The following is an 87,166-nucleotide window of genomic DNA, read 5'->3' on the forward strand; positions in this document are numbered from 1 at the left end:
TAGAGGAAGGGATCGTCGGGCGACCACAGGCGCGGTCTGTCGAGGGTGAGCGTGAGCGGGCCGCCGGTCCGGCCGCGCGCCGTGGCGACCTCGCGCTTCCCGTCGTACACGGTCGCCGTGATCGGTACGCCGGCGCGCACGCCCTGCGCCTCCACCGTCAGCCGGCTCCTCGCGACGTCCGGGACGAGCTTCAGCGCGTCCACGTGGTCGGGCGCCACCGGCTCCATCCACACCGTCTGCCAGATGCCCGAGGTCGGCGTGTACCAGATGCCGCTCGGGTCCAGGCGCTGTTTGCCGAGGGGCGGGTTCTCGCCGTCGGCCGCGTCGGTGGGGTCGTACACGCCGACGATCAGCTCCTGGGTGCGGCCGGGCTTCAGCGCGTCGGTGATGTCGGCGCTGAACTTGTCGTAACCGCCCTGGTGTTCGGTGACCTTGGTGCCGTTGACGTAGACCTCGGCCCGCCAGTCGACGGCCCCGAAGTTGAGCCGCAGCCGCTTGCCCGAGCCGATCCTCCAGCCGGCGGGGACCGTGAAGGTGCGGCGGTACCACATGCGGTCCTCGTGCCGTTCCAGCCCGGAGAGCTGGGACTCGACGGGGTACGGGACGAGGATGTGCTCGGCGAGGTTCCTGCCGACCGGCGGCCGTTCCCCCGCCGTCGCCGCGGCGAACTGCCAACGCCCGTTGAGGTTGCGCCAGTCGGCGCGGGTCAGTTGTGGGCGCGGGTACTCGGGGTGGGCGTTGTCGGGGCCGACCTGGTCGGCCCATTTCGTGCGCAGTTCGTTGGTGGAGCGGTTGGGGCCGCTGGACCAGAACGCCTTGACAACGTTGCCGTCCGCGCGGGTGAGGCCGCCGCTGCCGTCGTAGCGGACGTCGGCGGTGCCGCGGGCGGTGCCCGTCTTGTTGCCGACGACGGGCTGGGTGAGCGGGATCAGGAGCGACCTGTTGTCGGACGGGTCCAAGGCCGCTTTGCCCAAAGGCCACTTGGCTCCGCCGATCACCGCTTGGAGGTGGTCGGTGAGGCCGGCCGGGGGTGCCGCGAGGGGCTGGGCGAAGTCGAGCTTGAGGGTGCGGCCGGTGGCGAGGACCGTGGTGGCGACGGCGCCGTCGTAGTCGAAGCCGTCGGGCAGCCGGAACGCGGACTGCGGGACGGGCGCCTTGGTGCCGCCGGGCTCGGTCCAGCGCAGGTGGAGGTTGGAGCCGCCGTAGTGCTCGAAGTACTCGACCTTGATGTCGTAGGCGCGTCCCGCGGTCAGGTCGACCGGCTGGCCGGTCTGTTCGTTGTCCCAGTCGTCCACCCAGTGGTCGATGACGAGCTGTCCGCCGATCCAGAGGCGGAAACCGTTGTCGCCGATGATCGAGAAGGTGTGCGGGCCGGTCCTCTCCGGGACGATCTTCCCGGTCCAGCGGACGCTGACGTCGTCGGACCGTCCGGTGGTGAACGCCAGGCGCGGCTCGAGGTTGTCGAAGTCGAGGTTCGGGTCGAAGCCGGTCGCCTTGAGCTCATGGAAGTCGAAGGCGCCGGGCGCGGACTGGGTGTAGTACTCGCCCTTCAGGCCGTGGACCTCCACCGGGTCGCCGGCGGCGGTCGCGGCGGGGACGGCGGCGAGCCCGGCGATGCCGAGTGCGAGGGCCAGAAGTAACGCGAGTCGGTCTCTGAGGCGTGCCAGGTGCACGGAAAACCTCCATAACAACGTTGTCATGGACAGCAGTTGGCATGACAGCACGGATTCCGCATCGCGTCCAGGGACATGACAAGACAGTGACCCCGGTGGCCGGGCCGCGAGAGGGGCGGAGAATGGGACAAGGGGTCGATCTCTGCGGGAAGAAGGCGAGAGAGATGCCGAAGGTTTCCAGGCAGTCGGCCACACAGGGCGGGGACTTCGGCCCCGTCGTGGACCGTGCCGAGGAGGTCGAGTCCTACGCCGTGGACTTCCTGACGTTCCGCGAGGACATCGACCACCGGCCCCTGCTCAAGGGGCTGCCCGACGATCGGTGCCAGTGCCCGCACTGGGGGTATGTCTTCAAGGGGGAACTCGTCTTCCACTACGCCGACCGGGACGAGACGTACGAGGCCGGCGACGCCTTCTACGCGCCGCCGGGCCACGCGCCCACGCACACCGCGCCGGGCACCGAGTACCTCCAGTTCAGCCCGGCCGACGAGCTGCAGCGGACCAGCGAGGTGATCATGAAGAACTTCGAGTCGATGCGCCCGCCCGGCTGACCCTCCCGCCCGCTACGACACCACCTGCCCCTTCCCGAGGGCGATCACCCCGCCCTTGGAGACGGTGTACAGCTCCGCGTCCCGTTCCGGGTTGACGCCGATCGTCGCGCCCGGCGGAACCTCCACGTTCTTGTCCAGGACCGCCCCGCGCACGATGGCACCGCGCCCGATGTGGACGTTGTCGTGCAGCACCGAGCCCTGCACCACCGCGCCCGGGTCGACCAGGACACCCGGCGACAGCACGGAGCGGGTGACCTGGCCGCGGATCAGGCAGCCGGCGCTGATGATGGACTCGCTGGCGATCCCGCCCGCGTTGAACCGGGCCGGGGAGAGCTGGTTGGAGTGGGTGTAGATGGGCCACTGCCGGTTGAAGAGGTTGAAGGCGGGCCGCTCGGCGATCAGGTCCATGTGGGCGTCGTAGTACGCGTCGAGGGTGCCCACGTCCCGCCAGTAACCGCGGTCCCGGGTGGTCTCGCCGGGCACGTGGTTGGCGCTGAAGTCGTACAGCTGGGCCTCGCCCCGCTCGGTGAGCTGGGGCAGGATCGAGCCGCCCATGTCGTGCACGGAAGTTCCGTCCTCGGCGTCCCGCTGCAATGCCTCGATCAGTGCCTTCGTGGTGAAGATGTAGTTGCCCATGGAGGCGAACACGCACTCCGGGTCGTCCGCGAGGCCCGGCGGGTCGGCGGGCTTCTCCAGGAAGCGCTCCACCGTCAGCCCGTCCGAGCCCGGGGTGATCACACCGAACTGCGAGGACTCCGAGCGCGGCACCCGGATACCGGCCACCGTGACGCCCGCCCCGCTCTCGATGTGCTGGGCGAGCATCTGCCGCGGGTCCATCCGGTAGACGTGGTCGGCGCCGAACACCACCACGTACTCGGGCCGCTCGTCGTAGATCAGGTTCAGCGACTGCAGGATCGCGTCCGCGCTGCCCAGGTACCAGCGCGGGCCGAGCCGCTGCTGGGCCGGGACCGGGGTGACGTAGTTGCCGAGCAGACTGGACATCCGCCAGGTGGTGGTGATGTGCCGGTCCAGCGAGTGCGACTTGTACTGCGTCAGTACACAGACGCGCAGGATGTCGCCGTTGACGAGGTTGGACAGGACGAAGTCGACGAGACGGTACGTCCCGCCGAAGGTGACCGCTGGTTTCGCGCGGTCGGCTGTCAGGGGCATCAGGCGTTTGCCTTCTCCGCCCGCAAGGACGATCCCGAGCACCGAAGGTCCGCCACGACGCATGACCGCTCCCCTCACCGTGGTTGATCCATGCCTGCCCCTGGGCGAGGCGGAGTAAGCCTGTTCGAAGAACTCCCGACCGTTCTATTCCTGTTTGAGGATCTCTTCGTAAAGCCCGACCGTACGGCGGGCGACGGCGTCCCAGCCGAACTCCTCCACCGCGCGCACCCGCCCGGCCTCACCCATCCGCCGGGCCCCTTCAGGATCGCCGATCACCGCGTCCAGTGCTCGCGCGAGGGCCGCCTCGAAGTCGTCGTCCACCGGGACGAGTACCCCGGTACGGCCGTCGTCCACGACCTCGGGGATGCCGCCCACCCGGGAGGCCACCACGGACGTGCCGCAGGCCATCGCCTCCAGGTTCACGATGCCGAGGGGCTCGTACACCGACGGGCAGACGAACACCGCCGCATGGGTGAGCAGCTGGATCACCTCCGGCCGCGGCAGCATCTGCGGGATCCAGTGCACGCCCTCACGGACCCGGCTCAGCTCCTGGTAGAGATCGCGGAACTCCTGGTCGATCTCCGGTGTGTCCGGCGCGCCCGCGCAAAGCACGACCTGCGCGGCCGGATCGATGTCCCGCACGGCCCGCAGCAGGTGCGGTACGCCCTTCTGACGGGTGATCCGGCCGACGAACAGGATGAACGGGCGGGTGCGGTCGAGGCCGATCCGGTCGAGCACGTCGGTGCCGTGGTCGGGGCGGTAGAGCGTGGTGTCGATGCCGTTGTGCACGATGTGGACCTTGGCCGGATCCAGCGTCGGGTAGCAGGTGAGGATGTCCTCGCGCATGGCCCCGGACACGGCGATGACGGCGTCGGCGCTCTCGATCGCGGTGCGCTCGGCCCAGCTGGAGAGCGCGTATCCGCCGCCGAGCTGCTCGGCCTTCCAGGGGCGCAACGGCTCCAGCGAGTGGGCGGTCATCACGTGCGGGACGCCGTACAGCATCTTGGCCAGGTGGCCGCCGAGGTTGGCGTACCAGGTGTGGGAGTGCACCAGCTCGCGGCCTTCGAGACCGGCGGCCATGGCGAGGTCCACGGAGAAGGTGCGCAGCGCGTCGTTGGCGGTGTCCAGGGCGGCCCAGGAGCGGTGCCGTGCGACGCCCACCCCGCGGCCCTCGCCCCAGCAGTGCACCTCGAGGTCGACCAGGGAACTCAACTCCCGGGCGAGGAACTCGACATGGACACCCGCGCCGCCGTACACGTCCGGCGGGTACTCCCGGGTCAGCAGTCCGACTCGCACCCGCAACTCCCTGTTTCGGCGACCGGTTCCTTCATGGTCACCCAGATGAGCCGCGCGCGGAAGAGCGCGGGGCTCGTGTGAAGCAACAGTCGCCGCACACTCCCCCACCGGGCACCCGGTAGTAGAGGCAGCAGCTGCGGCGCCGGAGGGTGTCGGTGAGGGTGCCGGCCAGAAGGGGGTGGGCGAGGAGGGCGGCGGTGCGGGAACGGGTGCGCGTGGCGGCCTCCTCGTCGCCCCGCACGCGGGCCCAGTGCTCCAGCTGGCGGGCGGTTCCGGCCAGCGCGGAGGCCGCGTTGCCCCACAGCAGGCCGGGGGCGACGCGGTGATGGGCGCGCAGGGCCCTGGCGAGCGGTTCGAGGTGGCCGCGCAGGACGACGTCCGCGATCGTCGCGGGGTCGGCGGGCAGGGGACGGACCTCGGAGAGCCAGAGGTCGTCGGGGGCGCTCGCGCCGGGGTCCCAGCGCAGCAGCCCGGGGGCGAGGTCGGGGATGCGGCCGTAGCGGGCCGCGCACCCGAGGGTGACCGACCACAGCCGGGCGGCGAGCCCCTGCTGGGCCACCGAGGCGGCGATCCGGGGTTCCGGGGCGCGCAGCGCGGCGCCGACCTTCTCCACCCGGAAAGTCAGCGTATTTCCGTAAACCTCCGAAGGGCGACTTTCGTACGTCTGCGCGAGACTGGGAAGAGGCGCCGCCGGTCCCGCGCCCACGCGCAGGACGAAGAAGCCGCCCAGCGCTTCGAGCGCGGCGAGATCGGGGTCGAGGTAGGGCTCCGGGTCCACGAACAGCAGTAGTACCAAGGTCCCTAGGGGTTCCTCCCAGGGGGTGTCCACCCCGGGTCACCCACCCTGGGGAGGACAGTGCCCGATTCGTACTCCATCGGCAGTAGGACCCATTGGGTGCTCAGGGACGACGACGGGAACAGATCGACAAGGCATCGTGTTCGCTATGAAGGCCGACCGTTCGCCGCGCAGGGGCAACCGCCCCCGCCTCACGCAGAGGAGCAGCTGCTCATGAGCGCCCTCGCGTTGTCCGTGATCCTCTCCCTCGTCTCCGCCGTCGCCTACGCCGGCGGGGCGATCGTGCAGGAGCGCGTGGCGGTGACCTCCCCCGGCGAGCAGTACGCGCCGCTGCGCCGGCCCGGCTGGTGGGCCGCGGTGGCGCTGAACGGCCTCGGCGGTCTGCTGCACGTGGCGGCGCTGGCCTACGGTCCGCTCAGCCTGGTGCAGCCGCTCGGGGCCCTGACCATCGTGCTGGCGCTGCCGATGGCGGCGCTGTTCGTGGGCCGCAAGGCCGGTTCCACCGCCTGGCGGGGCGCGATCATGGCGACCGTGGGTCTCGCCGGTCTGCTGTCCCTGGTCGGCGCGTCCGACGAGCAGTCGCTGGACACGGCGCAGCGGGTGGCGGTGGCCGCGGTCACCGGCGGCGCGGTCGTGGCCCTCATGATCGCGGGCCGGGCCGCCCACCGGCACCCGGCGGTGCGCAGCATGCTGCTCGCCACCGCGTCCGGCATAGCCTTCGGCATGTCCTCGGTCTTCACCAAGGTCGTCGCGGTCGACTGGGCCGGCGGTGTGACGCTCTCGGACGTGCCCTCACTCGCCGTGATCGGCGTCTTCGCCACGGCCGGACTGCTGCTGTCGCAGGCCTCCTACCGGGGCGCCGGCCTCGCCGCCCCGCTGGCCACCCTCACCGTCGTCAACCCGGTGATAGCGGCCGCGGTCGGCATCACGATGTTCGGCGAGACCTTCCGCTACGGAAGCACCGGCACCGCTCTCGCGCTGAGCTGCGGCGTGGTGGCGGCGGGTGGCCTGATCCTGCTGACGACGGAGCGCATCGCCCGCACCGCCGCCGAGGAGTCCGCGCCGGCCCTGCCCGAGCAGACCGCCCCCGGGCCGTTCCCCGCCGAGCTCCCCGAGGAGCCGGTGGCCCAACTCCCCGCGGGGATCGTGGTCCCCACCCAGGTGGGCCCCACGTTCCTGGCGGTGGCCTACGTCGAGAACGACGAGGAGACTCCCGACCCGGCCCGTTACCGCTTCTACGGCCCCTTCTACGGCGGCTCGTACGTCCCGGCGCCGGCCGTCCACCGGCGCCGGGAGCGGGTCAGATCCTGACGCCGCCGGCCCTCAGATACCTCAGAGGGTCGATGTCCGAACCGAAACCGGGCCCCGTCCGCACCTCGAAGTGCAGATGCGGGCCCGTGGCGTTGCCGGTGGCCCCCGAGCGCCCGATGCGCTGGCCCTCGCTCACGCTCTGCCCCGCCCGCACGGAGATCGCCGACAGATGGCCGTACTGGGTGTAGCGGCCGTCCGCGTGCCGGATCACCACCTGGTAGCCGTACGAGCCGCCCCAGCCGGCGGTGACGACCCGGCCCGCCGCGACCGACCGCACCGAGGTGCCGGTGGGGACGGGGAAGTCGACGCCGGTGTGGTAGCCCTTCGACCACGAGGAGCCGGCCACGTGATAGCCGGTGCCGATCGGCCCGCCCACCGGGGCGATCAGGGAGTGGTGAGGGGTGGTGGTCCGCTTCTCCTCGGTGGCCGGAGCGGCCTCCTTCGTCGACGACTTCGCCGACGCGGTGTGCGTGGTGGTCGCCTTGGCCCGCAGGTCGAGCCGCTGGCCCGGCAGGATGAGGTCGGGGTCGGACCCGATGGTCCGGCGGTTTGCCGCGTACAGCCGCTGCCAACCGCCGCGTACGTGCTGGGTGTCGGCGATCTCGGAGAGGCTGTCGCCGCGCACCACGGTGTACATCTCGGCCGTGCCCGCCCTCGACTGGGGCGTGGACTCCGGCTGGACGTCCCGCACGGACGTCTTCTTCCTGGTCGACGTCTGCTCGGTGGACGTCTGGTGAGTGGACGTCCGGTGGGTGGACGTGCCGTCGGTGTGCAGGTCCGGCGTGTCCCCGCCGCGCGTCAGCCCGGCCTGGACCGAGCACACGGGCCAGGCGCGCGGCCCCTGTCCCCGAAGTACCTTCTCCGCGACGGCTATCTGCTGGTCCTTGGTGGCCAGATCCGCGCGCCCGGCGTACACCGTGCCGCCGTAGGCCTCCCAGGTGGACTGGGTGAACTGCAGCCCGCCGTAGAAGCCGTTGCCGGTGTTGATGCTCCAGTTGCCGGAGGACTCGCAGGCGGCGACCTTGTTCCAGGTGGACACGTCGGCCGCGTGCGCGGTGCCGGCGCCGATCAGCGGGATCGCCATGCCCGCGCTGGAGGCGGTGACGGTCAGTGAGGCTCGGTTGATCCTGTTCGGCTGATACCGGCGGTGCCGGCCGCGTACGGCCATGGAGATCCCCCTCGACATGCGTCAGGAGGGCCAAAAGTAAGCGTGCCGAACAGGCCATGACAAGACGGCAATCGGCCGCCCTGTCCCGCAAGGAACCAGGAATAGACGGCAGTTGCACAGAGGCTGAGACAGGCGGGGCCCGTCGTGCGTATCTGCCTGCGGCACACCGGGCGACCCGGACATGCGCTCGGCGTACCGGCACGTCAGGATGGTCGGTGGGGCGATACTGACGGGCACGAACGGCACCACCGATACCGGATCCTCAAGGAGCCAACCGAATGAGCAACACAGCCCAGATCGGCGTCACGGGACTCGCGGTCATGGGCCGCAATCTCGCCCGCAACTTCGCGCGCAACGGCTACACGGTCGCTCTGCACAACCGGACGGCGGCGCGTACGCACGCCCTGGTGGAGGAGTTCGGGAACGAGGGCGACTTCATCGCGGCCGAGACCGCCAAGGAGTTCGTGGCGGCGCTGGAGCGGCCGCGGCGGCTGGTCATCATGGTCAAGGCGGGCGAGCCGACCGACGCGGTGATCCATGAGTTCGCGCCGCTCCTGGAGCCCGGCGACATGATCATCGACGGCGGCAACGCGCACTTCGCGGACACCCGGCGCCGGGAGCGCGAACTGCGCGAGCAGGGCATCCACTTCGTGGGCATGGGCGTCTCCGGCGGCGAGGAGGGCGCGCTGAACGGCCCGAGCATCATGCCGGGCGGTCCGAAGGAGTCGTACGACTCGCTCGGCCCGATGCTGGAGAAGATCTCCGCGAAGGCCAAGGACGGCGCTCCGTGTGTGACCCATGTCGGTCCCGACGGCGCCGGGCACTTCGTGAAGATGGTCCACAACGGCATCGAGTACGCCGACATGCAGCTCATCGGTGAGGCCTACCAGTTGCTGCGCGACGTCGCCGGCTACTCCCCCGCGCAGATCGCGGAGATCTTCCGCACCTGGAACACCGGGCGCCTCGACTCCTACCTCATCGAGATCACGGCCGAGGTGCTGTCCCACGTGGACGCGGCGACGGGCAAGCCGTTCGTGGACGTGGTCGTCGACCAGGCCGAGCAGAAGGGCACGGGCCGCTGGACGGTCCAGATCGCCCTTGACCTGGGCGTGCCGGTGTCCGGCATCGCGGAGGCGGTCTTCGCCCGCTCCCTGTCCGGTCACGCCGCGCTGCGCGAGGCCTCGCGCGGTCTGGCCGGCCCGAAGGCGCAGACGCTGGGCGAGTCGGAGGCGGCGGCCTTCGCGGACCGGGTCGAGCAGGCGCTGTACGCCTCGAAGATCGTCTCCTACACCCAGGGCTTCCACGAGATCGCGGCGGCCCGCGAGGAGTACGACTGGGACATCGACCTGGGTGCCGTGTCGGCGATCTGGCGCGGCGGCTGCATCATCCGGGCGGCCTTCCTGGACCGCATCCGCGCCGCCTACGACGCCCGCGCGGACCTGCCGAGCCTGCTGTCGGACGAGACCTTCGCCCAGGAGATCGCGACCGCCCAGGACGACTGGCGCGAGGTGCTGGTCGCCGCGACCCGCCAGGGCGTCCCGACCCCGGGCTTCGCCGCGGCCCTCGCCTACTACGACGCCCTGCGCGCCGAGCGCCTGCCCGCGGCCCTCACCCAGGGCCAGCGCGACTTCTTCGGCGCCCACACCTACCGCCGCACCGACCAGGACGGCTCGTTCCACACGCTGTGGGGCGGGGACCGCTCGGAGGTCTCCGCGTAACGGAGGACGGCACGAGGCGGCGGGCGGCCCGAGCGGCCGCCCGCCGTCGTTTCGCGCCGCGACACCCGCCGCGTGCGGGCCACCGGTTCAGGTCAACGGCGGTCCCGGCTCCGGACTCGGTACCGGTTCCGGGCCCGGGGGCACCGGGGACGGGTCCGGTGGCGGGGTCGGGATCGGTGGGGAGGGCGGCTGCGGGGGCGGGGTGGGTTCCGGGCCCGGGGGTGGCTGCGGGGTGGGCACCGGGGAGGGGTACGGGTCGGGGGGTTGCGGGTCCGGGCCCGGCCCGGGGGTGGGCGGAGTGGGGTCGGGATACGGCTCGGTCATGGCGCCCTCCGGCCAGTCGTCGTCGGGTCTGGACTCTTCCCCGCCTACCCGACGGACGCCTCCCCACTCACTCCCCCGAGCGACCTCCCCGAGCCGACCGGCCCCGGCCACCGGACTCCCGCTTCAGCGCCGGCTCCCTGAGCCGCCCCAGGTGCCCCACCTACTCGGCACGTCCCCGACCCCGACCAACAAGCCGCTCACGACGCCCGGCGCGCGTGAGCACGACGATCCGCGGTCCGGCCGCCACGGCGGCGGCCGCCATCGGACGGTCCGAGCGCAGGACCGGCACCCCGGCACCGGCCCCCGCCGCCTCCGCGACGCCGCCGATCGTCGAGCAGGTGCACAGCACGGCCCGGGCCCCGTCGGCGACCGCCCTGCCGACGGCCGCCCGCACCTCGTCGGCCACCGCCTCCGGGCCCTCACGGCGGGCCCGGGCCAGCAGTTCCTCGTCGACCAGGTGCCGCAGTGCGAGACCGGGGTGGTGCTCGTCGCGCAGTGCCTCGAAGACGGGGACGTGGGCGGGCGAGGTGTGCAGGAGGGCGAGCACGCCGTTCAGAACCGGCCCGGATGCGCGCGCAGCCAGTCCCGCGCCGCGCGCAGCAGCTCGGGGTCGGCCGCAGGGGCCTGGTCGGGGTGGCGCTCGGCCCACTTCACGACGTACGGACACAGAGGGGCGACCACGACGCCCTCGCGCTCGGCGATGGCGTACAACTCGCGGGCGAGGGAGCCCGCGATGCCCTTCCCCTCATGGGCCGGCTCCACGATCGTGTGGACGGGGACCAGGGCGCGCCCCGGCGATTCGAGGACGAAGTACTCGATGTGGCCGACGACTTCGCCGTCCGTCCCTTCACCGATCGCCTCCAGGCGGCCCGCCGTCCGGTCGTCGCGGATCTCGATGTCGCTCATGGGCACGCTCCTGGTCCGAAGGACGAGTGATCGGTGATCAGGCCGGTACGGCCTGCGGGCTGCGCTCCTGGTCCGAGCCCGGCACCGGCTCGGACGGGTCGGCGCCCAGGGCCACGATGCGGTTGTCGCGGTCCACGTGCACCACTCGCGGTTCGAAGGCCCGTGCCTCGGCGTCGTCCAGCTGAGCGTAACTGATGATGATCACCAGGTCGCCGGGATGGACGAGATGGGCGGCGGCACCGTTGATCCCGATCACGCCCGAGCCGCGCTCGCCCTCGATGACGTACGTCTCCAGGCGCGCCCCGTTGGTGATGTCGACGATGTGCACGAGCTCGCCGGGCAACAGGTCGGCCGCGTCGAGCAGTTCGGCGTCGATGGTCACCGATCCCACGTAGTGCAGGTCGGCCTGGGTGACCGTGGCGCGGTGGATCTTGGACTTGAACAGGGTACGAAGCATTCAGCACTCCCGATATTCGCTCCCTGCCTGCTTTCTGCAGGTCAAGGGCTGTTATCAAAGGCTACAGCGGCTCACTCGCCGGTTGGCACCGAGTAGCCGTCGTCCGATTCACGCTTACCGCTTGCTGAATTTTCTGGCACCTCGCCGGCCAAGGGCTCCAGGCCGCTCCACAGCGATTCCGCCGCACTCTCAACCAGCGATCGAGATCAGAATATGGATCGCGGTGCCGCAAGCGCAGCGAGATCTGCATCACGTCACACGCCGACGGAGCAGGGAGGGGTCCGGTGCCTTCGTCCGGAGTGTCGAACAGGGCGTGGGGGAGAGCGCGACCACCCTTCTCTCGTACTCGTGGGGCGACCGAACCTGTGCATTCCTGACTTGCCAGACGCAGGCGTGGAACCACCCGGTTCGTCACCCTGGGGAGTGCTCGAGACTCCCCGTGCGCACCGGTAGGAACCCGGTGCGGGCCACCTGGTGCGGCCCCCGGTGCGGGCGGTACCGACCCTCCTCGTCGTTCGGACCAGGGCGAGACGCCCGCCGGCAAGGCCGGCGGGGCACCCGCGCACGTCCCGCGTTCGTGAGTCGAGCAGGCGATGGCGGGTCGGCGAACCACTGCAGGAGGGTGAACACGATGGACCACCGCGGCAGCCCCCGGAAGCACAGAACAGAGCGTCGCCCGGCCGGTCCGCCGCGCCGGGTGCGGAAGGCGGCCTGCCGCGAACCCACGAGAAGACGGAGATGAAGAACGATGAGCATGCCCCTGCGGAGCCACCGCAGTGGCGGAACAACGGAGCGGCGCCTCGGGGGGCCCGCAATCCGCTGACCGAACTCGACGCACTGTTCATGCAGATGAGCGGATTGCTCGAGTCCAACTCCCTGGTGTCACGACAAGGACATCCGACGTCGAGGCCAACGGACAGGACCTGGTGGTCAATCCGCGGGGACGCCCGGCACCCGGCTGATCCTGCGCAGTGGTCTGAACGCCATGGAGCACTGCGCCGTCGGCCTGCGCTCACGCCTGCGCGTCTCGCACACCGAGGAGCGCCCGGGAGCCCGGCGCCGACGCGACCGGACCACCCCAAGAGGTCTGCCGCGTTCGGCGCTGCGGACGATGAAGAACCCATCGCGAGCTGGGAGGAACAATGCGGAACCGGACCCTGAGCAAGATCGGCACACAGCTGTTGCGTCTGCGCCACGACTCGTCGCAGAGCTCACAGGACCGGGCGGCGCCGGCCGACTACGGACTGGACCACAGGCAGGTCGCCGCATTCGTCGCCGGCACGCTGGACGCGGAGGGCGAGGCAGCGCTCGCCCATCAGGTGGCGCGGCTGCTGCCCTTCCACTGGACCTGGCCCCGCCGGGTCGCGGAGGCGATGTCGCAGATCATGGACCACTTCGGTGATCAGCGCGAGCTGGTGGCCTGGCTGGATCGGCACCCCGGCCTGCCACGGGTGGTGGCCCGCCTGTACGTCTTCATGGGCCTCCTCGACCGGTACAGCGCGGTGCCCGCGGTCGTGACCGCGATGCGTGAGTACCGGGAACGGACACCGTATCCGCCGGGCCTGCAGCCCTACCTGGTGCCTGCCACCGATGACGACACGCTCGCGAGCATTGCTTTCAAGGTCGAGAAACTGCTCGGCGAGGAGCGGACCCGGGAGGCCGTCGAACTGGCCCTGGCCACTGCGGCATGGCTGCAGCAGATCGCGCCGCGCGCGCGGGAACTCGCTCCTGAGGTCGACGACTTGGACGAGCTGATGGGGCAGGCGCGGCAGGACATCCGGGCGGCGGCAGCCGACATCTGAACACGACTGTCTCGATGGGGCGGTGAACGGCATGACGGTGAAACTGAACGCGAGGGCGTTCAACCACGCAAAGAAACTGACCGAAGAGGGCCGGATCGTCCTGGACGACCGGGACGAGTGGAGCGAGCACCGGCCTTCGGCAGCGGACGAGAATGCCTACCTCGAGGAGCACGGATTCGACGAGTACGCCAGGTGGTACCTGGGCATCGACGACGAGATGGGAGAGGAGACCAAGGGCCGGTACAAGTTCCCCTACGGCGATTTCGAGCGCGTCCACCGCTGCGGTGCGCTCTCTGCCGAGGTGCGCGCCGCACAGCAGAAATACGCGGACATCGAGAACGCCGCCGCGCACCTGCACGGACTGCTGGACGGCAGGCGGACCGGGAACCGGTGACCTCGTCATCCACGGCCGCGCTTCCGGACGTTCGTAGAACTGTCGGACGATCGCCGCGCTCAGCCACCACCGCGCCCCACGGGCTCAGTCCGCAAGGTCGGCCTTGCCGAACAGGACCGCATAACTGGAGGGGAGCTGGCTGATGATCTGATTCAGCTCTCCGCCGGTGACAGCGTCGGCGACAGTGGTCAGGACCGCGCTGGCGTCCCACTGCGCCGTACGCGGCCGGGCATGGGTGCGCTCGGCGACCCGGCGGTAGAACTCTTCGATCCCGAAGCTACGCGCCTGCTGCGGCGCTGCATGGTCGAGAACTTGTCGCAGCGGGCCAGGCAGCTGGGATGCGAGGTCCTTGACCTCTCCCGGGCTGATCCGTTGGGCCAGCACTTCCAGCACGGCGTTGGTGACGTCCGCGGCCTCGTCCTGGTCGTTGTATTCGCCTCGCTCGCGTACACGGGCGAGGAAGCCGTCGTATTTCACAGCTGACCTCCTTCTGCCTTGGTCACCGCAGGTCATCCGCAGGAACGGCCTGCTCGAGTCGGTCGCCACTCGTCGTGCCGACTTCTTGGAGCACGGTTGTCTGTTCGATCTCGTCGTCGAGGGCGTAACGGCGCGTTCCTTCAGCGAGACGAGCAGAAGGAACCACCAACGGTGGGGAGCCACGTAAGCGCGTCTCCGCCGCCGTGCGGGGGGGGCGAGCCTCGCCGGCCCGGCCGCGGTGCCGGACGGGTTGCCCGGAACCGCGGCACGCGCGTCTCAGCCGCTGCTCTCGGTACTCTCACTCGTCTCGGTGATCTCGACGTGTCGCGGCTTTGCGACGTCGGCCTTGGGGACGGTGATGCTGAGCACTCCGTCCCGCATCTCAGCCTTGATCTTGTGACTGTCCAGTTCTCCGGGCAGCCGCAAGCGGTACTCGAAGGCTCCGACGCGGCGGGTGCTGCGGCGCAGGACACCCTTGCGCTCCCGCTCCTTGATCTCTCCGGTGACCACGAGTTCGGGACCGTTGGCCTGGACGTCAATGTCCTTGCTCTTCACACCGGGGAGTTCGATCTCTATGTGGAACGCCTCCTCGGACTCCGACACCTCCGCGAGAGGCGTCCACGCGGCCGCGGGTGCCGCGCCCACCGTCGACTCCAGCAGGCCGCTCATCTGGCTGAGCAGTTCGTCGAACTCGACCAGGGGATTGAGAGGGGTGGGTGCCCAGACGGGCCTTTCCTGCAGACCGCCACCGCGGTGGCGCCGGACGGGCATGGCCATGGCCATCGCCTCCTTCTTCCTTCTCGTGATCTCATCGCCCGCCATGTGTCATGCGAGCCATGCGGACTCCTTGTGACGTATGCGTGGGGAGACGTCCGAGCCGCCCGCGACAGCCGACGTGCCCGTGGTGCCGGGTACGGCCGAGTGCCCCAGGTGCCGGTGCACGAAGTGGATGGCCATCGCGCCCTCGCCGGCCGCGGAGGCCACCCGCTTCACCGAGCCGCTGCGGACGTCCCCTACCGCGAAGACCCCGGGCAGGCCGGCCTCCAGGGTCATGCACGGGCGCCCACGGCCGTGCCACACCTCGGGGTGGGCGCAGGCTTCCTGGGCCTCCGGCCCGGTGAGGACGAAGCCGCGGGAGTCGAGGGCGACGGTGCCGGCGAGCCACTCGGTGTGAGGTTCGGCGCCGGTGAAGACGAACAGGCTCCGTGCCGCGAGGCGGCGGTGCACGCCCGTGCGGTTGTCGACCACGTCGAGCTCCTCCAGCACTTCCTGGCCGACGACCTCGGTGACCTCGGTGTGCAGCATGACCTCCACCCGCGGATGACGCTCGACCTGGTCGATCAGGTAGCGGGACATGTTGGCCCCGAGGTCGGCTCCTCGGACCAGCAGGTACACCTTCGGCGCGTACCCGGCGAGGAACAGCACCGCCTGGCCCGCCGAGTTGCCTCCGCCGACGACGGCCACCGGGTCGGTACGGCACTGCTGGGCCTCGTAGACGGTCGCCGAGTAGTGCACGCTCGTTCCCTCCAGGCGTTCGATGCCGGGCACCTGGAGCCGGCGGTAGCGGGCGCCCATGGCCAGGACGACGGCGCGGGCGGCGATCTCACTGCCGTCGGCGAACGCCACCACGTAGTGGTCCTCGTCCTTGGGATGGAGACCGGTCGCCTCCAGCGGCAGGCTGATCCCGGCGCCGAACTTGTCGGCCTGGAGCACGGCGCGTTCGGTGAGTTCGGCGCCGGAGATGCCGGATGGGAAGCCGAGCAGATTCTCGATGCGGGACGACGTGCCGGCCTGGCCGCCGGTGGCCATCGCCTCCACCACCGTGGTGCTCAGGCCCTCGGAGGCGGCGTACACCGCGGCGGCGAGGCCGGCGGGTCCGGAGCCCACGATGAGGACGTCACCGTGACGGTTTCCGGCGGGTAGTGACGGCAGGCCGATGAGCCGGGCCAGTTCCGCGTTGCTGGGGTTGCGCAACAGGGTGGTGTCCCGCCAGATGACGAGTGGTGTATCCGCCGGGCCGACGCCGAAGCGGCGCAGCAGCTCCTCGGCCTCCTCATCGGTCTCCAGGTCGATCCAGCGGTGCGGCAGCCGGTTGCGGACGGCGAACTCGCGCAGCCGTCTGGTGTCGGGCGAGTAGCGCGAGCCGATGATGCGGAAGCCGGCGCCCTGTCCGACGAGCAGCGCGCGACGGCACAGACAGGCGCGCAGCACGGTGTCCCCGATGGTGGAGTCCTGGGACACCAGGTGGCGCAACCGGTCCAAGGAGACGACGAGGACCTCGCCGGGCTCCCTGGCGACAGCGGTGTAGAAGGCCACTTGTCCGTGCAGCAGGCCGAGTTCGCCGATGAAGCGACCGGGGCCGTGCACGCGCAGCACGTGCTCCTCGGGAGTGCCGTGGTTCTCGACGACGGCGACGGTACCGCTGAGGACGACGAAGAACGTCTCGCAGCGCTCCCCCTCCCGGATCAGCACGTCGTTCGGCGCCATGGTCCGGCGTTGCCCGTGCTCCGCCAGACGTGCTATCTGGTCTTCCGTGAGGCGCGGATACGCGCCGTAGACGTCCGGGGTCTCCCAGAAGGCGGCCTCGTCCGCTTCCTTCGGCACCGGTTCCTCGCCCGGCGGCGACTGGTCACCGGACATCAGACGAACGCCTCGTGAACGTAGCACCAGCGCCATTCCTCGCCGGGCTGGAAGGACTGCACGATCGGATGGGCGACGGCAGCCGCGTGCTTGCGCGCGTGCTTGTTCGGCGAGGAGTCGCAGCAGCCGACGTGCCCGCAGGTCAGGCAGAGCCTCAGGTGGACCCACGGGGAGCCGAGCATCAGACACTCCTGACACCCTTCCGGGGTCAGCGGCTGAACCGGCCGGACAAGCGCGAGGTGGGGATCTGCGTGCAGGGTCATCCGGATCACCCTTTCCGGGCGGAGATCGACTGTTCCACCCACTGGCGCAGAGCGGGGGCGGGCGCCGCCCCCGCCTGCCGGGCGAGTGTCTCGCCCCGGTCGAGGACCAGCAGTGTCGGTACGGCCTGGACCTCGAAACGCTGCGACAGCCGTGGGTTCTTGTCGACGTCGACCTTGACGAGTTTGATGCGGCCGGCGAGATCGGTGGCGACCTTCTCCAGTGCGGGGCTGACCATGCGGCAGGGGCCGCACCAGGTGGCCCACAGGTCGACCACGACGGGAATGTCGGCCCGCTCGGCGACCTCGGCGAAGTCGTCGTCGCCCGCGTCCACCATCCACGGCAGGGGCTGCTTGCAGTGGCCGCACTTGGGGCGGCCCTCCGCGGCCACGGGCACCCGGTTGATGCGCCCGCAGTTCGGGCAACTGACGGTCCGCGCCTGCGTCGTGCTCATGCCGCCCGCGCTCCCTTCACGTCCTCGGGCTGGTCGTAGGTGACCACCAGCTCTCCGTGTTCGGCGTCGACGCGGACCGTCGCGCCGTCCTGGACGTCACCGCGCAGCAGGGCGCGCCCGATCATCGTCTCGACCTCGTGGGAGATGTAGCGGCGCAGCGGCCGGGCCCCGTACACGGGGTCGTAGCCCTGGTGGGCGATCAGCTCCCGGGCGGCTTCGGTGAGTTCGACGGTGATGCGGCGTTCGGCGAGTCGGCGGCGCAGCTCGTCGAACTGCAGCTCCACGATCCGCTCGATCTGCCGCTCGCCGAGCGGCTTGAACAGCACGATGTCGTCGACGCGGTTGAGGAACTCCGGGCGGAAGTGCCCGCGCAGCTCGCCCGTCACCAGGGCGCGTGCGTCCGGTTTGATCTCGCCCTCGGCTGTGACGCCGTCGAGGAGGTGCTCGGAGCCGATGTTGGACGTCATGATGATCACGGTGTTGCGGAAGTCGACGGTGCGGCCCTGGGAGTCGGTGATGCGGCCGTCGTCGAGGACCTGCAGCAGGGTGTTGAAGACATCGGTGTGCGCCTTCTCGATCTCGTCGAACAGGACGACCGAGTACGGCTTGCGGCGTACGGCCTCGGTGAGCTGGCCGCCTTCCTCGTAGCCGACGTATCCGGGCGGTGCGCCCATGAGCCGGCTGACGGTGTGCCGCTCCTGGTACTCACTCATGTCGAGGCGGACCATGTTCTCCTCGGAGTCGAACAGGGCCGCCGCGAGGGTCTTGGCCAGTTCGGTCTTCCCGACGCCGGTGGGGCCGAGGAAGATGAACGAGCCGATGGGACGGCGCGGGTCGCGGATGCCGGAGCGGGCGCGGATGATGGCGTCGGCGACGAGCTTGACGGCCTCGTCCTGGCCGATGACGCGCTCGCGCAGGATCTCGTCGAGGCGCAGCAGCTTCTCGCGTTCGCCCTCCTGGAGGCGGGCGACGGGGATGCCGGTCCAGGCGGCGACGATCTCGGCGATCTCCTCCTCGGTGACGACCTCGCGCAGCAGCCGGTTCTGCCCCTGTTTGGCGGCCAGTTGCTCCTCCTCGGCCTTCAGCCGGCGCTCCAGGTCCTGGAGGCGGCCGTAGCGGAGTTCGGCGGCGCGGTTGAGGTCGTAGGCGCGTTCGGCCTCCTCCGCCTCGTGGCGGACCTGCTCCAGTTCCTGGCGCAGCTCCTGCACGCGGCGGATGGCCTGCCGTTCGGCCTCCCACTGGGCGTGTTTGGCGTCGGCCTCGCCGCGCAGGTCGGCCAGTTCCTTGCGCAGTTCCTCCAGGCGGGCTTTGCTGGCGGCGTCGGTCTCCTTGGACAGGGCCGCCTCCTCGATCTCCAGGCGGGTCACCCGGCGGGTGATCTCGTCGAGTTCGGCGGGCATCGAGTCGATCTCGGTACGCAGCCGGGCGCACGCCTCGTCGACGAGGTCGATGGCCTTGTCGGGCAGGAACCGGTCGGTGATGTAGCGGTGGCTGAGGGTGGCCGCGGAGACCAGCGCGGTGTCCTGGATCTTCACGCCGTGGAAGACCTCCAGGCGTTCGCGCAGTCCGCGCAGGATGGAGATGGTGTCCTCCACGCTCGGCTCGTCGACCAGGACCTGTTGGAAGCGGCGTTCGAGGGCGGCGTCCTTCTCGATGTGCTTGCGGTACTCGTCGAGGGTGGTGGCGCCGATCATGTGCAGTTCGCCGCGGGCGAGCATCGGCTTGAGCATGTTGCCCGCGTCCATGGCCCCTTCGGCGGCGCCCGCGCCGACGACGGTGTGCAGTTCGTCGACGAAGAGCAGGATGCGCCCCTGGGCTGCCTTCACCTCGGACAGGACGGCCTTGAGGCGTTCCTCGAACTCGCCGCGGTACTTGGCGCCGGCGACCAGGGAGCCCATGTCGAGAGCGAACACCGTCTTGTCGCGCAGGCCCTCGGGGACGTCGCCGCGAACGATGCGCTGGGCCAGCCCCTCGACGATGGCGGTCTTGCCGACGCCGGGATCGCCGATGAGGACGGGGTTGTTCTTGGTCTTGCGGCTGAGGATCTGGGTGACGCGGCGGATCTCCGCATCACGGCCGATGACCGGGTCCAGCCGCCCGGACCGGGCCTCGAGGACGAGATCGCGGCCGTACTTCTCCAGAGCCTCATAGGCCACTTCGGGGTTGGCGGAGGTGACGCGCTGGTTGCCGCGAACCTGGGTGAGCACGCTCAGGAACGAATCCCGGGTCACGCCGCGCTCCTTGAGCAGGCGTCCGGCGGCGGTCGCCGAGCCCTCCTCGGCCAGGGCGAGCAGGAGGTGCTCCACGGACACGTACTCGTCCTTGAGGCGTTTGGCCTCCCGCTCGGCGGCATCGAGCAGGCGGGACAGGCGCTGGGTGACGAAGACCTGGCCGGGTGCAGCGCCGGGACCGGTGACCTTCGGCCGACGGGAGAGTTCCTCGCGCACGGCCGCGCGCAGCTCCTTCGGCTCCGTGCCGGCCTGTTGCAGCAGCCGCGGGATCAGACCGTCCTCCTGATCGAGAAGCGCGAGCAGCAGGTGCTCCCCGTCGACCTCGGTCTGCCCCATGCCGACGGCCGCGCTCTGGGCCTCCTGGAGGGCTTCCTGGGACTTCTGGGTGAGACGGTTCATGTCCATGGGGGTGTTTCACTCCTCGTACCGGCGCGGCGCAGGGCGGCTTCGAGCATGCTGATGCGGTCCAGCAGGTCGAGCACCAGGCCGATGGATGCGTAGTTGAGGCAGAGTCCGGTGCGCAGCCGCTGGACGCGGGCGAGGGCGGCCGGTGCCGTGGGTTCGAACACCAGCTCTCCGGAGGTGTCGCGCTCGGCCTCGACCAGGCCCAGAGCGACGAACCGGCGGATGAGGTCGGGATGGACGCCGGAGCGGCGGGCCACGGTCTGCAGAGAGAGCCTGGGCACCGGCACGATCGCGTACCGGACGCGTGCCGGGGTGGGAGCTGTCGGCCGAGACGCCTGGCGCGCCCCGGCGCGTGGGTCACTCATCGTGTCCTCCTGGGGTCGAACGAGGAGACGGCGGCGAGCTCCTCGAAGAGTGCGCGCTCCCGGTCGCTGAGCCTGGACGGCACCATGATCCGGAGCTCGGCGTAGAGGTTGCCGTTCGTGCCGCGCGGATTCGGCATGCCCTCACCGCGCAGCCGCAGCCGCCGCCCGCTGGACGAGCCCGCGGGCACGCTCACCTTCGCCGTCGCCCCGCTCGGCGTGGGCACCGGAACCGTCGCGCCCAGCGCGGCCTCCCATGGTGTGACCGGAAGCTCCACGTACACGTCCCGGCCGTCGAGGCGGAACTGGGGGTGCGGCTGGACGCGCACGCGCAGGTACAGGTCCCCCGCCGGGGCGTCACCGTTGCCCCGGCCGCCCTCGCCCGCCAGCCGGATACGCTGCCCGTCGGTGACACCCGGTGGCACGTCGACCTCGTACCGCCGCGGCTGCCCCGTGGGACCGGCGAGCGTGACGGTACGACGGCCTCCCCGATAGGCCTCCTCGACGGTGAGCGGCAGTTCGGCCTCCTGGTCGGCTCCGGGGACACGCATCCGTCCGGCGCCCCCGAAGAGCGAGCCGAACAGGTCGTCGACGTCGACGCCCTCCGCGCCGAAACCGCTGGTGGCATACCGGACCCGGGGGCCGTCCCCGGTGGACCAGCGGAAGCCGCCGCCGGGTCCCGCGCCGGCACCGACCCGCTCCTCCCAGTCCTCGGGAACCTTCCGGAAGTCCTCGCCGAAGCGGTCGTAACGAGCCCGCTGGTCGGGGTCGGACAGGACGCTGAAGGCCTCGTTGATCTCCTTGAACCGCTCCTCCGCCTCGGGGTCCTTGTTGACGTCCGGGTGGTACCTGCGGGCCAGCTTGCGAAACGCCCGCTGGATCTCGTCCTTGTCGGCGTCTCGCGGGACCCCGAGAACCTCGTAGAAGTCGCGTGCCATGGCCGCTCACTCCCGCTTGGCGACGGTCACGGCGGCCGGCCTCAGCTGCCGCTCGGCCTCCCCGTAGCCGGGGCGCAGCACCTGCGCCACGGTGTTCGGTTCGGCGTCGGGGTCCTGGACCACGCCGACGACCTCGTGCCGGGAGGGGTCGAAGGGGACACCGGTCTCGGCGTGACGCTCGTAACCAAGGCGTTCAAGGATGGACACGGCCTGGTCGCGCACGGCGCGCACCCCCTCGACGATCGCCCCGGGATCGGAGCCCGCGTGGCTCAGGGCCAGTTCGAGGTTGTCGACGACGGGAAGGAACGCCGCGGCCGTGCGGGCGCGTTCGACCGCGCGCTCCCGGTCCAGTTCCCTGGCGTGTCGCTTGCGCAGGTTGTCGAGGTCGGCGAGGGCACGCCGCCAGCGGTCCTCGACCTCCTTGAGCGCGGCCCCGTACTCGTCCTCGGCCCCGGCCGGACCGGTGGCGGCGTCGGGCCCGGGTTCGGCCTGCGTGGTCGGCGGCGCGGGCTCGGGCAGATCGCCCCGCGGCGGTTGTGCGGCGCCTTCGGGCGGCAGGTCGGACGATCGGTCCTGGGGAGGGATCGGCATGGCGGGCACCTCAGCCCTTGTCGAACTCGGCATCGATCACGTCTTCGTCGGCGCCGGCACCGCCCTGCCCGGAGGCGTCCGGCCCGGTGGCGTCCGAAGGACCACTCGCCGCCGCGGCTCCGGCCTGGTGGGCGGCGAGCCCGGCGTGGACCTGCTGGAGTTCGGAGATCAGCGGCCTGACCTTGTCCACTCCGGCCTCGTTCTTGACCGCGTCGCGGGCCTCTGCCACCAGCATCTCGGCTCGCGCCTTCTCGTGCGCGGGCGCGGCGTCGGCCAGTTCGTTCAGACGCTTTTCGACCTGGTAGGCGATCGCGTCGAGTTCGTTGCGGGCGTCGACGGCTTCGCGCAGTGCCTGGTCCTGGCCGCGGTTGCTCTCGGCCTCCTGGACCATGCGTTCGACCTCGCTCCGGTCCAGGTTGGAGCTCTCGCTGATGGTGATGCCCTGTTCCTTGCCGGTGTCCTTGTCGCGCGCGCTGACGTTGAGGATGCCGTTGGCGTCGATGTCGAAGGTGACCTCGATCTGCGGTTCGCCCCGCGGCGCCGGCCGGATGTCGGTGAGCTGGAAGCGGCCGAGCACCCGGTTGTCGGCGGCCCGCTCGCGCTCGCCCTGCAGGACGACGATGTCGACGGCCGGCTGGTTGTCCTCGGCGGTGGAGAAGGTCTCGCTGCGGCGCACCGGGATGGTGGTGTTCCGCTCGATGATCTTCGTCATCACTCCGCCGCGCGTCTCCACTCCCAGCGACAGCGGGGTGACGTCGAGCAGCAGGACGTCCTTGACCTCGCCCTTGAGCACCCCGGCCTGGATCGCGGCACCCAGGGCCACGACCTCATCGGGGTTCACGCTCATGTTGGGGTCCTTGCCGCCGGTCAGCCGGCGCACCAGGGCCTGGACCGCGGGGATGCGGGTGGAACCACCGACGAGGATGACCTCGTCGATGTCGCTCTCGCCGACCTTGGCGTCGGCCATGGCCTGCTCCACCGGACCGAGGCAGCGCTCCACCAGGTCGCCGGTGATCTGCTCGAAAGTGGACCGCATGATCGAGTCGGTGAGATGCTTGGGCCCGGAGGCGTCGGCGGTGATGAACGGCAGGCTGACCTGCGTCTGGGTGACGGAACTGAGTTCGGTCTTGGCCTTCTCCGCCGCCTCGAACAGGCGTTGCAGCGCCTGCGGGTCCTTGCGCAGGTCGATGCCGTTCTCCTTCTGGAAGTCGTCCGCGAGGTAGTCGACCAGACGCCGGTCGAAGTCGTCGCCGCCCAGATGGCTGTCACCCGCCGTGGAACGCACCTCGACCACGCCGTCGCCGACATCGAGGATGCTCACGTCGAAGGTGCCGCCGCCCAGGTCGAAGACGAGAACGGTCTCGTGCTGCTTCTTGTCCATGCCGTACGCGAGGGCGGCCGCCGTCGGCTCGTTGATGATCCGCAGCACTTCCAGTCCCGCGATCCGTCCGGCATCACGGGTCGCGGTGCGCTGGGCGTCGTTGAAGTAGGCGGGCACGGTGATGACCGCCTCCGTGACCCTTTCCCCCAGCTGCTTGGAGGCGTCGTCGGCGAGTTTGCGCAGCACCAGGGCGCTGATCTCCTCAGGCGCGTACAGCTTGTCACGCACCTTGAAGCGGGCCTCGCCGTTCTCTCCCGGGACGACGTCGTAGGCGACGGCCTTGGCCTCGTCGGGGATCTCGTCGAAGTGCCGGCCGATGAACCGCTTGGCCGAGTAGATGGTGCCCTTGGGGTTGAGGATCGCCTGGCGGCGGGCCAGCTGGCCCACCAGGCGCTCGCCGGTGTCGGTGAAGGCCACCACGGACGGTGTCGTCCGGTTGCCCTCGCTGTTGGGTACGACAGACGGCTCGCCGCCCTCCCACACGGCGATCACCGAGTTGGTGGTGCCCAGGTCGATGCCCACTGCCTTGGCCATGAGGAACTCCTTCCGCGGCGGTCGACGTCCGTCGGCGACCGTTCATCCTCCGGGCCCTGTCCGCCCGGCTTTGAGACTCGTTCAGCTGGGGGCGGGGTCGCTGCGCGGGCGCCCGCCCCTGGAGGAGGCGCTCTCCCTGACCGCACCGGCCCTGCTGTCCAGCTCGGCGACAAGACGGGCGGCCTCATCGGCGACGTCCTCGTCCGCCACGACGTCGTACCGGCTGGGCTCCATCGAGCGGACCGAGGCGAAGTCCCGGCGGCCGCCCTGGGCCGCGTGCAGCAGCAGGGCGAGCAACGCACCGACGACCGCTCCGAAGATCAGCCCGTACAGGGCGAGGAGCAGACCGGAGACGACCGGATTCACCCAGTTCAGCAGCCCGAAGATCCAGCCGACGAGTACGCCGGGCAGCGCTCCGGAGGCCGCACCGTGGAGGGCGGCCTCGCCGTATCCCATGCGACCGATCACCTGTTCGACCAGGCGCACGTCCTGACCGATGATGGCCACCTTCTGAACGGGAAATCCCTGGTCGGCGAGATGATCGACGGCACGTTCGGCTTCCTGGTACGTCGCGTACGAGGCAATGGCACTGCGGGCCTGCTCGGCCATGATTTTCCTTTCGTGTGAGGACCGCCGAGCGGTCCCGACAATCCCCAGGGTGGTTGTTCGTCCGGTCACCCGCCTGCGCCCGGCGGGTCGAAAAGTGGCACCGGCGGTCGGTCTGCGAGGACAAGAGGCGGGACGACGATTCGGACTCGGCTCGCGGCGGGGTACCTCACAGGACTCCTTCCTCCTCTCCGGGCTGTACGGCGCACCGCCGCGATCCCGTCCCTGGGCATGGCGACGTTCGACTCGGCTGGCGACGCCACGGACCGGCGGCCGTTACGGAGGCGACCACCACGGCTGACCGGCCCGGGGGGTGGAGCGCGTGCCCACGTCCCCCGTGCACCCTGCTCTCTCCGAGGCGACCAGGCCTTTGGTTCAGCCGGATGTGGGGTGGTGCGCCTGGGCGAACTGCTCCACGACGGCGGCGCAGAAGGCAGGCAGGTCGGCCGGGCCGCGGCTGGTGACCAGCTGCCCGTCGACGACTACCTCCTGGTCGGCGACGACCTCCGCGCCGGCGTTGCGCAGATCGGTGCGGATGCTGGGCCAGGACGTCAGGCGGCGGCCGCGCACGGCGTCGGCTTCCGCCAGGGTCCACGGGCCGTGGCAGATCGACGCGACCGGTTTCCCGCTGGCCATGAAGTCCCTGACGAACCGCACCGCGTCGCGGTCCATGCGCAGTTGGTCGGGTTCATCGTGCCGCCCGGCAGGAGCAGGGCGTGGTAGTCGTCGACGGAGGCGTCGGCGACCAGCCGGTCCACGGGGAACGTTCCTGCCGCGTTGAGGTCGAACTGGCGGGCCTGGATCTCGCCGGGATGGAGCGAGACGATCTCGGTCTTCGCCCCTGCGCCCAGCAGAGCGCCGCGCGGCTGGTCGAGTTCCACGCGCTCGACGCCGTCGGTGGCCAGAATCCCCACCCGCGTCCCCCGCAGTACCTGTGTCATGGTACGGCTCCCTTCACGAGTCGCTGGTTGTACGGCGCACGCGGCAGGGACACCCGTGATGGCCCGTCACGGCCGAAAATGCCCCGAGCGTGTATGTGCGCGCGATCAGCCCGAGCTGCCGTCGAGGACGTCGGCATGCCGGTTCGGATCGGTGACTTGCCCCGGGGGCGGGACCGCTACAGCAGCCGGTCGAACACCGCGGTCGCGCCCTCCCAGTGACTGGTCTGCGGGTTCTTGACATCCGGGTACATGACTTTGAACGTCTCGGCGAGGGCGACGCTGAGACCGCCGATGATCTCGGGGTAGCGCTCTTCGGTCTCCTGGGTGGGTGTCCTGTCGAGGGGAGGATGCGCGGCGAGCTGTTCCAGTATCGGCTTCAGGTCGACCTCCTCGTCGAGCCGCCGGAACCGGTGGATGCTCTCCTGGAGGCCCTTGGTGATCGGCAGGTCCCACGGTTCGACGGTGTCCCGGCCGTTGGCCTTGGCCGACGCCTGGCCGACGACCAGAAGGTCGTAGAGCTTGGCGTCGACGAAGTCGCCGTACCGCTTCAGGTCGTTCTTGTCCACATCGAGACCTGCGGCGGCGCGGAAGAACCTCTCGAACTTCGACACACCCATCACGGTCATGCCTCTCGCCTCCTCACCGGGAACCGGACGGCATCGTTGGCTCCCGCCGGCACCGACATCGGCTGTTACCCTTCGAGACTCACAGAGCCCGCCTGCTGAGCGCCTCCGCACCCCAGGCCGAAAAAGAACGCCCCCTCCTACCCTGGCAGAGCAGCATCGAACGCCCAGGCAGCCCACGGCCGGCCCGTACGGCCGTCCCTCCGCGGGAAGCTTCGAGGCGTTGCAACGCCTCGAAGCAGCGCCTCGAACGAGAGCCGCCAAGGCGGACGACATGGCCTACTCGGACGCACCCGGCGGCGGTGACCACGACCACCCACAGCTTGACGCCACCGTGCACCGCGGTGTGCCGGGCCTCGCCGGCCAGGTTGAGCGGCGCCACAGCTTGCCGTGGCATGGGACGAGTCAGCACGTGTGAGCGGGTCCGGGCGTGGAAACCCGAGGTGCCCCGACTCCAGGGAGGCGTCATGGACGCCCATGTCACTGCCCAGGGAAGCCCCATCGCCACGGTCAACCCGTACACCGGTGAAAGGGTTCGTGAGTTCCCGCCGCTGAGCGAGGAGGACGTAGGGCGCGCGATCGACGCGGCGCACCGTAACTTCCCAGACTGGCGTGCCCGTTCGACGGCCGACCGAGGGGCCCTCGTGCAACGCGCCGCCCGGCTGATGAGGGAGCGCAAGGAGGAACTGGCGCACCTCCTGACCCTTGAGGTCGGCAAGCTGATCAACTCGAGCCGTGCAGAGGTCGACCTCGCGTCCGACATCCTCACCTACTACGGCGAGCACGGCCCCGCGCTGCTGGAAGAACGACCCCTGCCGGTGCCCGAGGGCACGGCCGTGCTGGTGAACGAACCGCTCGGCGTCCTTCTCGGTGTGATGCCGTGGAACTTCCCGCTGTACCAGGTCGTCCGGTTCGCGGGTCCGAACCTCGTCCTCGGCAACACGATCCTGCTCAAGCACGCGAGTAGCTGCCCCCAGTCCGCACTGGCACTCGAGCAGCTGTTCACGGATGCGGGTGTGCCGGCCGGGGTCTATACCAATCTCTTCGTGCGGGGAAAGGACGTCGGGAAGATCATCGATGACTCCCGTGTGCAGGGAGCGTCACTGACCGGAAGCGAGCGGGCGGGCGTGAGCCTGGGCGAGATCGCCGGCCGCAATGTCAAGAAGTCCGTCCTCGAGCTGGGTGGCAGTGATCCCTTCGTCGTGCTGGACGATCACAACCTCGAGCGCACCGTATACGCCGCGTTCCTCGGCCGGATGGGCAACACCGGGCAGTGCTGCGTGGCGGCCAAGCGCTTCATCGCCCTTGCCGACGTCTACGACGCCTTCGTCACCGGGCTGCGTGACCGGATGAGCGAGGTGCAACCGGGAGATCCGGTCGACCCCGCCACCACGCTCGGCCCGCTGTCCTCCGAGGCCGCGGCCGAACTCCTGATGGAGCAGGTTCGGGACGCGGTGGACAAGGGAGCCACGGTGGTGCTGGGCGGCGGGCGGCCCGACCGGCCGGGCGCCTTCGTCGAGCCGACCCTTCTCACCGACGTCACTCCGGACATGCGGGCCTACCGGGAAGAGCTCTTCGGCCCCGTCGCCACGGTCTACCGGGTCGCCGACGAGGACGAGGCCGTGGCACTGGCCAACTCCTCCCCCTACGGCCTGGGAGGCGCCGTCTTCGCCGCCGACCCGGAACGTGCTCGCGGAGTCGCGGACCGGCTGGAGGCGGGCATGGTATGGATCAACCACCCGACCGCGTCCCGACCGGAGCTGCCCTTCGGCGGCATCATGCGCTCCGGCTACGGGCGCGAACTCGGCGACGTGGGCATCGTTGAATTCGCGAACCGTAAGCTCGTGCGCTACGTGGACGCCGACGCCCCGATCGAAGAAGTGCTGGGCTGACCGCGTTCGATCACCCAGCGGCAGCGGCCCCATCGCTCGCTGGACTCGATGCCTTTGCGTGCGAGCCGCCCTGACATGGGCGGTTTCGAGGACGACGCGGGTGACGTCGACGAGACCGGCGCCGACGTCCACCAAGGCACGTCCGCGTGTGGTGGCGTAGGCGGCAAACACGCCGATCCGGCAGTCCTCGGTGCGGCCGAGGGTGCCGGAGTACGGGCGCTGCACCCCGGCCGAGGTGGTGCCTTCTTGAGGTAGCCGGTGCCGGCGAGGATGAGGGTTCCGGCGAGGCGTCAGGATCCGCCCAGCACGATCTTCCACACTCGGGTCGCCACCTGGAGGTTCAGCCGGTCCTCGACGTTCGCGAGGTCGTTGCCGCTGATGTCGCGGATGCGCTGGAGCCGATAGCGCAGCGTGCTGCGGTGGATCGCGAGGGATTCTGCGGTCTCGTCGTAGTTGCCGCCGCAGTCGAAGTACCGGGACAGGGTCTCCACCATGGTCGCGTGGTGCCGGGAGTCGTAGTCGATGAGCTGCCCGAGCCACTCCTGGACGAACGTCTCCAGTTCCCGGTGACCGCTGCCGGGTCCCAGGATGCGGTAGAGGCCGAGCTCGTCGAAGAACGACGTGCCGTAGCGCTCGCGGGAGTGGCGGCGCACTTCCAGGGCGCGCTGCGCCTCCTGGTAGCGGTGGGGGATGTCGTTCACGGAGTTGCAAGGGGCGCTCACCCCGATCGTCCCGGACCGTGTTCCGGTCTCCCGGGCGAGCGCCTCGTACAACGCGCGGGCGTGCGGCCTGTCGCCGGCGATGAGGACGATGTGGTCGGAGCGGCGGGTCAGCAGCGAGCGCATGCCCACCGCGGAGGCCGCCCGACCCACGGTCTGCGCGAAGGAATCGTCCGCAGTCCGGTTCGACCACTGCACCACGACGATGTACTGGCTTCGGCGCAGGTCGTGTCCGACTGCCTCGGACCGGGCGTAGGCGCTCGCCTCGTCCGTCCCTGCCAGGAGGTCGTCGGCCAGCTCACGGAGCAGCCTCAGCTCCACTTCGGCCAGATCGCGCAGGTGCACCAGTTCCAGGGCGAGCGACGTGGCGGCGTGTCCGAGCGCGAACACGGTGTGCTCGTCGGTCTCGGCCCGGGTGTCGACCAGCGCCAGCACGCCCAGGATCTCGCCGTGCCGACGGACGAGGGTGGTCAGCCGGTCCTTTATCCGCACCGGCCCGGCCTCTTTGCCGATGGCGCGCAGCATTTCCTCCTGGCGGACGGGGTCCGGTTCGGGATAGGGATCTGGGCAGCCGGGGCCGATCCAGAACCTCAGCCGACCGAAGCGGTCCTCGACCAGCGCGGGAAGCCCAGTGAGCCTGTGCAGTGCGCGGGTGACAGCTTCCTCGCCACCACCCGAGGCAGCAACGTCGGCCATGAGGGCGTGAACGGCTCGCTCGTAGCCCAGCTCGGCCACCACGGAGATCAGCTGCCGCTGGAGGGCTGTGCATTCCTCCCTCAGCCGGCGCAGATCCAGCGCGTCCTCGCCCCTGCGGCGCTGTGCGAAGGCGACCGACAGTGCGGCAGCGGTGTGCCGGACGAGCGTGGCGAGCAGAGATCGCTCGGCCTTGGTGGGCCGGGAGCGGGACGTCACCACGAGGTAGCCGTGGAGTCCCTCGGGTCCGCGTAGCCCCAGGGCCCGCCCCCAGGGCCTGCCGGGTACGGTCACGTTGCCGTCCCGCCCGTCCAGCTCCCGCACCCTCCGGCCCACGGTCAAGGCATGCATCTGCCCGTTCCTCGGGCTGGGGACCAGATCGTCGCCCACCTTGAGGTATCCCGCCTCGGCGCTGTACGGCCCCGCCGCGGCTACGTGGTCCATGGCCAGGCGCAGGATCTGGCCTTCGTTCGGCGTGTCGAACAGGGCGTGGGAGAGCACGACCAGTTCATGGAGGGCATGGTCGGCCGGGGTGCGGGCGGGCAGGCGGAATCCTGTGCGCGCCGCGGCGGCGGTGTGCCGCCCCGCGCTGCCCCGCGAAAGGCTGCCCTTCCCGTCGACGTAGCGGTTGTACAGGCTGTGCACCCGACTGCCGACCATGGGATCACTCCGTCCCCCGAAGCCTCCAGGGGCCGAGCGGCATGTCGCCGCGGGCCTCGGGCCACAGGGGTACCCCCTCCCGGGCCGGCCTACCCGAGCTGTTTGAATCCGACGGGTCGTCCAGTGGCGCCAGGCGCTCCGCTGGAAGTGCCGCGCTGTGCCGTCGGTCGTCCCCGGCGCCGTCGTGGCCGGTCGCGCAGTTCCCCGCGCCCCTTCGGGGGCGCTACCGAACCGCTGCGGACTTCACCATGTAAGCCTAGGCGTCGTCGCCCCGCTCGCCCTCCGCCTGGGACGGCTCGGTCCGGGGGACGTCCGGGTGCTGTTCCGCCGCGGTACGCTCGCCCGTCTCGTCCCGTTCGCCCTCGGCCTGCGAGGGTGTGCGCGAGTACCAGGCGTCGTAATCAGGGGCTCCGGATTTCATGACGGGCCTCCTTCGTGACTCACGTCCATCCTCCCAGCTTGTCCCGGACCTCATCGAGGTGCCCCTTCTCCAGCATCGCCTCGGCATAATCGAAGGCGTAGCCGATCGACTGGTGTTCGAAGGGTGTACCGCTCGTCGGCGCGGCGATGTCCCTCGGCTTGCGGAACACCGTCTCGGCCTCGGTGCGCAGCGCCTTTGAAAGCGGGCGTGAGTCATGACCCGCACCCGGGCGAGGGCGGAGTGCGGCGTCAGCCGCCGGCCACGGCGCGCACCGCCTCCTCGACCGGGGTGGACCCGCTGATCAGCTCGAGGATGCGCCCGGCGGTCCTGGGCTCGTGGAGCAGGGCGGCGAGCACCGCAGCCACGTCGTCGCGCGGCACTTGGCCGCGGTCGGTGTGCTCGGCGAGCGTGACGCGGCCGCTGCCGGGGTCGTCGGTCAGCATCCCCGGGCGCAGAATCGTCCAGTCCAGTCCCGGACGGGAGGCGATGTCGGCGTCCGCCTCGCCCTTGGCCTTCAGGTAGGCGGCGAACACCGGGTCGGTGCCGGGCGGCGGCGGGCTGTCCACGCCCATCGCGGAGATCACCAGGAAGCGGCGCACCCCGGCGCGCTCGGCCGCGTCGGCGAGGAGGATGGCCGCGTTCCGGTCCACCGTCTGCTTGCGGGCCGCGCCGCTGCCCGGTCCGGCGCCCGCGGCGAACAGTGCCGCGTCGGCGCCGCCGAGGTGGCCGGCCACCTCGTCCACCGAGGCGTGCTCGAGATCGCACACCACTGGTTCCGCGCCGTCCGCGCGCAGGTCGGCGGCGTGGTCCGGGTTGCGGATCAGCCCTGTGACGTTGTCGCCGCGCGCCGAGAGCAGCCGGGTCAGCCGGCGCGCGATCTTTCCGTGTCCACCCGCGATCACCATGTGCATGGGGTCATTCTTCCCCCACGGGACCACTCACGCCGGGCTGCGCGACCGCGCGCCAGGTCGGGTCCCGCGGTTGCCGCGAAGTCGGCCCACTCGCGCACCGCGCCGGCGCACGAGACCGCCCGGCCACCGGATCGCACCGCAGTGCCCGGGGATTCGCGATCGCGATCCTTGTCGTCAGGACCGCGCGAGCCGGGCCGCGAGATACGGCGCCGTGGCGCTGCGGCGGGCCCTCGCCACCTTGGTCGGCGGACCCGCCGCGACCACCCGCCCGCCCGCGTCACCGCCGCCCGGACCGAGGTCGACGACCCAGTCGGCGGTGGCGATCGTGTCCAGGTCGTGCTCGACGAGGACGACCGTGTTGCCGGCGTCGACGAGCCGGTGCAACTGTCGCAGCAGCAGCGCGATGTCCGCGGGGTGCAGCCCCGCCGTCGGCTCGTCGAGCAGGTACAGCGCGTGCCCGCGGCGGGCTCGCTGCAGTTCGGTCGCCAGTTTGATGCGTTGCGCCTCACCGCCGCTGAGTTCCGTCGCGGGCTGCCCCAGCCGCAGGTAGCCCAGCCCCACCTCGCGCAACGTCTCCAGACTGCGGGAGGCGGCCGGGACGGCGGACAGGAACGCGGCGGCGGCGTCGACGGACAACGCCAGTACTTCCGCGATGTTCTTGCCGAGGTAGGTGACCTCCAGCGTTTCGGCGTTGTACCGGGCGCCTCGGCAGGTCGGGCAGGGCGCGTAGGTGCCGGGCAGGAACAGCAGTTCCACCGCGACGAATCCTTCACCCTGGCAGGTCTCGCACCGCCCTTCGGGGACGTTGAAGGAGAACCGCCCGGCCGAGTAGCCGCGCGCCCTGGCCTCGTCCGTCGCCGCGTACAGCTTGCGCACCGCGTCGAACATCCCGGTGTACGTGGCCAGGTTGGACCGGGGGGTGCGGCCGATGGGCCGCTGGTCGACGAGGACCAGCCGGTCGAACGACTCAACCCCCGACGCGTCCTGGACGTCGACCTCCAACTGCGCCTCGTCGGGCTCCTCGGGCACGAGTCCGAGGTGGCCGCGGACGACCTCGGCGAGCACCTGCGTCACCAGCGTCGACTTCCCGGAACCCGACACGCCCGTCACCGCCGTCAGCACGCACAGCGGTACGTCGACGGACACGTCGTGCAGATTGTGCCGGGAGACGCCGCGCAGGCGCAGCCGGCCCTGCGGAGCACGCGGGCGGTGCTCGAGCGGCTGGGCACGCCCGAACAGATACCGGCTCGTGGCCGACTCCGCGACCCGCTCAAGACCGGCGACCGGGCCGCTGTACAGCACGCGTCCGCCGCCCTCGCCCGCACCGGGGCCGATGTCGACCACCCAGTCCGCCCGCCGTACGACGTCCATGTCGTGCTCCACGACGAACAGCGAGTTGCCCGCCGCCTTGAGCCGGTCCAGCACCTCCAGCAGCGGTTCCGCGTCGGCCGGGTGCAGGCCCGCGGAGGGTTCGTCGAGGACGTAGACCACGCCGAACAGCCCCGAGCGCAGCTGGGTGGCGATCCGCAGGCGCTGCGCCTCGCCGGGCGAGAGGGTCGTCGAGCGGCGCCCGAGGCTGAGATATCCGAGGCCCAGGTCGAGCAGCACCTCGATCCGCGCGACCAGATCGCCGCAGATCCGGACCGCGACCTCGGTGGTCTCCCCGGACCGGGCGGTCGACGTGGTGGCGTCGGCCTCGGACCGCCTCGCGACGGGCCGCAGCAGTGCCACGACCTCGGTGAGCGGCATCGCGTTGATCTCGGCGATGGAACGTCCGGCGAAGGTCACGGCGAGCGCCTCGGGCCGCAGTCCGGTGCCGTGACAGGCGGGGCAGGGCACACTCCTGACGAACCGGAGCGCCCGTTCGCGCATCTTCTCGCTCTTGGAGTCGGCGAGGACGTGCATGACGTGCTTGCGGGCGCTCCAGAACTTGCCCTGGTAGCCGTAGTCGACGCGGTCCTCCTCCGGCTCGACGTACACGGAGGGCTGCTCGTCCGTGTACAGCAGCCAGTCCCGGTCCTTCTTCCTGAGCCTGCGCCACGGCCGGTCGATGTCGATCCCCAGGCCGTTCACGACACTGCGCAGGTTGGCGCCCTGCCAGGCACCCGGCCAGGCGGCGATCGCCCCCTCGCGGATGCTCAGCAAGGGGTCCGGGACGAGCAGGTCCTCGGCGACGTCGTGCACGACGCCCAGTCCGTGGCACTCCGGGCAGGCGCCGGCCGCGGTGTTGGGTGAGAACGACTCGGCCTCCAGCCGTGCGGCACCGGGCGGATAGGTGCCGGCGCGGGAGTACAGCATGCGCAGCAGATTGGACAGCGTGGTGATGGTGCCGACCGTCGAGCGCGAGCTGGGCGACCCGCGTCGCTGCTGCAGGGCCACGGCCGGTGGCAGTCCGGTGATCTCCTGCACGTGCGGTGCGCCGACCTGTTGCAACAGCCTTCGGGCGTACGGTGCCACGGACTCGAAGTAGCGCCGCTGGGCCTCCGCGTAGAGCGTGCCGAACGCGAGCGAGGACTTGCCCGAACCGGAGACGCCGGTGAAGGCGACCATCGCGCCCCGCGGAACGTCGACATCGATGTTCCGCAGGTTGTTCTCACCGGCGCCCCGCACATGCACGAAGGGGTCGGTCGCGTCCTTGTCCATCGTTGCTGAGTACCCGATCGCGCCGCGAACCGCGCGACACGCGGCGTTGGCGTTACCTCGGGGCATCCTGTGGGCACTCGCGGGGGCAGCCGACGAGAAGGAGCCATGCGGGTGTCGTCACAGGACGTTGTGGTCGTGGCTCTTCTGGCGGATCCGGATACGCCGACGGAGATCGCGCAGCGTATGGCCCGGATGCTTCCCGATCGGCTCGCCGACAGGTCGGGCCGGGGACGACGGTTCGACGTCGCGGTGGTCAGCGAGCCCTTCACCGCAGGGGTCGAGGACCCGCTCACCCTGATGCGACGGATCATGGACCGCGGAAGTGACGGGAACTGGGACATCGTCGTGGCTCTCACCGACCTTCCGCTGCACTCGCAGGGGCTCAAGCTCGTGGTGGATCTCAGTCACGAACACGGCTTGGCGCTGCTGTCCCTTCCCACGCTGGGGGGCTTCCGGCTGCAGACAAAGGCCCGGCAGGCCGTGGAAGAAGCTGTCCTCAGCCTGGCGCGCTCGCGGACCACGGGGGCTGAGGAGCCGCCGGGAAGTCAGCCGCTGCGGGGACCCTTCACCGGTCGTCTCGTGCCCATCCGTCCGGGCCGGGTCGCTGAGGAGGAGATCGCCGATCTGCGGTACGTCCTCAGTGGGCTGCGCGGTTACCTGAGGGTGCTCGGCGGTATGGTCCGCGCGAACCGGCCCTGGCGCCTGGTGCCTGGTTTGTCGAAGGCCCTGGCGGCCGCCCTCGCCACGGGGGCGGTCGCCACCGTGAACTCCACCGTCTGGAGCCTTGCCACCTCCCTGAGCACGCCACGCCTGGTGATCGCCATGGTCGGATCGGTCGCACTGATGATCGGATGGCTGATCGTGGACGCGAACCTGTGGCACCGAACGGATGAGGTGTCGCCGGAGGCGAGGAAGAGGGCGGCTCTCTACAACGCCTCGACGGTCCTGACCGTGGGGATGGGGGTCGTCGTCTGCTACGCGGGCTTGGTGGCCATCAACCTGGTCTGGGCGCTCTTCATCCTCAACGACCGGCTGTTCGCCTCCATGACACGAACCCCGCTGCACGCCACGCAGTACTGGACGCTGTCCTGGTTCGTCGCTTCGGTCGCCACCGTGGGCGGCGCGCTGGGATCGGGCCTGGAGAGCGACGAGGCGATCCGGGCGGCCGCCTACTCCAAGCGCGAACAGGAACGCCGCAGCCTGCTGCAGGACGACCCCGGTGACTAGCGGGTGGACCGATCGCCAGACGTGCCTTCGGTCGGTGGTCGTGCGGGACCGGAGATCCCGCTGATCGGTCGGTGCGTGGTTGTTTTGCCTCGCGACGGGGACCCGCCCGGAACGCCGCCGGAGCGCCTGAGCTCCGCCTGGCGGGGTCGGCGGCGAACGACCGTCCACCTGATCCAGGTGGAGCGGCCCGCAGAGGCGTGCGGAGCCACGACCCCCGTCGCAGAACTTCCGGGAGTCAGGCTCTTTGCGCCCTCTCCATGGAGGCCTCCTTGCCCGACGGCTGCCGCACCTCGACCAGGCCGACGCGACCCGGCAGGGCGTCTCGGCGGGGCGGACACCCGTGACGTGGCCGCGGGCCTTCCGGGAGGTCGTGCGATCCGGGCTCACGATCGAGGAGACCCGGCTGGAGCCCTTGCTCGCGCTGCGGGCGGCCGCCGGGGTGGCGATCGTCATCGGGCCGGCACTGTGGCTGGTCTCCCCCGCATACGCCGCGTCCGCCGCCCTCGGCGCCTACTCCGCGGGCGGGGCCACCTTCCAGCGCAGCTGGCGTCCGCGCAAAGTGGTCGCGCTCGGCGCGGGCGCGGGTCTGGCGCTCAGCACCTTCGTGGGCTACCTGGCGGCGGGGCGACTCGTGACGTTTCTGCCGCTGCTGGCCGTATGGGCCTTTGCCGCGGGAATGGCGTGGGCCGTCGGATCGACCGCCGGGATCGTCGCGGCGACGACCGTGGGCAGCATGCTGGTGACCGTCACCTTGCCCACGAGCGTCGGGCGCGCCCTGGAGCACGCCGGGGTCATCGCACTCGGGGGCGTGACGCAGGCCGTGCTGATCCTGCTGTTCCCGATCCGGCGTTGGGGAGCGCATCGTGACGCGCTCGCCGACGCCCTGGCCGCCGTCGCGGACTACGCCCGCCGGTTGCGGCACGACCCGACCGCCCCGTTCGACCCGGACCCGTTGATGACGGCCCGGGACGCGGCCGCCGTGACGCCGTCACAGGCCCGCACCCGTCCTCCCGTCCTGCACGGCCCCCGGGGCCTGGCCGAGCGCATTCGGCCGGTGGTCGCGGCGCTCGCCGACCCGGACGTGGGCGCCCCGGCGGAGGGACCTGGGCGGGACCGCGCGAGGGAGTTGCTCGACGCGGCCGCCGACGTGCTGGATGCGGCCGCCCGTTCGATCCGCCGCGGCACTCCCGCCGAGGTGCGGCCCGAGAGCATGGACGCCCTGCGCGTCGACGAGGAGCACGAGGTGCTGGAGGGCCCCGCGCGACAAGCCGCCGAGCGACTCGTGGAGCTGCTCGGCGAGGCGTTGGAAATCGCCGGGAGCGGCTGCGCGCGAGGGAGGACGCCCACGCCGCCCGGCCCCGCCGACGCCCGGTTCTTGGTGCGCCCGACAATGCTCCGGCTGGTCCCGGTCGTCGTCCGGGCGGTCCGCCGCGAGACCCGCCGGGACTCACCCGTGTTCCGGCACGCCGTCCGCCTGGCGGCGGTGGCCACGCTCGGCTATCTGATCGCCGCCCGGCTCCCCCTCGGCCACGGCTACTGGGCGCCCATCGCCTCGGTGATGGTGATGCGGCCGGACTTCCACCGGACGTACGCGCGTGCGGTGGCCCGTCTCGCCGGGACCCTGGCGGGGGTCGCGCTCGCCACCGGCGTGGTGCGGGCCCTGGGCCCGGACGCCCATGTGTCCGGCGCGCTGGCGGTGGTCTCGGCGGGCCTGTCGTACACGCTGAACCGTACCGGCTACGCCTACTCCCAGTGCTTCACCGCCGCGTACGTCGTCTTCCTGCTCGGCATGGGCGGCCAGGCATGGGAGCAGACGGTCCCGGAGCGGGTGGTGCTCACCCTGCTCGGCGGGGCCCTGGCGATGCTGGCGTACGTGGTGTTCCCCGCGTGGGAAACACCCCGGCTGCCGGGCCGGCTCGCGGACTGGCTCGCCGCCAACGGCCGCTACGCGGCCGCGGTGCTCCGCGACTACGCGGAACCGACCCGGGAGCATCACGCCGACCTGCGCCGGGCGCTGCTGGAGAGCAGGGAAGCACGTGCCGCCTGGCAGGAGGCATACGACCGGGCAAGGCAGGAACCGGTCCGTCCCAGGGGTCTGACGTCGCGCGAGGCCCAGGAGGCGCAGGAGGCGCTCAAGGGGTTCGGCCGGGCAGCGATGCTCATGGAGAGCCACGTCCCGCGAGCCGACAGCCGTGTCATCCCCGAGGCGGAGCGGTTCGCCGAGGCCCTGGAGGCGGACACCGCGAAGGCGGCGGTCGCCGTGCGCGAGCACAGGAATCCGCACTGGGGACGCGTGGAGGAGGCGCTCCACGCGTGGCAGGACGCCGCCGACCAGGGGAGCCAGGTCGTGCGGCGCGAGGCGGAACTGGAAAAACGGGCCTTGGAGGACCTCGCGACAGCCGTGAGCCGCACCCCCCTGGAACGGGACGTCGGCTCTGCTCGCGAGGAGCAGCGGGTGCGGGCGACCCTGGCCGCGGAAGGTAACGGGTCAGGGCCCGCGCACCGGGGTGGGTGACGGCGCTCTCGAGCCACGCATCATGCCCTCCGAGCAGGGCGATGGGCGGCGCAGGGCTCTGACCTGTGGAGAAACTCCCGATCTGTCTGCTCCCTGCCTGCTCAGCGCAGGTCAAGGGCGGTCCTCGGGGAGTACAACGCGTCACGCGTCCGGTCAGGCGCCGCTCATGTTCGCTGGAGCACACGGTGACATCAGGCCACGCGAGGCCGGTCACCACCGGAAGAAACAAGGCTCAAATGTTCAACACAAATTACACACATCCTCTAATCACACCGGTTCCCATGGTCTAGATTGACCTTGCTTCGGCGGTTCGGACACAAAGGCGCCCGTTGGTGGGTCCATTGGTCCGGGCTGCGGAAAGCCGTCAACGCGTCCTCGGCGCCAGACGTAGCGGTGATCGATTCTCGGAACCCGGGGGGCTTGGGTTCCGAGAGCGGCCGAGGTGTCAGGGGGTTCCAGCGCGCTTCGAGAGACCGGCAGAGCAAGCGACTGCGCTGCCGCGAAGCTGAGTTGCTCGAGTAGCGCTGAATCAGCCGGATGTCGTGCGGACAGGGGGCGGGGGCCTCCTAGGGGAGGAACAGCACGGGGGGTGGGGGCCTCCCGGGGGGAGGAACAGTGTTGGGCGAACACGTCGAACCATTGCGGAACCTGGGGGGTTCTGTGCGTCAAGGGGGAGTAGTCAACTCGTTTCCGCCGGCACGCCAGCAGGTGCCGAACGGGAGCATGGGACAGCCCGCCGTCGCCTGGGAGCAGCGGTACCGCCGTGCCGTGATCAGCAGCGACACCGCGGCCACGTTCGTCGTGGTGACGGCGATAGGCCAATTCTTCGGGGCCCGGGACGCGGCCAACTGGCACGAGAAGTGGGGGATTCTCGCGTTCGGCACCGAGCTGCTGGTGCTCGGTGCGCTCGCGGTGGGCCGCGCCTGGGCTCCGGCCGTGCTCGGCCAGGGCGCCGAGGAGTTCCGCCGGCTCGGCCGGTCGCTGTTCGCGGCGACCGTCGTCCTGGCGCTCGGCGGGATCGCCCTGACCTCGCGCAACATCAAGCTCTGGATCTTCGTCGCGATCCCCGCGATCGCGGTGGTCACCATGATCGCGCGCTATCTGCTGCGCCTCTGGCTGCACAAACAGCGCAAGGAAGGCCGGTGCCTGAGACCGGTGCTCGCAGCCGGGAGCCCAGCCACCGTGCACGACCTGATCACCCGCACCCGCAAGTTCCCGCATCTTGGTTGGCGGGTGGACGGGGTGTGCACGACGGACGGTTCCGAGATCGGCGGCGATCACCTGGACGGAGTGCCGATCGTCGGCCGGCTGTCGGACGTGGCGCAGCGCGTCCGCCGCGACGGCTACCGCGTCGTCGCGGTCACGCCCGACGCCCACTGGTCACCGGACCGGCTGCAACGGCTGGCCTGGAACCTCGAGGGCAGCGACGCCGAGATGGTCGTCGCCCCGGTGCTGATGGAGGTGGCCGGCCCGCGGCTGCACGTCGACGCGGTGCTCGGCATCCCCCTGTTGCGGGTCAGCATGCCGACCTTCACCGGGGGCCGCCGGGCGGTCAAAGCAGTCGTGGACAGGGTTGGCGCAACGATCCTTCTGCTGCTGTTCGCCCCGCTGATGGCCCTGGTGGCACTGCTCGTGGTGCTGGACAGCCGGGGTGGGGCGTTCTACCGCCAGCGCAGGGTCGGCAAGGACGGCCGCGAGTTCACCATCCTCAAGTTCCGCACGATGGTCACCGGGGCCCACGCGGCACGTGCCGAACTGGCCGAGCTCAACGAGGGCGCGGGGCTGCTGTTCAAGGTCCGCCGGGATCCGCGGGTCACCCGGGTGGGATCGGTGCTGCGCCGGTACTCGATCGACGAACTCCCGCAGCTGTTCAACGTACTCACCGGATCGATGTCGCTCGTCGGTCCCAGGCCGCCCCTGCCGGAGGAGTCCGCCGCCTACGGCCCGGACATCCGGCGACGGCTGCTGGTCAAGCCCGGACTCACCGGCCTGTGGCAGATCAGCGGACGCAGCGATCTGCCGTGGGAGGAGGCGGTCCGCCTCGACCTGCGGTACGTGGAGGACTGGTCGCTCGCCCTGGACACAGTGATCTTGTGGAAGACGCTGCGTGCGGTGCTGCACGGGCAGGGGGCCTACTGATGCGCGGGGAGAGTCGTCCGGCCGGTGTGCCGAACGCAGGCCACAAGGGCCTGCCTGGGGGGAGGAACGGGTCATGAAGGTCAGCGTTTTCGGGCTCGGCTACGTGGGCTGCGTGTCGGCCGCGTGCCTGGCCAGCATGGGGCACGAGGTCGTCGGGGTGGACGTGAGCCAGGTGAAGGTGGACCTGGTCAACGACGGCAAGGCCCCGGTGGTCGAGGAGCGGATCGGCGAACTGACCGCCGAGGTCGTACGGACCGGCGCGCTGCGCGCCACCACGGACGTCCGCGAGGCGATCATGGACAGCGAGATATCGCTGGTCTGTGTGGGTACGCCGTCGGAGCCCAACGGCAGCCTGTGCACCACGTACTTGGAGCGGGTCACCGAGCAGATCGGTGCGGCGCTGGCCGAGCGGGGCGGGCGGCACACCGTCGTCTTCCGCAGCACCATGCTCCCGGGCACCTGCCTCAACCTGCTGGTGCCGATCCTGGAGAAGTACGTCGGCGGCACGGCCGGGGTGGACGTCGGGGTCGCGGTCAACCCCGAGTTCCTGCGCGAGGGCACGAGCGTGCGGGACTTCTTCGACCCGCCCAAGACCGTCATCGGCGAGCTCGACACGGCGAGCGGTGACGCCGTGCTGGCGCTGTACGAGGGCCTGCCCGGCGAGGTGTTCCGGGTGCCGGTCCCGACGGCCGAGGCGATCAAGTACGCGGACAACGCCTTCCACGGCCTCAAGATCGGCTTCGCGAACGAACTGGGCGCGGTGTGCCAGGCGCTCGGGGTCGACTCGCACCAGGTGATGGACGTGTTCCTGGCCGACCGCAAGCTGAACATCAGCCCCGCCTACCTGCGCCCCGGCTTCGCCTTCGGCGGCTCCTGCCTGCCCAAGGATCTGCGCAGCCTGGTGTACGCGGCGCAGCGGGCCGACGTGTCGGTGCCGATCCTCTCCCATGTGCTGCCCTCCAACTCCGATCATCTGCAGCGCGCGGTCGACATGGTCGAGCGCACCGGCAAGCGCCGGGTGGGCCTGTTCGGGCTGTCCTTCAAGCCCGGCACCGACGACCTCCGTGAGAGCCCGCTCGTCGAGCTGGCCGAGAGGCTCCACGGCAAGGGCTACGACCTGCGGATCCACGACGCCAACGTGAGCCTGTCCCGGCTGATCGGCGCCAACCGCGAGTACATCGAGACCCGGCTGCCGCACCTCGCGCAGCTGCTCGCCGACTCCGTCGACGACGTCCTCGAACACGCCGAGGTGTGCCTCGTCGGGACCAAGGACCCGGCCGTGCTGTCGGCACTCCCCCACGGCGACGGCCCGCTGATCGTCGACCTCGTCCGCCTTCCCGACGCCGACGTGCGCCGGACCGAACCGGGATACATGGGCCTTGCTTGGTAACGCAGTCGGCGGTGACGGGCCGAGCCCGCGCGCGCTGATCCTGGTGGAGAACCTGTCGGTGCCGTTCGACCGGCGGGTGTGGCAGGAGTGCACGACGCTGCGCGACGCCGGCTGGGAGGTGCACGTCATCTGCCCGCAGGGCAGCAAACGCGACACCGAGGCCGAGGCCGAGATCGACGGGGTGCGGATCCACCGCTACCCGTTGCGCGCGGCCACCGGAGGACCGGCCGGCTATCTGCGGGAGTACGGATCGGCGCTGTGGCACACGGCCCGGCTCGCCCGCAAGGTGGGCCCGGTCGACGTCGTCCACGCCTGCAACCCGCCCGACCTGCTCTTCCTGCCCGCGCTGTGGCTGAAGCGGCGCGGTGCGCGGTTCGTCTTCGACCAGCACGACCTGGTGCCCGAGCTGTACCTCTCCCGGTTCGACCGCGGCGAGGACCTGCTCTACCGCGCGGTGTGCGCGCTGGAGCGGCGGACCTACCGGACCGCGGACATCGTGCTGGCCACCAACGAGAGCTACCGGGACGTCGCGATGCGCCGTGGCGGCAAGCGCCCGGAGGACGTCTTCGTGGTGCGCAGCGCGCCCCAGATCGAGCGGTTCCAACCGGTCGCGCCCGAGCCGGAGTTGAAGCGCGGCAAGCCCCATCTGCTGTGCTACCTCGGCGTGATGGGCCCGCAGGACGGAGTCGACTACGCCCTGCGCGCCCTCGCGAAGCTGCGCGACGAGTTCGGGCGGACCGACTGGCACGCGGTGTTCGTCGGCTCCGGCGACGCCTTCGACGCGATGGTGGAGCTGTCCCGGGAGCTCGGCCTGACCGAGCAGGTGCAGTTCACCGGACGCATTCCGGACGCCGACCTGGTGCGCTACCTGTCCACCGCGGACGTGTGCCTCTCCCCCGATCCGCGCAATCCGCTCAACGACGTGTCGACCATGAACAAGGTCCTGGAGTACATGGCGATGGGCCGGGCGATCGTCTCCTTCGACCTGAAGGAGGCGCGCGTGTCCGCCGGTGACGCCGCCGTCTACGCGCCCGCCAACGACGAGGCCCAGTTCGCCAAGCTGATCACGGTGTTGCTGGACGACCCGGAGAAGCGGGCCCGGATGGGCGGCATCGGCCAGGAGCGGATCAGCGGTCCGCTGTCGTGGCGCAACTCGCAAGCTTCGCTTCTCGCCGCCTACGCCGCCGCGAGCCGCGATCGAACCCCCCAGTCGGCGGGCGACCCGGTCCGCACAAGGAAGAGGCAGCGGCGTTGAACGAAGACACGATCCGCCTAGTCACGATCTGGCGGATACTCCGCCGGCGTTGGCGGCTTCTCGCCGCCTTCGCCGTGGTGGGCGCACTCATCGGCTACGGCACCTCCCTGGTGGTGTTCCCGCCGCGGTACACGGCGTCGGCACCGGTCCTGCTGCCGGGGCAGTGGGAGGAGCGCGAGCTGCTGACCCAGGTGGACATCGCCACCAGTTCTGCGGTGCTCGACCGCACCGCCGCCGCTCTGCACTGGTCCGGTGTCAGCGGCAGGACGCTGCAGGACCGGGTGACCGCCAAGGCGGCCGACGGGAACATCATCAAGATCTCCGGCACGTCCGACACCCCGGAGCGCGCGCAGCGTCTCTCCGACCAGGTGGCCCGGCAGTTCGTCGCCTTCGCCGACGGGGTCGCGGGCGGCAGCACCGATTCGACGACGGCCTCGGGGACCGCTGCCCTGCGCAAGCAGGTCGCGGAGACCAACCGCCGCATCACCGAACTGGCCAAGGCGGCCGACCCGGGACAGACGGTGGAGAGCGTGCAGGCCCGCACCGAGCTCGAGCAGCTGCGCACCTCCCTGGAGGAGGCCATGCAGAAGCTCGACCAGGCCAACCCGTCGAACAACAAGGCGGGCATGGTCGTCATGGGCGCGGCCCCCCTCCCGACCGGTGAGGCGCCGCCCACGCGGGTGCAGCTCATCGCCGGTGGGGCGCTGCTGTTCTTCCTGATCGCCCTCATCGGTCATCTCGTCGCGGTACGGATGAACCGCCGGCTGCGCACCGAACCGGAGATCGCCGCGGCGCTGGGCTCGACGCTCCTCGGCACCGTCGACGTGCCCACGGAACAGCCGGCGCACCGGCCGGAGGGCGGGGGCGCACGCGCCCGCGTCCGCCGCGTCCTCGGCATGGACGCGCGGTGGGACATGCCCGCCCCGCAGAAGTCCGGCGACCAGGCCGCCGGCCGGCTCCGCTACCGGCGGGTGGGCGCCCGTCTGAAGGAGCGTCTGCCGGGAGCCCAGAAGGTGCTGGTCCTCGTGCCGGACGGCGACGAGACCGCCCGCCGGGCCGCGGGGCAGCTCGCCGCCGAGGCCAAGAACGGTCTGCAACTGCGCGTGGTGGAGGTATCGGTGGACCGGCCGACCGTGCCGGACCGCGATGCCGAGTCCGGTGCCCTGGTCGTCCTCAGCGCCGGCAGCTGGACCGCGGAGGAACTCGCCGGCATCGCAGAAGCGTGCGCGGACGCCCGGCACGAGGTCGTGGGCATCGTCGTCGCCGGCCTGGTCCTGGCCCGTCCCACGCGCTCGGGGAGCCAGCTCCCGGACGACGCCACCCTGACGCTCGCGGTGCCCGGCCACGGAACGGGAGGTTCAGCGTGACGACGAACACGCCGTCGGAGTCGACGGCCGCCGCCCCGCTCCTCGATCTGCAGTCCCTGGTGGTGGCGGTGCGCAGGCGCCGGCGCCTGTGGAGCGCCATGGCCCTGCTCGGCCTGGTGCTCGGGGCCGCGGTGGCCGTCCTGATGCCGCCGCCCCCGAGCGCGGTGACCAAGGTGCTGGTCGCGCACGAGGAGGACCAGCCGAACGACCCCGGAACCCTGATCCGTACCGACGTGGCGCTGCTGCAGACCACACGGATCGCCGATGCCGCCCTGAAGGCCCTGAAGTCCCCGGAGACTCCGGAGGCCTTCATGAAGGACTACAGCGGCGCCGGTCTGACCAACAACCTGCTGCAGATCACCGTGACGGGTGCCGACGACACGGACGCCAAGGCCCGCGCCAAGGCGCTGGCCGACGCGTTCGTCGCGGACCATGTGCGGCGGATCCAGGCGACCTCGAACGCCGAGGCCAAGGCCCTGCTCAGCCAGCGGGACCGGCTGCGGGACGAACTCGCCCAGGTCAACAAGGCGATCGGGGACGGATCCACGACGACCGGCACCAAGTCGGCGGACCTGGAGTCGCTCTTCGCCCGCCGCGCCGACCTCACCTCGAAGATCACCGATTTCGGCGAGCGGGCCGCGGAGGCGAGCGTCGGCACGCCGCAGCTCATCGCCGGCACACAGATCGTGGACGCCCCGCACGCCGTGCGGCGCTCTCTGCCCAAGGCCGCCGCCACCGACGCCGCGATCGGGCTCGTCCTCGGTCTCGTCCTCGGGCTCGCGGTGTCCGCGGTCGGCGTGGTGGTGGCGGACCGCCCCGTGCTGCGTCGGGACATCGCGGCGAACCTCGGCGCCTCCGTCATCGCGGAGCTGCCGGCCCGGTCGCCCAGGCTGTGGCGCCGCCGACGGAACCGGGCGGCACGCGAACGCCTCACCGGGACCCTGGCGCGCACCGTGCGCGGCTCCGAGGAAGGGGTGTCGCTGCTGGAACTGGGCAGTGCGCGCTCCACGGTCGGGCTCGCCCTCGACCTCGCCAGGTCACTGGCGGCGGACGGGCCGGTCGTCCTCATCGACGGTCTGCCCGGCTCCCAGCTCTCCGGCCGCCGGCAGAAGCCAGGAGACCCGACCGTCGTCACCGGCGAGCGTGCCGGGACCCGGCCGCCCGAGGAGCGCGCGCTCGGCGTCGGCTCGGTGGCGCCCGGCACGGCGTGGACCGACCTGCAGTACCTCGGCACGCAGACCGTGCTGGTCGTGCGGGCCGGGCACGGAAACGCCGCCTGGCTGCACACCGTGGCGCGGCAGCTCGCCGACCAGCGCATCGCGGTGATCGGCGTGGTGCTGATCGACCCCGATCCGCGCGACCGGACCGACGGCACGCTCTGGGACGGACTGCACACCGCCCTGCGCGGTCAGAACGACCGGTCCGCCCGGCAGAACGGGATCGGCCGGCACCGGCCGGACCGCCAGCCGATGTGGGCCGCACGGGTCCCGGACAGCGAGCAGGAGGCGCGGTAGGCATGTGTGGCATCGCAGGCACGTACCGGTGGCCGGACGGGAAGATCGTCACCGACCGGCTCACCGAGACCCTCGCCCACCGCGGCCCGGACGGGGCCGGCCGCTACGGCCACCCTGCCGGTGACGGCGAAGTGCAGCTCGGGCACCGCCGGCTGTCCATCATCGACCTGTCCGAGACCGGCGCCCAGCCGATGGTCTCGGGCGGTCTCGCCCTGACGTACAACGGAGAGCTGTACAACGCGCCCGAGCTGCGCGCAGAACTCGAGGCCGCCGGGGTGCGCTTCCGCGGCACCTCCGACACCGAGGTGCTCCTGGAGGCGTGGCGGCGCTGGGGCACGGACTGTCTGCCCCGGCTGCGCGGCATGTTCGCGTTCGGCGTCTTCGACGAGCGGACCGGCGAGCTGGTGCTCGTCCGCGACCAGCTCGGCATCAAGCCGCTGTTCCTGCTCCGGCGCGGCGCGGGTCTGGCGTTCGCCTCCGAGCTCAAGGCGCTCGCCGGCGCGACCGGCGGATCGCTGGAGGTCGACCACGCGGCGCTGGTGGCCTCGCTGCTGTACTACTGGGTGCCCGACTCCCGCTGCGCGTTCCGTGAGGCGGAGAAGCTGCCGCCGGGAACCTGGCTGAAGTGCCGGCCCGACGGCAGCATCGAGCGGGGCCGGTTCTGGAACCTGAAGGACGTCGCCACCGAGGGCCGGGAGCGGGCTCTGGCCGGCGAGCGGCCGGACCTGGCCGCCGTCGTCGAGGAGTCGACCCGGCGCCACCTGCTCTCCGACGTGCCCGTCGCGACCTTCCTGTCCGGGGGCCTCGACTCCAGCTATCTGACCGCGCTGGCGGCCCGCCACCAGCCGGGGATCTCCGCCTACACGATCGGGTTCCGCGCCGAGGACGCCAGGTTCGAGGCGATGCCGGACGACCTGCGCTACGCCCGGCAGGTGGCCGAGCGGTTCGGCGTCGACCTGCACGAGATCGAGATCGCCCCGAACGTGCTCGACCTGCTGCCGCAGATGACGTACCACCTGGACGAGCCGATCGGCGACCCCGCCGCGATCAACACCTTCCTGATCTGCACGGCCGCCCGGGAGGCCGGGGTCAAGGTGATGCTCTCCGGGATGGGCGCCGACGAACTGTTCGCCGGGTACCGCAAGCACCTGGCCAACCTGCTCGCCCTGCGCTACCAGCGCGTCCCGCGGCCGCTTCGGCGCGGTGCCTCCGCGGCCGTGAACCGGCTGCCGGTCGCCACCTCCCGCCGGGGCCTGAGGTCGGTGCGCTTCGCCAAGCGGTTCCTGTCCTTCGCCGATCTGCCGGAGGAGACCGCGTTCCGGCGCAGCTACACCATGTACGACCAGGACGAGCTGCTCGCCCTGATCGATCCGGACCTCGCCGGGACGGTCGATGACGTGCTGACCGAACACGCGGACGTCTACGCGGACAACGAGCTCGACGACTTCGTCAACCGGATGTGCCTGGCCGACGGCCGGATGTTCCTGCCGGGCCTGAACCTCACGTACACGGACCGCTCCAGCATGGCCGCGTCGACCGAGGTGCGGGTTCCGTACGTGGACGTCGAGGTCGTCAAGGCGGCGTTCACCGTGCCCGGCGACCGCAAGATCGTCGGACGGCAGGGCAAGGCGGTCCTGAAGGAGGCGGCCACCTCGATCCTGCCCCGGGAGATCGTCTACCGGCCCAAGGGCCTGTTCAGCGCCCCGCTGCGCGCCTGGATGAGCCGGGATCTGGCGCCGCTGGTGCGCGAGGTGGTCAACGACGGCGAGCTCGTCCGCTCCGGTTTCCTGCGCCGCGACGCGCTGCAGCGGATGGTCGCCGAGGACGCCGCCGGGCAGCAGGACTTCTCCAAGCATCTGTGGCATGTGCTGACCCTCGAGTACTGGTATCGCGACGCGACCTCTGGGTCCGGCCAGAGCACTCGGCAAACGGCTTAGGAATCAGGGGAGTTCCGGTGAAACAGGTTGTACAGAACTACAAGAGCGGCGAGCTGGCGGTGCTCGACGTGCCGGTGCCGGGCTGCAAGCCGGGCGGTGTGCTGGTCCGCAGCGCCTTCTCGCTGATCTCCACGGGCACCGAGCTGATGAAGGTCTCCGAGGCCGGCATGTCGATGCTGGGCAAGGCCCGCTCCCGCCCCGACCAGGTGGCCAAGGTCATGCAGAGCGTGGCCACCAACGGCGTGCCCGCCACGTACCGCAAGGTGATGGGCAAGCTGGACTCCTACACACCGCTGGGCTACTCGCTGTGCGGGGTCGTCGAGCAGGTCGGCGCCGGCATCGACGACGTGAAGGTCGGCGACCTCGTGGCCTGCGCGGGCAACGAGCACGCGCTGCACGCCGAGCTGAACTGGGTGCCGAAGAACCTCTACTCCCCCGTCCCCGACGGCCTCGCGCCGCGGCACGCGGCCTTCGGCACCGTGGGGTCGATCGCCCTGCAGGGCGTCCGCCAGGGCGAGCCCCAGCTCGGCGAGGTGGCGCTGGTCATCGGTCTCGGGCTGATCGGGCAGCTGGTGGTGCAGCTGCTCACCGCCGCGGGGGTCCGCGTCGTCGGCGCCGATCCCGACCCGTCGCGCTGCGAACTCGCCGAGCGCCTGGGCGCGGCGGCCTGCGGCGACCCGGCGTCCACGGCCGTGGAGAACGCCGTCGCCGAACTCACCGACGGTCACGGCGTGGACCAGGTGTACCTGGCCGCGGGCGGCGGCAGCAACCAGCCCGTGGAGCTGGCCGCCAAGCTCTGCCGGGACCGCGGCCGGGTGATCGACATCGGCAAGTGCCGCCTGGACCTGCCGTGGAACGCGTACTACGAGAAGGAACTCGACGTCCGGTTCTCGCGCTCGTACGGACCCGGGCGCTACGACCCGTCGTACGAGCTGGAGGGGCGCGACTACCCGATCGGCTACGTGCGCTGGACCGAGCGCCGCAACCTGGCCTGCTTCCTCGACCTCCTCGCCCGCGGCCGCGTCGACGTGGAGCCCCTGATCTCCCACATCGCCGACTTCGACGACGCCGTCGAGACCTACCGGCGCCTGAAGGACGGCGAACTCAAGGCCGTGGCCGTGCTGTTCCGCTACCCCGAACTCACGGCGGAGGCGGAGGAAGAGGCTCAGCCGGCGGCCGTGTCGGTGGCAGTGCCCGCGGTGAAGGTGCAGCCCAGTCCGGCCCGGCTCGCCAAGTCGCCCGTGCGGCTCGCGTTCATCGGCGCGGGCAACTACGCGACGTCGATGCTGCTGCCGCATCTGGCGCAGCGCGAGGGCGTGGAATTGTCGACGGTCGTCACCACGACGGCGCTGTCCGCGGCCAACGCGCAGCGGAAGTTCGGCTTCGCCGAGGCGACCACCGACCTCGACGCGGTGCTCGACGACAAGTCCGTCGACGCGGTGTTCGTGGTCACCCGGCACAGCTCGCACGCCGAACTGACCCGCAAGGCACTCCTCGCCGGCAAGACCGTGTTCGTGGAGAAGCCCCTCGCCCTCAGCGAGGACGAGCTGGCCGGTGTGCTCGCGGCGGTGGAGGAGTCCGGCAACGACCGGCTGCAGGTGGGCTTCAACCGCCGGTTTTCGCCGCTGCTGCACGAGGCCAGGGAGCGCTTCGGCGCCCGGACCGGCCCTGCCAACCTCCGCTACCTGGTCAACGCCGGACGCCTCGACCACGGCAGCTGGTACCTCCAGCAGAGCTCCGAGGGCTCGCGGTTCGTGGGCGAGGGCGGGCACTTCGTCGACACGGCGAGCTGGCTGCTCGACGCCGACCCGGTGTCCGTGTACGCGACCGCCCCGTCCGGCAACGAGGACCTGCAGATCGTGCTGCGCTACCCGGACGGGTCCACCGCCACCATCAGCTATGTCACCTCCGGCCCGTCGGCCTTCCCGAAGGAGACGCTGGACCTGATCGCCGACGGGCGGGCGCTGCGGCTCGACGACTTCGTGCGTGCCTCTGTGTATTTCGACAAAAGCACGGCCGGGCAGAAGCGGTGGGTCAGTTCGCGGCTGCCCAAGGCCCGGGACAAGGGCCAGAACGCCGAACTGGCCGCGTTCGTCAAGGCCGTGCGCACCGGCGGCCCGATGCCGGTGCCGCTCGGGTCGCTGGTCGCCACCACGGCGGCCACCCTCGCGGTGCAGACCGCTCTGGCGAGCGGCGCCCCGGTGACGCTGGCGAGGGCGCTGTGACCATGAGCGCGGGCTGGTACCTGCGGCGGCTGTCCCGGATGGGACCGCAGGAGGTCGCGGGCCGGGTGGGCGACGCGGTGCGCCGACGGCGGTGGCGTGGAGCGCCGCCCGAGGGCCCGGGCGTCACCGGCGGGCGCTTCACCGCGGTCCTTCCGGCCGGGACGATCGCCGCTCTGCCTCCCGACGCCGTGAAGCGTCTCGTCGCGGACGCCGACCGGCTCATGGACGGGCACGCCGAGTTCTTCGGCGTGGTCCGCGACGACCTGACCGACCCGGACTGGTGGTTCGACCCCAAGACCGGGCGCCGGGCCCCCGCGGGCTACGCCTTCGACGTGCCGTATCGCAGCGAGGACGCGGTCGGGGACATCAAGCAGATCTGGGAGCCGTCCCGGCACCAGTACCTCACCCAGCTCGCCGCCGCCTACGCGGTCACCGGGGACGAGCGCTACGCCGAGCGGGTGGCCGCGCACCTGCGGTCCTGGTGGGAGGTCAACCCGCCGCTGCGGGGCGTCCACTGGATCAGCGGCATCGAGCTGGGCATCCGGCTGCTGTCCTGGGTGTGGATCCGCCGGCTGCTGGACGGCTGGTCCGGCGCGGCCGTGCTGTTCGAGGACAACCCGGTGGCGGTGCGACAGATCTGGCACCACCAGCGCTGGCTGGCCGCCTTCCCCAGCCGGGGGTCCTCGGCGAACAACCATGTCATCGCCGAGGCCGCCGGACAGTTCGCCGCCGCCTGCGCCTTCGACTGGTTCCCCGAGTCGGCACGGTGGCGGGCCGACGCGCTGCGGTCGCTGGACCGGCACCTGCGCGGCAACACCTACCTCTCCGGCATCAACCGGGAGCTGGCCACCGAGTACCACGGACTCGTCCTCGAACTCGGCCTGGCCGCCGTGGCGGAGGCGGACGCCGCCGGCGTACCGGTCCCCGCGTCGGTCCGCCTGGTGCTGCTGCGCATGACGGACGCGCTCGCCGCCATGGTGGACAACCGGCTCCGGCCGCCGCGTCAGGGCGACGCCGACGACGGGTACGGCCTGGTCGTGGACGGCGCGGGCACGGACCGCTGGGGCTCGCTGCTGGCCACCGGCGAAGCCGTGTTCGGCCGCCTCCCGTGGTGGCCGACGGTGACCGGCGCGGACGTCCGCACCCCGCTGCTGGCCGCGCTCGTCAAGCCGGCGGAACCGTCGGCGGGCCGCCCGGCGGAGCGGCCGGCGCACTTCGCGGACGCCGGCATGACGATCCTGCGCGGACCGGAGGAGATCTGGTGCCGCTGCGACGGTGGTCCGCACGGCTTCCTCTCCATCGCCGCGCACGCCCACGCCGACGCGCTGTCCGTGGAGGTCCGGCACGACGGTGTCGACGTGCTCGCCGACCCGGGGACGTACTGCTACCACGGGCAGCCCGAGTGGCGGCAGTACTTCCGCTCCACCCTCGGCCACAACACCCTGCAGCTGGACGGCGCCGACCAGTCCGTCTCCGGCGGACCGTTCCTGTGGACCCGGCACGCCGAGACCCGGGTCCTGAGCGTGGACACCTCCGGCGAGGACACGGCCGCCTGGTCCGCCGAGCACGACGGCTACGAGGGCTCCCTGCACCGCCGCCGGGTGGAACTGACGGCCGCGCGCCGGGAGTTGCGGGTGATCGACGAGGTCCAGGGCCCGCGCCGGGCCGTACGCCTGGCGTTCCACCTCGGCCCGGCGATCACCGCGGACCTGGAGGGGAACCGGGCACGGCTCAGCTGGACCAAGGACGGCGAGGACCGTTCCGCGGTGCTCGAGCTGCCCGGGCAGCTGACCTGGCAGGCGCACCGCGGTGAGACGGATCCCGTGCTGGGCTGGTACTCGGCCGGCTTCGGACGCAAGGAACCCGCCACCACCCTGGTCGGTTCCGGCTTCACCGACGGCACGGAGGGCTTCACCACCGTGCTCGGGTTCCGCGGCCAGGGGGGCGCGTGAGGATCAGGACGCGGCCCTGGGCACCGGCGGTGGCACCGCTGGTGCTGGCCCTGCTGCTGGTGAGCGGCTGTGACGGCACGCAGCACGCGACGCGTGAGAAGCCGACCGCCGCGCCCACCACGTCCGGGGCGCGGTCCCAGTCCGTGGCACGGGTCTGCGCCCATCCCGGGACCGGGCCGGCCAAGGCGCCGGCCGGAGCGGTGACGGTCGACCCCTCGGTGGTCGGCGACCTGGCGGCGAAGACCAAGAACAGTCCCCCGCACACCACGTTCTGGCTCCGGCCGGGCAGGCACCGGCTCGACCCGGACCGCTACGCCCAGGTCGTCCCCAAGGACGGGGACCGCTACCTCGGCGCGCCGGGCGCGGTGCTGGACGGCCGGAAGAAGAACCAGTACGCGTTCTCCGGTCCCGCCCGCGACGTCACCATCGGCTACCTGACCGTGCAGGGATTCGTCCCCCCGCAGAACGAGGGCGTGGTCAACCACGACTCCGCCGACGGCTGGGTGATCGAGCACTCGACGATCCAGAACAACTCCGGCGCCGGGCTGATGGCCGGTGCCCGCCAGCAGGTTCGCGCCAACTGCCTGCGCGACAACGGCCAGTACGGCATGAACGCGTACAAGGGGTCCGGCCGTATCACGGACCTGGTGGTCGAGGGCAACGAGATCGTGGGCAACAACACCGGCGACTGGGAGCGGCGGCAAAAGGGCTGCGGCTGCACCGGAGGCATCAAGTTCTGGGCGGTCGACGGGGCCGACGTGCGGGGCAACTGGGTCCACGACAACCGCGGAACGGGGTTGTGGGCGGACACCAACAACAACGACTTCCTCATCGAGAACAACGTGATCGAGGCCAACGACGGTGCCGCGCTGATCTACGAGATCAGCTACAACGCGATCATCCGCAACAACACGATCCGGCGGAACAACTGGGTCGAGGGCCGTGCGGCGGCCGACCGCGGCGACAACTTCCCGTACGCCACCGTCTACCTGTCGGAGTCCGGCGGCGAACCACGGATCAAGGCCCGCACCGACCAGATCGAGATCTACGGGAACGTGCTGGAGAACAACTGGTCCGGGATCACCCTGTGGGAGAACGCCGACCGGTTCTGCAACAGCCCCGCCAACACCTCCTCCGGCGACTGCACGCTGCTGGTGAAGAACACCAAGCGCTGCGTCCAGCCGGCGATCGCCAAGGCCCCGCTCTACTCCGACTGCCGGTGGAGGACCCAGCGGGTGAACATCCACAACAACCGCTTCGTGCTGGACAAGTCCGTCGTCAAGTGCACGGACAAGTGCGACCGCATGGCGGTGCTGTCCAACTACGGCACCTACCCCGACTGGTCGCCGTACAAGGGCGAGGCGGTGGCCGAGGCCATCACCACCAAGCAGCACAACCGCTGGCACGACAACGTCTACGTCGGCCCGTGGACGTTCGTCGCCTACGACCCGAGCCGGGTGCTCGAGCTCGGGCAGTGGCAGGGCACGCCGTACCGGCAGGACGCGGGCAGCACCTTCCGCGCCAAGGACGGTGGGTGAGATGGAGACGGAACGCACACCGAAGATCATCGGGACGGTCTGGGGACTGCTGATCCTCAACACCCTCGGCTCCGCCGGGGCGAAGACCATCATCCCGCTGCCCCGCTCCCTCATCCAGATGGTCACCATGGGCGCGCTGGTCGCCGCGTTCGTGCTGGCCCTCCTGGTCAACCCCCGGGTACGCATCAGGCCCAGTGCGTACGTGTTCGTGCTCACCCTCCTGCTGGCGACGAGCGTGATCTCCAGCGCGCATCTGGAGTCCGGTTTCGGCGCGCTGTTCCGGTGCTTCCGGCTGACTCTGTTCGTCGGCACGCTGTGGCTGCTCACTCGCTGGTGGGACGACGGCATGACGTTGGTCCGGCACCACATCCGCATGTACTTCGCGGTGCTCGCGTCGGTGGCCGCCGGTCTGGTCGTCTCACCGGGCGCGGCCCTGCCCGACCTCTACGGCGGGCGACTGGTCGGCGCGCTGTGGCCGCTCACCCCGCCGCAGATCGGCCAGTACGCGGCGGTGATCATCGGGCTGACCGTACTGCTCCTGATGGGCGGCCGGACGGACAGGAAGAGCGCGGCGCTGGTCATCGTGCCGTCACTGATCCTGCTCGGACTGACCCACACGCGTACCGCAACGCTCGGTCTGCTGGTCGGGCTGGCGCTGGCGATCGGCTCACTCCTGCTCACCAGCACCGCCGCCCGCCGCTTCTTCAGCTGGGCGGTGGTGATCGCCACGGTGGCCGCGGTGGGCTTCGCCTCCCTGCTCCAGACGTGGTTCCTGCGGGGTCAGAGCAAGGAGAACTTCTCCAGCCTCACCGGCCGGGCCAAGGTCTGGGACGCCCTGCTGGCGGCCCCCCGGACCACCGGGGAGCAGTTGTTCGGCGTGGGCCTGGGCGACAAGTCCTTCGGCGGACTGCCGATCGACGACAGCTGGCTGGCCGTCTACAACGAGCAGGGCCTGATCGGCGTCGGCCTTGTCGCGGTGTTCCTCGTCGTGCTGGGCGGCGTCGCGCTGCTGCGGCCCCCGTCGCTGCAGCGGGCCTGCGCGATCTTCCTGATCAGCTACTGCGCGCTCGCCTCGTACACCGAGGCCGGCCTGGGCGACGCCTCGCCCTATCTGCTGCATCTGGCCCTGGCGGCCTCGCTGTTGATGACCCCGGCCGAGGCCCCGTCCCTCGCGCTGCCGGAGGTCACCCGAGGACCCGTCCCGCGCCGGGACCGGAGAACGGAGGTGAGGTGAGCATGCACGTCCTCGTGGTGCACAACCGCTACGCCTCGGCGCAGCCGAGCGGCGAGAACAGGGTCGTCGACCAGGAGGTGGAGCTGCTGCGGGCGGCCGGCCACCGGGTCGAGGTGTTCGAGCGGCGCAGCGACGACATCGGCGCCATGTCCCTTCTCTCCAAGGTCGCGGTGCCGGTGCGGGTGCCGTGGAACCCGGCGGTCCGCACCGAACTGGCCTCCCGGCTGCGCGCCGAGCGCCCGGACGTCGTCCACGTCCACAACGTCTTCCCGCTGCTGTCGCCCGCGGTGCTCGCCGCCTGCGCCGACGCGGGCGTGCCCGCCGTCGCCACGCTGCACAACTACACCCAGATCTGCCCGCCCGGCACTCTGCAGCGGGACGGCAAGCCGTGCACCGAGTGCGTCGGGGCGACACCGCTGCCCGCCGTCCGCCACGGCTGCTATCGGGGCTCCCGGCTTGCGACGGTGCCGCTCGCGCTCAGCCTGTCGGTCAACCGGCGCCGGTGGTGGACCGGCGTGGAGCGCTTCCTCTGCATCTCCGCGGCGCAGCGCGAGGTCCTGGTGCGGGCCGGCATGCCGGCCGAGCGGCTGGCGGTGAAGCACAACTTCGTGCCGGACCCGGACGTACGCCGGACGGGCCCCGGGGAGCATCTGCTCTATCTGGGCCGGCTCGCGGAGGCCAAGGGCGTACGGCTGCTGATGGCCGCGTGGGACGAACTCGCGGCGGACGGCGGTGTGGGCGTGCCGCTCGTGATCGCCGGCACCGGGCCGCTGGAGGCGGAGGTGACCGCCTGGGCGGCGGGCCGCGACGACGTGCGCTGCGTCGGTCTGCTGGACCCGGCGGAGTGCCGGAAGGCCATCGCGCGCTCGGTCGCCGTGGTGGCCCCCTCGACGTGGTTGGAGGCGTTCGGCCTGGTGGTCGTCGAGGCGATGGCGGCCGGGGTCCCGGTCGTCGCCGCCGGTCACGGCGCCTTCGTCGAACTCGTCGACGACGGCGTGACGGGGCTGCTGCACAAGCCGGGCGAGTCCGCCTCGCTCGCGTCCGGCATTCGCCGGATCACGGCCGAACCGGCGCTGGACGCGGAGATGGGCCGCGCGGCCCGGCTCCGTTACGAACAGGGTTTCAGCCCGGCGGTCGGGCTGGAGCGCCTGCTGGAGGAATACCGCACCGCGATCGCGGGTCGGTCAGCACAGACTCGCGGCGGGGAGATCCGCGCGAGCAGGGGGGATGGGAACAGCCAATGACACGATGCCGACTGTGCGGCTCGGAGGCGACGGCCAGCGTCGTCGACCTCGGGGCGACGCCACCATGTGAGAGCTTCCTCTCCGCGGACCAACTGGACCAGCCCGAACCGGCCTACCCGCTGCATCTGCGGGTCTGCACCGACTGCTGGCTCGCGCAGATCCCGCCCCTGATCACGCCGGAGGAGACGTTCAAGGAGTACGCGTACTTCTCCTCGTACTCGACCTCCTGGGTGGAGCACGCGCGCAAATTCGTCGCGGGCGCCGTGGAGCGCCTCGGACTCGGCGACGACGCCTTCGTCGTCGAGGTCGCGAGCAACGACGGATATCTGCTGAGGCACGTAGTGGACCGTGGGATCCGCTGCCTGGGCATCGAGCCCTCGGTGAACGTCGGCGCCACGGCCCGTGAGTCGGGTGTGCCCACGCTCACGGAGTTCCTGAGCCCGGAGACCGGCGCGGCCGTCCGCGCCGAGCACGGTCCGGCGAACCTGGTCGTCGCCAACAACGTGTACGCGCACATCCCCGACGTGGTCGGCTTCACCCAGGGGCTGCGCGCCCTGGTGGCCGACGACGGCTGGGTCTCCATCGAGGTGCAGCACCTGCTGACCCTGATCGAGGAGAACCAGTACGACACGATCTACCACGAGCACTTCCAGTACTACACGGTCGCCTCCGCGATCCGGGCCCTGGCGAGCGGCGGACTCACGCTGGTGGACGTCGAGTTGCTGCCCACGCACGGCGGCTCCATCCGGCTGTGGGCGCGGCCCGACGAGGTGGCCGGCGAGCCCACGCAGCGGGTGGCCGACGTGCTGGCCCGGGAGAAGGCGGCCGGGCTGCAGGAGCTGTCGGGGTACACCGAGTTCTCCAACCGCGTGGCCAAGGTGCGCCGGGACCTGCTCAAGTTCCTCATCGAGGCGGCCGAGCGCGGCGAGACGGTCGTCGGCTACGGCGCCCCGGGCAAGGGCAACACCCTGCTCAACCACTGCGGCATCCGGCCCGACCTGCTCGCGTACACGGTCGACCGCAACCCCTACAAGCACGGCAGGTTCACCCCGGGCACCCGCATCCCGATCCTGCCGCCCGAGCAGATAGCCGTCGACAAGCCGGACTACGTGCTCGTCCTCCCCTGGAACCTGCGGGCCGAGCTGGTCGAGCAGCTGTCCTACGTCCACGACTGGGGTGGCCGGCTGGTCTTCCCCATCCCGGAACTGAGCGTTGTCGAGGTGACGTCATGAAGGTCGTTCTGTTCTGCGGCGGTTACGGGATGCGGATGCGCAACGGTGCCTCCGACGACGTGCCCAAGCCGATGGCGATGGTCGGTCCCAGACCGCTGATCTGGCATGTCATGCGCTACTACGCGCACTTCGGGCACACCGAGTTCATCCTGTGCCTCGGGTACGGGGCGGACCACATCAAGAAGTTCTTCCTCAACTACGAGGAGACCGCCTCCAACGACTTCGTGCTGCGCGGCGGGCACACGGAGCTGCTGTCCACCGACATCTCGGACTGGACGATCACCTTCGCGCAGACCGGCATCGAGTCGCCCATCGGCGAGCGGCTGCGCCGGGTGCGCCACCACCTCGACGGCGACGAGATGTTCCTCGCCAACTACGCAGACGTGCTCACCGACGCCCCGCTGGACGAGATGATCGACCGGTTCGCCGCCCGCGACGCCGGCGCGTCGATGATGGTGGTGCCGCCGCAGTCCTCGTTCCACTGCGTGGAGCTCGGCGAGGACGGCCTGGTGGGGGGCATCACCGCGGTGAGCGACCTGCCCCTGTGGGAGAACGGCGGCTATTTCGTGCTCCGTCAGGAGGTCTTCGACCACATACCGGAGAACGGTGACCTGGTCGCCGACGGATGCTCCCAGCTGGCCAAGCGCGGCCGGCTGGTGGCGCACCAGCACCGCGGCTTCTGGAAGCCGACCGACACCGTGAAGGAGCGCGCCGCGCTCGACGCCGCCTACGCCCGGGGCGACCGCCCGTGGGCCGTGTGGGAGCGGGACAGCGCCGGGATGAGCGCGTGATCGGGCTCGGGGCCGGGCGGCCGGAGCGGATCGTCGCGGTGGGCGCCCACTGCGACGACATCGCCATCGGCGCCGGCGGCACGCTGCTGACGCTGTGCCGTGCGCGCCCGGGCATCCGCGTAGACGCGCTGGTGCTCTCCGGCGGCGGCGGCGAGCGCGAGCAGGAGGAGCGGGCCGCCCTGGCCGCGTTCTGCCCGGACGCCGACCTCAGGCTGACCGTGCACAAGCTGCCGGACGGCCGGCTGCCCGCGCACTGGGAGGAGGCCAAGGCCGCCGTCGAGGAACTGCGCGAGCAGACCGACCCGGACCTGATCCTGGCCCCGCGCACCGACGACGCCCACCAGGACCACCGCGGTCTGGCGCAGCTGATCCCCACCGCCTTCCGCGACCACCTGGTCCTCGGCTACGAGATCGTCAAGTGGGACGGCGACCTCGGCCGGATGGCGGCGTACCAGCCGCTGTCCGTGGAGATCGCCGAGGAGAAGGTGCGGCTGCTGCAGGAGCACTACGCCTCGCAGCGGCACCGGCCCTGGTACGACCGGGAGGCCTTCCTCGGCCTCGCGCGGATCCGCGGCATCGAATGCCACGAGCGATACGCCGAAGCGTTCGCCGTCACCAAACTCACGCTCAACCTTGGGGGTTGAACCATGCGCGTACTGCTGACCGGACACCAGGGCTACCTGGGAACCGTCATGGCCCCTGTCCTCGCCGCCGCCGGGCACGAGGTCGTCGGCCTCGACTCCGGTCTGTTCGCCGACTGCGTGCTGGGCCCGAAGCCCGCCGACCCGCAGGGGCACCGGGTGGACCTGCGCGACGTCACGGCCGAGCACGTGGCCGGCGTCGACGCCGTGATCCACCTGGCCGCGCTCTCCAACGATCCCCTGGGATCGCTGGCGCCGGAACTGACCTACGACATCAACCACCACGCCTCCGTCCACCTGGCCCGACTGGCCCGTGAGGCGGGAGTGCGGCGCTTCCTGTACGCGTCGACCTGCTCGGTCTACGGTGCCGCCGGCGGCGAGGACCTGGTGGGCGAGGACGCTCCCCTGCGGCCGGTGACGCCGTACGCGGAGTCCAAGGTGCGGGTCGAGGACGACCTGCACGAACTCGCCGACGACGACTTCACCCCGGTGTACATGCGCAACGCCACGGCCTTCGGCTTCTCGCCCCGGCTGCGTGCCGACATCGTGCTGAACAATCTGGTCGGCCACGCGCTGCTGTCCGGCGAGGTGCTGGTGATGTCCGACGGCACGCCCTGGCGCCCGCTGGTGCACGCCGCCGACATCGCCCGGGCCTTCACGGCCGCGCTGACCGCGCCGCGCGAGGCGGTGCACGACCGCGCGTTCAACATCGGCAGCGAGACCAACAACGTCACCGTCGCCGAGATCGCCGGGCAGGTCGCCGAGGCGGTGCCCGGCTCCGAGGTGGTGATCACCGGCGAGACCGGCGCCGACCCGCGCTCCTACCGGGTGGACTTCTCCCGGTTCCGCGCCGCGATCCCCGGCTTCGACTGCGAGTGGACGGTGAAGCGGGGCGCGCTGGAACTCGCCGACGCCTACCGCGCGCACGGTCTGACCCAGGAGGCCTTCCAGCGGCGCTTCACCCGCCTCGCCGTGCTGCGCGCGGCCTCCGACGCCGGCACGGTCGACGACACCCTGCGGTGGCGCCGGTGACCACGTCTGTGGAAAGAGGTGCCGGCGAGGAGATGTACGCCCTGGTGGAGCGGCTGTACCCGCTCTGCCGGAGCATCACCGGCGACGGCGTGCGCGCCACCCTGGACATCGTCGGCGAGTACATCCCGCTCGACGTGCACGAGGTGCCGACCGGAACCCAGGTGCTCGACTGGACGGTGCCGCAGGAGTGGAACATCCGGGACGCCTACATAGCCGACCCGGACGGCAACCGGGTCGTCGACTTCGCCGCGTCCAGCCTCCACGTGCTCGGCTACAGCGTGCCGGTGGCGAGGACCATGCCGCTGTCGGAGCTGCGCGCGCATCTGCACACACTGCCGGACCAGCCGTCCTGGGTGCCGTACCGCACCAGCTACTACAAGCCGGACTGGGGGTTCTGCCTGGCCCAGGAGACCCTGGACGCGATGCCGGACGGCGAGTACGAGGTGCGCATCGACTCCACGCTCGCCGACGGCCATCTCACCTACGCCGAGCACGTGGTGCCCGGTCAGGTCGCAGACGAGGTGATCGTCTCCTGTCACGTCTGCCATCCGGCGCTGGCCAACGACAACATGGCCGGCGTGGCGGTGGCGACGTTCCTGGCGCGGGAGCTGGCGCGGGAAACGCCGTACTACACCTACCGGTTCATCTTCGCGCCCGGCACCATCGGCGCGATCACCTGGCTGGCCCGCAACGCCGAACGGGTCGAGCGGGTCAAGCACGGCCTGGTGCTGGCCTGCGCCGGTGACCCGGGCTCGCTCACGTACAAGCAGAGCAGGCGCGGTGACGCGGAGATCGACCGGGCGTTGCGGTACGTACTGACCGCCTCCGAACGGCCGCACCGCGTCACGGAGTTCACCCCGTACGGCTACGACGAGCGGCAGTACTGCTCGCCCGGGTTCAACCTCGGCGTCGGCTCGCTCACCCGGACCCCGTACGCGGGCTATCCCGAGTACCACACCTCGGCGGACAACCTGGACTTCGTCTCCCCGGAGGCGATGGCGGACACCCTCGCGGTCTGCCGTGAGGCGTTCGCCGTCCTGGACCGCAACCGGCGCTACCTCAACCTCAGCCCCTACGGCGAACCGCAGTTGGGACGGCGGGGGCTGTACGACACGCTCGGCGGGCGCAGCGACACCAAGCAGGCCCAGATGGCCATGCTCTGGGTGCTCAGCCTCTCCGACGGCGAGCACGGTCTGCTCGACGTCGCCGAGCGGTCCGGGCTGCCGTTCGACACCGTCGCCGCCGCGGCCGGCGCCCTGCACGAGGCAGGGCTGATCAAGACATGACGTGGATGCCCGTCGAGGGGGAGAATCCGCAGACAGTGGCGCCACGCGCCGGGTCCGCCAGGCGGGCCCTCGTCGGCCGGCTGTCCTGGGGCCTTGCCGACCAGGCGGCCTCGAGCATCAGCAACTTCGCGGTGGGCATCTACGTGGCGCGCTCGCTGGGGGTGACCGCGTTCGGCGTGTTCAGCCTCGCCTGGGTGACCTACGGCGTGGTGCTGAACGTCTCGCGCGGTCTGTCCACCGACCCGCTCGTCGTGCGCTTCAGCGGTGTGCCGGAGGCGTCCTGGCGTGGGGCGGTGGCCCGGTCGACCGGTACCGCGCTCGGCGTCGGTACCTCCATCGGCGCGCTGTCCCTGGTGGTCGGGCTGGCTCTCGGCGGCCGGCTGGGGACCGCCTTCGCCTGCCTGGGCGTCATGCTGCCGGGACTGCTGCTGCAGGACGCCTGGCGGTTCGCGTTCTTCGCCGCGGGCAACGGGCAAAAGGCCTTCGTCAACGACGTCGTGTGGTGCGTGGCGCTCGTCCCGGCGATGGTGGCGGCGGCCCATGCGGACACCGTGGGCGCCTTCGTGCTGGCCTGGGGCGCGTCCGCCGCGGTGGCCGCCGCGTACGGCTGCCTCCAGTCCGGCATCCGGCCCCGGATGACCGAGGCACGCGGGTGGCTGCGCGAGCAGCGCGATCTCGGCTACCGGTACCTGGTCGAGAACGTCAGCCTCAGCGGCGCCAGCCAACTGCGGGCCTACGGGCTCGGTGCGATCGTCGGGGTCGGCGCGGTGGGCGCGGTGCGGGGCGCCGAGCTGCTGATGGGCCCCTTCCTCGCCGTACTGATGGGACTGTCGCTGGTCACCGTCCCGGAGGCGGCACGGGTGCTGCGGCAGTCCCCGCACCGTCTGCGCACGTTCTGTCTCCTGTTGGGCGGCGGACAGGCCGTCGCCGCGCTGCTGTGGGGCGGCTCGTTGCTGCTGCTGCCGAACAGGCTCGGCGACCTGGTGCTCGGCAGCGTCTGGCACTCCTCCTCGCATCTCATCGTGCCGATCACCTTCAGCGTCGCGGGCGCGGGCCTCGGCACCGGCGCGGCGGCCGGGCTGCGCGCCCTCGGCGCCGCCCGGCGCAGCCTGCGCTCCCAGCTGTTCGCCTCCGTCTGCTACGTCAGCGGCGGACTCGGCGGGGCCGCCCTCGCCGGCACGGTCGGCTCGGCCTGGGGCGTCGCCGCGGCGACCGTCAGCGGCTCGGCAGTGTGGTGGCTGCAGCTGCGGTCCGCCCTGCGCGAGCGCCGTCACGACTCCGTTCCCGAAGTGAGGACCTCATGACCGACCGCCCCAGACTGAGCATCGGGCTGCCCGTCTACAACGGCGAGGAGTACCTGGCCGAGTCGCTCGACGCGCTGCTCGGCCAGACCTACGAGGACTTCGAGCTGGTCATCTCCGACAACGCCTCGACCGACGGGACCGAGGAGATCTGCCGCAAGTACGTCGCGCAGGACTCGCGCATCCGCTACATCCGGCTGCCCAGGAACGTCGGCGCCACCCCGAACCACAACTACGTGTTCACCGAGTGCCGCGGTGAGCTGTTCAAGTGGGCCTCGCACGACGACCTCTACGCCCGGGACCTGCTGCGGGCCTGCGTCGAGGCGCTGGACGAGCGGCCGGACGTGATCCTCGCCCACGCCGACCAGGCGGTCATCGACGGCGACGGCCAGGTGAAGGTCCCCTACGAGTACACGCTCGACACCGGCTCACCGCACGCGCCGGACCGCTTCCGCAGCATGCTGTTCGAGCCCGGCGGCGACGACTTCTACGGCGTGATCCGGGCCGACGCGCTGCGCCGGGTGAAGCCCATGGACAGCTACCACCACGCGGACCGCACCTTCGTCGCCGAGATCGCCCTGCACGGGCGCTTCCACCAGGTTCCGGAACTGCTGTACTTCCGCCGCGACCACCCCACCCGCGCCGAGCGGGCCAACCCCTCCAAGCGCTCCCGGTGCGTCAACCTGGACCCGCGCCGGGCGGGCCTGCTGCACCCGACGCCCCGGCTGCTCGCCGAGTACGTCTGGGGCTTCGTCTCGGCGGTCCACCGGGCGCCGCTGTCCCCGGCCGACCGGCGCGAGTGCTACCGCCACCTGGCCGCCTGGATGACCAGCCGGGTCCGGCCGGGCGCCGGTGAGCGGGTCGAGGACCGCGCCCCGGTCGACCCGGCCAAGCTGACCGTCTCCGTGGACGACCTCGTCGCCGGCCGTGAGGGGAGGCGGGCATGACATCCGCGGACGAGACCCCGGTGCGCGTGGGGGTGTTCGGCCTGCTCGGCTCCGGCAACCTCGGCAACGACGGGTCGCTGGAAGCCGTACTCGGCTACCTCCGCACCGAGCATCCGGACGCGAGCGTGGACGCGCTGTGCGGCGGACCCGAGGCGGTGACCGCCAAGTTCGGGATCCCCGCGACGCGGCTGCACTGGAACCGCGCGGAGTACCGGACCGCGTCCCGTGCGAGCGCGATCGTGTCGAAGGGACTCGGCAAACTCGTCGACGCCTACCGCACCGCCGCCTGGGTGCGCCGGCACGACGTGGTCATCGTGCCGGGCATGGGCGTCCTGGAGGCCACCCTGCCGCTGCGGCCGTGGGGCTTCCCGTACTCGCTGTTCCTGCTCTGCGCGAGCGGACGGCTGCTGGGCACCCGGGTCGCACTGGTCAGCGTCGGCGCCGCCGGGATCAAGAGCCGGCCGACCCGGGCCCTGGTGCGCTGGTCGGCACGGCTCGCCGCGTACCGGTCCTACCGGGACGAGCAGTCCCGCGACGCGATGCGCGCGATGGGCGTGGACACCTCGCGCGACGAGGTCTACCCCGACCTCGCGTTCTCCCTGCCGGCACCACCATCGAGCGCGCCCACCGGCACGCCGGGTCCGGTCTGCCTCGGCGTCATGGACTTCCACGGCGGCAACGACGACCGCGCCCGGTCCGAGGAGATATACCGGCGCTACCTCGACGGGACGATCACGTTCGTCCGCGCACTCGTCGAGGAGGGCAGACCGGTCCGGCTCCTCACCGGCGACCAGTGCGATCTGTCGGTGGTCGCGGCGATCCTCGACGCCGTCGGCTCACCGCTGGTCACCGCGGCCGAACCCGCCTCCCTGGCCGACCTGATGAAGGAGATGGCGGCCGCCGACACCGTGGTGGCCGCCCGCTACCACAACCTGATCTGCGCGCTGAAGACCGGAACGCCCGTGCTCGCCCTGTGCTATGCGACCAAGAGCAACGCGCTCATGGACCGGATGGGCCTCGGCACGTACTGCCACCCGGCGCGCGAGGTCGACGCCGACCGGCTGCTCGAGCAGTTCCGGGACCTGGAGAAGCATGCGGCGGAGGTACGGCGGACCCTCACCGACCGCAACCGGGTCACCGCGCAGCAACTCGCCGAGCAGTTCACCGCCCTGACGAAGACCCTGTTCCCCGCAAGAACCCGCGCCCACGCCCTGCGGAAGGCCTCATGAGAGCGACCGAAGTCCCCGAGATCGCCGGGGCATACCTGTTCGAGCCGACGCCCTACGCCGACGAACGCGGCTTCTTCTGCCGCACGTTCGACGCCGAGGTGGTCCGCTCGGTGGGCCTCGACCCGAACGCCTTCGTCCAGGACAGCGTCTCCCGCTCGGTCCGGGGCGTGCTGCGCGGCCTGCACCTGCGATCCGGCGCCGGCGAGGCCAAGCTGGTGCGGTGCTCGTACGGGCAGATCTTCGATGTCGTCGTGGACCTGCGGCCCGACTCGCCGACGTACCTCGGCCGGGCCTTTTTCGAGCTGTCCGGTGAGACGCAGAAGACCGTTTACATCCCTGCGGGATGCGCTCACGGCTTCCAGGCTCTTACCGAAATCGCAGACACCTCTTACCGTATCGACCGAGAGCACGATCCCTCCGAGGACGTGACGATCGCCTTCGACGACCCGGAACTCGCCATTCCCTGGCCCCTGCCGGTCACGTCGACGTCCCCACGGGACCGGGAGGCACCGAGCCTCGCCGAGGTCCTGAAGCACATGGAAGGGTGAAGCCGGCTTGGACACCGAACACACCGAGCAGACCGCCGAGTTCGAACTGCCCCGGTCGCGGACGGCCAACGAGCGACTGCACGCCGTGATCCCCGGCGGCGCGCACACCTATGCCAAGGGCGACGACCAGTACCCCGAGGACCTGGCCCCGGTCATCAGCCACGGCCGCGGTGCCCATGTGTGGGACGTCGACGGCAACCGCTACGTCGAGTACGGCTCCGGCCTGCGCTCGGTCAGCCTCGGCCACGCCCACCCCCGTGTGGTCGAGGCGGTGCGGCGTGAGATCGACCGCGGCAGCAACTTCGTCCGGCCGTCCGTCGTGGAGCTCGAGGCCGCGGAACGCTTCCTGGCCACGGTGCCCACCGCGGAGATGGTGAAGTTCGCGAAGAACGGCTCCGACGCCACCACCGCCGCGGTCCGCCTCGCCCGCGCCGCCACCGGACGCCCCCGGGTGGCCATCTGCGCCGACCATCCCTTCTTCTCCGTCGACGACTGGTTCATCGGCACCACGCCGATGTCCGCCGGCATTCCCGCCGAGACCAACGAACTCACCGTGACGTTCCCCTACGGCGACCTCACCGCCACGGAGGAGCTGCTCAACCGGTACGAGGGCGAGGTCGCCTGTCTGATCCTCGAACCCGCCGCCCACACCGAGCCGCCGCCCGGGTACCTCGCCGGCCTGCGCGAGCTGGCCCACCGGCACGGCTGTGTCCTGGTCTTCGACGAGATGATCACCGGCTTCCGCTGGTCCGAGGCCGGTGCCCAGGGCCTGTACGGCGTCGTCCCCGACCTCTCCACCTTCGGCAAGGCGCTGGGCAACGGGTTCGCCGTCTCCGCGCTGGCCGGACGCCGCGAGCTGATGGAGCGGGGCGGGCTGCGTCACTCCGGCGAGCGCGTCTTCCTGCTGTCCACCACGCACGGCGCCGAGACGCACTCCCTGGCGGCCGCGATGGCCGTGCAGACCGTCTACGCCGAAGAGGGCGTCACCGACCGGCTGCACGCCCTCGGCGAGCGGCTGGCCGCGGGTGTCCGCGAGGCCACGGTCGGCATGGGCGTCGAGGAGCACGTCGTCGTCCGGGGCCGGGCCAGCAACCTGGTCTTCGCCACCCTCGACGGGAACGGCCGGCCGTCGCAGGAGTACCGCACCCTGTTCCTGCGCCGGCTCCTCGCGGGCGGGGTGCTGGCCCCGTCGTTCGTGGTGAGCAGCGCGCTCAGCGACGAGGACATCGAGCACACCGTCGACGTGGTGGCCCAGGCATGTGCGGTGTACCGCAAGGCACTGGACGCCGGCGACCCGAGCCCCTGGCTGGGCGGACGACCGGTGAAGCCCGTCTTCCGCCGCCTCGCGTGAGGTGAGGTGACGTCAGCGAGGCTCCCGCCGACCGGTGTCCGCCATCCGCTCCACCGGACGGTCGGCCGGCCGGTCGGCGAACCGGTCGACCAGCCACGCGGCCGCCGGGATCACCGCCAGCGCGGTGCACCAGCCGCCGAGGGCGTCGGTCGGGTAGTGCGCGCCCAGGGCCACCTCCGCCCACCCCATGACCGCGCCGCCGACCAGGGAAGCGGCGAGCACGAGTGACATGCCGGCCGTCCTGCCGAGGCCGAGCCGGCCGGTCGCGAGCAGCGCCAGAACCAGGGCGAGCGCGGTGAAGAAGGTGGTGTGCCCGCTCGGGTAGGACAGGTTGCCGGGGCCGTGGATGGTGCGCCCCACCACGTGCTTGAGCAGGGTCGTCGTCCCCACGGCCACGACGGCACCGACGACGAAGAGCGCCGCCGCGCGGGGACGCCGCAGCAGCAGACAGCACACCACGATGGCCGCGACCAGCATCGTCGATCCGGCCGGCTCCCCCAGGAAGTCCAGGACCAGGGCGACGCGCCGCCAGGGCCCCTGGACGCTGTCCTGCGTCGGCAGGACGAACCACCTGTCCACCCTGCCGGGCTCGCTGTGCCCGGCGAACAGGACCCCGAGCGCACCGACCACCACGGCGGCCACGACCGCGACCGCCCCGAGCCACGCGCGCAGCGAGTGAGGCAGCACCGCGGGCTCCGACCGGCCGGTCACCCGCCCCTCCGGCAGCTGCGACGCATCTCCCCCGCCTCCCGTCCCCCTGGTCAAAGGCACCGGAATCAGACTCTATGTCACCCCCTGCCAAGCCCAGGTAAACGGATCCCCCACGGCACTCCAGGCTCCCCGGGCCGTCACGTCACGCGGCCGCGCCGTCCTCCTCCGCGATCCGCGCCGGCGAGCCGTCCCGTTCCTCGAACTGCGTCCGGTACAGCTCCGCGTAGCGTCCGTCCGCCGCCAGCAGTTCCTCGTGGGTGCCGCGTTCCACGACCCGTCCGCCCTCGACGACCAGGATCAGGTCGGCGGAACGCACGGTGGAGAGCCGGTGGGCGATCACGACCGCGGTGCGGTCCTCCAGGGCCTCGGCCAGGGCCTCCTGGACCGCGGCCTCGGAGGTGTTGTCGAGGTGCGCGGTGGCCTCGTCGAGGATCACGACCCGCTGACGGGCCAGCAGCAGGCGGGCGATGGTCATGCGCTGGCGTTCGCCGCCCGAGAGGCGGTAGCCGCGTTCGCCGACGACGGTGTCCAGGCCGTCGGGCAGGGAGCGGACCAGTTCGTCGAGGCGGGAGCGGCGCAGCGCGTCCCACAGTTCGGGCTCGGTCGCCTCCGGGCGGGCGAGGAGGAGGTTGGCGCGGACGGAGTCGTGGAAGAGGTGGCCGTCCTGCGTCACCATGCCGAGCGTGGCGCGCAGGGAGCCGGCGCTCAGGTCGCGCACGTCCACCCCGCCGACCCTGACGGCGCCCCCGTCGACGTCGTACAGCCGCGGCAGCAGCTGCGCGATGGTCGACTTGCCGGCGCCGGAGGAGCCGACGAGGGCGACGGTCCGGCCGGGTTCGGCGCGGAAGGAGATGCCGTGCAGGACCTCGTCGCCGCCGCGGGTGTCGAGGGAGGCGACCTCCTCCAGGGAGGCGAGGGAGACCTTGTCGGCGGACGGATAGCCGAAGCGGACGTCGTCGAACTCGACGGCGACCGGGCCCTCGGGGACCTCGCGGGCGTCCGGCTTCTCCTCGATGAGCGGCTGGAGGTCGAGCACCTCGAAGACGCGCTCGAAGCTGACCAGCGCGCTCATCACCTCGACGCGGGCGCCGGCGAGCGCGGTGAGCGGGGCGTACATCCGGGTCAGCAGGAGGGCCAGGGAGACGACGGCGCCCGGCTCCAGGGTGCCGCGCAGGGCGAACCAGCCGCCGAGGCCGTAGACCAGGGCGAGGGCCAGGGAGGAGACCAGGGTCAGCGCGGTCATGAACACCGACTGGGCCGTGGCCGTGCGCACCCCGATGTCGGCGACGCGGCGGGCGCGGGCCGCGAACTCCGCCGACTCCTCCTCGGGGCGCCCGAACAGCTTGACCAGCGTGGCGCCCGGCGCGGAGAAGCGCTCGGTCATCCGGGTGCCCATCGCCGCGTTCAGGGTCGCGGCCTCCCGCTGCATCCGCGCCATCCGGCTGCCCATGCGCCGGGCGGGGACGACGAACAGCGGGAGCAGGACCAGCGCGAGCAGGGTGATCTGCCAGGACAGGGTGACCATGACGGCGAGCGTGAGCACCAGTGTGACGACGTTGCTGACCACTCCGGACAGGGTGTTGCTGAACGCGCGCTGGGCGCCGATGACGTCGTTGTTGAGTCGGGAGACCAGCGCTCCCGTACGAGTGCGTGTGAAGAACGCGACCGGCATCCGCTGCACATGATCGAACACAGCCGTGCGCAGATCGAGGATGAGTCCCTCCCCGAGCGTCGCCGAGAGTCTTCTGCCGAGGATGCCCAGCGCCGCCTCGGCCACCGCGATCAGCGCGATGAGCAGCGCGAGGCGGACGACCGTGCCCTGGTCGCCCCGCGACACGATCGCGTCGACGACATGTCCGGCGAGCACGGGGGTCGCCACGGCGAGCAGGGCGGTCACCACCCCGAGGAGCACGAACTGGGCGATACGGGCGCGGTGCGGTCGGGCAAACGCGGCGATGCGGCGCAGCGTGGCGCGCGCCACGGGTCGCCGTTCCTGCTGGGCGGTCATGACACTGTGCAGCTGTGTCCACGCCGTGGTCTCCATGCTCATGGGAGAGAACGTAGAACCTCGAGCGTTGTTGAGGTCAACCTTTCCGTCGTATCGTCCCCTGCCCCGAAGGACCCCATGGCCCTGCCTCCCCAGCCGCTTTCCGTCCGTAAGACGTTGTCCGCGATTCCGCAACCCGCAGTTGGCGCGGTGCGGAGACCCTCTTCAGATGTGACTGCGGTTCAACTTCCCCAAGGCCCCCTCACTCCGGGACGGTTCCCCCGTCGCGTCCCGGTCCGCCAGATCCTGTGCCTTCTTCCGCTCCTGCTGGTCACCGTCGTCGCCGTGCAGCACCGGGACGTGCTCGTGGAGGGCTTCGGCCATCTGCGGTCGGCCGAGTGGCCGTGGCTGCTGGCCGCGGCCGGTGCCACCTGTCTGACCTGGGTGGCGGCCGCGTTCACCCGGCAGGGCGCGGTCGTCGACCGGCTGCCCAGGCGGCGGCTGCTCGCGACGCAGTTCGCCGCGGGCTCGGCCAACCATCTGCTGCCGACCGGCCTCGGCGCGGGGGCGGTCAATCTGCGTTTCATGACGGTGTGCGGCATCCCGCTGGCCCGTTCCTCCGCCGCGCTGGCCCTGTACCTGCTGGCCGAGTCGGTCACCCGGGTGGGTCTGCTGCTCGTCCTGCTGGTCGCGTTCCCCGACGCGCTGCGCTTCGGCGATCTGCTCCCGAACGGCTCGGCGGCTCCCCTGCTGCTGACCGTCGGCGCGGTCGCGGTCGTCGCCGTGACGGTCCTCGCCCTCGTACGACGGCTGCGGACCACCGTCCTGACCTTCCTGCGGACCGCTCTGGGCGAACTGCGCTCGGTGCACACCCGCCCGTGCCGCGCGCTCGCCCTGTGGGGCGGCTCGCTCGCCTTCCCCTCCCTGCAGGCGGCCGGTCTCGTCCTGGTGGGCATGTCCCTGGGGCTGCCGGTGCCGCCCGTGCACATGGCGGTGGCCTACCTCGCGGCGACGGTCGCGGTGGCCCTGGTACCCACCCCGGGCGGGCTCGGCTCGGTGGAGGCGGCGCTGATCGTGGCCCTGGTCGCGGCGGGCGCACCGGCGGCCGTGGCGACGGCGGTGGTCCTGGCCTACCGGATCATCACGGTGTGGCTGCCCCTGGTACCGGGGGCACTGACCCTGGGCGCGCTGGTACGCCTGAAGGTGATCTGAGCAGCGCCCGGGCCGCACGTCGGCGGTCTGTCCGGATCCGTACGGTACGGCCCTTCGCGCGGGGCGAACTCCTCTGCCGGATAAGGCAGGATGAGCGGTTGCACATCCTGGACTTGGAGGTAGTCGGTGAACCGAGCGCTCACCGTGGACGATCTGGTCATCGCCGCAGTCGCGCTGGTGGCGGGGCTGTTGGCGGCATTCTTGCTGCGCGTACTGATGCGGTGGCTGGGCAAGCACGCCGGCCGGACACGTTGGAGCGGTGACGACGTCATCGTGGACGCGCTGCGGACGGTGGTGCCGTGGGCGGCGTTCCTCGGCGGTGCGGCCTCCGCGGGCGGGGTGCTCCCGCTGACGAGGACCGTCCAGAAACACGTCAACCAGTCGCTGACCGTCGTCCTCATCCTCGTGGTGACGCTGACGGCGGCGCGGGTGATCGCCGGTCTGGTACGGACCGTCACCCAGTCCCGCTCCGGGGTCGCCGGGTCGGCCACGATCTTCGTGAACATCACCCGGGTCCTGGTGCTGGCACTCGGCTTCCTGGTGGTGCTGCAGACGCTCGGCATCTCCATAGCCCCGATGCTCACCGCCCTCGGTGTCGGCGGTCTGGCGGTCGCGCTGGCCCTGCAGGACACCCTCGCCAACCTCTTCGCGGGCGTCCACATCCTGGCGTCCAAGACCGTGCAGCCCGGCGACTACATCCGGCTCAGCAGCGGCGAGGAGGGGTACGTCGAGGACATCAACTGGCGTCAGACCACGGTCCGCGCCCTCTCCAACAACCTGGTCGTCATCCCCAACGGGCAGCTCGCCAAGGCGAACATGACCAACTTCATGCGCCCCGAGCAGCAGTTGACCATCCTGGTCCAGGTGGGCGTCGGCTACGACAGCGACCTGGAGCACGTCGAGCGGGTCACCCTGGAGGTGGTCTCCGACGTGATGACCGGGGTCAGCGGGGCCGTACCGGAGCACGAGCCGGCGATCCGCTTCCACACCTTCGGCGACTCCCGGATCGGCTTCACGGTGATCCTGGGCGTGGGCGAGTTCAGCGACCAGTTCCGCATCAAGCACGAGTTCGTCAAGCAACTGCACCGGCGCTACCGAGAGGAGGGCATCCGCATCCCGGCGCCGACGCGGACGGTGGCGCTGCAGCAGGGCTCGGTGTCGATCCCGCAGCAGCGCGGCCCGCAGGAGGTGGGCGACGCGAACGTCGCCCACCTGGAGTGACCTACAGGGTCGCCGAGTTGTCGTGGTACCCGCCCGTCCGCCGGCGCGGCGCGAGCGAGGAGCTGACCGGCGTGACCGTCCAGTCCGGGTGACCGGGCATCCGGGGGGTCTTCGTGCCGTAGAGCCAGTCCCGCAGGAAGCCGGACAGGTCCTGGCCGGAGACCTCCGAGGCGACGGCGATGTAGTCCTGCGTCGTCGCCGAGGAGTTGCGGTGACGGTCCAGGAAGCACCGCTCGACGGCGTGGAAGACGTCCTCCCCGACGAGCTGACGCAGCGCGTACAGCACCAGGACGCCGCCCGTGTAGCGCTGGCTGTCGAAGAGGTTGACCGCGTTCGGGGCCGCGACCGGGCCCGAGTCGTGCCGCCACTGGTCGCCGAGGCCGTACGTGTACTTCATCCGGTCCTCGAAGGTGCTGTAGCCGAGCGAGTCGGTCCAGCCGCGCTCGTAGCGGTACAGCAGCCCGTAGAAGTCCGCGTGGCCCTCGTTCAGCCACAGGTCGGCCCAGGTCGCGGGGCTGACGAGGTTGCCGAACCAGGAGTGGACCAGCTCGTGCATCATGTGCGAGCCGATCTTCTTCTCCTCCTGGAGCAGGAAGTTCGGCTTGTACAGGGTGAGGGTCTGGGTCTCCAGGCCGGTGAAGTCGAAGGCCGCCGGGTCGTCGGAGTTGCAGGGCAGCAGTCCGTACGTCTCGAAGGGGAACGCGCCGAGGCGCTGTTCGAGCCAGCCGACGAGGCCGGGGGTGAGCGCGAGGGCGGGCTCCAGGGCGTCGGCGCGGGCGGCCGGCACGACGTCCCGCAGGGGCAGTCCGTTGGGCCCCTGGCGCTCCTTGACGACGTAGTCGCCGACGGTGATCTGCACCAGCTCGGTCGCCATCGGCTCACGGGAGCGGTACGTGTACGCGGTCCGGCCGTCGGTGAGAGTCTCGGTGCCGGTCGCCAGGCCGTTCGCGACTCCGCGCAGACCGGCCGGGACGGTGACGCGGAAGGTGAAGTCCGCCTTGTCCGAAGGGTGGTCGTTGCAGGGGAAGACGGTGTGCGCGGAGTTCGGCTGCGGGCAGATCGCGAAGCCGTCCGGGGTGACGACCCAGGCGGTGTGCGCCGGCGGGCGGCGCGGATCGGCGCCGTACTCGACACAGATCGTCACCCGGGCCCGCGCGGGCAGCGGGCGGGCGGGGGTGATGCGCAGCTTCTCGTCCGCCTGCTCGAAGGCGGCGGGGCGGCCGGCGACGCGGACGGAGCGTATGTCCAGGCCGAGGGCGTCCAGGGAGAGGCGGGTGAGGGCCTGGATGGTGCGGATGCGCAGGGTCACCGTGGCGTCGACGAGCCGGGTCGTGGCGTCGTAGGCGAGGTCGAGGTGGTAGGCGGCGACGCGGTAGCCGTCATTGCCGAGGCTCGGGAAGACGGGGTCGCCGAGGGTCTCGGGGCCCGGGGAGCCCTTGTCCTTCTCGGCGGCCTGGGCGGTTCCCCCCACGGTCAGTGCCGCGGCCGTGCCGATCAGAGCGGCCGCGGGAGCCGTCACTCGGGTGCGATATCTCATGGTCAGCTTTCGCTCGGGCGGCCGGTCGGTCGGTTCCGGCCGTCGACGATCAGATGCGATCAAGTGCACGATCTACATCCATGACCCGGGATGCGACGCATTGGTTGCACGGACCCCTGTCGAGCCGGCCTCGGTCACGAGATATCTTGATGTCGAGCAATGTTGCAGACGTGGAGCGGAGCACCCGGTGACTGACTCGACCATCATCTATACGCACACTGACGAGGCCCCGGCCCTGGCGACGTATTCCTTCCTGCCGGTGGTCCAGGCGTACGCCTCGCAGGCGGGTGTCTCCGTGGAGACGCGGGACATCTCGCTGGCCGGGCGGATCATCGCCGTGTTCCCGGAGTACCTGGCCGAGGACCAGCGCATCCCGGACGCCCTGCACGAGCTGGGCGAGCTGGCCAAGACGCCCGCGGCCAACATCATCAAGCTGCCGAACATCTCGGCGTCCATCCCGCAGCTGAAGGCCGCCGTCGCCGAGCTGCAGGCCCAGGGCTACGCGCTGCCGAACTACCCGGACGACCCGAAGACCGACGAGGAGCGGGAGATCCAGGCCCGCTACGACAAGGTCAAGGGCTCCGCCGTGAACCCGGTCCTGCGCGAGGGCAACTCCGACCGCCGCGCCCCCGCCTCGGTCAAGAACTACGCCAAGACCCACCCGCACCGCATGGGCGCCTGGTCGGCCGAGTCCAAGACCAACGTGGCGACCATGGGCGAGAGCGACTTCCGCTCCACCGAGAAGTCCGTCGTGATCTCCGAGGCCGGCGCGCTGCGGATCGAGCTGGCCGCCGAGGACGGCACCACCACCGTGCTGCGCGAGTCGGTACCGGTCCTCGAGGGCGAGGTCGTCGACGCCTCCGTGCTGCACGTGGCCGCGCTGCGCGAGTTCCTCACCGCGCAGATCGCCCGCGCCAAGGCCGAGGACGTGCTGTTCTCGGTGCACCTGAAGGCCACCATGATGAAGGTCTCCGACCCGATCATCTTCGGTCACGTGGTGCGCACGTTCTTCCCGAAGACCTTCGAGCAGTACGGCGCCGCGCTCGCCGCCGCCGGTCTGTCCCCGAACGACGGTCTGGGCGGCATCCTCAAGGGCCTGGACGCCCTGCCCGAGGGCGACGCGATCAAGGCGTCCTTCGAGGCGGAGCTCGCCGAGGGCCCGGCGCTGGCCATGGTCGACTCCGACAAGGGCATCACCAACCTGCACGTCCCCTCCGACGTCATCGTCGACGCCTCGATGCCGGCCATGATCCGCACCTCCGGCCACATGTGGGGCCCGGACGGCCAGGAGGCCGACACCATCGCGGTTCTGCCGGACTCCTCCTACGCCGGCGTCTACCAGGCCGTGATCGACGACTGCCGGGCCAACGGCGCCTACGACCCGTCCACCATGGGCTCGGTCCCGAACGTGGGCCTGATGGCGCAGAAGGCCGAGGAGTACGGCTCCCACGACAAGACCTTCGAGATCAAGGCCGCCGGCACGGTCCGACTGGTCGACCAGGGCGGCAACGTCCTGATCGAGCAGCCGGTCGCCGCGGGCGACATCTTCCGTGCCTGCCAGACCAAGGACGCCCCGATCAAGGACTGGGTGAAGCTCGCCGTCACCCGCGCCCGCGCCACCGGCGACCCGGCCGTCTTCTGGCTGGACGAGACCCGCGCGCACGACGCCAACCTGATCGCCAAGATCAACGCCTACCTGCCGGAGCACGACACCGAGGGCCTGGACATCCGCATCCTCGCCCCCGTCGAGGCCACCAAGCTGTCGGTGGAGCGCATCCGCCGCGGCGAGGACACCATCTCCGTCACCGGCAACGTCCTGCGTGACTACCTCACCGACCTCTTCCCCATCCTGGAGCTGGGCACCAGCGCCAAGATGCTGTCGGTCGTCCCGCTGATGGCGGGCGGCGGCCTGTTCGAGACGGGCGCCGGCGGCTCCGCGCCCAAGCACGTCCAGCAGCTGGTCAAGGAGAACTACCTGCGCTGGGACTCCCTCGGTGAGTTCTTCGCGCTGGTGCCCTCCTTCGAGCAGTACGCCACGGCCACCGGCAACGCCCGCGCCAAGGTCCTGGCCGACACCCTCGACCGCGCCACGGCGACCTTCCTCAACGAGGACAAGTCCCCGACCCGGCGCGTCGGCGGCATCGACAACCGCGGCAGCCACTTCTACCTGTCCCTGTACTGGGCGCAGGAGCTGGCGCGGCAGACCGACGACGCCGAGCTCGCCAAGGCCTTCCAGCCGCTCGCCGAGACGCTCGCCGCGGGCGAGCAGAAGATCGTCGAGGAGCTGAACGCCGTCCAGGGCAACCCGGCGGACATCGGCGGCTACTACCAGCCCGACCCGGCGAAGGCCGCCGCGGTCATGCGCCCCTCTGCCACCTGGAACGAGGCCCTGGCCTCCCTGAGCTGACCCGAGGGGCCCGACGGGCCCCTCGGCGGCTTCCCTGCCCCGGCCGGCACACTGCCCGGCCGGGGCAGCGCCATGTCACCAACGGCCCAGCGCGACGCGCGGACGGCGTCCCGTGCCGGTGTACTCGACAGGGGGAACCGAACCAAGGAGGCATCGCCATGGCTGTCGTGTTGTCCATGCGCTGGGCGGGAGTCACACCCGAGCAGTACGACGCCGTACGGGACACCGTGCGCTGGGAGGAAGAGGTACCGGAGGGCGCCGTCCTGCACGCGGCCTGGTTCGACGAGGGCGCCATGTACGTCACCGACGTGTGGAACGCCCAGTCGGACTTCGAGCGGTTCTTCGCCGAGCGGCTGGCAGCCGCCGTCAAGGAGGCCGGGATCGTCGGCGAGCCCGAGACCCGGTTCTCCCCCCTTCACCGCCGTTTCGTCGCCCCCGGGGTCAGCGGCGCCGCCTGACCGCCCACCGGACGCCCGGACCCGTCTCTCCCGCCACTCGGCCATCTCCGCGCGATCGCGCGAGGTGGCCGAGTTCCGTCGTTCGTGAAGTCTGTATGTCAGGCGGAACGCGCCGCTGTTCCGCCGTGACCTCGTGTGGTTCTCTCGTCGCATGACGGTGCTCGTGACCCGACGCCACGTGGACTACGTGCGTGTCACCACCACTTCTTGTCGTGCCGTGAGCTGACGCTCCCCTCCGGCCGATCACCCTCCCTCCCCGCCGTGCCGAGCCGTGTCCGCACGCGTACTCCGGCGCGCCCCTCCGCACGAGGAGCACCACCATGAGCCAGCCCATCGACTCCGTCACCGCCGGTCACACGCCCGAGGAAGCGCCCGCCGGGCCGGACGGCTCGGCCTGGTCGTTCGAGACCAAGCAGATCCACGCCGGGGCCGCACCGGACCCGACGACGGGCGCCCGGGCGACGCCGATCTACCAGACGACGTCCTTCGTCTTCCGCGACACGCAGCACGCCGCCGACCTGTTCTCGCTCGCCGAGCCCGGCAACATCTACACCCGCATCCACAACCCCACCCAGGACGTCTTCGAGCAGCGGATCGCCGCGCTGGAGGGCGGGGTCGCCGCCGTCGCGCTGTCCTCCGGACAGGCCGCGGAGACACTGGCGATCCTGACGCTGGCGAGCTCGGGCGACCACATCGTCTCCAGCACGTCCCTGTACGGCGGCACCTACAACCTCTTCCGGCACACGCTGCCGAAGCTGGGCATCGAGGTGTCCTTCGTCGACGACCCGGACGACCTCGAGTCCTGGCGCGCGGCGATCCGCCCAGGCACGAAGGCGCTTTTCGCGGAGACGCTGGGCAACCCGCGCGGCAACGTCCTCGACGTACGGGGCGTCGCCGACGTCGCGCACGAGTCCGGTATCCCGCTGATCGTGGACAACACCGTCCCGACCCCCTTCCTGCTGCAGCCCATCGAGCACGGCGCGGACATCGTGGTGCACTCGGCGACCAAGTTCCTCGGCGGGCACGGCACCGCGATCGCCGGTGTGGTGGTGGACGGCGGCACCTTCGACTTCGGCGCGCACGCCGACCGCTTCCCCGACTTCACCGAGCCCGACCCCAGCTACCACGGCCTGCGGTACTGGCCTGCGCTCGGCCCCGGCGCCTTCGCCGTCAAACTGCGCGTGCAACTGCTGCGCGACCTCGGCCCCGCGCTCTCCCCGCACTCCGCGTTCCTGCTGCTGCAGGGCGTCGAGACGCTCAGCCTGCGCATCGAACGGCACTCCGCCAACGCACAGGCCCTCGCGGAGTGGCTGGAGCAGCGCGACGAGGTCTCCGCCGTCCACTACCCGGGCCTGGAGTCCAGTCCGTGGTACGAGGCGGGGCGGACGTACCTGCCGCGCGGCGCCGGTGCCATCGTCTCCTTCGAGCTGCGGGACGGCGTCGAGGCGGGCAAACGGTTCGTGGACGCGGTCGAGCTGTTCAGCCACCTCGCCAACATCGGTGACGTGCGCAGCCTGATCATCCACCCGGCCTCCACGACCCACAGTCAGCTGGACGAACAGCAGTTGGCGGCGACCGGCACCGCACCGGGGCTGGTGCGGCTGTCGGTCGGCATCGAGAACCTCGCCGACCTCAAGGCCGATCTGGAGGCCGGTTTCCGCGCGGCCAAGGGCGCGGCGTCCTGAACGCCGTACCGGTACCCGAGGCACCTCTCCCGCCGGCCACCGGGGCCTGGCGGGAGGAGGACCCGCCCGGCCGGCGTCGGTGGTACACGGCCGAGAAGCCCCTGCCGCTGGAGGCGGGCGGTGAACTGCCCGGCGTACGGCTGGCGTTCGAGACCTGGGGGCACCTGGCGCCGGACCGTTCCAACGCCGTCCTCGTCCTGCACGCCCTCACCGGCGACAGCCATGCCGCCGGCCCCGCCGGGCCCGGTCATCCGACGCCCGGCTGGTGGGACGGACTGGTCGGGCCCGGCCTGGCCCTGGACACCGACCGCTGGTTCGTCGTCGCCCCGAACGTCCTGGGCGGCTGCCAGGGCAGTACGGGGCCCTCCTCCGCGCGCCACGAGGGGCGTGGACGTTGGGGTGGCGCCTTTCCCTTCCTGACCCAGCGGGACCAGGTGACCGCCGAGGCGGGGCTGGCCGACAAACTCGGCATCGACCGGTGGGCGCTGGTCGTCGGCGGTTCGATGGGCGGGATGCGTGCCGTGGAGTGGTCGGTGTCGTACCCGGAGCGGACCGGTGCGCTGCTGCTGCTCGCCACGACCGGGGCGGCGAGCGCCGAGCAGATCGCCTGGGCGAACATCCAGTTGCACGCCATCCGCAGCGACCCGCACTGGCACGGCGGCGACTACCACGACACCGGTCACGGCCCGTACGCCGGCCTCGGGCTCGCCCGCCGCCTCGCCCACGTCACCTACCGCAGCGAGCCGGAACTGCGGATCCGCTTCGGCCGTACGCCCCAGGGCACCGAGGACCCTTTCGGCGGCGGCCGCTACCAGGTCGAGTCGTATCTCGACCATCACGCCGCCAAGCTGGTACGGCGCTTCGACGCGGGCAGCTATGTCGTGCTGTCGGAGGCCATGAACGCCCACGACGTGGGCCGCGGCCGCGGTGGCCTGCGGGCCGCGCTCGGCCGGGTCACCGCCCCCACCCTGGTCGCCGGCGTCGACTCCGACCGCCTCTACCCGCTCGCCCAGCAGGCGGAGCTGGCCGCGCTGATCCCGTCCGCGGACCGGCTGCGGATCATCGAGTCGCCGTACGGGCACGACGGGTTCCTGATCGAGACGGCGCAGGTCGCCGCGCTGGTCCGCACCCTGCTGACCGGTTGAGTTCCAGCCCGGGCCGGGTGGGCAGTGGCCACCCGCTTCACCACTCACGCGTCGCGATCAGCTCCTCCACGTCCGCGTCGTCGAAGCCGTAGGCCTGGGCGATGAACCAGAAGTCGCCGCCTATCTCCTCCCGGGCCACCGTCTCGATCTCGCTGTCCGCCGCCTCGAACTCGGCCTCCAGCGCGTTGAACTCCTCGGTGGCCGCCTGCGTCAGGGCGTACAGCGCGGCCAGGTCGGCGGGCCGCTCGGCCTCGATGCGTTCGCACAGGGCGACCAGCACCGCCCGGCCCTTGTCGAGGACGTGGTCCGGGAAGTACTCGTCCTCGTACAGGACCTCCAGGAACGGACGGGACGCGGCCTTCTCGTTGCTGATGGGCATGGGTGCTCCCCCGAGTTCGTGCTCGTCGATGTGGCACCTTTGATGCTGCCACGCCCCACTGACAACGCCCTCTGACACCGCCCACCGACAACGCCCGCCGACAACGCCCGCCGACAACGCCCGCTGGAGCAGCCCGTGCCCGGTCCCGCCGCCCCGTTCGACCTCCTGCCCGGTGCCGCCGACTCCCCCGTGATCCTCCATGTGCCGCACTCCGCACGGGAGATACCGGCCGAGGTGCGCGCGGGCATCGTGCTGGACGACGCGGCGCTGGAGCGGGAGCTGGACCACATCACGGACGCGCACACGGCGGAACTGGCCGAGGCGGCGGCGCGGTTGGCGGGGACGGCCCCCTGGCGGTTCGTCAACCGGCTCTCGCGGCTGGTCGTCGACCCCGAACGCTTCCCGGACGAGCGGGAGGAGATGCTGGCCGCCGGGATGGGCGCGGTCTACACGCGCACCACGCATCAGGAGGCACTGCGGCCCGCCGACACCGACCCCGAGCCGCTCGTCGAGCGTTACTTCAGGCCGTACGCGCGGGCCATGGCGGACGCCGTGGCCGACCGTCTGGCGAGCACCGGACGGGCCGTCGTCGTCGACGTGCACTCCTACCCCAGCACGGCGCTGCCGTACGAACTGCGCGGCGCCGGACCGCGACCGCCGGTCTGTCTCGGCACCGACTCCTTCCACACGCCGCCCGGTCTTCTGGCGGCCGCGCGGGAGGCGTTCGCGGCATGCGGGGAGACCGGGCTGGACAGCCCCTTCAGCGGGACGTACGTACCGCTGGAGTTCTACGGCACGGACGTCCGGGTCGGCGCGCTGATGGTGGAGATCCGGCGGGACACGTATATGACCGAGCCGGGCGGACCGGCGGGCCCCGGCCTCGACCGGCTGGCCTCCGCGCTGGCCACCCTGGTCGAGACCCTGCCCGTCACGTGGTGAGGGCAGGATCCGGGGCGTGCGTCAGGCCGTGAGCCAGTCGGTGACGAGGACTCCCTCGTCGGTGCGCAGACGCAGGGCGAACGGGCCGGCCGGGGACTCCTCGTAGACGAAGCGGCCCATGGCGTCGGTCGTCAGGGGCGCCGCGGCCCGCAGGCCCCTGAGCACCTCGACCCGGGCGGTCTGCGGCGGCAGCACCTGCCCCATCAGGCCCTGGGCGCTCAGCTCCACGTCGACGGTCAGCCCGCCCGCGTGGAAGGTCAGCATGCGCGGCACGTCCACGGCTCCCCGCACCGGGATGGCGTCGACCACGGAGTCGAACGTCAGCTCGGCGATCTTGGCGTCGAGGTCGTGCAGGACGAAGGCCTCCACGGCGATCTGCCGCAGTTCGGCCGGGAGCGGGTCGAGGATCGCCGCGCCCCGGCGCAACTCCTCCTCCAGCAGATCGAGCCCCAGGTCCTCTCCGTCGAACGATTCCTCGCCGAACGATCCGTCGTCGAGCGGTTCCTCGCCGTCGAACGGTTCCTCGCCGTTCAGGTCACCCATGTCCCTCACACCGCCCCCCGTGCTTCGAGTCGCGCCCGCAGGCGCCGCAGACAGCGCTGGCGCAGCGGGCCGATGCTGCCCACGGCGATCCCGAGGGCCGCGGACACCTCCTGGTAGCTGGGCGGCGGCGAGGCCATCAGGACGCGCAGCAACTGCCTGCACCGCTCGCCCAGTTCCTCGAACTCCTGCCACAGGTGCCGGATGCGCTCGGTCTGGGCGTCGGCCTCCTCCAGATCGAGTAACGACTGCTCGGGCGTACGGTCCTCGCTGACCCGGTCGAGCAGCTGGGGATCGTCCGTCGGAGTGAGCCGCCGCATGTTCTTGAGCACCTTCAGGCACTCGTGCCGCGCGGTGCTCGCCAGCCAGGAACCGGCCTTGTCGGGTTCGCGGATGCGCCCCAGATGCTGGGCAAAACGGAACCACGCGGTCTGGTACACCTCGTGCGCGTCGGCGTCCGAGAGCCGGTGCGAGCGCACGACGGACCACACCAGTGGGCTCAGCCCCTCCACGAGCGCCTTCCAGGCCGCCGCGTCGCCGTCGACGGCGGACCTGACCTGCGCGCCGACATCTCCTCGTTCCACGGCCCCACTCCTCGTGTACGGCCTGTCATCGTACGCCGTGGAGGGGGAGGTTCCGCACCTCATGCGGGAGCGGCGAGCAGCGTGACCGGCGACGGGCGCCAACCCGCCGGGAGCAGCGCCGGAGCGTGTGCCCCGCGCACTTCCGCGTAGGTGGTGTTCCCGGCCAGCAACTGGGTGCGGGCCACGCGCGGGTCGCTCTCCTTGTTGGCGGTCATGTAGGCGGCGACGAGCCCGGCGGCCACCGGGGTGGCGAAGGAGGTGCCGCTCCAGTGCGCGAAGCCCTCGAACATCACCTGGTCGGCCTTGCCGGGAGTGGGCGCGCCCGTCTCGCTGAGCACTCCGGTGTGGCGCGGGTACTGGCAGGTGCAGGCGTAGGTGAAGCCGTAGCGGCAGGCGTCGTAGGTGGTGTGCTGGTAGACGTACGGCACGGGCGCGTCGAAGCCGGTCAGGGTGCTGGTGAGACGCTCCCCGGGGGCGTACGCGTTCACCCACGCGCCGTGGTTGGTGAAGCACGCGCCGAACTCGCCGTCGCTGCGCAGGGCACCGACCGACAGCACCGAGTCCTGGTAGTCGGGCAGGGAGGCGTAGGCGGCGGGCCAGAAGGGGGTGGCGCTGGAGTTGTTGCCGGCCGCCGCGACCAGCAGGGTGCGCTGCCCGCGCAGTTCCCGCATGAAGCTCTCCACGCCCAGCAGGCCGTCGGTGCGTCCGTTGGAGGTGCCGGCGGAGAGGCTGATGATGTCCGGCCAGCCGTTCGCGTCGACGGCGTCGAACAGCCGCTGGCCGAACTCGGACTCCAGGACGGCACCGGCGTCGTTGAGGGTGCTGCGGACCGTGATGTCCGTGTTGGGCGCGACAGCCGCCACGAGTCCGGCGATGAAGGTGCCGTGGCCGACGTACTGCAGCAGGTTGCCCGCGCTGTCGGTCTCGGTGCCGTGCAGGTCGCCCTGGACGTGGGCGAGCAGCGGGACCAGCCCGTAGTCGTGCGTGAGGCCGTTGTCGACGACCAGGACGCCCACGGCACTGTCGGGGTCGTGGGGCAGCTCGGTGGGGACCGGGTTGGTGCCCTGGGTGAGCGGGGAGGGCACGGGCTCGTCGCCCGGGCAGGAGTTGACCGCGATGGACACCACGTGGTTGCGGCTGACCAGCCGGCGTCCGGCGCGGCCCTCGTGCTCGCGCATCGAGCGCAGGGCGTGCGCCACCGCCCGGTCACCGCGCCGGTCGCCGTGGCCGGGGTCGCCGACCTGGATGCGGGTGACGCCCGAGCGGTTGCTCTGCGGGCCCGCCCGGCGCACCTGGTCGCCGCTCAGACCGGTGGCCGCCGTGAAGTGGTCGCGCACGGTGTCCTCGACGAGCCGCGCCTCCTCGCCGTCCCGGGCGAGGACCACGCCCTTCTCGTAGATGAACTCCGCCGCGTCGTCCGGCCCCAGCGCGAGGGGGACGTCGGGCATGGAACGCTGGATCTGGTCGAACTGTTCGTGGAATCGCTGTGGTGCCATGGCGTGTCCTCCCCCTTGAGGCGACTGTCGTCAGTTCAGAGTCGCCGGGCCGTTCATTGATACAGCTGATACAGCGCCAAAACGGTGTCGGGTGCAACCAGGGCCACTACCATCCGTGGGGTGACAGCGGGAAGCGACTCGGTTCTCGAACTGCTGCCGATGGTGTTCGCCGCCCCGAACGAGGCCCTGGCGCGCGCCCGGGGCGTGCTGGAGGACGACCCGTCGCCGTGGCACGCCTCCGTGGCGCACCAGGCGATCGGGATCTGGCAGCGGGACTGGGGCGACCTCAGGCTTGCCCTGCACCATCTGCGTCGCGCCCGTGATCTCGCCGTGCGCGCGGAGTCCCCGGACCGGGAGGCCGACGTCCTGGCCGCGCTCGGCGTCGCGCTGATCCATGCCGGCCGCACCCGGCAGGGCCTGGAAGCCCTGGAGCGGGGTGTCGCCGTCAGCAGCGGGCACACCCGCGCTCGGGTGCTCTTCCGCCGCGCCTACGCCTCCTGGGTGCTGGGCCGGCACCGCGAGGCACTGGAGGACGTACGGCGGGCGATTCCCGTGCTCCGACAGGTCGACGACGTCATCTGGACGGCGCGGGCGCTGACCCTGCGGGCCACCGTGCATCTGGCGCTCGGCGCCGTGGACCGGGCGGACGCCGACTTCGCGGCGGCCGAGGAGCTGTGGGACACCACCGGCCAGGACCACGACAAGGCGGACGTCGTGGAGAGCCGGGGTCTCGCCGCCTTCCGGCAGGGTGACGTGCCGGTCGCGCTGCGGCTGCTCGACGAGGCCGAGGAGCGGTACGCCAAGCTCGGCACGCCGTCGTTCATGCTCTCCATCCGGCGCTGCGAGGTGCTGATGGCGGCCGGACTCGCCCCGGAGGCGCTCGCCGTGGCCGACGCGGCGATCGGGGTGATCGACGGCATCGGCGGGCAGTCCACCCGCAAGGCGGAGTTGCTGCTGGTCGCGGCCCGGGCGGCCCGCCTCGCGGGTGACGCCAACACCGCGATCGCCCGCGCCGCGCTGGCGGTGCGGCTGTTCGCCGGGCAGCGGCGGCCCTGGTGGGAGACGCACGCCCGGCTGGTGCTGATCGAGGCACGGCTGTCCGCGGGCCGCGCCTCGGGACGCCTGGTCGCGGACGCGGCAGCGGTCGCCGAACGACTCGCCTCCTTCGGCGCGCCGGCCGCACCCGAGGCCTCCCTGCTGGCGGGCCGTATCGCGCTGTCGCTGGACTGGACGCAGGACGCGGAACGGCATCTGGCCGTCGCCGCGCGCAGCCGGCACAGCGGGCCGCCGCTGGCCCGGATGACCGGGTGGGCGGCGCAGGCGCTGCGGGCCCGGGTCGCCGGTTCCCGGCGGGGCGTCCTGGAGGCGTGCCGGCGCGGACTCGACGTGCTCGACGACCACCGGATGACGCTGGGCGCCTCGGAGCTGCGGGCCCGCGCCACCGCGCAGGGCGCGGAACTGGCCGCGCTGGCCCAGCGGGTCAGCCTGGACTCCGGCGAGCCGCGCCGGCTGCTGATGTGGAGCGAGCGCTGGCGGGCCACCGCCCTGTCCACCCCGCCCGCCCGGCCGCCGGCCGATCCGGAGCTGCTCGGCCAGCTGACCGCCTTCCGGGAGATCGCCGCGCGCGCGGAGGAGGCCCGAGGCGGCGGCCGTCCCGTTCCGGCCCTGGAGCGCGAACAGCGGCGCCTGGAACGGGAGATCCGCTCGCGCACCCTGCACATGCGCGGTGACAGGCCCGGCGCCGAGGACCGCTTCGACCCCGGCCGGCTGCTGGACCGGCTGGGCGGGACACGGCTGGTGGAGCTCGCCGTGCTGGACGGCCGGGTGCAGGTGCTGCTGTGCGGGGACGGACGGGTACGGCGGTTCGAGGCGGGGCTGCTCGCGGACGCCGAGGCCGAGGCGGAGCACGTGCAGGCGGGGCTGCGGCGGCTGGCCCATCCCGGCGCGGAGGCGCGGCTGCCGCTGGTGGAGGCCATGGGACGGCGCCTTGAGGAGCTCCTGCTCGGCCCGGCCGCGGCGCATCTGGGCTCGGGGCCCGTCGTGGTCGTACCCCCGGGCCGGCTGCACCGTGTGCCCTGGGCGCTGCTGCCTGCGCTGCGGGAACGGGTGCTCAGTGTGTCGCCGTCGGCGAGCGGCTGGCTGCGGGCGCGGGAGACCGCGCCGCCACCCCGGGACCGCCATGTGCTGGTGCGGGGGCCGGGGCTGGCGACCGGTGGGGCGGAGGTGCCCGAACTCGCCGACCGGTACGGCAGGCCGACGCTGCTGGAGCACGAGGACGCGCGCGTGCCGCGGGTGTTGGAGGAGTTGGACGGGGCCGCGCTCGCGCACATCGCCGCGCACGGCACCTTCCGCGCCGACAGTCCGCTGTTCTCCTCGCTGCGGATGGCCGACGGGCCGCTGATCGTCCATGACTTCGAGCGGCTGGACCGCAGCCCGTACCGGATCATCCTGTCCAGCTGCGACACCGCCCGGCTCGCCGCGGTGGGCGCCGACGAACTGCTCGGCCTGGTCACCGCGCTGCTGCCGCTGGGCACGGCCGGGGTGGTGGCGAGCAGCGCGCCGGTCAACGACCACGCGGTGGTGCCGCTGATGCTGGCACTGCACAAGGGCCTCGCCGACGGGCTGTCCCTGGCGGAGGCGCTGCGGGACGCGCGGGCCGCGCTGCCGGACGACGCCCTGCACCAGGCGACGGGGTGGGCGTTCACGGCCTTCGGGGCGGCATGAGGACGGCGGGGGGTTCCCCTGCCGTGGGCGCGGTGGCTCAGGCACCATGATCGTGTGACATACGCGGTGACTGTGGACGTGCACCTCGCTCGGGGTGCCCAGGAACTCGACGCCCTGCAGCGCGAGGGTGCGATCTTCCTGCTGCGCAAGGGCCTCGACTCGATCGAGGCCATCGAGGGTCCCGACGGGATGCAGGTAGACCTGACGGACGACTTCATCGCCGTCCATCCCGAAGGAGCCCTGCTGAAGCTCTTCGTCGACGCGCCGGCGCTGGAGTTCGCGGAGGACGCGGCGCGGGAGGTCGTCGCGGAACTGCTGGAGCGCAGTGAGTTGCTGGCCGACTGGGAGATCACTCGGTGCGAGGTGGATCTGCACCCCGATCTGCTCCAGGAGAGCCTCGACGCGGCCGACGGCCCGGACGCGCCGCCGACCGACCCTGCCGAACGCGCGCGCCGGCACGCGGAGTTCGAACCCGCCGTCTCGCCGTCCCGTCTGGACGAGGCCGAGATCGAGGAGATGCGCACCCGACTGCGCTCGCTCGCCCCGGGCCTGCGGGCCTTCCCGCTGTCGGCCTTCGGTTGTGCCGACGAGAAGGGGACCGTCGGTCGCGAGGCGGCCGAGGTCGCGGCCGGCGCCCTCGTCCACGCGGTCGACCTCCTCGTCGACCAGTTGTTCACGGACCTGGCGGGGCTGGAGGAGGAGGGCCCGACCGTCGCCGAGAGCGACGCTCCGTTCATGATCCTCGACGACCTGCCGTCGCAGTTCGCCCTCCAGTACACGGTTCTGTTCGCTCGCCGTCTGATCGTCACGGCGATCACCATGACCGGACGCCTCGCCCAGCCGCACTTCGGTGAACTGAGCTGTGTCGCCGAGGAGTTGCTGATGAAGTTCCTCCTCGCCCAGGCGGAGGTGACGGCCGACCTGCACGGTCTGCTCACCGACGAGGTCAGCGCGGCCCTGGAGATCTTCACCGCCACCGTGTGCGAGGACCTCGACCACGAGTGGCTGTACGAGCCGGCCACGGACGGCCTCGGAGTGAACGACTGGTTCATCCCGTTCAACGACGACCGCCAGGTACACCCGTACGCCGCGCACGACGGCGAGGACCACGCTTAGACCACCGGCCACGGCCCGAACACCGGTCACGGCCGGATGACCGCATGAGGTGGCGGCCTGACCCCTCCCCCGAATACCGGGGGTCAGACCGCCTGTTCAGGGGGCTCAGGCCGTCTCCGTGTCGGGGAGGTCCATGAGCCACGGGAGTGCCGAGCGGTCGTTCGCACCGAGGCGGGCGTAGGCGCCGTAGAGATGGTTGCCGACCGTGCGGATGGAAAGGGTCAGGCGTTCGGCGATCTGGCGGTTGCTCAGGCCCGCCGCCGCGAGGGTGACGATCTGCCGCTGGCGGGCGGTCAGTTCGCCCAGGACCAGGCCGGACAGGGCCGGGGTGCGGGCACCCTGGCAGCGGCGGGCCAGGGCGACAGCACGCGTGCGTGACGTGCGCGCGGCGTGCGGGTCGCGGTGGGCCCGTACCGCCTGGGCCCGCGCCTCCGCGGCGAAGAGCAGGAAGCCGCGCTCCTCCAGCGCCTCGGCCGCGCGGTCCAGGCCCGGTCCGTCGGCCTGCGCCAGCGCCTCCGCGTGCCGGGCGAGCACCCCGCCCGCCGGAAGGCGGTCGGCGACCTTCTCCGGGACGCCGAGCCGGACGGCGTCGTAGAGGCCGTAGGCGTCCTCCGCCCCGTACGCCTCCAGGGCCGCCCCCTCCACGTCCCCCCTGGCCACCGCCAGCCAGGCGGCGGCCCCGTCCAGGGCCGGCTGTCCCGTCAGGACCCGCTCGGCGGTGGCCGTGTCCCCCGACTGCGCGGCGGCCAGGGCGAGTTCGGTACGGCAGGAGGCGTCGCCCGGCGCCTCCCGCAGTCCCTCCCTCGCCCAGGCCGCCGCCTCCCGCAGCTCCCCCCGAAGCCGCGAGAACCGCGCGCGTACGGCCGCGTGGCCGGGCGGCACCGGCACGCCCTCCTGGGCGAGCCACTCCCCCACGGGTGCCGGCAGCGCGCGCACATCGGTCTGTTCGATCCCCCGGGTCAACGCCGCCCGCTCCGCGGCGAGCGCCGGCGCGCACTGCTCCGGCGTGCGGGGCAGGCGCCGGGCCCGCAGCCCGCCGGGCGCGGCCCGCCGCCCCCGGGGTGTCGTCCGGTGGACTGCCCCCGGGTCGGGCGCCGGCGCCGCGCCCCCCCCCCGCGCCCGTGCCGGGAAGGGCGATCAGCGGTACGCCCGCGTCGGGGTCTCGCTCGATGAGGGCCGCCGGG

General features: G+C 71.5%; 69 protein-coding genes and 4 pseudogenes (1 of these 73 cut by a window edge). 38 read left to right on the forward strand and 35 right to left on the reverse strand.

What is annotated here, in order from left to right:
- Nucleotides 1-1,673, reverse strand: the 5' portion of a protein-coding gene (locus tag ABZ453_RS24465; RefSeq protein WP_359017664.1) for a PA14 domain-containing protein. It extends 940 nt beyond the left edge of the window; the window shows 1,673 of its 2,613 coding nt (coding positions 1-1,673); the start codon lies at nucleotides 1,671-1,673; the stop codon falls past the left edge of the window.
- A gap of 164 nt (nucleotides 1,674-1,837) precedes the next feature.
- On the opposite strand from ABZ453_RS24465, the gene ABZ453_RS24470 reads away from it, so the two are divergent.
- Nucleotides 1,838-2,221 (forward strand): cupin domain-containing protein, encoded by a 384-nt coding sequence (locus tag ABZ453_RS24470; protein WP_359017666.1) that lies wholly within the window; start codon nucleotides 1,838-1,840, stop codon nucleotides 2,219-2,221.
- A gap of 12 nt (nucleotides 2,222-2,233) precedes the next feature.
- Here the strand turns inward: ABZ453_RS24470 and glgC are convergent, their stop codons facing one another.
- From glgC to ABZ453_RS24485, 3 genes are all read right to left on the reverse strand, one after another.
- On the reverse strand, nucleotides 2,234-3,454 hold the full coding sequence (gene glgC, locus ABZ453_RS24475) for a glucose-1-phosphate adenylyltransferase (protein WP_359017668.1): 1,221 nt from the start codon (nucleotides 3,452-3,454) through the stop codon (nucleotides 2,234-2,236).
- Nucleotides 3,455-3,535: 81 nt separating this feature from the next.
- Nucleotides 3,536-4,687, reverse strand: a complete 1,152-nt coding sequence (glgA, locus tag ABZ453_RS24480; protein ID WP_359017670.1) for a glycogen synthase — start codon at nucleotides 4,685-4,687, stop codon at nucleotides 3,536-3,538.
- A gap of 37 nt (nucleotides 4,688-4,724) precedes the next feature.
- Complete coding sequence (locus ABZ453_RS24485) at nucleotides 4,725-5,483, reverse strand: (2Fe-2S)-binding protein (RefSeq protein ID WP_359017672.1); 759 nt, start codon at nucleotides 5,481-5,483, stop codon at nucleotides 4,725-4,727.
- Between the two features lie 213 nt (nucleotides 5,484-5,696).
- Here ABZ453_RS24485 and ABZ453_RS24490 point away from each other — a divergent pair, with 213 nt between their 5' ends.
- Nucleotides 5,697-6,794, forward strand: a complete 1,098-nt coding sequence (locus tag ABZ453_RS24490) for a DMT family transporter (protein WP_359017674.1) — start codon at nucleotides 5,697-5,699, stop codon at nucleotides 6,792-6,794.
- On the opposite strand, the gene ABZ453_RS24495 is transcribed toward ABZ453_RS24490, so the two are convergent.
- Nucleotides 6,784-7,962 (reverse strand): transglycosylase family protein, encoded by a 1,179-nt coding sequence (locus tag ABZ453_RS24495; RefSeq protein WP_359017676.1) that lies wholly within the window; start codon nucleotides 7,960-7,962, stop codon nucleotides 6,784-6,786. The genes ABZ453_RS24490 and ABZ453_RS24495 overlap by 11 nt on opposite strands.
- A 278-nt stretch (nucleotides 7,963-8,240) precedes the next feature.
- On the opposite strand from ABZ453_RS24495, the gene gndA reads away from it, so the two are divergent.
- Nucleotides 8,241-9,680 carry an NADP-dependent phosphogluconate dehydrogenase gene (gene gndA / locus ABZ453_RS24500; RefSeq protein ID WP_359017678.1) on the forward strand — a complete coding sequence of 480 codons (1,440 nt, stop codon included), beginning with the start codon at nucleotides 8,241-8,243 and terminating at the stop codon, nucleotides 9,678-9,680.
- 541 nt (nucleotides 9,681-10,221) lie between these two features.
- Here the strand turns inward: gndA and ABZ453_RS24505 are convergent.
- From ABZ453_RS24505 to panD, 3 genes and pseudogenes are all read right to left on the reverse strand, one after another.
- Nucleotides 10,222-10,551 (reverse strand): annotated as a pseudogene (locus ABZ453_RS24505) (arylsulfatase); the annotation flags it as partial.
- Between the two features lie 5 nt (nucleotides 10,552-10,556).
- Nucleotides 10,557-10,910: a GNAT family N-acetyltransferase gene (locus ABZ453_RS24510; RefSeq protein WP_359017680.1), complete on the reverse strand. Its 354-nt coding sequence runs from the start codon at nucleotides 10,908-10,910 to the stop codon at nucleotides 10,557-10,559.
- 37 nt (nucleotides 10,911-10,947) lie between these two features.
- Nucleotides 10,948-11,367, reverse strand: coding sequence for an aspartate 1-decarboxylase (gene panD / locus ABZ453_RS24515; RefSeq protein WP_359017683.1), 420 nt, complete (start codon nucleotides 11,365-11,367; stop codon nucleotides 10,948-10,950).
- 1,142 nt (nucleotides 11,368-12,509) lie between these two features.
- On the opposite strand from panD, the gene ABZ453_RS24520 reads away from it, so the two are divergent.
- Nucleotides 12,510-13,169: a hypothetical protein gene (locus tag ABZ453_RS24520; RefSeq protein WP_359017685.1), complete on the forward strand. Its 660-nt coding sequence runs from the start codon at nucleotides 12,510-12,512 to the stop codon at nucleotides 13,167-13,169.
- Between the two features lie 31 nt (nucleotides 13,170-13,200).
- Nucleotides 13,201-13,563 (forward strand): hypothetical protein, encoded by a 363-nt coding sequence (locus tag ABZ453_RS24525; protein ID WP_359017687.1) that lies wholly within the window; start codon nucleotides 13,201-13,203, stop codon nucleotides 13,561-13,563.
- A gap of 84 nt (nucleotides 13,564-13,647) precedes the next feature.
- Here ABZ453_RS24525 and ABZ453_RS24530 read toward each other — a convergent pair whose 3' ends face one another.
- The 13 genes and pseudogenes from ABZ453_RS24530 to ABZ453_RS24590 all read right to left on the reverse strand — a co-directional run bounded on the left by ABZ453_RS24530 (nucleotide 13,648) and on the right by ABZ453_RS24590 (nucleotide 26,010).
- Nucleotides 13,648-14,040 carry a DUF2267 domain-containing protein gene (locus ABZ453_RS24530; protein ID WP_359017689.1) on the reverse strand — a complete coding sequence of 131 codons (393 nt, stop codon included), beginning with the start codon at nucleotides 14,038-14,040 and terminating at the stop codon, nucleotides 13,648-13,650.
- A 276-nt stretch (nucleotides 14,041-14,316) separates the two neighbouring features.
- Nucleotides 14,317-14,817, reverse strand: a complete 501-nt coding sequence (locus ABZ453_RS24535) for an Hsp20/alpha crystallin family protein (RefSeq protein WP_359017691.1) — start codon at nucleotides 14,815-14,817, stop codon at nucleotides 14,317-14,319.
- A 48-nt stretch (nucleotides 14,818-14,865) separates the two neighbouring features.
- A complete protein-coding gene (locus ABZ453_RS24540; protein ID WP_359017693.1) occupies nucleotides 14,866-16,680 on the reverse strand; it encodes an FAD-dependent oxidoreductase in 1,815 nt (604 codons plus the stop codon).
- Nucleotides 16,680-16,943, reverse strand: coding sequence for a UBP-type zinc finger domain-containing protein (locus ABZ453_RS24545; RefSeq protein WP_133046517.1), 264 nt, complete (start codon nucleotides 16,941-16,943; stop codon nucleotides 16,680-16,682). The genes ABZ453_RS24540 and ABZ453_RS24545 overlap by 1 nt, the downstream gene beginning before the upstream one ends.
- A 5-nt stretch (nucleotides 16,944-16,948) precedes the next feature.
- Nucleotides 16,949-17,395, reverse strand: coding sequence for a thioredoxin (trxA, locus tag ABZ453_RS24550; RefSeq protein WP_359017696.1), 447 nt, complete (start codon nucleotides 17,393-17,395; stop codon nucleotides 16,949-16,951).
- A complete protein-coding gene (clpB, locus tag ABZ453_RS24555) occupies nucleotides 17,392-20,031 on the reverse strand; it encodes an ATP-dependent chaperone ClpB (RefSeq protein WP_359017698.1) in 2,640 nt (879 codons plus the stop codon). Before clpB ends, trxA begins: the two co-directional genes overlap by 4 nt.
- Nucleotides 20,022-20,396 (reverse strand): chaperone modulator CbpM, encoded by a 375-nt coding sequence (locus ABZ453_RS24560; protein ID WP_359017700.1) that lies wholly within the window; start codon nucleotides 20,394-20,396, stop codon nucleotides 20,022-20,024. The genes clpB and ABZ453_RS24560 overlap by 10 nt, the downstream gene beginning before the upstream one ends.
- Entirely contained in the window at nucleotides 20,393-21,331 is a 939-nt protein-coding gene (locus ABZ453_RS24565) for a J domain-containing protein (protein ID WP_359017702.1), read from the reverse strand. The genes ABZ453_RS24560 and ABZ453_RS24565 overlap by 4 nt, the downstream gene beginning before the upstream one ends.
- Before the next feature lie 6 nt (nucleotides 21,332-21,337).
- Complete coding sequence (locus ABZ453_RS24570; protein WP_359017704.1) at nucleotides 21,338-21,922, reverse strand: nucleotide exchange factor GrpE; 585 nt, start codon at nucleotides 21,920-21,922, stop codon at nucleotides 21,338-21,340.
- 10 nt (nucleotides 21,923-21,932) lie between these two features.
- A complete protein-coding gene (gene dnaK / locus ABZ453_RS24575) occupies nucleotides 21,933-23,837 on the reverse strand; it encodes a molecular chaperone DnaK (protein ID WP_359017706.1) in 1,905 nt (634 codons plus the stop codon).
- Nucleotides 23,838-23,918: 81 nt separating this feature from the next.
- Nucleotides 23,919-24,446 carry a general stress protein gene (locus ABZ453_RS24580; protein WP_359017708.1) on the reverse strand — a complete coding sequence of 176 codons (528 nt, stop codon included), beginning with the start codon at nucleotides 24,444-24,446 and terminating at the stop codon, nucleotides 23,919-23,921.
- 372 nt (nucleotides 24,447-24,818) lie between these two features.
- Nucleotides 24,819-25,384, reverse strand: a pseudogene (locus ABZ453_RS24585) (type 1 glutamine amidotransferase domain-containing protein).
- Between the two features lie 176 nt (nucleotides 25,385-25,560).
- Nucleotides 25,561-26,010 carry a DUF1931 family protein gene (locus ABZ453_RS24590; protein WP_133046511.1) on the reverse strand — a complete coding sequence of 150 codons (450 nt, stop codon included), beginning with the start codon at nucleotides 26,008-26,010 and terminating at the stop codon, nucleotides 25,561-25,563.
- Between the two features lie 464 nt (nucleotides 26,011-26,474).
- Here ABZ453_RS24590 and ABZ453_RS24595 point away from each other — a divergent pair, with 464 nt between their 5' ends.
- The gene (locus ABZ453_RS24595) at nucleotides 26,475-27,899 is read left to right on the forward strand and encodes an NAD-dependent succinate-semialdehyde dehydrogenase (protein ID WP_359017711.1); all 1,425 of its coding nucleotides are present in this window, start codon (nucleotides 26,475-26,477) and stop codon (nucleotides 27,897-27,899) included.
- Nucleotides 27,900-28,025: 126 nt separating this feature from the next.
- On the opposite strand, the pseudogene ABZ453_RS24600 reads toward ABZ453_RS24595, so the two are convergent.
- The 6 genes and pseudogenes from ABZ453_RS24600 to uvrA all read right to left on the reverse strand — a co-directional run.
- Nucleotides 28,026-28,180: pseudogene (locus tag ABZ453_RS24600) on the reverse strand (transposase); the annotation flags it as partial.
- 9 nt (nucleotides 28,181-28,189) lie between these two features.
- Nucleotides 28,190-29,971, reverse strand: coding sequence for a helix-turn-helix domain-containing protein (locus ABZ453_RS24605; RefSeq protein ID WP_359017712.1), 1,782 nt, complete (start codon nucleotides 29,969-29,971; stop codon nucleotides 28,190-28,192).
- Between the two features lie 256 nt (nucleotides 29,972-30,227).
- Complete coding sequence (locus ABZ453_RS24610; protein ID WP_359017714.1) at nucleotides 30,228-30,392, reverse strand: hypothetical protein; 165 nt, start codon at nucleotides 30,390-30,392, stop codon at nucleotides 30,228-30,230.
- A gap of 19 nt (nucleotides 30,393-30,411) precedes the next feature.
- Nucleotides 30,412-30,561 (reverse strand): hypothetical protein, encoded by a 150-nt coding sequence (locus tag ABZ453_RS24615; protein WP_359017716.1) that lies wholly within the window; start codon nucleotides 30,559-30,561, stop codon nucleotides 30,412-30,414.
- 79 nt (nucleotides 30,562-30,640) lie between these two features.
- Entirely contained in the window at nucleotides 30,641-31,303 is a 663-nt protein-coding gene (locus tag ABZ453_RS24620; RefSeq protein WP_359017718.1) for an SDR family oxidoreductase, read from the reverse strand.
- A gap of 174 nt (nucleotides 31,304-31,477) precedes the next feature.
- Entirely contained in the window at nucleotides 31,478-33,946 is a 2,469-nt protein-coding gene (gene uvrA, locus ABZ453_RS24625) for an excinuclease ABC subunit UvrA (protein WP_359017720.1), read from the reverse strand.
- A 105-nt stretch (nucleotides 33,947-34,051) separates the two neighbouring features.
- On the opposite strand from uvrA, the gene ABZ453_RS24630 reads away from it, so the two are divergent.
- From ABZ453_RS24630 to ABZ453_RS24740, 23 genes are all read left to right on the forward strand, one after another.
- Nucleotides 34,052-35,173 carry a hypothetical protein gene (locus ABZ453_RS24630; protein WP_359017722.1) on the forward strand — a complete coding sequence of 374 codons (1,122 nt, stop codon included), beginning with the start codon at nucleotides 34,052-34,054 and terminating at the stop codon, nucleotides 35,171-35,173.
- A gap of 340 nt (nucleotides 35,174-35,513) precedes the next feature.
- Nucleotides 35,514-37,688: an FUSC family protein gene (locus tag ABZ453_RS24635; protein WP_359017792.1), complete on the forward strand. Its 2,175-nt coding sequence runs from the start codon at nucleotides 35,514-35,516 to the stop codon at nucleotides 37,686-37,688.
- Between the two features lie 660 nt (nucleotides 37,689-38,348).
- Nucleotides 38,349-39,827 carry a sugar transferase gene (locus ABZ453_RS24640; protein ID WP_359017724.1) on the forward strand — a complete coding sequence of 493 codons (1,479 nt, stop codon included), beginning with the start codon at nucleotides 38,349-38,351 and terminating at the stop codon, nucleotides 39,825-39,827.
- 73 nt (nucleotides 39,828-39,900) lie between these two features.
- A complete protein-coding gene (locus ABZ453_RS24645) occupies nucleotides 39,901-41,217 on the forward strand; it encodes a nucleotide sugar dehydrogenase (protein WP_356765057.1) in 1,317 nt (438 codons plus the stop codon).
- The gene (locus ABZ453_RS24650; RefSeq protein ID WP_359017726.1) at nucleotides 41,207-42,472 is read left to right on the forward strand and encodes a glycosyltransferase family 4 protein; all 1,266 of its coding nucleotides are present in this window, start codon (nucleotides 41,207-41,209) and stop codon (nucleotides 42,470-42,472) included. Before ABZ453_RS24645 ends, ABZ453_RS24650 begins: the two co-directional genes overlap by 11 nt.
- Nucleotides 42,469-43,839, forward strand: coding sequence for a Wzz/FepE/Etk N-terminal domain-containing protein (locus ABZ453_RS24655; RefSeq protein ID WP_359017728.1), 1,371 nt, complete (start codon nucleotides 42,469-42,471; stop codon nucleotides 43,837-43,839). The genes ABZ453_RS24650 and ABZ453_RS24655 overlap by 4 nt, the downstream gene beginning before the upstream one ends.
- Nucleotides 43,836-45,353 (forward strand): Wzz/FepE/Etk N-terminal domain-containing protein, encoded by a 1,518-nt coding sequence (locus ABZ453_RS24660; protein WP_359017730.1) that lies wholly within the window; start codon nucleotides 43,836-43,838, stop codon nucleotides 45,351-45,353. The genes ABZ453_RS24655 and ABZ453_RS24660 overlap by 4 nt, the downstream gene beginning before the upstream one ends.
- A gap of 2 nt (nucleotides 45,354-45,355) precedes the next feature.
- Entirely contained in the window at nucleotides 45,356-47,290 is a 1,935-nt protein-coding gene (asnB, locus tag ABZ453_RS24665) for an asparagine synthase (glutamine-hydrolyzing) (protein ID WP_359017732.1), read from the forward strand.
- Nucleotides 47,291-47,307: 17 nt separating this feature from the next.
- Complete coding sequence (locus ABZ453_RS24670; RefSeq protein ID WP_359017734.1) at nucleotides 47,308-49,515, forward strand: bi-domain-containing oxidoreductase; 2,208 nt, start codon at nucleotides 47,308-47,310, stop codon at nucleotides 49,513-49,515.
- A complete protein-coding gene (locus tag ABZ453_RS24675) occupies nucleotides 49,512-51,467 on the forward strand; it encodes an alginate lyase family protein (RefSeq protein WP_359017736.1) in 1,956 nt (651 codons plus the stop codon). Before ABZ453_RS24670 ends, ABZ453_RS24675 begins: the two co-directional genes overlap by 4 nt.
- Nucleotides 51,464-53,005 carry a right-handed parallel beta-helix repeat-containing protein gene (locus ABZ453_RS24680; RefSeq protein ID WP_359017738.1) on the forward strand — a complete coding sequence of 514 codons (1,542 nt, stop codon included), beginning with the start codon at nucleotides 51,464-51,466 and terminating at the stop codon, nucleotides 53,003-53,005. The genes ABZ453_RS24675 and ABZ453_RS24680 overlap by 4 nt, the downstream gene beginning before the upstream one ends.
- A 1-nt stretch (nucleotide 53,006) precedes the next feature.
- Nucleotides 53,007-54,239, forward strand: coding sequence for an O-antigen ligase domain-containing protein (locus ABZ453_RS24685; RefSeq protein ID WP_359017740.1), 1,233 nt, complete (start codon nucleotides 53,007-53,009; stop codon nucleotides 54,237-54,239).
- Nucleotides 54,240-54,241: 2 nt separating this feature from the next.
- Nucleotides 54,242-55,483, forward strand: coding sequence for a glycosyltransferase (locus ABZ453_RS24690; protein ID WP_359017794.1), 1,242 nt, complete (start codon nucleotides 54,242-54,244; stop codon nucleotides 55,481-55,483).
- The gene (locus tag ABZ453_RS24695; protein WP_359017742.1) at nucleotides 55,480-56,715 is read left to right on the forward strand and encodes a class I SAM-dependent methyltransferase; all 1,236 of its coding nucleotides are present in this window, start codon (nucleotides 55,480-55,482) and stop codon (nucleotides 56,713-56,715) included. Before ABZ453_RS24690 ends, ABZ453_RS24695 begins: the two co-directional genes overlap by 4 nt.
- Nucleotides 56,712-57,506 (forward strand): glucose-1-phosphate cytidylyltransferase, encoded by a 795-nt coding sequence (locus ABZ453_RS24700; protein ID WP_359017744.1) that lies wholly within the window; start codon nucleotides 56,712-56,714, stop codon nucleotides 57,504-57,506. Before ABZ453_RS24695 ends, ABZ453_RS24700 begins: the two co-directional genes overlap by 4 nt.
- Entirely contained in the window at nucleotides 57,503-58,150 is a 648-nt protein-coding gene (locus ABZ453_RS24705; protein WP_359017746.1) for a PIG-L family deacetylase, read from the forward strand. Before ABZ453_RS24700 ends, ABZ453_RS24705 begins: the two co-directional genes overlap by 4 nt.
- Nucleotides 58,151-58,153: 3 nt before the next feature.
- The gene (locus ABZ453_RS24710) at nucleotides 58,154-59,179 is read left to right on the forward strand and encodes an SDR family oxidoreductase (RefSeq protein WP_359017748.1); all 1,026 of its coding nucleotides are present in this window, start codon (nucleotides 58,154-58,156) and stop codon (nucleotides 59,177-59,179) included.
- A 32-nt stretch (nucleotides 59,180-59,211) separates the two neighbouring features.
- On the forward strand, nucleotides 59,212-60,465 hold the full coding sequence (locus ABZ453_RS24715) for a DUF4910 domain-containing protein (protein ID WP_359017796.1): 1,254 nt from the start codon (nucleotides 59,212-59,214) through the stop codon (nucleotides 60,463-60,465).
- Nucleotides 60,462-61,769 carry a hypothetical protein gene (locus tag ABZ453_RS24720; RefSeq protein ID WP_359017750.1) on the forward strand — a complete coding sequence of 436 codons (1,308 nt, stop codon included), beginning with the start codon at nucleotides 60,462-60,464 and terminating at the stop codon, nucleotides 61,767-61,769. The genes ABZ453_RS24715 and ABZ453_RS24720 overlap by 4 nt, the downstream gene beginning before the upstream one ends.
- Entirely contained in the window at nucleotides 61,766-62,713 is a 948-nt protein-coding gene (locus ABZ453_RS24725) for a glycosyltransferase family 2 protein (protein WP_359017752.1), read from the forward strand. The genes ABZ453_RS24720 and ABZ453_RS24725 overlap by 4 nt, the downstream gene beginning before the upstream one ends.
- Nucleotides 62,710-63,942, forward strand: coding sequence for a polysaccharide pyruvyl transferase family protein (locus tag ABZ453_RS24730; protein ID WP_359017754.1), 1,233 nt, complete (start codon nucleotides 62,710-62,712; stop codon nucleotides 63,940-63,942). The genes ABZ453_RS24725 and ABZ453_RS24730 overlap by 4 nt, the downstream gene beginning before the upstream one ends.
- Nucleotides 63,939-64,490 carry a dTDP-4-dehydrorhamnose 3,5-epimerase gene (gene rfbC, locus ABZ453_RS24735; protein WP_359017756.1) on the forward strand — a complete coding sequence of 184 codons (552 nt, stop codon included), beginning with the start codon at nucleotides 63,939-63,941 and terminating at the stop codon, nucleotides 64,488-64,490. The genes ABZ453_RS24730 and rfbC overlap by 4 nt, the downstream gene beginning before the upstream one ends.
- Before the next feature lie 7 nt (nucleotides 64,491-64,497).
- Entirely contained in the window at nucleotides 64,498-65,841 is a 1,344-nt protein-coding gene (locus tag ABZ453_RS24740; protein WP_359017758.1) for a glutamate-1-semialdehyde 2,1-aminomutase, read from the forward strand.
- Between the two features lie 12 nt (nucleotides 65,842-65,853).
- On the opposite strand, the gene ABZ453_RS24745 is transcribed toward ABZ453_RS24740, so the two are convergent.
- Together ABZ453_RS24745 and ABZ453_RS24750 are read right to left on the reverse strand one after the other, a co-directional pair.
- Entirely contained in the window at nucleotides 65,854-66,552 is a 699-nt protein-coding gene (locus ABZ453_RS24745; protein WP_359017760.1) for a phosphatase PAP2 family protein, read from the reverse strand.
- Nucleotides 66,553-66,694: 142 nt separating this feature from the next.
- Entirely contained in the window at nucleotides 66,695-68,596 is a 1,902-nt protein-coding gene (locus ABZ453_RS24750) for an ABC transporter ATP-binding protein (protein WP_359017797.1), read from the reverse strand.
- Nucleotides 68,597-68,770: 174 nt separating this feature from the next.
- Between ABZ453_RS24750 and ABZ453_RS24755 the strand changes: the two genes are divergently transcribed.
- Together ABZ453_RS24755 and ABZ453_RS24760 are read left to right on the forward strand one after the other, a co-directional pair.
- A complete protein-coding gene (locus ABZ453_RS24755; protein ID WP_359017762.1) occupies nucleotides 68,771-69,751 on the forward strand; it encodes a lysylphosphatidylglycerol synthase transmembrane domain-containing protein in 981 nt (326 codons plus the stop codon).
- Nucleotides 69,752-69,877: 126 nt separating this feature from the next.
- The gene (locus ABZ453_RS24760) at nucleotides 69,878-70,972 is read left to right on the forward strand and encodes a mechanosensitive ion channel family protein (RefSeq protein ID WP_359017764.1); all 1,095 of its coding nucleotides are present in this window, start codon (nucleotides 69,878-69,880) and stop codon (nucleotides 70,970-70,972) included.
- 1 nt (nucleotide 70,973) lies between these two features.
- On the opposite strand, the gene ABZ453_RS24765 is transcribed toward ABZ453_RS24760, so the two are convergent.
- Nucleotides 70,974-72,509, reverse strand: a complete 1,536-nt coding sequence (locus ABZ453_RS24765; protein ID WP_359017766.1) for a M1 family metallopeptidase — start codon at nucleotides 72,507-72,509, stop codon at nucleotides 70,974-70,976.
- Nucleotides 72,510-72,696: 187 nt separating this feature from the next.
- Here ABZ453_RS24765 and ABZ453_RS24770 point away from each other — a divergent pair, with 187 nt between their 5' ends.
- The 4 genes from ABZ453_RS24770 (at nucleotide 72,697) to ABZ453_RS24785 (ending at nucleotide 78,204) form a co-directional block, all read left to right on the forward strand.
- Nucleotides 72,697-74,916, forward strand: coding sequence for an NADP-dependent isocitrate dehydrogenase (locus tag ABZ453_RS24770; RefSeq protein ID WP_359017768.1), 2,220 nt, complete (start codon nucleotides 72,697-72,699; stop codon nucleotides 74,914-74,916).
- Between the two features lie 158 nt (nucleotides 74,917-75,074).
- On the forward strand, nucleotides 75,075-75,374 hold the full coding sequence (locus ABZ453_RS24775) for a hypothetical protein (protein WP_359017770.1): 300 nt from the start codon (nucleotides 75,075-75,077) through the stop codon (nucleotides 75,372-75,374).
- Between the two features lie 320 nt (nucleotides 75,375-75,694).
- A complete protein-coding gene (locus tag ABZ453_RS24780; RefSeq protein ID WP_359017772.1) occupies nucleotides 75,695-77,059 on the forward strand; it encodes a bifunctional o-acetylhomoserine/o-acetylserine sulfhydrylase in 1,365 nt (454 codons plus the stop codon).
- Entirely contained in the window at nucleotides 77,056-78,204 is a 1,149-nt protein-coding gene (locus tag ABZ453_RS24785; protein WP_359017799.1) for a homoserine O-acetyltransferase, read from the forward strand. Before ABZ453_RS24780 ends, ABZ453_RS24785 begins: the two co-directional genes overlap by 4 nt.
- A gap of 37 nt (nucleotides 78,205-78,241) precedes the next feature.
- Here the strand turns inward: ABZ453_RS24785 and ABZ453_RS24790 are convergent, their stop codons facing one another.
- Complete coding sequence (locus ABZ453_RS24790; RefSeq protein ID WP_359017774.1) at nucleotides 78,242-78,583, reverse strand: DUF5713 family protein; 342 nt, start codon at nucleotides 78,581-78,583, stop codon at nucleotides 78,242-78,244.
- Between the two features lie 135 nt (nucleotides 78,584-78,718).
- On the opposite strand from ABZ453_RS24790, the gene ABZ453_RS24795 reads away from it, so the two are divergent.
- Nucleotides 78,719-79,522 (forward strand): N-formylglutamate amidohydrolase, encoded by an 804-nt coding sequence (locus tag ABZ453_RS24795; RefSeq protein WP_359017776.1) that lies wholly within the window; start codon nucleotides 78,719-78,721, stop codon nucleotides 79,520-79,522.
- A gap of 21 nt (nucleotides 79,523-79,543) precedes the next feature.
- Here ABZ453_RS24795 and ABZ453_RS24800 read toward each other — a convergent pair whose 3' ends face one another.
- Genes ABZ453_RS24800 through ABZ453_RS24810 form a run of 3 tightly spaced genes read right to left on the reverse strand, consistent with a single transcriptional unit; the run spans nucleotide 79,544 to nucleotide 82,142 of the window.
- Nucleotides 79,544-80,065 carry a hypothetical protein gene (locus ABZ453_RS24800; protein WP_359017778.1) on the reverse strand — a complete coding sequence of 174 codons (522 nt, stop codon included), beginning with the start codon at nucleotides 80,063-80,065 and terminating at the stop codon, nucleotides 79,544-79,546.
- Between the two features lie 5 nt (nucleotides 80,066-80,070).
- Nucleotides 80,071-80,646: a sigma-70 family RNA polymerase sigma factor gene (locus ABZ453_RS24805; protein ID WP_359017780.1), complete on the reverse strand. Its 576-nt coding sequence runs from the start codon at nucleotides 80,644-80,646 to the stop codon at nucleotides 80,071-80,073.
- A 59-nt stretch (nucleotides 80,647-80,705) separates the two neighbouring features.
- Entirely contained in the window at nucleotides 80,706-82,142 is a 1,437-nt protein-coding gene (locus ABZ453_RS24810; protein ID WP_359017782.1) for a S8/S53 family peptidase, read from the reverse strand.
- 159 nt (nucleotides 82,143-82,301) lie between these two features.
- Here ABZ453_RS24810 and ABZ453_RS24815 point away from each other — a divergent pair, with 159 nt between their 5' ends.
- Both ABZ453_RS24815 and ABZ453_RS24820 read left to right on the forward strand, forming a co-directional pair.
- Nucleotides 82,302-84,866, forward strand: coding sequence for a CHAT domain-containing tetratricopeptide repeat protein (locus ABZ453_RS24815; protein WP_359017801.1), 2,565 nt, complete (start codon nucleotides 82,302-82,304; stop codon nucleotides 84,864-84,866).
- 54 nt (nucleotides 84,867-84,920) lie between these two features.
- Nucleotides 84,921-85,982 (forward strand): hypothetical protein, encoded by a 1,062-nt coding sequence (locus tag ABZ453_RS24820; protein ID WP_359017784.1) that lies wholly within the window; start codon nucleotides 84,921-84,923, stop codon nucleotides 85,980-85,982.
- 105 nt (nucleotides 85,983-86,087) lie between these two features.
- Here the strand turns inward: ABZ453_RS24820 and ABZ453_RS24825 are convergent.
- Nucleotides 86,088-87,032 (reverse strand): annotated as a pseudogene (locus tag ABZ453_RS24825) (LuxR C-terminal-related transcriptional regulator); the annotation flags it as partial.
- Between the last annotated feature and the right edge of the window lie 134 nt (nucleotides 87,033-87,166).

This window comes from Streptomyces sp. NPDC005799 (assembly GCF_040630525.1).
In the GTDB taxonomy this organism is placed as follows: Bacteria; Actinomycetota; Actinomycetes; order Streptomycetales; family Streptomycetaceae; genus Streptomyces; species Streptomyces griseorubiginosus_B.

Coding starts and splice junctions, on each gene's coding strand:
- ABZ453_RS24470 (WP_359017666.1), top strand. CDS start 1,838: ATGCCGAAGGTTTCCAGGCAGTCGGCCACACAGGGCGGGGACTTCGGC.
- glgC (WP_359017668.1), bottom strand. CDS start 3,454: ATGCGTCGTGGCGGACCTTCGGTGCTCGGGATCGTCCTTGCGGGCGGA.
- ABZ453_RS24490 (WP_359017674.1), top strand. CDS start 5,697: ATGAGCGCCCTCGCGTTGTCCGTGATCCTCTCCCTCGTCTCCGCCGTC.
- ABZ453_RS24495 (WP_359017676.1), bottom strand. CDS start 7,962: ATGGCCGTACGCGGCCGGCACCGCCGGTATCAGCCGAACAGGATCAAC.
- gndA (WP_359017678.1), top strand. CDS start 8,241: ATGAGCAACACAGCCCAGATCGGCGTCACGGGACTCGCGGTCATGGGC.
- ABZ453_RS24510 (WP_359017680.1), bottom strand. CDS start 10,910: ATGAGCGACATCGAGATCCGCGACGACCGGACGGCGGGCCGCCTGGAG.
- panD (WP_359017683.1), bottom strand. CDS start 11,367: ATGCTTCGTACCCTGTTCAAGTCCAAGATCCACCGCGCCACGGTCACC.
- ABZ453_RS24520 (WP_359017685.1), top strand. CDS start 12,510: ATGCGGAACCGGACCCTGAGCAAGATCGGCACACAGCTGTTGCGTCTG.
- ABZ453_RS24525 (WP_359017687.1), top strand. CDS start 13,201: ATGACGGTGAAACTGAACGCGAGGGCGTTCAACCACGCAAAGAAACTG.
- ABZ453_RS24535 (WP_359017691.1), bottom strand. CDS start 14,817: ATGGCCATGCCCGTCCGGCGCCACCGCGGTGGCGGTCTGCAGGAAAGG.
- ABZ453_RS24540 (WP_359017693.1), bottom strand. CDS start 16,680: ATGTCCGGTGACCAGTCGCCGCCGGGCGAGGAACCGGTGCCGAAGGAA.
- ABZ453_RS24545 (WP_133046517.1), bottom strand. CDS start 16,943: ATGACCCTGCACGCAGATCCCCACCTCGCGCTTGTCCGGCCGGTTCAG.
- trxA (WP_359017696.1), bottom strand. CDS start 17,395: ATGAGCACGACGCAGGCGCGGACCGTCAGTTGCCCGAACTGCGGGCGC.
- clpB (WP_359017698.1), bottom strand. CDS start 20,031: ATGGACATGAACCGTCTCACCCAGAAGTCCCAGGAAGCCCTCCAGGAG.
- ABZ453_RS24560 (WP_359017700.1), bottom strand. CDS start 20,396: ATGAGTGACCCACGCGCCGGGGCGCGCCAGGCGTCTCGGCCGACAGCT.
- ABZ453_RS24565 (WP_359017702.1), bottom strand. CDS start 21,331: ATGGCACGCGACTTCTACGAGGTTCTCGGGGTCCCGCGAGACGCCGAC.
- ABZ453_RS24570 (WP_359017704.1), bottom strand. CDS start 21,922: ATGCCGATCCCTCCCCAGGACCGATCGTCCGACCTGCCGCCCGAAGGC.
- dnaK (WP_359017706.1), bottom strand. CDS start 23,837: ATGGCCAAGGCAGTGGGCATCGACCTGGGCACCACCAACTCGGTGATC.
- ABZ453_RS24580 (WP_359017708.1), bottom strand. CDS start 24,446: ATGGCCGAGCAGGCCCGCAGTGCCATTGCCTCGTACGCGACGTACCAG.
- ABZ453_RS24590 (WP_133046511.1), bottom strand. CDS start 26,010: ATGACCGTGATGGGTGTGTCGAAGTTCGAGAGGTTCTTCCGCGCCGCC.
- ABZ453_RS24595 (WP_359017711.1), top strand. CDS start 26,475: ATGGACGCCCATGTCACTGCCCAGGGAAGCCCCATCGCCACGGTCAAC.
- ABZ453_RS24605 (WP_359017712.1), bottom strand. CDS start 29,971: ATGGTCGGCAGTCGGGTGCACAGCCTGTACAACCGCTACGTCGACGGG.
- ABZ453_RS24610 (WP_359017714.1), bottom strand. CDS start 30,392: ATGAAATCCGGAGCCCCTGATTACGACGCCTGGTACTCGCGCACACCC.
- ABZ453_RS24620 (WP_359017718.1), bottom strand. CDS start 31,303: ATGCACATGGTGATCGCGGGTGGACACGGAAAGATCGCGCGCCGGCTG.
- uvrA (WP_359017720.1), bottom strand. CDS start 33,946: ATGGACAAGGACGCGACCGACCCCTTCGTGCATGTGCGGGGCGCCGGT.
- ABZ453_RS24630 (WP_359017722.1), top strand. CDS start 34,052: ATGCGGGTGTCGTCACAGGACGTTGTGGTCGTGGCTCTTCTGGCGGAT.
- ABZ453_RS24645 (WP_356765057.1), top strand. CDS start 39,901: ATGAAGGTCAGCGTTTTCGGGCTCGGCTACGTGGGCTGCGTGTCGGCC.
- asnB (WP_359017732.1), top strand. CDS start 45,356: ATGTGTGGCATCGCAGGCACGTACCGGTGGCCGGACGGGAAGATCGTC.
- ABZ453_RS24685 (WP_359017740.1), top strand. CDS start 53,007: ATGGAGACGGAACGCACACCGAAGATCATCGGGACGGTCTGGGGACTG.
- ABZ453_RS24690 (WP_359017794.1), top strand. CDS start 54,242: ATGCACGTCCTCGTGGTGCACAACCGCTACGCCTCGGCGCAGCCGAGC.
- ABZ453_RS24695 (WP_359017742.1), top strand. CDS start 55,480: ATGACACGATGCCGACTGTGCGGCTCGGAGGCGACGGCCAGCGTCGTC.
- ABZ453_RS24700 (WP_359017744.1), top strand. CDS start 56,712: ATGAAGGTCGTTCTGTTCTGCGGCGGTTACGGGATGCGGATGCGCAAC.
- ABZ453_RS24710 (WP_359017748.1), top strand. CDS start 58,154: ATGCGCGTACTGCTGACCGGACACCAGGGCTACCTGGGAACCGTCATG.
- ABZ453_RS24715 (WP_359017796.1), top strand. CDS start 59,212: ATGTACGCCCTGGTGGAGCGGCTGTACCCGCTCTGCCGGAGCATCACC.
- ABZ453_RS24720 (WP_359017750.1), top strand. CDS start 60,462: ATGACGTGGATGCCCGTCGAGGGGGAGAATCCGCAGACAGTGGCGCCA.
- ABZ453_RS24725 (WP_359017752.1), top strand. CDS start 61,766: ATGACCGACCGCCCCAGACTGAGCATCGGGCTGCCCGTCTACAACGGC.
- ABZ453_RS24730 (WP_359017754.1), top strand. CDS start 62,710: ATGACATCCGCGGACGAGACCCCGGTGCGCGTGGGGGTGTTCGGCCTG.
- rfbC (WP_359017756.1), top strand. CDS start 63,939: ATGAGAGCGACCGAAGTCCCCGAGATCGCCGGGGCATACCTGTTCGAG.
- ABZ453_RS24750 (WP_359017797.1), bottom strand. CDS start 68,596: ATGGAGACCACGGCGTGGACACAGCTGCACAGTGTCATGACCGCCCAG.
- ABZ453_RS24765 (WP_359017766.1), bottom strand. CDS start 72,509: ATGAGATATCGCACCCGAGTGACGGCTCCCGCGGCCGCTCTGATCGGC.
- ABZ453_RS24775 (WP_359017770.1), top strand. CDS start 75,075: ATGGCTGTCGTGTTGTCCATGCGCTGGGCGGGAGTCACACCCGAGCAG.
- ABZ453_RS24780 (WP_359017772.1), top strand. CDS start 75,695: ATGAGCCAGCCCATCGACTCCGTCACCGCCGGTCACACGCCCGAGGAA.
- ABZ453_RS24790 (WP_359017774.1), bottom strand. CDS start 78,583: ATGCCCATCAGCAACGAGAAGGCCGCGTCCCGTCCGTTCCTGGAGGTC.
- ABZ453_RS24800 (WP_359017778.1), bottom strand. CDS start 80,065: ATGGGTGACCTGAACGGCGAGGAACCGTTCGACGGCGAGGAACCGCTC.
- ABZ453_RS24810 (WP_359017782.1), bottom strand. CDS start 82,142: ATGGCACCACAGCGATTCCACGAACAGTTCGACCAGATCCAGCGTTCC.
- ABZ453_RS24815 (WP_359017801.1), top strand. CDS start 82,302: ATGGTGTTCGCCGCCCCGAACGAGGCCCTGGCGCGCGCCCGGGGCGTG.